This is a genomic window from Streptomyces sp. NPDC088794 (assembly GCF_044750545.1).
Taxonomy (GTDB): domain Bacteria; phylum Actinomycetota; class Actinomycetes; order Streptomycetales; family Streptomycetaceae; genus Streptomyces.
The window spans coordinates 338654-452655 of sequence record NZ_JBIVKB010000003.1; the positions used below are offsets into that span (position 1 = coordinate 338654).

A 114002-nucleotide genomic window follows, 5' to 3' on the forward strand; every position below is an offset into this window, starting at 1 on the left:
ACAGCCTGCGCCGCGGGCCGGTCGGCGTAGGAACCCACACGTACGCGCAGCCCCATCGTGCCGTGCGGGGTGTCGGCGTACCGCGGCCACCGGACGGTCTCGGTACGCGGCTGGAATCCAGCTGCCTTCAACCGCGCGCCGGTCTCGTCGGCCCAGGAGCGCGGGCCCACCTCGGCCCAGGCCGCGGCGCCGGTGAGACGGCTGGTCGTCGGTGCCTGCACCGTGACGGTCCACGTCGGCACGGCAGCGGCGTTGCGGATCGTGCCGGTCCGCACCTGGACACCGGGCGCGACGGTCTGCGTCGTCCACTCAGAACTCACCGGGCCACGGGATTCCGCCTGCGCCGACGCCGGGCCGGAGAGCACGAACGGTGCGACGGCGACCAGCACCGCGGTCGCGATTCCCATGGTCTTGCGCCTGGTCCCGTTCTCGTTCATGGATCCTCCCGGTTGCCGCAACGGACGCGACTCGTTGACCGCTTGAACCGATCACAGCCCATACGGGGAAACGTGTCCCCGCTCCCCGAGGTGAAGGCCACACGAAGATTGCCCGACTCTCCCGTGCCGTCGTCGAAGGCGGGGACGGAATCCGGCCGTGTCCCGCGTCGGGACGACGGGGGTCGCGGGGGCCGTTCGGGCTTGTCGGAGTGGTCGGAGGTGTGCGTGAACTCGTCGATGAGTCGGGCGAGTCGTGCCGGCTGATCCAGGGGGATCAGTCAGGAGGCGCATGCGCTGCCCCGGCCGCTTCCGGGCGGCCGCCCGTCGGGACGATGAGTTTTCGGCGTGCGTCAGGTCTACAGGTCCTGACTGATCCTGGAACTGCATGGGAGCGACGTGAACCGTATGGGATCTGACAGCGTGGGCGGTACCTCGGAGCCGGAACTTGCGCATCTGGATCCGGTGGCGACAGCCGTTGTCCGTGGCGTCGTCTCGACGGCCGGCCTCCGCGACTTCTTCGATGCTTCCTTCAGCACCCTGGCGCGGACCATCGGGGCGCAGGGAATCACTGTGCTCAGTCCTGCCTTCGGCCTCTACCACGGGTCGCCGGGAGAGACCTTGGACCTGGAGGTCGGGTTTGTCACGGACCGCGCGGTGCAGCCGGAGGACGGCGTTGTCGTCGGTTCGCTCCCTGGAGGGCGGATCGCGCGGCTGACGCACTTCGGATCGTTCGACGGTCTCGGGTCCTCCTGGGAACGGCTGCACTCCTGGATGCGCGCGCAGGACCTGCCCGCGGGAGAGGACAGGTGGGAGACCTACGTCACGCAGCCGTCCCCGGACATGGACCCGCGTGACCTACGTACCGAGCTGAACTGGGCGGTGGCGGATTGACGGACCTGCCCGGGCTCATAGGCAGTGGAGGTCGTGTACGGGCCGCTCTCCCGTCGCGAGGAAGCGGGAGACCGCCTGGTCGCCGATCCCGTTTGTGACAGCGCTTGTGGTGACGCCGTGACGGACCATCTCATATCGACGAGCGGCTCCGCCTTGTCCCCCGTGCGAGCTACGCGCAGGTGTCCACTGTGCGGTGACGATCTCGGAGCGCCGGATCCCTAGCGTTCGGAACAGCCGCGGAACTCCTGTCGCGGCTCCGGACGAAGGGACATCTCATGAGGCTGGTATGGCAGTTGGCGGCCGTCGCGGCGGTCGCCTTCATCGGCAGCCTGGCCGTCGGTGCGGCGCAGGACAACGCGGTGCTCACGCTCCTGCTGGGCGGCGCCACGGCCGCGCTCGCGGTGTTCGTCTACCGGTGGGTGGTACGGCGGACGGAGCGGCGCGAGGCAACGGAGGTGGCGCGGGAAGGGGCCGCGAAGGCGATGGGCCGAGGCACCCTGATCGGATGGGCGCTGTTCACCGTCGTAGTGGTGAACCTCGCTCTCCTCGGGGACTACGAAGTCGACGGTCTGGGCTCGGTGTCGGGCGCGGTGGGCCTGATCGGGTTCATGGCGGCCGCCGCGGTGACGGAGGAACTGCTGTTCCGCGGCGTCCTGTTCCGGATCGTGGAGGAGCGTCTGGGCACATGGCTCGCGCTCACCCTCACCGGTCTGCTGTTCGGCCTGTCCCACCTGACCAACCCGCACGCCAGCCTGTGGGGTGCCCTCGCCATCGCGATCGAGGCGGGCGGCATGCTCGCCGCCGCGTACGCGGCCACCCGCAGCCTGTGGGTGCCGATCGGCCTGCACTTCGGCTGGAACTTCGCCGAGTCCGGCATCTTCAGCACCGGGGTGTCGGGCAACGACACCAAGCAGGGACTGTTGGACGCCTCTCTGTCGGGGTCGAAGCTGGTCACCGGCGGCGACTTCGGCCCCGAGGGAAGCGTGTACGCGGTGCTGGTCGGCCTGTTGACGATGACCGCGTTCCTGTGGCTGGCACGCCGCCGCGGCCAACTGGTGCCCCGCCGCGGGCGGGTGGCCCGGACACAGGCGACCGATACAGTTTCCCGGTGATCGCTCTTCGGCGGCTCCAGGACGGCTGGCGACGACTCGACGTCACGGCCCGGGACCTCCCGCTCGGCCTGCTGCTCCTCGGCGTGGCGCTCCTGCCGGTGTGGCAGCGGCACGGGACGCGGCTCGGCGGCGTGCCGGAGCGCCCCTTCGACGCGTGGACCGCGGCGGTCATCGTCCTCGAATGCCTCCCGCTCGCGGTACGCCGGCGGTGGCCCGCCTGCTGCCTCGCCCTGGTGTCACTCGGCTTCGCCGCCGACCAACTGCGCGGCTACCACCTGGTCGCCGGTACCGCGTTGCTGGTCGCGCTGGTGAGCACGGGACTGCATCTGCGGCGCAGACGGCACGCGACCGCGCTGCTGTTCTCGGCGGCGTACGTGTTGCTGGCGGTCGCGCTCTCCCGGCTCGGCTCGGGCGAGCCGCCGAGCGAGTTCGTGACGTTCTACCTGGTACTGACGCTCGCCTGGGGCGCCGGGGCGTGGCTGCGCGCCGCCCGCATCGCGGAGTCGGAACGCGGCCGGCGTCTCGCCGAGGACACCCGCACCGCCGAACGCACCCGTATCGCCCGTGAGTTGCACGACGTGGTGACCCACCATGTGACGGCGATGGTCGTACAGGCCGAGGCGGCCCGCTACCTGACCGCCTCGCCCGACCGCCTCGACCAGTCCCTGACAGCCGTCTCGGACACCGGCCGACGGGCCATCACCGACCTGCGGCACCTGCTCGACCTGCTCAACCCGGACCACGGGACCGAGGCCGGCCAGGACGCGAGGACACCGCCCGTCGGCAGGCTGCTCACGCTCGTCGAGCAGACCCGCCGGGCCGGGCAACCGGTGGAGTTCACCGAGCAGGGCACGCCGTCCGAGTCGACCGGCAGCGCCGACCTCGTGGCCTACCGAGTGGTGCAGGAGGCCTTGACCAACGCCCTCAAGTACGCCCACGGAAGCCGCACTTCGGTCCAGGTGCGGCACGGGACGAAGGAGATCACCGTGGCGGTCAGCACAGCGGGTTCCGGTCCGCGGGCGGCGTTCCCGGGCGGCAGCGGGCGGGGTCTGGTCGGCCTGCGCGAACGGGTCGACGTCCTCGGCGGTGACTTCAGCGCACAACCGCAGCCGGACGGGGGCTTCGTCGTCCGGGCGCGCATCCCCTCGGGCAGCCCGTCGTGACATCCGAGGCGTCCCCCGCCCCGACCGCGCGGACCGCGCCGATCCGGGTCCTGGTCTGCGACGACCAGATACTGATCCGCACCGGCCTGGTGACCATCATCGACGCCCAGCCCGACCTCGAGGTGGCGGCCGAGTGCGGCGACGGGCAGGCCGCGGTCGATCTCGCCGGCCGACTGCGCCCGGACGTCGTGGTGATGGACATCCGCATGCCGCTGCTCGACGGCATCGAGGCCACCCGAATTCTGGCCGGCGCCGGGGTCGCGCATCCCGTCAAGGTCCTCGTGGTGACGACGTTCAACCTGGACGAGTACGTCTACGAGGCGCTGCGCGCGGGGGCCAGCGGCTTCCTGCTCAAGGACGCGCCACCGGCCCAACTCCTGCACGGCATACGGACCGTGGCCTCGGGCGCGGCCCTGTTGGCCCCCGAGGTGACGCGCCAACTCGTGGGCCGGTACGCCGCCCGGATCCGTCCCACCGAACGCACCTCGCACGACATCCCGCTGACCCCCCGCGAACTGGAGGTCCTCCGCCTCATCGCGGACGGCCTGTCCAACAGCGAGATCGCCGGAACGCTCGTGATCAGCCAGGAGACCGTCAAGACGTTCGTGTCACGCATCCTCGCCAAACTCGGCCTCCGCGACCGTGTCCAGGCGGTCGTCTACGCCTACCGGCACGGCCTCGTCACCTGAGGCGGATCAGTGACACCGAAGGCGGCAGCTCGCGGGGGCGGCGTTCCGGGCCGCGAACCGCGGCTCAGGACGATGTGTTCGGCGGACGACAGAGGGATGTCCCCCACCGTGTCCCCGTGCACGGGACGGTTCGTCGGCCGCACACGGGGACGTTCGGTTCGTCAGCCGGTGTAGCCCGCGAAGATCTTCGCGAACTCGTACGGCGACTGCGCGATGTTGGTGCACATGTACAGCGCGCCCGTGCAGGCGTTGCGGTCACGGGTCGCTTCCCAGAAGGCGAGTTCACCGAGGTGTGTGCTCTTGGCGAAGGCGACCAACTGGCGGGCGTCGGCCTGGTCGTAGATGTGACCGTCGTCGTTCTGCCCGAGCATCGGCGTCACACCGACCTTGGCCCAGATCTGGGCGTCGCTGCTGCCGGGGTAGAGCGTCTTGAGCTGGGCGAAGGTGCTCTGTGCGGCCTGCACGGCGGCGTCGCCGTAGTCGACGTTGCGGTAGTAGTCCATGGCCATCACGTTGACGACGTCGAGGTTCACACCCGCGTCGCGTGCCGACCGCACCACGTTCAGGCCGTCCGTCGTCAGTCCCTCCGGGAGCGCCGGCAGGGTCAGTGAGACCCGCAGGTCGGGATGGGCCTGCTGGAGGCGGGCGATGGCCTGGGAGCGACGCGCGACGGAGGTGGGGTCGGCGGTGGCGGCGCCTTCGATGTCGAAGTCGACGTACTTCAGTCCGTACGCGTTCACGACCGCGTCGTACTCGGTGTAGAGCGCGTCCACGGTGGAGCAGGCCTGTGCCAGTTCGATGCCGCTGGCGCCGCCGAACGAGACCTTGACGTCACCGCCGCCGGCCCGGATGGCGTCGATCTGGTCCTTGGCCCAACCATCGCGCGGGTCATAGGCGTTGAACCACATCGCCTTGCAGGCAGAGGCAGTGATGAAGGCCATCGTGTAGCTCTTGATCCCGCTCGCCGAGGACATGGCCGGCATGCTCGGCGTGGGCCACGCGCCCATGTCGACGTACGGTGCGGTGGACAGCCCGGCGCCCGGCTGCTGGCCGCCGCCCGCGGTGGTCGTGCCGGTGACGGCCGTGCTGTAGGCGGAGAGGTTGCCCGCGGCGTCCCGGGCCCGTACGCGGAACGCGTATCCGGTGCTCGCCTGGAGCCCGGTGGCCGTGTACGACGTGCCGGTGACGGCGACCGGCGTTCCGCCGTCGCGCGAGACCTCGTATCCGGCGACGGACCCGGAGTTGTCGGTCGACGCGCTCCATCGCACGGTCAGCGAGGAACCGGTCGCGGAGCCGACGGTCACTCCGCCCGGCACGCTGGGCGCCGTGGTGTCGGTGCCGCTGCTGCCCGTGCAGGACCCGCCGTTGAGCTTGCAGTTCGTCGGGGTGCCGGTGCCTGCCGACACCCAGCCGAAGGTGGCGGACGCGCCCGGCGCCAGGTTGCCGTTGTACTCACGGTTCTTGAAGGTGTAGTGGCTGCCGCTCTGGGTGAGCAGCGAGTCCCAGTACGAGCCGACCGTCGTGCCGGAGGGAAGGTCGAACTCGACCGTCCAGGTGGACAGGGTGGTGCTGCCGGAGTTCGTGACGGTGTAGGCGCCCTGGTAGCCGCCGGACCAGGTCGAGGTCTGGGCGAAGGTCGCCGTGGGCGTGGTGGCGGCGGAGGCCGGTGGGGCCAGAACGGCGAGCAGCACCCCTACGAGCAGGGCGAGGAGTGCCGAGGGTCTGCGCATTGCTGTCTCCAGGGGGGTTGGGCGCCGGGTGGGCGCAAGAGACTGCATCTGATTGGTCCATACCAAAGCTCTGTCTGTGTACGTACAGAGCGGTGAACCGCGCGTCAAGACCTGAGCGGAGCGTGAGCGTCTTCCCGGTACGCCGGATCGAGGGAACTCGCCCCCGGAAGAAGGCCTGCGTGCCGACAGTCGGGCTTCCCCCACCCCTCAGTCGACGCGAAGGATCCGCAGGCGACCGGGTTCCGCCGGATCACGGTCGACGACCTGCACCGGCGCCGAGACCCATTGCCAGACGCCGATGCCCTCCACGCGGGAGAGCCGAATCTGTCCGCGCGTCCCTTCGACCGCGACGCGCCCCCAGGACTCGGCGATGCGTGTCCGGTCCGTGCCGTGCGAACGGAGTGACTCGGCGAGGACGGTGATCGTGTCGTAGCCCTCGAAGGCGACGAAGGAGGGCGCTTCGCCCAACCGCCCGCCCAGCATCTTCTCGACTCGTGCGCCGAGAGGGCTGAGGGTCTCGGGCAGGTAGCGCAGGAACGGGATCGCGGCGCCGTCGTCGCCCAGCAGCCTCGCCCACTCGGCGAACTCCGGTTGTCCGGCCGGAGCACCGATCCTCACCTCGGCGAAGCGCTGGTCGCGGCGGACGGCCTTGACGATCGAGACGGCCGGCTCTGGAAAGCCGGTCAGCAGCAGGAGGGCTGTCGCGTGATGGTCGACGAGTGCGTCGCAGACCTCCGCGGGGCTGAGCACGCTCATGTCGAGTTCGGTGACGGTGCCGCCGCGTGGAGCGAGGTGGTCGCGCAGGATGCGGATCCCGGACGCCCAGTAGACGCTCGGCTGGGCTGCCACGGCGATACGACTGTGACCCGCGTCGAGCAGGAAGTCCGCGTAGACCTTCCAGCCGCGCGACTGCGGCGGGGCCAGGCGCGCGACCCAGTTCGTCGGCTCGTCGGTGAGGGCGTCGAGCACCGCGGACGAGCACAGGAACGGCACGCCGAGGGTGTCGGCCCGGGCGGCAGCGGCACGACCCACGACGCTGTGGTACTCCCCCGCCAGGGCCGCCACGCCCAGGCGAGCCAGTTCGTCCACAGCGGCCGTGGCCTTCTGCGGATCCGCCGCGGTGTCCCGGACGACCAGCTCGATCGGGCTGCCTGCGATGCCGCCGGCGCCGTTCACTTCGTCGACGGCCAGCTCGAGTCCGGCCAGCAGATGCCGGCCCGCCTCGACCCAGCCGGGCCGGGTGAGCGGAACGAGCGCCCCGATCCTGACGGCGGATCCGTCGGTCGGTTCCGTTCCGGATGCCGTTGACGGCGCGTTCATGTGCTGACATCTCCCCCGTGACGACTCGGTCGCAGGTTACCCGGATCGTCGAATGTCAGGCCGTGCCGGCCTCCCCGCTCCACACCCCTGCGCGCTCAGACCCGTACGGGTGTCGGGCGTTGAGAAGTCAGGCCGATCTCCCCCTTGAGCATCCGTCCGCCGTCTCCGGTCAGGCGGAGGTAGTAGTCCGCGGAGCAGGACGTGCCGTCCTCGTCGAGGGCGTAGATGCCCGACCCGGCGGGCACGTCGGCCGCGGTTTCGGCGGTCTTGGCGATCTGGTTGGCCTCGTTGAACTCGTCGAACATGGAGATGTAGATGCCCTGCGCGCCGAGGCGGACCATGTTGTAGAACTGCCGCCACATGAAGTCCCCATGGGCGCGCTGGCGGTCCTGAAGGTCGCCGGGGAGGACGCAGGGCTGGTAGTCGATGCCGTGGGCGGCGCAGTCGGCGAGGTCGGGCTGGTTGACGTTCTGGTAGAAGTTGTCGGAGTCTGCGGCGGTGCCGATGCGGCCGACCATCCACGGGGACAGCATGTGGAAGGCGTGGTAGACGTCGGAGAAGCCGGGCCGTGAGTCCTCCGTGCCGGTGCGCCAGTGGGTGGGGACGCCTCCGATGACGTAACAGCCCTGGTCCTTGAGCCAGTTGACGACGTCGAGGCACTCGGCGGCGCCGAACGGGCGGGCGTCGTCGCTGAAGCCGAAGCCCCAGACGCACACCACGGGCTTGCCGTTCTGCCGGGCGTAGGCGGAGGACTGGGTGTGCGCGGACATCTTGCTCGTCCAGTCCTCCTTGATCTGGCTCGCCATCGTGGTCCAGTTGGTGACGTCGTACATGATGTAGAACTTCCGGCCGTTGGCCTCGGCGGCGGAGCGGACCTTCTGCGCCATCGCGTCGCGGGTGGGGCCTTCGGAGCCGAACGGGTTGAAGCGCTGGAGCGCCGCCGTGTCGATGGCGTTCTCCCGCATCCAGCGGAAGTGGGTGTCGACGGTCTGCTGGTCCCAGGAGGAGAAGAGGGTGGCAGGGGAACCGCCGTTCAGGTTCGGCATGTCGGTTCGGTACGTGGCCGTGTAGTCGCGCACGTCCGGCCAGGACTTGGCGCTGTTGGCGCCGGGGGCGGGAGCCTTGGACATGTCGGGGCTCCAGTGCCACCAGCCGTTGATGGGGGCACTGTCGCCGGTGCAGGCGAACCAGCCCTGGTAGCCGACGGTGACCTTGCCGACCACGTCGCCGACCGGGCTGGCGTCGGTCTGCGGCGCGGTCCGGGTGGTGGCTCGGGCAACGGCCGTCGGCAGGACGGCGGTTGACACGGTTCCTGCGGCCAGGGCGAGTGCCTGGCGGCGGGTGATGGCCATGGGTGGGGGTCCTCTCGGTGCGGTGGGGGGAGTGAGGCCGGAGGCAGATGTACGTGGGTCAGGGTTGCCCGCCGCCCGGCGCACCCGGTGCGCTGCGCACCGGAGTTCGCCAGCCATGGCGAGGTGTGAAGCCCAACAGCCTTTGCGCGCGCGTGCTGTCGAAGAGGGAGCCGTGGCGGCCGATGCCGGCCAGGATCGCGGTGTCGGGGTAGTGGGCCAGGAGCAGTTCGCCTGTGGGGAGGCGGGCGGAGGTGTCCGGGGCGGCGGCGTTCACGACATGGTGGCCGGTCAACGGCGCCGCGAGGGCGGCTCGTACCGCCTCCGCGGCGTCCTTGGTGTGCAGCCAGGCCCACAGTTCACGGCGGTTGACGGCGGGGTCGTCGGCGACTTCCGCCAGCCGTGCCTCAAGACGCGGGCCCTCGCCGACGAACGGGAACCGGAGCATGACCGTGGTGGTCCCCCAGCGGCGGGTGGTGAACGCGGCGGCCTGTTCGCTGAGTTGTTTCGACAGTCCGTAGGAGTCGATGGTCAGGTCGGGGTGGTTCTCGTCGATCGGCAGATAGCGGGGGGCCTGGTCGCGGTCGGCCCAGGCCAGGCCGACCGCGGCCGCACTGGAGGCGCCCACGATCCGGTGGGCCCCGCGCCGGCCGGCCTCCTGGAAGACCGTGTAGGCGCTCATGGTGTTGTTGCGGAGCGTCTCGTACTCGTCGACGATGCCCGGTGCGGGGATGGCGGCCAGGTGGACGACGTCCAACCGGCCGCCGGGCTCGATGAGTTCGACGGTCGCGTCGAAGGCGGCCTCGACGGCTGCCGGGTCGCTCAGGTCGCCCTGCGTGGTGGCCGCGAGGTGTTCGGTGTGCTCGACCGGGCGGGCGTCGGTCCCGACCACGGTCCAGCCGCGGGCGGCGAGATGAGCGGTGACCGCGGTGCCCAGTGCGCCCGCGGCGCCGGTGACGAGTGCGGTGCGGGGAATGTCGCCGGCGGTCCTGTTCTGCGAGGTCATCCCTTGACCGCTCCCATCAGTCCGTTCACGAAGTACCGCTGGGCGCACAGGAAGATGGCGATCACCGGGACCACCATGATCAGGGCGGCGGCCATCAGGGAGTTGTACTGCACGACGTTCTCCGACTGCATGGCCTGGAGGGCGATCGGGAGGGTGTAGGTGTGCGGGTCGTTCAGCGAGATCCGCGTGAGCTGGTACTCGTTCCAGGTCGGGATCGCCGTCAGCAGGGCGATGGTGACCAGGGCGGGGCGGGCCAGCGGGAGGTAGACGCGGGCGAAGATGCGCAGTTCGCCCGCTCCGTCGATACGGGCGGCCTCGCGCAGTTCGGTGGGGACGGTGGTGAAGGCGTTGGTCAGCATCAGCACCGCCAGGGGCGCGCTGCCGTTCACGAACGGCAGGACCAGGCCCCAGTGGGTGCCGAGGATGTCGAGCTTGCTCTCCAGCAGCACGATCGGCAGCAGGGTGACGACTCCGGGCACGAACAGCAGAGCCAGGAACAGCCGGTAGAACAGGCGCTTTCCGGAGAAGCGCAGCACGGCGAAGGCGTAGGAGGCAGCGGCGTACACGACCACGACCAGGACCGTGGTCAGCACCGTGACCTTGACGCTGTTGGTGAAGTAGTGGAAGAAGTCGAGCTTGTTCCAGGTATCGGCGAGCGTCCGGCCGGTGGGGTGGTGCGGGATGAGGTGGCCGCCGGAGACGACCTCGGCGTTGGTCTTGAACGCGGCCGACACCATCCACAGGAACGGGTAGAGGCTGATCGCGGCGTAGGCGGCGAGGACCAGGACCACGACGATACGCGCGGCCAGGGCTCCGGCCGGTTTTCCGCGCCGGGGTGCCCGGGTCGTGGGGGCGGTGGCCGGTCGTGGGGTCAGAGTGAGGGTCATCCCAGCCTCCGCAGGGCCCGCTGGTTGATGAAGGCGACGACGAGGGCGGCGACGAACAGCAGCCAGCCCAGGGCGCTGGCCAGCCCCAGGGTGGGCGAGAGTTCGGACAGGAAGGCGAGCCGGTAGGTCTCCAGGCCGAGGACGTCCGTGGCGTTGCCGGGTCCGCCGTTGGTCATGATCAGGAACAGCTGGAAACCCTGGAGCGCGTCGCGCAGGTTCAGCAGGGTGATCACGAGGGTGATGGGGCGCATCAACGGCCAGACGACGTGCGTGGCCACGCGCAGTGCTCCGGCTCCGTCGAGGGCGGCGGCCTCCAGGAGCGAACCGTCCAGGGACTGGAGGCCGGTGAGGTAGAGGAGGGTGGCGACGGGTACGGCGGACCACACCATGACGACGATGAGGGTGGGCAGGGCCGTGTCGGGGTTGCCGAGCCAGCCCTGCGGCTGCGACAGCGAGCCCATGCCGACCGACTTCAGCAGCAGGTTGACCGCGCCGTCCGGCTGGAGGATGTACTGCCAGGCGAAGTACACGGCGATGCCGCTGGTGACGTAGGGCAGGAAGTAGATGGAGCGCAGGATTCCTTGCAGGCGCCGCACCGAGTTGAGGACCAGGGCCAGCGGGTAGCTGACGAGGACGGTCAGGACGGGTACGGCGATCATCACGTACAGGGTGTTGACGGCCGCGGTCCTGACGATGGGTGCGTAGGTGGGGCTGTTGCCGAGGAGGTCGGTGTAGTTCTTCAGGCCCACCCAGCGCCAGTGCGGCCAGAAGCCGTTCCACTGGGCGAAGCTGAGCGAGAAGCCGTAGACGATCGTGTAGACGCCCATGACGCCGAAGAGCACCAGGGCCGGGGCGATGAAGGCGTAGCCCCAAGCCGTCTCGCGCAGGCGGGCCGACCTGCGGGGTCCTTCGGCCCGGGTGGTGAAGCGGCGCGTGCGGGCGGGGGTCGGGCCGGGCAGGTCTCCGGTCGTGGAGGCCGGGAGGTCGAGGGTCATGGCTACTGCTCCGCCCAGTTCGACTTGATCATGGAGCCCATGCGGTTGCCGGTCTGCCGGGCGTTCGCCTCCTTCAGCGGGGTGAACTCGGCGAGGACCGCGCCGACTTTGCCCGCGTCGTACAGGCTCGGCCGGTAGGCGGTGTAGCCGGCGTTGTAGGCGTCGTCGCCGGTGCCGAAGGTGTCGAGCATGCCGGTCAGCAACGGGCCGAGGGCGGTGCGGTCGGCGCCGGTGAGGGTGTTGGGCGGCACGTCGAGCGCGGTACGGCCGAAGGCGGCTGCGGTATCGGACTGGGAGAGGAAGCGCAGCCACTCCAGGGCCTGCCGCTTGCGCGGGGAGGTGCGGGTGACCGACAGGCCGGTCAGGGCGAACGGCGCGAGCTGGAGACCGGGGATCACGGCCCGCCGGGGCGAGGGCACCGGGAAGGTCATGATGCCTTTGGTGTCGCGCCCGTTCTCCGCGAGGAAGGCGAGCGTGAAGGTACCGCCCACCAGGAACGACGACTTCTGCTGGGCGAAGGAGAGGTCGGCCTCGTCGATGGCCTTGGCCGCGGTGCCCGGCATCCAGTACGGCGTGATCTGCCCGTAGGTCTCCAGGACGCGTTGTCCGTCCGCAGAGGTGAACCCCTTGGCCGCGTCGCGCCCGAAGAGCGCCTCGAAGCGCTGCTTGCCGAGCATCCCGTACGCCATCGGCTGCATCAGCCATTCCAGCGCGGTGGAGGGCTGTTTGACGCCGATGGTGATGCCGCCGGTGCCCGGGTCCGTACGGTGCACGGCGGCCAGCGCGTCCATGAACTCCTCCCAGTTGGAGGGCGGTTCGGTGACACCGGCGGCGGACAGGCGGGCGCGGTCGGCGTAGACGATGCCGAAGGTGCCGACGGTCAGCGGCACGCTGAAGCGCTGGCCCTCCTTGACGCCCATGGTCTTGGCGCCTTCCACGAGGGAGTTCTCGTACTGCTGCTTCGTGACGGTGCCGTCTGTCCGCACCTGCGGCAGATAGCGGGCCAGCCAGGTGTCGTCGACGGTGTCCTGAAGGTCCTCCAGCAGTCCCGCGCCGCCGAAGGAGAGGTCGTCGCCGTTGGCGTGGACCTCCATGACGTCGGGCAGGTCGTTGGTCCGTGCCGCGGCCTGCACCTTGGTCAGGAACGCGTCGTCGGGGGTGATGGCCTGCACCGCGACCTTGGTGCCGGTGGCGGCCGTGAAGCGGGTGGCGGCGTTCTGGAGTGCCTTGACGTGGGACTGCTTGAACGTCCACATCGTCAGGGTGTTGCCGTCACCGGCTCCCTGGCCGCGCCCGCAGCCCGCGGCGGCCAGGGCGAGGGCCGGCGCGAGGGCGAGGAGACGGCGGCGGTCGCGCCGGAACGGAGGGCTGTGACTCACGCAAGCGGCCCTTTCTCGAGGGGGCTCGCGGTCCGCGCTGGCGAATCGCTGCCCGCTGACGTGCCGGAGTGTGCTGGGCCCTCTGCCTGGGCCCTCTGCGCACAAAGGGGCGGGGCGGCTCAGCCACGGGTATCTAAATCGAGTTGATGTACGGTGTCAACGCTTGTCACAACCCGAGAATCCGCGCACGGTCCCCGGCCGCCGCGGCCGTCACGACTGAACAGGACTTCGCTCGTGTCTCCTTCTCCGGCTTCCCCCGCACCGCGCCCCGGGCCCGCTCCGACCGCACCGCGACCCGTGCTGGCTCCGGCTCCCTGGTCCGCCGGCGCGGCGGACGGGGTCCGCGTCACCGCCGTACGCACCTTCACCTGCGCCCCGCAGGGCTGCCCGTACGTGATCGTCCGGGTGGAGACCAACCAGCCGGGTCTGTACGGGCTGGGCTGCGCGAGCGATCCACAGCGCACCACCGCGATCCGTGCCGTGGTCGACGACTATCTGGGCCCCCTGCTGCTGGGCCGCGATCCGGCCGACATCGAGGACCTGCACCGGCTGCTGCTCAACAGCGGCTACTGGCGCGGGGGTTCGATCGCCCATAACGCGCTGGCCGGCATCGACGTCGCCCTGTGGGACATCAAGGGCAAGACGGCGGGGCTGCCCCTGTACTCCCTGCTCGGTGGACGGGTTCGGGACGCCGCCGACGCCTACACGCACGTGGACGGACAGGAAGCGGGCGAGATCGCCGACCGGGTCCTGGCCGCGACGGAGGAGGGCTGGCGGCACGTGCGCGTGCAGGTCGCGGTGCCCGGCACCGACACCTACGGCACCGCGCCCGCCGACCCGGCCGAGGCGCGCCGGCGCGAACTGCGTTCGGGCAGCTGGGATTCGCTGAGCTACTTGCGGCAAGTCCCGCCCGTACTGAGGGAGATACGCGAGCGGGTGGGCAGTGGTGTGGAACTGCTCCACGACGCCCACGAGCGTCTTACGCCTTCGCAGGCACGGGAGTTGGTCCGTGCCGTCGAAGAGGCGCAGCTGTTCTTCCTGGAGGACGCACTCACCCCGGAGGACGCGGCGCACTTCACGCAGCTGCGTGCGGCCGGCACCGTGCCGTTGGCGGTCGGCGAGCTGTACAGCGAGCCGCAGGCGTATCTGCCGATGCTGACCGAACGCCTCATCGACTTCGCCCGGATCAGGATCCCGACTCTGGGCGGCCTCACCCCGACCCGCAAACTGGTGGCCGCCTGCGAGCTGTTCGGGGTGCGTACGGCCCCGCACGGCCCCGGTGACGTCAGCCCCGTCGGCATGGCCGCCAACCTGGCGCTCGACCTCAGCTCTCCCGCGTTCGGCGTGCAGGAGGCGGCCGCCTTCACGGAGGCCACCCGCGAGGTCTTCCCGGGCGCTCCGGTACCCCAGGGAGGCGCCCTGCACGCCTGGACCGCGCCCGGGCTCGGCGTGGACTTCGACGAGAACGCGGCCGCCCGCCACCCCGTCACCGCACCGCTCCAGCACGACCGTTGGGCCCTGCTGCGCGCCACCGACGGCAGCGCCCATCGCCCCTGACCCGCCGTCCGCCGAGGGCCGGGGCGATCGTCCCCGGCCGGCGTCCGGTCAGCGCAGGAGGAGGCTCTTCGGCTGCGCGGAGAGGCTCTGGTCGAGGACGAGACAGGCCGCCCCGACGGCGGCCACGTGTTCACCGATCGTCGTGGTGGTCACGACGGTCGGGTGCACGGCCTTCACGAACGGCGACGAGGCGACCATCGGCTCGATGACCTCCAGGAACGGCCCGGACATCTGCGGCCACAGTGGCCCGCCGAAGACGATCGTGTCGCTGTCCACGAGGGTCGCGGCGGCGCACACGCCCCGCCCGATACGGATCGCCCAGCGCCGCACGACGCTGGCGGCCGGCTCCTCCCCCGCTCTCGCCCGCCTGGCCAGCTCGTCGAGGCTGCGGCGGGCGTCCTGGGGGCCGATCGGGGTGAACTCGTGCCCCAGCGCGCCCTCCTTGATGGCCTCGTCCACCAGGGCCTTGGTGGAACAGGCGGCACCGAGGCCGCCGACCTCGCCCGCGTTGCCGGACACCCCGCGCAGCACCGAGTCCTCCACTACCAGGCCCATGCCGGAGCCGGTGCCCAGGTAGAAGAACAGGAAGTCCCGGGTCTGGCTGGCCGCGCCGACCCACCGCTCGGCCACCGCGGCGGCGATCACGTCCTTGTCCAGCAGCGTGGGGAACCCGGTCTCGGCGGCGAGCCGCTCGCGCAGCGGAACGCTGCCCCAGTCCGGCAGTTCGGGCGGATCGACGACGTACCCGTGCTGCGCGTCGAGCGGACCGGGAGCGGCGATGCCGAGCCCCAGGATCCGGTCGCGGTCGACGCCCGAACCCTCCGCGAGCGCGGTCACCGACCGGGCCATCTCGGTCATGACCTGGTCGGTGTCGACACCGAGGGGCGTGGGCTCGCCGTGCTGGGCGACCACCGTGCCCAGCAGGTCGAGCAGGACGTAGGTGATGACGGCCGGATCGAGGTGGACACCGAGCGCGTAGCAGGCTCCGGGTACGACCCGCAGGAGGGTACGCGGCTTGCCGCCACCGCCGCTCCACTGCTTGCCGGACTCCTCGGCCAGGCCCTGGTCGATCAGCCGGCGGCAGATGTTGGACACCGTCTGCGCCGACAGGCCGGTCGACTGGGCGAGTTCGACGCGGCTGAGCCCCTCGGGATGGCGGCGGATGGCGTCCAGGATGACCGACTCGTTGAAGTCGCCCATGCGCGGCAGGTTCGTGCCCCGCCGGATCGCCGTGTTTCTCGCGCTCACGTCTTACCTGTCCCCCTCACGACGGTGCGCGCCCGCCGCACAGCGGCACGCGGCACCCGACGGCCATTCAAGCCCCGCGCTCCCCCGGACACCCGCTCGACGGGCGGCCATCACGACACCTGCCGGACCATGATGACGGACCAGGGCCGCACCTGCGCTCCGTAGTCCACCACGCCCTCCGTGTCGGCGCACACGGCCTCCAGGCGGGTCGCGTGCGCGCGCCGGTCCAGGTGGGCGAGCTGCTCGCGGGTGGGCGCCGCGGGCGAACCGAGATCGCGCCAGGCACCCAGGGCGTCTCCGTGCCCCGGTTCGAGGCTCTCCACCTCGAAGCAGGCCCCGGGCGGCAGCCCGGTCAGGCGCACCCGGAGAGGGCGCGGACGCCCCTTGGCCTGCGTGGCCTCGGCGAGCGCCCGGTCGTCGAAGGAGGCCGGGACCGACTTCGGCTCCTCCTGCGGGTAGTGGTGGATCAGTACGACGATCCGGCCCGTGTCCCTGTCCTTGGTGACGACGTGGTCCTCACCGAGGTCGAGAAGCCGGTCGCCGAGCGCGCCCAGCATGCGGTAGGCGTGGTAGGTCGGCTTGGGGATCCCGGGCAGGGTGAGCATGCCGAACCCGCCGTGGAACAGTTCGTCCCCCGCGCCGCCCTCCTCGAAGACGTCGGTGAAGGTCCAGTGGGCGAGGGAGTCGACGGTCCCGACGGAGTGCAGCACGGACCGGACGACGTAGGTGGCCGCGGGCACGGTGTCGTGCGTGTGGTCGCGGGGCGAGGACGAGGACGACCACTCCGTGAGGTGGATCTCCGCTTCCGGGAAGGGGCTCTTGGCGACCAGGTCGCGCAGCAGCCGCAGATCGGTGGGCGTGGCGTTCCTGCCGCGGGTGAGCTTCTCCCCCTGACCGTGCTCGTCCAACGCCCAGTCGGTCGGGTAGGGGTGGGTCGAGACGAAGTCGACGGGCAGTTCCTCGGCCGCGCAGAAAGCGAGGAATTCCTCCACCCACACCGGCCGCCACCCCAGCTCGTCGATGTCGTCGCGGCCCGCGACGATCCGCAGGTCCACGTCCTCCTGCTCGCCCGAGAAGCGGCCGTCGGGAACGAAGTTGGAGGTGGCGGGACCGCCCACGCGCAGCTGCGCGTCGACCGCCTTCACGGCACGCGCGGTGACCTTGTAGAGCTCGAAGTACTCCGCGCGCGTACCGCGGAAGAAGCCGTGGAGGTTCGCCTCGTTCCACACCTCGAAGTACCAGCGGCGGACTTCCTCGATGCCGTAACGCCCCACCCAGTGGCGGACGGTGGCGTCGATCAGGCCGGCCCACTTGTCCAGGTCGACGGGCGGTGAGCCGTGGGCTCCCCACCAGAAGACGGTGTCGGTCTCGCGGGCCAGGGCGCGTGGGCTGAAGCCGAACTCGACGAACGGGCGCACGCCGGTGTCCAGCAGGAAGTCGAACAGCGCGTCGACGTACTGGAAGTTGTGGACCGGCGTGCCGTCCGCACGCTCCGTGTAGACGAACATGTCGTCGTGGAAGAGGCCGTGGAAGCGGATGTACTCGAACCCGCAGTCGCGTCGGGCCGCGACGAGTTGGCGCTGCCAGTCCGCGCGCAGTCCCTCGTTGGCGCGTCCGGCGCCGACCACCCTGCGCCAGAAGGGGGCGAGCGGCTCGCCCTCCGCTGCCGCGTCGGCGTCGATGTGGATGGGTGTTTCCCCGCTCGGGCGTTCTGGCACAGCCCCTCCCGCATCGCGATAATAAATCGATTTGATTGAGAGGAGCTTAGCAGGGCGTCTCCTGCGGAAAGCGGCACCGGGAGTGCGAGTGACCCCGGTCAGCCCCTGCGGGTGGAGCGGGTCAGGCGGAACGCCGAGACGAGGAAGAAGATCCCTCCGAGGGTGGCGTATCCGGCGAGGGAGGTCAGCGACGGGTCGTCCTGCGACGCACCCCGGATGAAGCTCGCGCCGGCCAGCACCGAGATGCCGCCGCTGACGATCATGGCCCACTGGCCGCCCATCGGCCTGCGGGCGACGCCCACGAGGAGCTGGATCAGCCCCGACACGACCGCCCACGTGCCCCAGACGCGCAGCACGTCGGCGACGCCCGAGGCGCCGGCGACCGCGACACCGACGGCGGCCAGCGAACTGACGGCGATGTTGACGTACAGACCCTTCACCGGCCCGTCGGTGCGCGCCGACCTGGCGTCGACGACGGCCGCGGCCACGTCGAAGGCCGGATAGACGAACAGCAGCACCCTGGCCGCGACGGTGAGGTCCGAGCCGGACAGCAGCAGGAGCACCGCCCACGCGGCGGCGAAGACGAAGCGGATGACGTACAGCCGGCGCAGGGCGGGCGTGGCGCCGACGTGCGCGGCGGAGGTGGCGGATGCCATGGGGTTCTCCTGCGAGTAGATGGAAGAGAGAACGGTCTCTCTACCTCGCAGCCTGACATACGTCTCCCTTCAAAACAAGAGAGAGCGTTCTACCCGCTAGGATGGGTGACATGACACAGACAGAAGGCGCCACAGGCACCGGCAGGAGAGTCTCCGAGGCCCGGGAGCGGCTCCTGAGGACGGCCGGGCAGCTCTTCTACGCGGAGGGCATCCACACGGTGGGCGTCGACCGCCTGGTCGCCGAGTCGAAGGTCACCAATGCCACCTTCTACCGTCACTTCCGCAGCAAGGAAGACCTCGCCGTCGCCTACATCGCGAGCGTCGACCAGGCGATCCGCACCCAGATCGACTCCCTTACGGCCACGGACGCGCCGCCCGACGGCATCCTGCGGGGCATCGGCGCGTCCCTGGTCGAGCAGATCCGGTCGCCCGGCTACCGCGGCTGCGCCTTCCTCAACGCGGCCACGGAGTTCCCCGATCCCGACCACCCGGTCCACCGTGCCGTCGTACAACACCGCGCATGGTTCCTGCGGACGATCACCGGGCTGTTCGCGGAGATCACGGTCGCCGAGTCCGAGCACGCGGGGCGGCACTTCGTCATGGTCCGCGACGGCGCGATGAGCGGCGGCTACCTCGGCGACCCCGTCCTGGCCGGCGAGACCCTGCTGCGCGGCATCGACGGGCTCGTACGGATCCACGCCGCCCGTGGGCTCGACGAGTCCGCTGCCTCCGCCGCGCCCGGCGAGGCGTCCTCGGCCACCACGACGGTGGCCGACATCGAGTGCTCGCCGCCCAACGCGTGACCCCGCCCGGAGCACGCTCGACCGGCCGCGTGGCCCAGAAACGAGCGCCGGCCCCGCTCTCTGGTTGAACTCTCCACCGTGGCGGAGAAGAGGCGGGACCGGCATCAGCAACACATGCTCGGCGTCAACAGGTATGGATGTCCTGGCCATTGACGTCCTTGGCGACGTCGTTGCCCTGGCCACTGAGGTAGTACGCGGAGACGAAGTCCCGGCCGCCGGTGTCCATGTCGGTGTACAGCCACCAGTGGTTGTACGCACTTCCCGATCCCACCTGAGTGCCCCACTCGCGGCAGAACACGTAGTTGCGTCCGGCGTACAGCTTGCCGCCGTGATCGCGTCCGGCGGCCGTTGCGAAGGTCTTCATCCAGAGCTTGTCGGAGCCGCCGCCCCCGCCGCCGGCACCTCCGCCCCCGCCTCCCCCGCCGCCGTTCAGTGGCTGGCTCTTGGGCACGGGGCTGACGTAGCCGTCGATCGCCTCGGAGTCTCCGAACATCGTCCCCGGTGCGGAGCCGAGCGTGTCCTCACGGACCTTCGAGGTGTGCGCGAAGTGGGCCTGTTCGTCGCCCTCGGGGCCCCTGGTGTTCTCCTCGCCTCCGGCGTCACCACTGACGATGGTCACCGAACCGCCGTCGACCGCGACCACGATGGCCACGTGGTGGACCACGCCCTTCTGGTTTCCGTAGACGTCGTGGAACAGGGCCGCGTCGCCGACCCGCGGCGCAGAATGCTCACCGCCGTATCTGGCGCGCTGCGTCTTGAAGCTGGCGGCGGCGGCGTTGAGGTACTCGGTGTGGAAGCCGGCCCGGTCCCACACCCACCGGGCGAAGTCGGCGCACCAGTATTCACCCTTGCCGCCGTTGCCGCTGCAACTCGTCAGATATCCGGGATCGCAGACCCGCCCCGGTTCTCCGAGGCTCTCGAAGCGATGGGTCTGGCCGCGCGCGATGTCGGCGATGCTCTGGACGTCTCCCAGCACGATGTCCGCGTGGGCCGGCGGGGCCGGGGCGGAGAAGTAGAAGGCCAGGGTGAACAGCGCGGTCACGGCGATGCCCCACCGGCGCAGGGGCAGACTGATGTGTGCGAAAGGCATGGCGTCCTCTGTGGGCGTCCTTCGTGGCGAGTGGAATCTCCGCCGCAGGTTACGAACGCGCCGATGCCGCCGTCTTGAACGAATCCGATGCCCCGCTCGCGGACCCGGACGAGCGGGCGGGCTTCGGGTCCGCGCCCAGGCAGCCGCACGGCCGGAGCCGGGAGACGTACTCCGAAGGGGACATGCCGGTGAACTCCCGTATGTCGCGGTTGAAATGCGACTGGTCGCTGTATCCGTGGTCGGCCGCCAACTCGGGCCAGCGCGTGCGTTCCGCGCCGACGCACGCGAGCAGGTTCATCAGTCTCATCAACCGTGCCGCCGTCTTGGGCGGCAGCCCCACCTGTCGCCGGAACTCACGCCCGAGATGGTCGCTGCTCCACCCCACGTCCGCCGCGAGTTCCGCTATCCGGGCCCGCCCGGCGGTGCGGGAGAGCAACTGCCACGACCGTACGACCTCCGCTCGGGGCCGCGGCCCTTCGGCGGAGCGGCGCAGCAGGAACGCGTCGAGCAGGGCGAACCGCTCCCGGTGGCTGCGTGCGGCCCGGCACCGCTCGGCCAGGACGCGCCCTGAAGGCCCGAACACCCCCGCCAGGTCGACGACCTGCCCGGCCAGCTCGGCCGGGGGCGCGCCGAGCAGCCGGTAGGCGCCGAGCAACGTCAACCGCAGCCCGATCCACGCCACCTGCACCGAGGACGACTCGCCCCCGCCATACCGGTAGAGAAAGCCGGGGCCGGCCGCGTACGCGGCGGGCAGACCAGCCAGGGGCTCGCCGACGTTCAGGTTCAACGACACCGACAGGCTCGCCGGCACCGCGATGACCTCACCTGGATGGAGAGTCTCCGTTCCCGCGTGATAGGCGCCTTGAAGCAGTTCTCTCAGCGCAGGGTGAGGCTGTGCGTATACGTCCACCGATAGGTCCCCCGACTTCGCCCGGCCAGCGACACTAGGGCCGAGGGGGTGAGGGCGGGCGCAGGAGGACAGTCTTTTGCGGATACCCGGTCGATTCTTTGACCCGAACGTGCCGACAGCGGAGTCGAGGGAGGTCGCCGCTTCGGCGACCGCGCCGCGAGGTCAGGTCACGCCGTCACCGTTTCGGCGTGATGGACGTGCTCGGCGATGCGGGCGGCGAGTTGGGGCCACAGTTCGTGCGGAAGGTTGTGGCCCATTCCCTCCACGATCCACAGGTCGGCATTCGGCACGGCGCCGGCCGTGGCGCGACCGCCGCTGATGTCGCACACGGGGTCGGCGGCGCCGTGCACGACCAGCGTGGGCACCCGTACACCGCGCAGTCGCTCGGTGCGGTCCCCTGTCGCCACGACCGCGAGGCCCTGGCGCTGCATGCCGAGGACGTCGTATCCCCGGTCGAAGACCTGTCCGGCTCGCTCGGCCGCCGCGGTCGCGTCGAAGGCGAAGCCCGGGGACGCGGCGAGCCGCAGGGCACGCACCTGCCACTCGATGAAGTCCTCCCGGTCCTGCGGCGGTGGACCCAGTGCGGCGAAGAGCGAGAAGTCGGCCTCCCCCATGCCGGGTTCACCGGTCGTCGACATCATCGACGTCAGCGAGCGGACCCGCTCCGCGTGCTCGATCGCGATCATCTGGGCGATCATTCCGCCCATCGAGGAGCCGACGAGGTGGACGCCCGTGAGCCCGAGCGCGTCGAGCAGGCCGACGGAGTCCGCCGCCAGGTCCGCGAGGGTGTACGACGCCGACGAGAGGTCTCCGGAGAGCGCCGCCGCGAAGTCCGGTACGGGTGCGTCGTGCAGGTGCGTCGACCGGCCGGCATCGCGGTTGTCGAACCGGATCACCTGAACTCCCCGGCCCACCAAGGCCTGGCAGAACCCCTCCGGCCAGTTGATCAGCTGCGCGCCGGCCCCCGTGATCAGGAGGACCGCCGGAGCGTCCGGGTCACCGAACCGCTCGTAGGCGATCTCGATCCCGGGCGGGCCGACGTTGTGTGCTGTCGCTTCTGCCATGGCCAGGACGGTAACCACGGCAGGAGCGCGAAAGAACGAACCACGGTCTGACGTTTTTCGCCCACTCCCCGAGTTACGGTGGAAATGGCCGAGGAGAACCGTCAACGCATGAGCGCACCGCGCACGGTCAGACCGTAGTTGGCGCGCAGTCTGCGCAGTTCCCAGTAGCCGACCGCGGTGACCGACAGCGGGCCTCCGAGGAGAAGGACGATCCGCACGCCTGCCGGCACGCCCGCGTAGGAGCCGGTGAACAGGTTGACCAGTGCCATCTCCCACACCAGTGTCATCGTCAGCAGCGGCGGCACGGTCTCGTGGATGTCCACGGTGCGGAAGACGTGGAGCAGGGACAGCCCCATGCCGTAGATGACGAACGGCAGGACCCACACGAGAGTCGCCACCGTGAGCAGCCAACTGACCACGGACATCACGGGGTTGACGGCCAGCTTTCCGTCGACGAGACCGGAGAGAACGGCGGCGGGGAACACGGCCACACCGCCGATGATCGCCAGCACCGCGCCGGACGGCTTCGCCGCGCGCCGCAGCAACTGCCGCCGGGCCGGCGGACGTGCCAGCAGGACGAACCAGCCGATGAAGACCGGGAAGGTCACGGCAAGGACCAGGATGCTGATCCAGGAGTCGTTGAGCCGATCGCTCGCGGCGTCGCTCGCCGAGTCGACCAGCTTGTAGGAGTACGCCACCCAGAGCACGGCGCCGAGACCCACGTACGTCCGGATCTTCTGGATCTTGGCGACCACCGCGTCCTCCACCCGGTCCGGGCGCGAGGGCCTGAACACCCTGCGTGCGATGGCGATCGGACCGCCGGCCCGCCACATTCTGCGGAACACTCCCACGCGTTGTGGCACCGGTTGCGGAAACCCCGGCGGGTAGGGGTAGGGGTACGGGGGCGGTTGGGGTGGATAGCCGCCCTGGTGAGGGGGGACGTTGTACGGGTACGGCTGCGGCGGCACCGGAGGACCAGGAGGACCCTGTGGGTGGTGTGGCGGCTGTGGACCCTGCGGATTCCAGGCACTCATCTCTTGCTCTCCCCCGACATGATTGTGTGCAACGGACACGCAGCGGCAGTGTATGGGGTACAAGTGCCGCTTTTGGCGGACGCCAGGCTGCACCCGCGAAACGGACAGGAGTGATCAAGGTCCATGACCACCCCCTCTTCAACTCCCGGACGACGGGCCCTCGTCGTGCGCGGCGGCTGGGAAGGCCATTCACCGGTGGAGATCACCGAACGGTTCATACCCTTCCTCAAGGAACACGGATTCACGGTCGAGACCGCCGAGTCCCTCGAGGTCTACGGTGACGCGGACCGGCTCGCCGCCACCGACCTCGTCGTCCAGTGCTGGACCATGGACACGATCGCCCCCGAACTCTCCCGCACGCTCGCGGCCGCGGTGCGGGCAGGCACCGGGTTCGCCGGCTGGCACGGCGGCGTCATCGACTCCTTCCGCGGCGACCTCGACTACCACCTCCTGACCGGGGGCCAATTCCTGTTCCATCCGGCCGACTTCGTGGACTACACGGTCCGGCTCGTGCCCGAACGCGCGAGCCACCCGGTCATCGAGGGCCTGGCCGACTTCGCCGTCCACACCGAGCAGTACTGGGTCGCGACCGACCCCGACATCGATGTCCTCGCCACGACGACCTTCCCGGCCGACGAACAACGGGACCATCCCGTCGTCATGCCGACCGTGTGGACCAGGACCTACGGCAGTGGAAAGGTCTTCGTGTCCGCGATCGGCCACAAGCCCGACGACTTCGACGTACCCGAGGTCCGTACGCTCACCGAACGGGGGCTGCTGTGGGCGAGCCGATGACACCGCTGCGGATCGGCATGGCCGGCGCGGGCCGGATCAGCGGCCAGTACCTGTCGACACTGGCCACGACCGAGGCCCTGCGGCTGACCGCGGTCACCGACCTGGACACCGCCCGGGCCGAGGAGGCGGCCGCCGCGTCCGGCGCCCTGGCCGTCGGAGGCCTGGCCGACCTGCTGGCGCGCGACGACGTCGACGCCGTGCTCAACCTGACCATCCCCGCCGTACACGCCGATGTGGCACTGGCCGCGATCGCGGCCGGCAAGCACGTCTACGGAGAGAAGCCGCTGGCCACCACCCGCGAGGAGGCCGCCGCCGTGCTGGCCGCCGCACGCGGCGCGGGAGTCCGGGTCGGCTGCGCACCCGACACCGTGCTGGGTACCGGTGTCCAGACCGGACGCAAGGCCGTGGACGACGGACTGATCGGTACGCCCGTCGCCGCGACCGCGTTCATGACCTCCCCCGGCCACGAGGCGTGGCACCCCGATCCGGAGTTCTACTACCGCCCCGGCGGCGGTCCGCTGCTCGACATGGGGCCCTACTACCTCTCGGCGCTGATCCACCTGCTCGGTCCGGTGGCCGCGGTGACCGGCGCGGCCTCGGCACCGCGTGCAGAGCGCGAGATCGCCAGTGGGCCCCGTGCCGGACAGCGCTTCGCCGTCGAGGTGGACACCCATGTCACCGGGATCCTCCACCACGCCAACGGCGCGCTGTCGACGCTGTTGATGAGTTTCGACATCCACGGCGCCGATCTGCCGCGGATCGAAGTGCACGGCACCGAGGGGTCGTTGTCCCTGCCGGACCCCAACAACTTCGACGGCCCGGTGCGGTTGTGGAGGGCGGGCGCCGACAGTTGGCGGCCGCTTCCGGTGTCGGCCGGTCACCCACACGCCGGACGCGGTGTCGGCCTGGCCGACCTCGCCGTCGCCCTGGCCGCCGGCCGCCCCCACCTGGCCTCCGCCGAACTCGCCGAGCACGTCCTGGACGTGATGCTCACGCTGCTGGACGCGGCGCACCAGGGCCGTACCCTCACGGTCACCACCACCTGCGAACGGCCGGCTCCCGTCGCCTGACCCTCGTAGCTCCCGGCCCTCGTGGCACCCGACCTGCCGACCTGCGTCACGAGGGTCAGAATGGTGAGTGATCGCGTCTTTCTCGGAACACGTCCACGCAGCGTCCGTCGGGCATCGGAGTGACTTTCCATGGTCAGTGACGGAGGTACCACCAAGGCCGGTGAGCGGTGTCTGGTCACCGGCCCCGGCGGTTACATCGGCGGAAGGCTGGTGCCGGAGCTGCTGGACGCCGGATACACCGTCCGGTGTCTGGCCCGCACCCCGGCCAATCTGCGCGACTACCCGTGGGCGGACCGGGTGGAGGTGGTGCGCGCGGACGTCACGGACGCCGGGAGCCTGCGTTCCGCGTTGCACGACGTGCAGGTGGCCTACTACCTGGTGCACTCCATGAACTCCGGGCGGGACTTCGAGAAGAAGGACCGCCTCGCCGCCGAGACCTTCGCCGCGGAGTGCCGCACCGCCGGAGTCCGGAGAATCGTCTACCTCGGGGGCCTCAACCCGGCCGACGTCCCGGAGGACGAGCTCTCCCCGCACCTTCGCTCCCGCGCCGAGGTCGGTCGCATCCTGCTCGCCTCGGGTGTCCCGACGACCGTGCTGCGCGCCGCCGTCGTGATCGGGTCCGGCTCTGCCTCTTTCGAGATGCTGCGCTATCTCACCGAACGCCTGCCCGTCATGGTGACCCCCAGCTGGGTCGGCACGCACGTCCAGCCCATCGCCGTCCGCGACGTGCTGCGCTATCTCGTGGGCAGTGCCCGCATGCCCGAGGACGTGAACCGTACCTTCGACATCGGCGGCCCCGACGTCCTCACCTACCGGCAGATGATGGAACGGTACGCGCTGGTCGCCGGCCTGCCCCGCCGCCTGATCGTGCCCGTGCCCATGCTCACGCCACGGCTGTCCAGTCACTGGATCGGGTTGGTCACCCCCGTGCCCGCCGCACTCGCGCGCCCGCTGGCCGAGTCCCTGCGGCACGAGGTCGTGTGCGCCGAGCACGACATCGCCGACCACGTACCCGACCCGCCCGGGTCCCCGCTGCCCTTCGACCGAGCTCTCGAACTCGCTCTCCAGCGCGTGCGTCAGGCCCAGGTCACCACGCGCTGGTCCTCGGCGTCACTGCCCGGAGCCCCCAGCGACCCGCTGCCCACCGACCCCGACTGGGCGGGCGGCAGCCTCTACACCGACGAACGGACCCAGGACGTCCATGCCGATCTCGACGCCCTGTGGCGGGTGATCGAGGGAATCGGCGGCGAGAACGGCTGGTACTCCTTCCCGCTCGCATGGGCCGTACGCGGCTGGCTCGACCGGCTCGTGGGCGGGGTGGGCCTGCGTCGCGGCCGCCGTGACGCGAACCGGCTGCGGGTCGGTGACGCGCTGGACTTCTGGCGCGTCGAGGAGATCGAGCGAGGCCAACTGCTCAGACTGCGCGCGGAGATGCGCCTCCCCGGACTCGCCTGGCTGGAGATGCGCGCGGAACGAGACGAACGCGGCGACGTGCGCTACCGGCAACGCGCGCTCTTCCACCCGCGCGGACTGGCGGGACACCTCTACTGGTGGAGCGTCGCGCCCTTCCACGCCACCGTGTTCAACGGCATGGCCCGCTCGATCGCGCGCACCGCGGAACGTGTCGACGCTTCCGGCGGTGCGACGCAGGCCGACTAGCGCGATCACGAGACCGGTGCGCCGGGTTACATGGTTAGCCTAACCTTACTTACACTGCTGGAACGTACAGGCATCCATGTCCGGAGAGGCCCAACCCCGTGACTCCACGCATGCGTTCCGTCGCCGACAGCCCTTCGCCGGGACGGCGTGGCTTTCTGTTCGGAGCCGCGGGTGCCGCTCTGGCGCTCAGTGGCTGCTCGTCGGGCGAGGACGGCGCGAGTGACGGTGACGAGAAGAGCGGTGACTCCGTCAGGACGGCGCAGGCCGCGGCCGCCGGCTTCCCCGTCACCGTGAGCGGCAAAGAGGGCGCCGCCAAGGTCACTTCGCCGCCCGAGCGGGTCGCCGCCTGCGGTTATCTCCGCGACACCGACCTGGCTCTCGCCCTCGGTGCCCCGCTCGTCCTCGCCACCAAGAACGCCGTCTTCCCCAGCGGCCTGGCCCCGTGGCAGAAGCCCGCATCGCCGCCGGTGCTCGTGGGTACGGCGGCAGGTATGCCGTACGAGAAGATCGCCGACGTACGCGACCAGCACCCCGAACTCCGCGGCAAGACCTTCACGTTCGGGGCCGTGGTCGGCGGCGACGTGTCCACCATCAAGAGCGCCGACGACGCCAGCGCCCAGTTCTTCGGTCAGTTGGGCATGATGCTCTCCCCGAAGGTCACCTCGTTGCCCGACAGCGCCACCGCCGGCCGCGCCTCCATCGCGAAGGAACGGCTCGATCTCCTCGACGCCGACGTGGTCCTCCTCGCCTTCGACACCCCGCAGGGGCGCGAGGAGTTCGAGGCACAGCCACTCTTCAAGGAACTCACGGCCGTTCGCCGCCAGTCCTACATCGGCCTCGACATGGCCACCGCGATCGCTCTCGGGTTCCCGTCGGTGCTGAGCCTCCCCTACGGCCTCGACGCGGTCGTGCCCAAGCCGGCCGAGGCGGCGAAGCGCAGTGCCTGAACCTCGTACCGGGCAGGACGAAGACGCCCGCGATCTCGCCGAGTTGCAGGCCCCGGTCGTCGGCCGGGTCACGACCGCCGCCGCACTTCAGGCACTCGCGGCAGCCCTGTCCATCGCGCCCATGGTCGCCGTCGTGGAGATCGGCCGACGCCTCCTCGACGGCCGCGACGACCATCTGTGGGCCATCGCCTGGACCGCCGTTGCCCTGCTCGCCGTACGGCTGCTGCTCTATCTGTTCGCGGGCACCCTCAGCCATCTCGCCGACGCCGACCTCGCCCTGGGCCTGCGGCGCAGGCTGGCGAACCATCTCGCGGTGCTGCCGCTGGGCTGGTTCGCCGGCGGCGTCTCGGCGAAGGTGAAGACGACCGTGCAGGACGACGTCGGCGCGCTGCACCACGCCGTCGCGCACGCCCGTGGTGATCTCGCCGCCGCCGTGGCCGGGCCCGCGGTCATCGGCGTCTACCTGCTGTGGGCCGACTGGCGCCTCGCCCTGCTCACCTTCGCCGTCATCGCGGGCGCCCAGAGCGTACGGATGCGGATGGCCGCCCGGTCCGTCGAGCCGGTGCGGCGCATCGCCGCCGCACAGCTCGAACTCACCGCCGCCTCGATCGAGTTGGTGCGCGGGATCAGCGTGGCGAAGGCTTTCGGCGGAGGCCGGACGCCACGGCGCTTCAGCGAGGCGGCCGCCGCCTACGCGGACGTCAACGACGAGGCGCAGCGCCTCTTCATCCGCCAGCGCAGCCTGACGCGGGCCACCGTGGCGCCGGCGACGATCCTGCTGCTGATCACCGGCTGCGGGGTGGGGCTGGTCGCGCTCGGCTGGACGGACCCGGTCGACATCCTGGCGTTCACGCTGCTCGGGCTGAGCCTGTTCGAGCAGATCACCCCCATCTACGCGGCGCGCGGTCTGCGCCGCACCGCCCTCGGCGCCGCACACCGCATCGCCGGCCTGCTGCGCGAACCTGTCCAGGAGGCCGCGTCCCGTCCGACCGTCCTGCCACCCCGTGCGCCGGGTACTCCCCCGGTCCTGGAGCTGGACGGTGTTCACTTCGGCTACCCCTCCGCCGACCGCGACCGTGAGGTGCTGCACGACCTGGACGCCCACTTCGCCCCCGGCACGGTCACCGCCCTGGTCGGGCCCTCCGGCGCGGGCAAGTCCACGCTCGGCATGCTGCTCGCCCGCTTCTACGACGTCACCGGCGGCGCGATCCGCCTCGACGGCATCGACATACGGGAGTTGGACCGCGACGAGCTGTACCGCACCCTCGGTTTCCTCTTCCAGGACGTCGTCCTGCTGCGCCGGTCCGTCCGCGACAACATCGCGATGTCCCAGCCCGACGCGAGCGACGAGACCGTACACGCCTCGGCGAAGGCCGCCGCCGTCCACGAGCGGATCACCGCGCTCCCCCGCGGCTACGACTCGGTCGTCGGCGAGGACGCGCGGCTGTCCGGCGGCGAGGCGCAGCGTGTGAGCATCGCGCGCACCCTGCTCGCCGGCACACCGATCGTGGTGCTCGACGAGGCGACGGCCTTCGCGGACCCCGAGTCCGAGGCCGCCGTGCAGGACGCTCTCGCCGAACTCGCGGGCGGGCGCACCCTGTTGGTCATCGCGCACCGGCTGCGGACCATCGCCGCCGCCGACCAGATCCTGGTCCTGGACGACGGACGGATCGCCGAACGCGGACGGCACGAGGATCTGCTCGCCGCCGACGGAACCTACGCGCGCATGTGGCGCGCCCAACACGGAAGCAGCCAGGCATGACCACCGCACTCCTGCGGATCGTCGGCGGCGCCGGGCGTCCGCTGCTGATCCGCTTCTTGCTGGCCACCGCCCTCTACGCGATCAGCGAGGGCGCCGCCTTCGGACTGCTCGTGCCGCTCCTGTCCGCCCTGCTCAACGGTCGTACCGGCGAAGCAGGTTGGTGGCTCCTGCCGCTCGGCGGCGCCGTCGCCGTGGGCTGGTACGCCCACTACGACAAGGAGTTGCGCGCGCTACAGCTCTCCTCCGCCTGGCGCCGCGCCCTGTACGAACGCATCGGCGCCCACACCGTCCGGCTGCCGCTGGGCTGGTTCGACGCCACCCGTACCGCGCAGTTGGAGCGCCTGCTCGGGCAGGGTGTCAACACCGTCACCAGCATCGTGCACCTGGCCCAGACACTGCTCGGGGCGGTCCTCACGCCCGCCACCATCGCCGTCTTCCTGCTCTGCTACGACTGGCGCATCGCTGTCGCCGTGCTGGTCACCGTCCCCGTGGTGCTGCTGGTGTTCGCGCTGGCCCGACGGCTCACCGACCGTACCGAGGCCGAGCACGACAAGGCCGCCGCCGAAGCGAGCGCCCAGCTCGTGGAGTTCGCCGGCGCACAGCCCGTGCTGCGCGCCAACGGCCGTGCCACCAGCGGTCATCGGCAGCTGGAGGAGGCCCTCCAGAGTCAGCACCGCGCGGCCCGCCGTGAGGTGATGGGCGCCCTGCCGGGCCTGCATCTGGGGCAGCTCGCCATTCAACTCGCCTTCACCGCCGTCCTCGTCGTCGGTCTGCTGCTGGCCACCGGCAACGAGATCACCCCCGCGCGCATCACCGCTCTGCTGGTGCTCGGCGTCCACTTCCTCCAGCCCCTTGCCGTCATCGCCTCCGCGGCCTCCGCCCTGCGTGCCACCCGCGCCGCGATAGACCGCATCGACACCCTCCTCGGCACCCCGCCCCTGCCGGAGCCCGAACACCCGCACCCCACCGCCGATCTCGAAGCGTCGATCGAGCTCGACTCGGTCCGCTTCCGCTACGACGGCTCCGACGCCCCCGTCCTCGACGGTCTCGACCTGACCGTCCCGGCCGGATCCACCACCGCCCTCGTCGGACCCTCGGGAGCGGGCAAGACCACCGTCACCAAACTCATCGCCCGCTTCGCCGACACCGACGCGGGCACCGTGCGGATCGGCGGCGTCGACGTCCGCGAACTGGCCGGGAACGACCTGATGAACATGGTGTCCCTGGTCTTCCAGGACGTGCATCTGCTCGACGCCACCATTGAGGAGAACATCCGCCTCGGCCGCCCCGACGCCACCGACGCCGAAGTCCACGACGCGGCCCGCCGGGCCCGGGTCGACATCATCGCCGAGCGGTTGCCCGACGGCCTCGCAAGCCGCGTCGGCGAGGGCGGCTCGCTGCTCTCCGGCGGTGAGCGCCAACGCGTCGCCATCGCCCGCACGCTGCTGAAGGACACTCCGATCGTGCTGCTCGACGAAGCGACCTCGGCCCTGGACGCGGAGAACGAGAACGCGGTCCACGAGGCCCTGCGTGAACTCGGCACCGGTAGAACGCTGTTGGTGATCGCCCACCGTCTGTCCACCATCGCCACGGCCGACCACATCGCCGTCCTCGACAGCGGCCGCATCGTCGAGCAGGGCCGGCACACCGACCTCCTCGCCGCCGAGGGACGCTACGCCTCCCTCTGGCACGACTACGAACGTGCCCAGGGTTGGCGTCTGACCAACCGTCAGTAGTGCTGCGGCGCGGGCAGATCACGGCTGCCGGCCAGGCGCGGCCATCGGCGAGCGCGGCAACTCCCGTCGGCTGACGGTTCGTTGTCGCGCTTCGCCGCCAGGAGCCCGATGACGACACCGACGAGCACCAGGGCGGCTCCGGCGATCTGGCTCGTCTCGGCGCCGCCCGCTCCGGTCACGAAAAGGGCGAGGAGGGAGGCGAAGGGGATGAGGCCGTTGAACAACCCCGCCCGCCCGGCCCCGAGGCGCTCGACAGCCGCGTACCAGAGCAGGAAGACGACAGCGGTCACGCCGAGGGCGAGGAAGGCCAGGGCCCACGACTCCACGGCCGTCTGCGGCCCAAAGTGGCGTGCCGGGCCGGTGACTTCCCCTTCATGCAGGCGCTCGTCGCGGCAGGCGTCGGCATCGCGTTCATCCCCGCCCTGGCCGTCGAGGACCGCCCCGACACCCGCGCGCTGGTCCTGACCCCCACCGCGAAGCGGTACATCGGCGTCTACACCGCGCCGGGCACACCGTCCCACCACGCGTCGCATGCCTTGCTCGACGCGCTCAAGGAACGTGCGGCGGCGGTCCGCAGGAGCTGATCCGGACCGCCGCACACCAACCAGTCACCTTGATGGCGAGGGTCAGGGAGCGAGCCGGCGTTCGGCCGAGACGGAGTAGGCGTGGCGGCGGAAGGCCAGCATGGTGTCGTCGGAGGGTTCCACGCCCGGGGCGAGTCGGGTGGGGTCGAACACCTGCCGCTGCCAGTGGTCCTCACGTGGCGAACGGGCCGTCACGTGCAGATGGCCGGCCGGAATCAGCGGTCGGTGCTCGGGCCACGCCTGCGAGGGATCGTGGGTGGGGTCGCCCGGCTCCGCGAACTGGTACACCACGGTGAAGGTGACGGGTCCGGTCCCGAGGCGGGAGTCGAGGTCGCCGATGAGAAAGTCCGGGGCCAGTGTCTCGGCGTACGCGGGATCCAGTTCGACTTCGCCCAGTTGGGGCACGAGGCGGTAGCGGAAGGGCCGGCGCACACCCGAGTCGTCCACCAGGACGAAGGCGTGCAGGCCGTCGTAGCGGGTGGTGGCGAAACTGGTGGGGGCCTGCTGGCCGGCGAAGGACTTCAGCGCGCCCCGGCTTTCCGGGTGCTGGGCCAGGACGGTCGCGAACTTGCCGGCCGCGGCCAGTTTGCCCTTGGCGCGGTCGGCGAATCCGCCCTCTGTTCCCGCCTTGCCCAGCGCTTCGACGAGGTCGATGAATCCTTCGGGATCGTGGCTGGGGAAGACTCGGAAGTTGGCGGCCACCAGGTCCATGACGCTCTTGTCGGCGTCGAGGAACTTCACGGCCATGCCGCGTACGCCACGGGCCCGGTCGTCGGCGTCGAAGTTGCCCGAGCCGTTGGAGAACCGGATGACCGCCTCGGACTCGGCGGTCAGGCAGGTGGCGGTGGTCCACTGCGCGATCTGCCCGCTGGGCACGAAGCGCGCGTCGTAGACGGCTCCGCGGGCGTGCAGCCGACGATCGTGCGGACGTGGGTGCGCGGCGGCTTCGATCCGGTCGACGGCCTGCGCGGCGGTCATGCCGTCCGCGGTGACTGAGGAGTCCTGCGGTGTCTGTGCCATGGCCGCATCATCGCATTCGTGTTCGTCGCGGACGCGGCTGATCGAGACGGCGCGGGAGTCCTGCCCGAACGGCCAGTCTTCTTCTCCTGCGGGATCCTCGTCGGTCAGCGGTCGCCGCTGCACAGAAGCTCGACCGCGTCGAGGAAATCGCGGAAGGCCCGATCGGCACGTGTGCCGTCCCCCGTGGCGTCGAGGTCCATGAGCAGCCCACGGATGACAGCGAGAACGAGGGTCGCCAGATCCGGCCGACCGATGCCGCGCAGGCCGTCCTCCAGGGGGCCGAGCCAGTCGGTCGTCGCGGTGCGCCGGAAGTTGGGCCACAGCTGTTGCTCCGCACTCTCGCGCAACTGACCGAACATCCTCAGGTACGGCTGTCCGTCCGGGCCGGTGATGGAGGTCCAGGCCCGGTTCAGGGTGGCCGTGTACGGCTCGTCGTCCCGTGCGCGCAGGAGGTCGCCGAACAGGTCGAGTTGGCGTTGCCGAGCGCGCCCCAGAATGGCCCGCAGCAGGGCGTCGCGCGTGCCGAAGTGGTAGATCAGCATGCGGGCCGAGGTCCCGGTGGCGGTGGCCAGCGGTTCGAGCCGGTCGGGGAGGCCGTGCGCGAGGGCGTGATCGGCGCAGGCGTCGAGCAACCCTTCCCTGATGTGCGGTTGCGGTCGTCTCCCCATGGCCCGCACTTTTTCACGTAACAGTTGCTACGTCTATCGTCGGCACGGGTAGTCACGGCGGACGTGGAGGCAGCGATGAGGGTCGTGTTCGTGCATGGGGCGTGCGTGCGGGACGGGTCGTGGTGGTGGCACCGCACCGCCGAGCTGCTTCGGGAACAAGGAGTGGCGAGCGTGGCGCCGGCGCTGCCGAGCTGCGGCGAGGCGGGCCCGCCCGGCGGAGCCGGCGGTCCGGGGCTGCCCGAGGATGTCGCCGCTGTGCGCCAAGTGCTTCAGGACAGCGACGAGCCGACTGTCGTGGTCGCCCACAGCTACGGCGGCATCGTCACCGCGGAAGCCGCCTCGGGCATCGGGTCGGTGCGTCACCTGCTGCTGGTCTCCAGCTACCTGCCCGAGGTGGGACAGAGTCTGTCGGAGTTCGGGGACGGCGGCCCGGCTCCGTTCCTCGACATCGATCCGATCGCCGGCACGTTCGGGGTCCGCCCCGAGCTGCTCGTGGACACGTTCCTCCAGGACTGCGACCCCGAGGTCCGGGCGGAGGCCGCGTCGCACCTGGCCCGGCAGAGCGTGCAGGTGACCGGACAGCCGGTAGGTGCGGCCGCGTGGCAGCAGGTGCCCTCGACGTATCTCGTCTGCGCTCAGGACCGAGGCACCCCGCCACGGCTTCAGTACGAGTTCGCGCGGCGGGCCGGCAGAGTGGTCGAACTCGACGCGGGCCACCACCCGTTCCTGTCTCAGCCCGCCACCTTCCGGGACCTGCTGCTGAACCTGTGACGACGGACTCGGACGAGCCGGGCCGGCGGTCCTAGGGCCAGGTGGGAACTCCGGCGGGAACCGTGTCCTTCATGTCGCACGGGGCGACGGTCACCCGCGGGGTGCTGCGGATCCGCTTGGCCTTTCCGGTGTCCGAGGGCTGACCGGCGTCACCTTCAAGGTGTAGGGCCAAGGTCTTCCGCAATGAGGCGCGTCATTTCTCGGCCGGGGTGGGGGCTCGGGGAACGCGTAGTTGGAAGCAGGCTCCGAGGGTGCGAGGGGTGAGGGTCAGGGTGCCTCGGTGGCGGTGGGCCAGGTCGCGGGCGATGGCGAGGCCCAGGCCGGTGCCGCCCTGGTCGCGGGAGCGGGCGTCGTCGAGCCGGACGAACCTTTCGAAGATGCGCTCGGCGTCCTCGGTGGGCACGCCCGGTCCGTCGTCGTGCACCGTGAGGACGACCCAGTCGTCCTGGTCCCGGACGGTGATCTGGATGCGGTGTGCGGCGTGGCGGGCGGCGTTGTCGATGAGGTTGCGCAGCAGCCGTTCGTATTCGTCGGGGTTTCCGTGTGCGGGTGCGGGGGCGGTGCTGTCACAGGTGAGGGTCAACGGCCTTTCACCTAGGGGGTGTTGCTCGGTCAGCCGGGAGGCGAGGGCGGTCAGGTCGACGGTGTCCGGGTCGGTCGCGTGGGTGCGGGTGTCGAGGCGGGCGAGGAGCAGCAGGTCCTCGGCGAGGGCCTGGAGGCGGCGGGTCTGTCGTGCGGCGGTGGTGGCCGCGGCGGGCCAGTCGGTGCGTTCCGGGTAGGCGAGCGCGACTTCCAGGCTGGCGAGCAGCGTGGTGAGGGGGCTGCGCAGTTCATGGGCGGCGTCCGCGACGAAACGACGTTGCTGGGCGGCCGCGTTGTCGAGGCGTTGGAGGGTGGTGTTGATGGTGGTGGCCAGGGCGGTGATCTCGTGTCCCGCGGCGGGCACGGTGACACGTTCGCGGGGGTCGTTCGCGGTGACCGAGGCGGTGAGGACACGGATGGCTTCGACCGGCCGCAGCGCGATGCGGACGGCGAAGTAGGTGACAGCGGCGATCAGTACGAGACTGACGAGCCCGGCCCGCAGCAGCAGACGGTCGGTGATCCTGGTGTTTTCCTCGGCCGTTTCCGGGAGCACCACCACATAGGCCCGCAGCGTCGCATCGGCGGCCGCGCCCAGGGCGGCGACCTTGTCGCTGCTGAGTTCATCGGCTCTGACGTCGGCGGACATGACCTCATAGGTTCCGCCGGCCATCGAGCCTCTGATTCCGGAGTTGTAGTCGCGATTCACCGGCAGGCGCACGAAGTTGGGCGAGCCCGGCCCGGTCGGAGTGGGCAGCACGTGGCGGGTGCCGGGATCGAAGTCACTCATGCCTCCGCCGTAGGCGACAGCGGCGCGCCGACCGGTGGCGACGACCTCGAACGGCACGGCGCTGCTGGGAACGGGAACCACACCTTGCTTCAACTGGTCGGCGAGAGACCAGAGCTGATGCAGGGCTTGTTCTCGGGCGATCTGAATGTTCTGGCGGTAGACGTCATGGTGGACCCACCAGCCGATGCCGGCCAGGATGACGGCGGCGGTCGAGGCGGCGGCCAGAGCCGCGACGGCTCGTACCGAACGCGGCCACCAACGGCGCCGTGGTTCCGTTGCGTTCATGGTCTTCAGCCAACGGCTGCGCGGCTCAGTCGCGTTCACGGTCGTCCACCAGTCGGTAGCCGGTACCCCGTACGGTCTCCAGGGACCGTCGGCCGAACGCGGAGTCCACCTTCTTGCGCAGTGCGCTCACGCGCGCCTCCACCAGGTTGGGATCCAGGGCTTCGTCGGGCCACGCGTGGTAGAGCAGATCCGATTTGGAGACCGCCTGGCCCGCCCGGCGGGCCAGCAGCTCCAGCACGGCGAACTCCCTGGGCGTGAGTTCGACCCGGGCCCCGGCCCGGCGGCAGACCCGCCCTGCGACGTCCAACGAGAGGTCGCCCACGGCAAGGACGGGCGGAGCGACCGTGGCGGCCCGTCTGGCCAGCGCCCGCAACCGAGCGACGAGCACCAGGTAGGAGAAGGGTTTGGCCAGGTAGTCGTCGGCCCCCGTGTCCAGGGCCTCCGCCTGGTCCCAGTCGCCGTCCTTGGCCGTGAGCACCAGGATGGGCGTCGCGTTGCCCTCCCGGCGCAACTGGGCGCAGATCTTGTAGCCGTTGAGCCCGGGCAGCATCAAGTCCAGTACGACAAGGGCGTATTCACCGGTCCGGGCCATCCACAGTCCCTGCCGGCCGTCATGGGCCACGTCGACGCTGTAGCCCTCGGCGGTCAGACCGGTGTGCAGGGTGTGGGCAAGGTCGACCTCGTCTTCGACCACCAGGATGCGCATGCGGTGCAGCCTCGCACAGCACCGGCCCGCCTTCCTGATCGGCCGGTCAGGTTGGATCAGCCTCCGGTCACCGAGGTCCCGGCACGCTGGCGGCGCTTCTTCACCGCTGCTGAAAGGCCCTGTCGCCGATGTCCGTTGATCAACGTCACCCCGTCGTGGCCAGGACGGTCTCCCCTCCGGTCCCTGCCCGTCGACCATCACCCGGCCCGGCCAAGGCCGTTGTCGTCCTCGCACCCCTGGCGCTGACCATCGCTCTGGGGCTCTGGGGTATCCGCCGGAAGAACACCATGTGGGGGGACGAGGCCATCACCTATCAGCTCGCGCACCGCGACCTCTCACAGATATGGCGCACCGCCCAGCACGTCGATCTGGTCCATGCCCTCCACTACGCCGTGATGCATGAGATCTTCGGTCTCTTCGGCGCCGGGTTGCTGACGCTGCGGCTGCCGTCCGTACTGGCAATGTCCTTGGCCGCGAGCGGAGTTGGGCTGCTGGGGCTGCGCCTGGCGGGACCCCGTGCCGGGCTTCTGGCCGGGCTGGTGTTCGCGCTCCTTCCTCAGGTGCAGAAGTACGCACAGGAAGGCCGCTCGTACGCCATGGTCTGCGCGTTGGTCACCTGGGCCACCTATGCGCTCGTGGTCAGCGTCCCGCAGCGCTCCCGGTGGCGGTGGGCGGTCTACGGCTCCACCATGCTGCTGGCCTGTCTGCTCCATGAGTTCGCGGTCCTCGCCCTGGTCGCACACGGCGTCACCCTGGCCATCTCCCGTGTTCCGCGAGCGGTGTTGAGGGCGTGGGGTGTGGCTGCCGCGGGCGTCGTGGCCGGGCTGCTGCCGCTGGCGATCCGCAGTGCGGGGCAGTCGGGGCAGGTGTCCTGGATCGAGGGACCGGTGCGGCTTCCCGATGTCCTGGCCGTGGCGGTCGTGGGCGTGGCATGTGCCCTGGCACCCGTGGCGGCGAGAGGTCCCGTGCGGCTGTCCGTGCTGGCGGTCCCGATTGTCGTCCTTCCGAGCCTTCTGCTGCTCATCGCCTCACTGGTCAAGCCCCTTTTCGTCGACCGGTACGTGCTCTACAGCAGCATCGGAATCGCGTTGCTGATGGGCGCTTGGATGGACCACTTCCTGAAGCGACGGTGGACTTCCCGCTACGCCTGGATCGCGGCGGTCGCCGTACTGGCCACGCTCGTCCAGCCGAGCCTGTCGCTGAGGACGCCCCAGAGCCGGACCAACAACGTCACCGCCGTCGGCGCCGCCATCCGCAACGACGGGCGTCCCGGCGACGGGCTGCTCTATCTCTCCGACCGGTACCGGGCCTGGACCGCGGCCATCCCCGAGGACACCCGTTTCCTGACGGATCTGGCCCTGGCACAGGACCCCGCTTCGTCCAACACCCTTGACGGTGTCGAGGTTCCCGCCCGGGAGATCGCGGCACGCATGCTGGAGTTCGACCGGATCGTCGCGGTTCGCCTGCCGGCGGGCGCGCACTCGCCGACCACCCCGCAGGACGAAGCGAAAGCGAGCACCCTGCGACGCCACTTCCGCGAGTACGGAACAACTCGGGTCGACGGAGCGCGAGTTACCGTCTATGTCCGCGAGCACGACCCGTCGCCGGTCTCAGTCCGCGGCGACCGGCTCGGGCAGATCGGCCGGTGACGCGTCGCGGACACCCAGTCGCAAGTGCTCGACGTGATACAGGGCCTGGTCGAGGAGTTCGGCGACGTGGTTGTCGTAGAGGGCGTAGACGATCGAGCGCCCGTGCCGCTCGCCGGTGACCAGGCCGAGGTTGCGCAGCAGGCGCAGTTGGTGGGAGCAGGCCGAGGCCTCCATGCCGACGGCGTCGGCGAGGTCGCCGACCGAGCAGGGGCCTTCCTGGAGCCGGGCCAGGATGTGCAGCCGCGAGGGGGTCGCGAGGGCCTGGAGGGTGGCGGCGACGTCGGCGGTGCCGACCGCGTCGAGCCGCTCGCGCGTGGTGGCACTGGTGGTGGCGTCGGTTCCGTGGCCCATGCGGCCATCGTACTCATGACACTTGAAGACCTGTTCATATGTTCCTGTATGGTGAGGAGCCGTTCCCCCGTCCGCCCGTGAAGGGTCGTTTTGTCATGCCTTCTATCCTGGATCGGCGACCGGCGCCGGCCCTCACAGGTCCACGACCGGCCCTTCCACGACGGCGCACCCGCATCCTCATGCTGACGGAAGCCCGGTGGGCACTTTCGGCACTGTTGCTGTTCCTGCTCGCTCTGCCGCTGTACCTGGCGGGCGCGTCCGCCTGGTCATGGGGTCCGCTGTTCGCCGCCGCCTATGTCACCGGTGGTTGGGAGCCGGGCTGGGCGGGGGTGAAGGCGCTCCGGGACAGGACGTTGGACGTGGACCTGTTGATGGTCGTCGCGGCGCTCGGCGCCGCCGCGATCGGCCAGGTTCTCGACGGTGCGCTGCTGATCGTCATCTTCGCCACCTCCGGTGCGCTGGAGGCCATCGCCACCGCGCGGACCGCGGACTCCGTGCGCGGCCTGCTCGACCTCACGCCCACCACGACGGCCCGGCTCCTGCCCGACGGCAGCGAGGAGAGCGTCGAGGCCGAGCGGCTGGCGGTCGGGGACATCGTCCTGGTCCGGCCCGGTGAGCGTGTCGGCGCCGACGGCCAGGTGCTCGACGGAGCGAGCGAGGTCGACCAGGCCACCATCACCGGCGAACCACTGCCGGTGGCCAAGCGGGCCGGGGACGAGGTGTTCGCCGGGACCGTCAACGGCACCGGCGTCCTGCGCGTACGCGTCGAGCGCGACCCGGCGGACTCGGTGATCGCGCGGATCGTGAGGATGGTCGAGGAGGCCTCCCAGACCAAGGCGCCCACGCAGCTGCTCATCGAGAAGATCGAGCAGCGCTACTCGGTGGGCATGGTCCTTGCGACCCTCGCCGTCTTCGCCGTGCCCTTCGCGTTCGGCGGAGAATTGAGGTCGTCCCTGCTGCGTGCGATGACGTTCATGATCGTGGCGTCGCCGTGCGCGGTGGTGCTCTCCACCATGCCGCCGCTGCTGTCCGCGATCGCCAACGCCGGACGGCACGGCGTGCTCGCCAAGTCCGCCGTCGTGATGGAACGCCTCGGGCAGATCGACGCCGTCGCGCTGGACAAGACCGGCACCCTGACCGAGGGCGTCCCCCAAGTCACCGACGTCCGCCCGCTGTACGGCAGTTGTCCGGACGAGGATACGCTGCTCCGTCTCGCCGCCTCGGCCGAGCACGCCAGCGAACATCCCCTGGCCCGCGCGGTCGTAGCGGCCGCCCGCGCACACGGCCTGCCCTTGGCCGCTGCCGCCGACTTCGCCTCCGTTCCCGGCCGGGGCGTCACCGCCACGGTCGACGGCCGCACGGTCCGGGTCGGCTCCCCCGCCCGTCTGCCGATCGCCGACGCCGACCCTGACGTCGATTCCGCCTCCGCCCAGCCCTACGAGAAGGTGGTGCGGGAGCTGGAGGAGGCCGGGCGTACGGCGGTCGTCGTGCTGTACGACGGTGTGCCCGTGGGCGTGCTGGGTATCGCCGACCGGGTGCGGCCGGACGCCGCCGCCACCGTCGCCGCGCTCACCCGCCTGACCGGCCGGACCCCCGTCCTGCTGACCGGCGACAACGAGCGCGCCGCGCGCCACCTGGCCGCCGAGGTCGGCATCACCGAGGTACGCGCCGGCCTGCTGCCGCAGGACAAGGTGGCCGCTGTACGGGAGTGGGAGGAGCAGGGCCGCAGGGTGCTGGTCGTCGGTGACGGCGTCAACGACGCACCCGCGCTGGCCGCCGCCCACACGGGCATCGCCATGGGCAGGGCCGGTTCCGACCTCGCCCTGGAGACCGCCGACGCCGTCGTGGTCCGTGACGAACTGGCCACCGTCCCGGCCGTCGTGAGGCTGTCGCGCGCCGCCCGCCGCCTGGTCGTCCAGAACCTGGCCATCGCCGGCGCGTTCATCGCCGCGCTCGTCGCCTGGGACCTGATCGGCACGCTTCCGCTGCCTCTCGGCGTCGCCGGGCACGAGGGCTCCACCGTGATCGTCGGCCTCAACGGCCTGCGCCTGCTGCGCGAGAGCGCGTGGACCAACTCCACTGACGACACCGTGTAGTTGTTCCGTCCCCTCCCCATCGCCGTATCGATGGAAAGTCAGTTGCAGCAGTCGCACCCGGTACGGCAGCCGCACGCATCGCTCGGTTCAGCGTCGTCGGCCGCGACCGCCACCCCACCGGAGGGCGCGCAACAGCCCTTGCCCTGCCAGGCATCACGGCCCTCCTTGACGGCTACGCCCGCGATGACGAGAGCGGAGACGGGGTCGGCCCAGGACCAGCCGAGGGTGGCGTTGAGGATCAGACCGGTCAGCAGCACGGCGGAGAGGTAGGTGCACAGCAGGGTCTGTTTGGAGTCGGCGACCGCGCTGGCGGAGCCGAGTTCACGGCCCGTGCGGCGCTGTGCGGCGGACAGGAACGGCATCACGGCGAGGGAGAGGGCGGCCAACACGATGCCGGGGACGGAGTGTTCGGCCTCACCGGTGCCGGTCAGGGCACGTACGGCGTCCGCGGTGACGTAGGCGGCGAGCGCGAAGAACGAGACGGCGATGATGCGCAGGGTCGTCTTCTCGCGCGCCTCGCGCACGGCGTGCTCGCGCGCGGAGAACTGCCAGGCGACCGCGGCGGCCGAGGAGACCTCGATGACGGAGTCCAGTCCGAAGCCGATCAGGGCGGTGGACGAGGCGAGGGTGCCGGCGGTCAGGGCGACGGCCGCCTCGACGACGTTGTAGGTGATCGTCGCGGCGACCAGCAGACGTATCCGACGGGCCAGCAGGTCGCGGCGGGCCGGGGACGGCCCGAGGGATATCGCCGTCATCAGCAGCACCCCTGCTCGTCGGCCTCGGCGCACGTGCGGTCGGTCTCGACGGCCACCACGGCGGCGCGCAGGTCGTCCAGCGCGTGCCCGAGGCGTTCGTCGGCGAGCTCGTACCGGGTACGGCGGCCGTCGGGCATGGTGACGACCAGCCCGCAGTCGCGCAGACAGGCGAGGTGGTTGGACAGGCGGGTGCGGGAGACGCCGAGGGCGTCGGCGAGATCGGCGGGGTAGGCCGGGGCCGCGCGCAGGGCGAGCAGGATCCGGCAGCGGATCGGGTCGGCGAGCGCGCGTCCGAACCTGGCCAGCACGTCGATGTCAGAGGCAACAGTCAGCACGGCCCGACAGTACACGCGATCCTGAATTCAGGGAATCCTGAATCGCCGACTTGGGGTCAAGTAACCGTAATGATTTTCATTTGAATCAACCGACCCCCTACTAGTGACAATCGTTTCCTTTTACGGTCGTGAGTGTTCCGCTCCACCGGGCCCCGTCCTGCGTGTGAGGTCCATCAGCCCGTCAAGGAGACCCCGTCGTGCGTACTGCCGGCATCCCGATATCCCGCCCCGCCCGACTGTTCGCCGGCGGCCTGGTCGCCGTCGCGGCGCTGGCCGCCACCAGCGGCTGCTCCACCGCCTCGTCCGCCGACACCGCCAACTCCGGGTCGACGACGGCGGGCAAGACCATCAAGGTCGTGGCGGCGGAGAACTTCTGGGGCAGCATCGCCTCCCAGCTCGGCGGCGCTCACGCTCAGGTCAAGAGCATCATCGACAACCCGAACGCCGACCCGCACGACTACGAACCGACCGCCGCCGACGGCCGGTTGGTGGCTGGCGCCGAGTACACGATCGTCAACGGCATCGGCTACGACGCCTGGGCGGACAAGCTGCTGTCCGCCAACCCCGAGAGCGGTCGCACCGATCTGAAGGTCGGCGACCTCGTGGGCATCAAGCCGGGCGGCAACCCGCACCGCTGGTACTCGCCGGACAACGTCCACCAGGTCATCGAGAAGATCACCGCCGACTACAAGAAGCTGGACCCTGCCGACGCCGCCTACTTCGACGCCCGCAAGACGACCTTCGAGACCAAGACCCTGGCGCCGTACGACAAGTTGATCGCCGGCATCAAGGCCAAGTACGCGAACACGCCGATCGGCGCCTCGGAGTCCATCGTGACTCCGCTCGCCGAGGGCCTCGGCCTGAAGATGCTCACCCCGGAGTCCTTCCTGGACGCCATCAGCGAGGGCACCGACCCGACGGCCAAGGACAAGCAGACGATCGACCGGCAGATCAGCCAGAAGCAGATCAAGGTCTACGTCTACAACAGCCAGAACGCCACCCCCGACGTACAGGCCCAGGTCAAGGCCGCCAAGGCCGAGGGCATTCCGGTCGCCACCGTGACCGAGACCCTCACCCCGGCCGGGGCGTCCTTCCAAGCGTGGCAGGTACGGCAGTTGCAGGGCATCGAGAAGGCCCTGGGGCAGGCGACGGGCAGGTGAGCACGGTGAATCCGGCCACCTCCCGACCGAGCGATCCGGTCCGGCACCGGATCCCCCCGCAGCCGACCGCACCGCAACTGCCGCACTCCCCCGTCGTGTCGTTGCGCGGCGCCGGTGTGCGTGTCGGCGGCCGCACCCTGTGGTCGGGCGTCGATCTGGACGTCGGCGCTGGGGAGTTCGTGGCCGTCCTCGGCCCGAACGGGGTCGGCAAGTCGACGCTGGTCAAGATGCTGCTGGGCATCCTGCCTCCCGCCGCCGGCGAGGTCCGTGTGCTGGGCGAGGCGCCCGGCAGGGCAGGTCACCGCATCGGCTATCTGCCCCAGCGCCGCAGCTTCGACGCGAGCCTGCGCATCCGCGGCACCGACATCGTGCGGCTCGGCCTGGACGGCGACCGCTGGGGCGTACCGCTGCCGGTGCCCGCCCGGTTCAGCGCCCGGCGGCGGGCCGCCCGGGACCGTGTCGCCGATGTCGTCGAACTGGTCGGCGCGAGCGCGTACGCCCACCGGCCGATCGGTGAGTGCTCGGGCGGCGAGCAACAGCGCCTGCTGATCGCCCAGGCACTGGTACGCGATCCCGAACTGCTGCTCCTGGACGAGCCGTTGGACAGTCTCGACCTGTCGCATCAGGGCGCGGTGGCCGGACTCATCGGGCGGATCTGCCGGGAGGCGGGCGTCAGCGTCGTCATGGTCGCGCACGACGTGAACCCCATCCTCGCGTGGCTGGACCGGGTGGTGTACATCGCCGAGGGCGGTGCGGTCGCGGGCCGCCCGCGGGAGGTGATCACCACCGAGACGCTCACGCGGCTCTACGGCGTGCCCGTGGAGGTCCTGCGCACCAGCGACGGGCGTCTTGTCGTCGTCGGCCAGCCCGAGGCACCCGCCCTGCACACCGACCGGCACGCGGCGGGAGGCGTCCCGTGAACTGGGCCGACACGAGCGCCGGTTGGTCGTGGAACCCGGTGACCGACCTCCAGCAGATCTGGGCGTTCCCCTTCATGGTCAACGCCTTCCGGGCCGGTACCGTCGTGGCCGTACTGGCCGCCGTGATGGGCTGGTTCATGGTGCTGCGGCGGCAGAGCTTCGCCGGACACACCCTGGCCGTGGTCAGCTTTCCCGGCGCGGCCTGCGCGACGCTGCTGGGCATCGGCGCGGGCTTCGGCTACTTCGCCTTCTGCGTCGGCGGCGCCCTGGTGATCGCCGCGATCCCGCGCTCCGGGCCGGGCGGCAGCGGCCAGGAGTCGGCGCTGACCGGCACGGTCCAGGCCTTCCTGCTGGCCTGCGGCTTCCTCTTCGTCGCCCTCTACAAAGGCTTCCTCGGCGGGGTCAACTCCCTTCTGTTCGGCAGCTTCCTGGGCATCACGACCGACCAGGTGACCGTGCTGGCGATCGTGGCGGCTCTCGCCCTCGGCGTGCTCGCGGCCATCGGCAGGCCGCTGCTCTTCGCGTCCGTCGACGAGAGCGTCGCCACCGGACGTGGGGTGCCGGTGCGGGCTCTGTCCGTGCTCTTCCTCGTCCTGCTCGGGGCGGCGACCGCGGAGGCCAGTCAGATCACCGGCACCCTGCTGGTCTTCGCCCTGCTGGTGATGCCTGCCGCGGCCGCGCAGCAACTCACGGCCCGGCCGGGCACGAGCCTGGCGCTGTCGGTGGTCATAGCGATCGCGGTGACGTGGACCGGGCTGATCGCCGCCTATTACTCGCCTTACCCGATCGGGTTCTACGTGACCACCTTCGCGTTCGCCGTCTACGCCCTTGCCCGCACGGCGCGCACGCTCTCCACAGCCGTCGGCCGATATCGCGTGGCACGAGCAGGGGCTGTCGCATGAGCGCCTTCACCCACCCCTACTTCGTGCACGCGCTGTTGGCCGGCACCGCGATCGCCGCGGCGGCCGGTCTCGTGGGGTACTTCCTGGTGCTGCGCGCCCAGGTGTTCACCGGCGACGCGCTCAGTCATGTGGCGTTCACGGGGGCCCTCGCCGCCCTCGCGCTCGGCTACGACCTGCGGCTGGGTCTGTTCGCGGCCACCGTGCTGTTCGCCGTGGTGCTCGGCGCGCTGGGCCGCCGCGGTCGCGCCGACGACGTCGCCATCGGCAGTCTCTTCTCCTGGATCCTGGGCCTGGGCGTCTTCTTCCTCACCCTCTACACCACGTCCCGCAACACCGGAAACGGCACCGCCGGGGTGAGCGTCCTCTTCGGCTCGATCTTCGGCCTCTCCAGCGGCCAGGCGCAGTTGGCGGCGGTCATAGGGGGCGTCATCTGCCTCGCCGTACTCGCTGTCGCCCGCCCTCTCCTCTTCGCCTCCGTCGACGAGGCGGTGGCGGCGGCCCGCCGAGTGCCGGTACGCCTGGTGAGCCACGCGTTCCTCGTCCTGGTCGGCGCCTGCGCGGCCGAGGTCACCCAGGCGGTCGGCTCGCTCCTGCTGCTGGGCCTGCTCGCCGCACCGGCGGGCGCGGCGCAGCGACTGACCGACCGGCCTTACCAGGCCCTGACTCTGTCCTCGGGGCTCGCGGTGGCGGAGATGTGGGCGGGGCTTGCCCTCAGCTACTACGTCCCCCAACTGCCGCCCAGTTTCGCCATCATGGCCGTCGCCACGGCCGTCTACGCGGTCGCCCTCATCGCCGTACGCCGGCCCCGGGCCCGCATCGGTCTCGCGGAGGCGTGATGAGCGCACCGGCCGACGACCTGGACCTCATCGGCCGCCGCACCGCCCAACGCACCAGCGTCGTCAGGGCGTTGATCGACCACGGCGGCTTCGTCGGCGCACGCGCCCTGCACGACGTACTCAAGAATCACGGTGCGCGCGTCGGCCTCAACACCGTCTACCGCACCCTGGCGGCCCTCGTCGACGCCGACCGCGCCGACGTCGTACGCGACCGGGGTGGTGAGCGCCTCTTCCGCCACCGCCCGTTCCCCGAGCACCAGCACTATCTGCTGTGCCGTGGCTGCGGGTTGAGCACCCCGGTCGACTCCGAGGCGGTCGAGGGCTGGGCCGCGCGGGTGGCCGAGATCTCCGGCTTCGCGGAGGTCGAGCACACCGTCGAACTCACCGGGCTCTGCCCACGATGCCGGTCAAGTTAGTAATGGTATCCATTTTCATGTAGCGTTTCTCGCGACCCGCGACCCATCGAGCAGGAGGATTCCCATGGCCGTTCCCAAACGGAAGATGTCCCGCAGCAACACCCGCCACCGCCGCGCCCAGTGGAAGGCGACCACGCCGGCGCTCGTCCCGATCACCATCGACGGCGTCGCGTACCTGGTGCCCCAGCGGCTGGCGAAGGCGTACGAGCGCGGTCTGCTGCGCCCCGAGGGCTGACCGTTCATGTCCTACGGCTCCTACAGCTCCTACGACCGGCTGCCCGTCACCGTCCTGTCCGGATTCCTCGGCGCGGGCAAGACCACGCTCCTCAACCACGTCCTCGGCAACCGCGAGGGGTTGCGCGTCGCGGTCATCGTGAACGACATGAGCGAGGTCAACATCGACGCCGCCCTGGTGCGCGGCGGCGAGGCGGCCCTGTCCCGCACCGACGAACGCCTGGTCGAGATGACCAACGGCTGCATCTGCTGCACCCTCCGCGACGACCTGCTGGAGGAGATCGACCGGCTGGCCCGCGAAGGCCGCTTCGACTATCTGCTCATCGAGTCGTCGGGCATCTCCGAACCCATGCCGGTGGCCGCGACCTTCGCCTTCGCCCGCGACGACGGCGTCACCCTCGGGGAGATCGCCCGTCTGGACACCATGGTCACGGTCGTCGACGCCGCCAACTTCCTGCCCGAACTGGCAAGCGGCGACGAGCTCGTGGAACGCGGCCTGGATCAGTACGAGGACGATGAACGCACCGTCAGCGACCTGCTCATGGACCAGATCGAGTTCGCCGACGTCATCGTCCTCAACAAACTCGACCTCGTCGACGAGGCGTCGGCCGACCGGCTGCGGGCGACCCTCACCCGCCTCAACCCGGCCGGGCGTGTCGTCCCGGCCGTCCACGGCCGCGTGCAGGTCGGCGACGTACTGGGCACCAGGCTCTTCGACCTGGAACGCGCGCAACAGGCTCCCGGCTGGGTGCGGGAACTCAACGGCGACCACGTCCCCGAGACCGAGGAGTACGGGATCTCCTCGACCGTCTTCCGCTCCCAACTGCCCTTCCACCCAGGCCGGTTGTGGACGTTCGTGACCGAGGAACTCGACAGCGGCGCATACGGACAGATCCTGCGCTCCAAGGGCTTCTTCACCCTGTCGAGCCGCCCCCGGGTGACGGGCCTGTGGTCCCAGGCCGGCTCCGTCGCCCGCTTCGAACCCTCCGCCGCCCGCGACCTCGACAGCCCCGACGGTCAGGAACTGGTCTTCATCGGCACACACTTGCAATCGGACACCCTGCACGCCGCACTGACCAACTGCCTCCTCACCGACGGCGAGAGCCTCCCGCCCATCGACCCGTTCCCCGCCTGGGACACCTACGGCATCGACGACACCTGCGAGCACGAACACCCCGAACTCGCCGCACCAAGGCCGGCGCCAGTTCACGCTTCACGGTAGGGGCCGTTCCTGGAACGATCCGGGTGGCGGGGCAGTTCGGTCGAGACGGACGGCGATGGCTGATATGGATGCGCAGCGGGAACACGGCTTCGAGGTCAGGCTTTCCGACCCCTCGCAGCAACGCTCGCTGAGGGGATGGGTCGAGCGGGTCCCCGGGGTGCGTGTCGAGCAGGCCGCGCGATCGCCTGAGCCTGGTGAGCAGGGCGCCGCGGACGTCCTGACGATTCTGGCGGGCAGTGGCGGGGTGCTGGCGGTGGCGATCCGAACGCTGCCGGAGTTCATCCGGTCCCAGCGCTCGAGCTTCACGCTCACTGTGAAGCTCGCTGACGGCACGGAGTACACGCTCAACGCCGAGAATCTCGACGAACTGCCGCCCGTGATCGAGAAGGCCATCGAGAAGACCCCGGATGCCTGACGGCGGTCTGGACCTGGCACGGTCGCGCGCCGTCCTGATCGGCACGGGAAACTATGGTCATCTGCCGCCGGTACCCGCGGCGAGACACAGCCTGGCGCGTATGCGGTCGCTGCTGACGGGCGACCTGTGCGGCTGGCCCGCCGACAGTGTCTCGGTGTTCGCCGACGAGCGGGACCCCGGCCGTCTCCCGCACGCCCTGGTGGAGCTGTTCCTCGCGGCCCAGGACGTCGCGTTGTTCTACTTCGTGGGCCATGGACAGGTGGACCCGGACGACAGCTTGTGCCTGGCCCTCGTGGATTCCCGGACGGAAGCCGAGCTGCGGCGGACCACCAGCCTTGCGTTCGACAGCGTCCGGTACGCCCTGCGACTCAGCCGCGCCGGCGTGAAGATCGTGATCCTCGACTGCTGCTACGCCGGACTGGCCGCCCGGCCCACCCTGTCGGCCGGTGATCTGTCCGACCTCACCCGGGGGACAGGCGCCTACACGCTGGCGGCCGCGGGCGAGTTCTCCCGTGCCTGGTTCGAAACCGACCACGCGCTCACAGCGCCGCAGACCTACTTCACCAAGTACCTCGCCGACGTCGTCGAACGAGGCATTCCCGGTCGCGGACCGGAGCTGACGATCGAACCGATCTTCCATGAGACCGCCGAGGCGCTCGCCCGGGACGGCAAGCCGGTGCCGACCAGCCGAGCGTCCGGCCACGCGGGCCGGATGGTGTTCGCCCGCAACGCCGCGCCCATGGACGCCCCGAATACCGGTGCGGCAGAAGAGCCCCCGCCCAAACCGGCGCATCCGCAGCCCCGCACGACCAGCGTCAGCACCCTAAGGGCGGTCAGAGACCCAGGGCTGACCAGGGACATCATCACGGTACGCGTGTGGGCGCACGTCGTGGTCAAGCGATTTGAAGAGGGCATGGAGGTCACCACGGCCTCCGGGCTGGTGATCCCCCGCATGGACGCCATCAGCAGCAGCGATCCCGAGTTCGCTTACGCCCGTGATCTCGCGCACGATCTCGCGAGCGAACTCCGCTGCCTTGACGACGACTTGAGCGACAAGCTCGACAGCCTTGCGGCCGCGGCCGGAGCGCCTGTACCTCGAAGCGACCCAGGCGCCTTCTCCGACGCGGCCCTGCTCCGCGCCCTGCGCCGAGCCGTCGACGCAGCGGACAAGTTGATGTCTGGTGTCGGCAGAGACCTTGATACACAGAGCGTGGAAGATCTCATCTCCCTCGGTAAGCTCATCATCCACCACCTCGAAGAGATCCCGCTGGACGCGTCCGACACCGACCTGACCACTGTGGGTCTGACCGATGCCGAAGTGAGCTGGCTGGCGGGGATCGTCTGGAACCACGCGACCGCCTGGCCGCCCAAGATGGCGACCAAGATAAAAGCCGGTTCTCACGTAATCGGCCCGAACACCTTCCAGATCGCCACCGGCCGACCCAACCGTCCGTGACGTCACCGACAAGCCTCCCGTTGTCTCACTTCTCAAGCCCGAATGTTCCAGAGGCTCAGAAGGGATCGGTGAACGAGATCGGCTTCCCGGTGGCGTGGGCGTATGCGATCTCCCTGCTCGTGGACTCGCCGACATACCCGCCCGGGTTGACGACCAGAACCCGGTCAGCCAGGTCGATCTTGCGCAGGTGGAGGGTGCCCAGCGCGGTCTTCTGCTCATCAGTGATCAACTCGTCCGCATCGTGATCCTCGGCGCGCGGGAAGACGCCTGGCGCGACGACGATGACACCCGCGAAAGTCAGATCACGGTTCGCCGCGCTCATCTCGTCCACGAAGCGAGTGGAGCCGCAGATGCAGACGATCTCAGGTCGGTCGGGCACGGCTCAGGCCTTCGAGTCGAACGGGAAACCGGCAATGGTCGCGTAGCCATCACAGACGGGCAAACGAGCCTGCAGTGTACGCAGCGAGCTGGAGACCACGCGGCTGTGCCGTCGCAGGCGGGAGGCGTGGCCCGTGCCGGGAATGACGCTGCTCGACGCCGAAGTCCGGAGTGCCGTACGACATCGCCGTCAAGCCTCGGCGTTCACATGGCTCTCCGGCGACGCACTCGTCTGCCCCGAACCCGGTGCCGTACCGCCCGGGTCGGACAGCAGGCGAAGGCGTGGTCGGTCCCGGCCTCCGGGCTCGGCCGGCGTCAGGCGCTTGAGCAGCGTCGGGGTCAACCGTCGGTACGCGGCCGGATCGACCGGGCCGAGCCAGTGCGCCGCGCGGATGAGCGGGTTGATGTTGAGGTCGAGGTCTCCCAGCACTTCGTCGGCGTTGTGCATGGAGAACGGGATGATCTTGGTGCCACGGCAGTGATGCGTGTCGGTCGCGATGTCCATGAAGGCCAGTTGCTCGACGACCGCGTGCCTCATGGTCTCGGTGTCGGGTGTCTCCACCGCGCCGGCGAGGGCGGCGGCGATCCACAGTGCGGCGATCTCCGCGTTGAGCGGGCTGAAGAAGGAGGAGTTGTAGCCGTTGAAGTAGAGGCCGGGAATCCCGAGGGGCAGGATCTGCCGGTAGAGCATGAAGTTGCCGCGCTCGTCGAGCAGTTGCTCCCGTACCCCCTCGGGCAGGAACGGGACGCCTTGGGTGAAGCCGGTGGCGCAGACGATCAGGTCGGCGGGCAGCACTGTGCCGTCGGACAGGCGGGCTGCGGGTTTGCCGTCCACGTCGAGGAGTTGCTCGATGGTGCGGTCCCGGTGGACGGTGATGTCGCCCGCGGTGACGGCCTCGAAGAACCCCTCGGTCGCGAGCCCGATGGCGCCGCGCACGATGTCCTCCATCGCTCCCCCGGGCACCAAGTCGAGGCGCTTGAGGCCGAGTTGACGTATCGACACCGTGCCGATGGAGTTGATCATCCGGCGGCGCAGGCCGTTGCCGGGGCCGTGCAGGAAGCGTTCGAGGCCGCGCGGACGGATGTAGCGGAACAGCGCTTCGCCGAGCCGGGTGAGCAGCAGCATCTTGAAGTTGAGCCGGCCGCCGATCTTCCGTGGGACCTTCCAGAGGAGTTGGCGTGCGATCACGTCGGTCCGGGTGGCGACGGCGCTGATCGGCACCGCCACGTCGCAGGCCGATTTGCCGTAGCCGACGACGAGGACGCTACGGTCGCGGGCCTGCTCGGCGTCGTGGAACTCGGTGCCCGCGCACACCTGGCCGCCGGCCGCGGTGAACTCCGCCAGTCCGGCGAACGTCGGCACGGACGGCTCGCAGAACACCCCATTGGCGACGACGAGTTGGTCGTAGATCTCCGTGGTGTGCGCGCCTGTGGCGTCACGGGACTCGACGCTCCAGGTGCCCTCGTCGGTCGGCTCGGCCGAGATCACTTCGGTACTCAGTCGCAGTGCGGGTTCGAGTCCGAAGTGAGCGGTGTAGTCGGCGAGGTAGGACTGGACCTGCGCGCCGTCGGGCCATTCCGGGAAGTCCGCGGGCATGGGGAAGTCCGAGAACGAGTACTGCGCTTTCGGGCTCTGCGTCGTGACTCCCGGATAGCGGCGCGTGCGGCTCCATACGCCGCCCACGTCCGGGGCCTTCTCGAACACGTCGATCCGGTGCCCGGCCTGCGTGAGCACCTTCGCGGTGACCAGGCCCGCGACTCCGGCACCGATGATGGCGATTCTCATGGTCACGCGACCTCGGGCGGCAGTTGGAGCTCGATGCCGAAGTCGGCCATGATCTTCTTCATCACTCCGATGTCCTTCGGTCCCGGCGGCATCTCCGCGAGCGCCTGGTAGTAGCCCTCCAGGCCGGCGGGCGAGACGACGGAGATGACGCGCGACTCCTCCGGGTAGGGGTTGCGGAAGGCGTGGACCACGTCGCGCGGCAGGTACAGGTAGTCGCCGTGTTCGAGGACGAAGTCCTTGCCGCCGAGGTGCACGTCGAACCGTCCGGCCAGGCAGATGAAGGACTCGTCCTCCCGGGTGTGCAGGTGGGGCGGCGGCCCGTCGGTCTCCGGCGGGACGGTGTACTCGAACAGCGAGTACGCGTCGCGTGTCGCCGCACCGTCGGCCTTCAGCGTGATGCCCAGCCCGATCGCCGCGATCTTGTGCCCCTCGCGGGAGGGCAACATGTAGCCACCGCCTAGAGTCACCGTCGTCTCCTTCCGGTTGCTACCGCGGCCGTCCGACCGCGGCACTGGTCCGCTGCGATCAGCGTCGGTTCGGCGCGGCGGATGCGCAATCAACCGTCCCATCGGCTGGGACGATTTCAACGGCGGGTGCCGTAGGCGCGTTCAACGGCGAGTGCTGTAGGCCCGGGAGGCGGCAGCGGCGGCGAGCCGGACCGCGGGCCCGGCTCGGTCGGCGCGGATCAGGGCGGTGGGCCCGGTGACGGACAGCGCGGCCGCGACCCCGCCGTCCGGGCCGAAGATCGGGGCGGCGACGCAGCTCACGCCGATGTTGCCCTCCTCGCGTTCCACCGCCCAGCCCCTGGCCGGTACGGCCGTCAGTTCGCGGATGACGGCCTCCTTGGAGGTCAGCGTGCGTGGGTTGCGCGGCGGCATTCCGGCGTCGAGGACGGCGTCGATGGTCGCGGTCTCGCTGTAGGCGAGGATGGCCCGGCCCAGCGCCGAGCAGTACGCCGGGACGATCCCGCCGACCTGGGAGAGCATCGGCATGGGGCGGTGTCCGGTGATCTTCTCGACGACCAGGATCTGCGTGCCGTCCAGCACACCGAGCTGCACGGTGTTCCTGGTCGCGCTGTGCAGGTCCTGTAGGTAGGGCAGCACGGCCTCGCGCAGTTCGAGCCGGATGGGGGCCAGGCTCGCGATCTCGAACAGCCGGTTGCCGATCCGGTAGTGGCCCTGGGGTTTGTCCAGCCAGCCGAGCCGGATCATCCGGTCCGCGGTGCGGTGCGTGGTCGACCGGGGCAGCCCGCAGCGGGCCACGAGCGCGGACAGGGTCAGCTCGCGGTGTGCCGCGTCGAAGGCGCCGAGGATGGCCGCCGCGCGCTCCAGGCCCGAGGCCTCTGCCCTGCCGTCCCGCGCAGTGGGACTCGTCCCTTGTTCCCCGGGGGTCATGCCGGTCACGCTAAGGCCGTCCCCGCCCGGCGGACAAGGCGAGGTCTCGGGAGGATGCCACCATCATGCGGACAGCACTGGTCGGCGGCGGTGCCGGCGGTATCGGCCACGCGATCGCCGAGCGCCTGGCGGGTTCGGGCGACCGGGTGGTGATCACCGGTCGACGTGACGACACCCTTGAAGCCGCGGCCGCCCGACTCCGCGACACCGTGGGCGGCGACGCGGTGAGCGAGGTACACGCCCTGGTGAGCGACATGGCCGATCCGGCCTCGGCCGCGGCGGCGATGGAAGAGGTCGACGACCGATACGGGGGTCTCGACGTCCTCGTGCTCAACGCCGGCGGTCCGCCGCCCGGCGGGATCCTCGACCTCGACGACACGCGGTGGCGGGAGGCGTCCGAGCTGTTGTTGCTCGGCCCGCTGCGGTGGGCACGGCTGGCGATGCCGGGCATGGCGGAGCGGGGCTTCGGGCGGGTGGTGTTCGTGACGTCCACGGCGGTGCGTCAACCCCAGCCCGACCTGGCCGCGTCCGTGGTCCTGCGTTCCGCGGTCACGGCCGCCGCCAAGCTGCTCTCCCTGGAGTTCGCGGCCGCCGGTGTCACCGTCAACTGCGTTGCTCCCGGCGCCACTTCGACCGAGCGGCGTACGCAGATCCTGGCCAGTCGGGCACGGGCGGCACACCGCGGCCTCGACGAACTCGACGCGCAGGACATCGCGCACATTCCGGCCGGACGCGCCGCGCGGCCGGCGGAGATCGCGGCTGCCGTGGCGTTCCTGGCCTCGGACGACGCGGCGTACATCAACGGGACCGTACTCACGGTCGACGGCGGAAGGACGGAGACGATCTGATGGCGGCATCGGGATCCCGCTTCACCATGGCCGATTTCCTCGGCTCGCTCCACGACACCGTGCAGCCCGGCGCGGCACGGCCGGTCGTCGTGCACGCCGACGAACTCGCGCCCCTGCCGGCCGACCAGGTGCACAACCCCACCGTGCTGGCGATCGCCGGTCTGCTGCCGACGGCCACCTTCGAACTCTTCCGGCAGACCATCCCGGCGGGCCTCAGCTCGGACATGCAGCGCCACCACCACGAGACGGTGCACTTCGTCATCAGCGGGAACGGCCACAGCGAGATCGAGGACGACACCGAGCCCTGGGCCGCCGGCGACTTCATCTACACCCCGCCCTGGACCTGGCACCGCCACTACAACGACTCGGAGACCGAGCCGGTCGAGTTCCTGACCATCGAGAACTCCCGCCTGCTGAACCTGCTGGGCGTCGGACGGCGGCAGAGCGCCGGACTGGCCACGATCGCCGAAGCCCGCGCACGATTCAAGGAGGAGCAGGCATGAGCCCGTTGCCCGCCCACATCGGCATCTGGGGCGAACTGTCCGACGTGGCGCACGAGTTGCGCTTCGTCGATGTCGCCGGCGTCCGTACCCGCGTCCTGCGCGCGGGAGTCGGCCCCGACCTGATCCTGCTGCACGGCACCGGCGGGCACCTGGAGGCCTACGCCCGGGACATCGCCGGACTCGCCGCCGACTTCCGCGTCACCGCCTACGACATGGTCGGCCACGGCTGGTCCGACCTGCCGGACCGGCCGTACACGATCGACGTGCTCTCCGATCACCTCATCGGCCTGATGGACGCGCTGGGGATCGACTCGGCGCACCTGTCCGGCGAGTCGCTCGGAGGTTGGGTGACCGCGTGGACGGCGGCGTACCACCCTGAGCGCGTCGAACGGCTCGTGCTCAACACCCCCGGGAACATCGCCAACAAGCCCGAGGTGATGGTCCGGATGCGCGAGAGCACCCTGGCCGCCGTCCGGGACCCCAGCGACGAAACCGTACGCCGCCGGGTCGAGTTCCTCTTCCACGACACCTCAATGGTCACCGACGAGCTGGTGAACCTGCGCCGCGCCGTATACGGCCGCCCCGGTTTCCTGCGCGCGATCGAGAACACGTTGGTGCTCCAAGACCCCGACGTACGCAAGGACTTCGCCTGGGACCCCGCCTGGGTCGGCCGGATCACCCCACCCACGCTCCTCCTGTGGACCGACCACGATCCGACCGGCGGGCTCGACGAGGCGGCGATGCTCCAGAGCTGGCTGCCCGACGCGCGTCTGCAGGTGATCGAGGGCGCGGGCCACTGGCCACAGTGGGAGAAGCCGTCCGAATTCCTGCGCGCCCACCGTGACTTCCTGCTGCTCTGCAAGGACCCGGTATGAGCGAGCTTGTCGGCCTGGTCGCCCTGTCCCACTCCCCGTTCGCCACCCTGCTGCCGCCCGACGGCCCCGAACAGCCCGGCGGCCGGTTCCTCGCCGAGGCCGCCCGCCTCTCCCGGACGGTGGCGCGGCTCGCACCGGACGCGGTCGTGGTCATCGGCCCCGACCACTTCCACGCGAACTTCTACGACGCGATGCCGCCGTTCCTCATCGGCGTAGAACACGCCGTCGGATTCGGCGACTTCGGCAGCCGGGCCGGGCCCTTGCCCGTCGCCGGCGAACTGGCCTGGTCGGTGTACGACGGGCTCACCCACGCGGGCTTCGACCTGTCGTTGTCCTACTCGCTGACCGTCGACCACGGGCTCGTGCAGAGTTACGAGATGGTCTGCGGCGGCACCGAGACACCGATGGTGCCGCTCGTCGTGAACACCGCCGCACCCCCGCTGCCGACCATGGAACGCTGCATCGCCTTCGGCCGGGCACTCGGTGACGCTCTTCGCGACAGCGACAGCGACAGCGACAGCGACAGCGGCGGCACCGGCCGGGTGCTGGTCATCGCGAGCGGTGGGCTCTCCCACTGGCTGCCCAGCAACGACCCCCGCGATCCGGCGATGGCCGAGGACCGACGGCACTCGGTGATCCACGGCCGCGAGGACGCCCGCGCCTTCGCGGCCGCGCGCGAACCCCGGGTGCGGGCGATGGGCGGCGACCCGCACGCCCACGTCAACAGCGCCTGGGACCGCTGGTTCCTCAAGCAGTTGGGGACCGGAGACCTTGAGCCGGTCGCCACCCTCGGCGACGCGGGTCTGGAGGAACAGGCGGGCAGCGGCGGCCACGAGATCCGCACCTGGCTGATCGGCCACGCCGCGGTACGGGCACCGCTGGTGTGGACCGCGTACGAGCCGGTACCGGAATGGATCACCGGCATGGGGCTCGGCGCGAGCTTCGAGGTGCGCTGACATACCCGAGACCGCCACCGTCCCCGCTCCCCCGTCGTACGCCGACGAGTGATGGACACGGAGGTCAACGGCGGTGAGCGGGGAGCGTGACGTCAGGAACGCCGTCAGGTTCCTCGTCAGTCCAGGTCGGGCAGCGGGGAGTGGGCGACGTCGTGGGCGTCCTGTGGCGGCAGGCCCAGCATGCGCAGCAGCAGTTCGGCCTGGTTCGAGGCCGCTTCGTCGCCGGCGACGTCCGGGCGGGCGAAGCGCAGTTCCAGCAGCGCCAGCAAGGAGCCGCCCAGGACGGTCACCGCGGCCATCGGGTCGGTGATGGTGAAGCGGCCGGAGGCGATGCCGACCTCCAGATCCCGCAGGGCGCGTGGGGCCAGGCCCGAGTCGGAGTGGATGTGGCCCAGGCCGCGGTGGCGCAGGATCTGCATCATCTCGGGCCGGGAGTCGGCCAGGCGCGCGCTGAGACGGAAGCCCGCCGCGACGAGTTCCGCCGGGTCGTCGATGCCCCGCAGATGCTCGTCGAACGTCTGGCCGAGTTCTTCGAGGGCGTCGCTCACCGCCGCGTCGAACAGTTCCGTCTTCGACTCGAAGTGGTTGTAGAAGGAGCCGAAGCCCACGTCCGCGCGCTCCGCGATGACCTGGATGCTCGCGCTGGTGTCGCCCGTCTCGGCCAGGAGCTGCCGGGCCGCTCTGACCAGGGCCTGACGGGTCTCGGCGCGACGCCGTTCGAAGCGGTTGCGGGGCAGGGCTGACGTCGGCATACGCGCGAGTCTAGCAACGGTCTCCACATTGCCGCAGTACTGATGAACCAGTCAGACCACCGGCCGGTTCGCAGGTCGGCGCGACTCTGACGATTTCATCACCTTACTCGATCCACCCCTTGACGACCGAAGAGTCAAAGTTGATGATTTCATCATTACGACAATGTTGCTTGGAGGACACCATGTCCGAAACCCGCGCCGACGCGGTCGGCGCCAGCGATCTCAGGACGGCCCACCAGGACCTCCACAGCGAACACGGTGCGCTGCGCGGCGAGCACCCCGGGCGCTCCCAGAACCCCGTGATCAAGGTGGCCGACCTCGCCTGGCTGGAGTTCCAGAAGCCCGACCTGGACCGTGCCGAGGTCTTCGCCCATGATTTCGGCTTCGGGATCGCCGCCCGCACACCCAGCGAGCTGTGGCTGCGCGGCACCTTCGCCGGATCACCGTGCATGGTGATCCGCAAGGGCCGCACCAGCGGCTTCATCGGCCCGGCGTTCCGCGCGGCGGAGCGGGCCGACCTGGACCGACTGGCCCGCGCCACCGGGACGGAGGTACGCGACGCCGACGTCCCGGGCGGCGGCAGGGCAGTGAGCCTCCTTGATCCGTCGGGTTTCCCCGTGCGCGTGGTGCACTGTCGCGAGGAGTTGCCCGCCCTGTCCGAGCAGCAGCCCCTGCTGCTCAACTTCGGCACGGATCACCGTCGTACGAACCTCACGCAGCGTCCGCCCCGGGAGCCGGCCCGTATCCAGCGCGTGGGCCATGTGGTGCTGGAGACACGGGTGTTCGGCCGTGCCCTGGACTGGTACCTGGACACGCTCGGCATGATCGTGTCCGACTTCCTGTTCTTCGACGGGCAGCGCGACCGCGGTCCGACGATGGCCTTCATCCGCTGCGACCGCGGCAGCCTGGCCGTCGACCACCACACCCTCGCGATGCACCTCGGCCCCGCCAACGGCTATGTCCACTCCGCCTACCAGGTGACCGACCTGGACGCGATCGCGGCCGGCGGCGAGTACCTCAACGAGCGCGGCTACAAGCGCAGTTGGGGTATCGGGCGGCACATCCTGGGCAGCCAGCTCTTCGACTACTGGCGCGATCCCGACCGCCTCATGCTGGAGCACTTCGCCGACGGCGACCTGTTCTCCCACGACCTGGAACCCGGCTGGGCGCCCATGTCCACCAGCGGTCTGGCCCAGTGGGGTCCGCCGGCCACCCGCGACTTCCTCGGCGCGAGCCCCTCCCCCGCGCGCATCCGCGACGTGATCCAGGCCCTGCGCGGCGACAACGAGATGGACCCGGCACGCCTCCTGGGCCTCCTCAGGGCCGCCAACTCCTGACCCCGGGCGCCCGATCCCTCGATCCCCCGACTCCTCAACTCCTCGACAAAGGCACCGACATGAGCACCAACGTCCTGCGTACCGCCGACGGCTGGTGGGTGGTGCGCGACGCGCGCGCCGTCCCCGTCGACACCAAGGCCCGCACCACCGCCGAGCTGCTGGCCGACCGCGCCGCCGTCCGGAAAGCCGCCGACAGCGGCGAGGCGGGCACCCCGGTGGCCGACATGGTGGCCCTCTCCCCCGTCACCACGCCCTGCCGCGTGGTCGCCCAGATGGTCAACTACCACAGCCACGCCCGCGATTCGGGCTTCACCGGCGACATCCCGCCCGCCTTCTTCCGCAAGGCGTCCGGCTCGGTCAGCGGCCCGCACGACGCCGTGGTCCGGCCCGCCCACGTGAAGTTCCTCGACTACGAGGTCGAACTCGGCCTGGTCATGGGCGCACCGCTGCCCATCGGCACCGTCGTCGAGGAGCGGGACCTGCCGTCGTACGTCGCCGGGCTCGTCGTCACCAACGACGTCAGCGCCCGTGACGTGCAGCTGACCAAGACGCAGTTCTACGAGAGCAAGTCGTACCCCACCTTCACGCCCACCGGGCCCTACCTCTCCCTGCTGGAGGCGGAGGACTTCGCTCATCTCCTGGACCTGCGGCTGAAGTTGAGCGTGAACGGCGATCTGCGGCAGGACCGCACCCTCAGCGACATGATCGTCCGGCCCGCGCAGGCCCTCACCCTGCTGGCCCGGTTCCAGACCCTCGACCCCGGCGACCTGCTACTGACCGGCACCCCCGGCGGCACGGCCCTCAAGGCCCCGCCCAAGGCGGTCGAGAAGATCGGCGCGCTGCTGCCGCCGGCCGTGAAATGGAAGGCGTTCTTCAAGTCCCAGGCACGCAACCCGCACTACCTGCACCGAGGGGACCTGATCACCGCGACCATCGCCACGCCGGACGGACGCATCGACCTGGGCGAACAGCGCACCGAGGTGACCGACGCCAACTGACCCACACCGAACCCGACATGAAGTGAGCCGCACATGACTGTCGACCACGCCGCCGGGCCACCGGACACCGCCCCCGAACATCTGCCCGTGGTGATCGTCGGAGCGGGACCCGTGGGCGTGACCGCCGCCCTCCTGCTCGCCCGGCGTGGCATCCGTGCCGTCGTCCTCGAACGCCACCACGAGGTCTATCCCCTGCCGCGCGCCGTCGCCACCGACGACGAAGTGATCAGGATCCTCCAGGCCGCGGGAGTCCAGGAGGAGTTCACCGCGATCGCCCGGCCCGCACGGGGACTGCGGCTGCTGGACGCCCGGCACCGCGTGATGGCCGAGTTCCCGCGCGCCGCTCAGGGGGTGCATGGATTCCCGCAGACCAGCATGTTCGACCAGCCCGAACTGGAGCGCGTGCTGCGCGAGGCCCTGGCCGACGCCCCCGAGGCCGAACTGCGGGACGGGGCAGAGGTTTTCGGCGTCGCGCAGGACGGCGACGGTCCGGTCCGCGTGAGCTATCGCGACGACGAAGGCGAACACCTGCTGTGGGCGGCCGCCGTCCTGGGCTGCGACGGCGCCAACAGCATCACCCGCGAAGCCATCGGCTCCGCCTGGGAGGACCTCCACTTCGAGGAGCGCTGGACGGTCGTCGACGTACGCACCAGCCTCCCGGTCCGCTGCTGGGAAGGCGTGGAGCAGATCTGTGATCCGCGCCGGCCTGGGACGTTCATGCGCATCGGCGAGGACCGGTACCGGTGGGAGTTCCGGCTGGAGGACGGCGCGGAGCCGGATCACGAGCGGCTGCGGGAGCTGCTCGCCCCATGGGTGGACCTGGCGGACGGTGCCGACTTCGAGGTGGTACGGCAGGCCCAGTACACCTTCCGGGCTCGCATTGCCGACCGCTGGCGCCGTGGGCGCATCTTCCTTCTCGGTGACGCGGCCCACCTCACCCCGCCCTTCGTCGGACAGGGACTGTGCGCGGGTCTGCGCGACGCCTACAACCTGGCCTGGAAGCTGGCCCTGGTCCTCCAACAGGGCGCAGACGAACGGCTGTTGGACACTTACGAGGCGGAACGCACACCGCACGCCCGCCATGTGATCCGGATCGCGGTCACGCTGGGCTGGGCCATGACCGGAGGCCAGGACAGCGCCGCCGCTCTCCGCCGCGGCGTCCTGGGCGCGGCCGTCCGCATCCCCGGGCTGACCTCGGCCGCCGCCCGCGACTTCAGTCCGGCACTGGCCACCGGGCCGCTCGTACGACGCCGCGTCCGGTTCGGCCGACACGGTCTCGAACTCGGGCGGCACGGTCTCGTGGGCGGCTTCTGTCCGCAGCCGTTCGTGGACATCGACGGACGGCACGCCCGCCTCGACGAACTCCTCGGTGACGCCTTCGCCGTGCTGACCGCCGTACCGCTCTCGCCCTCGTTGCGGGCGGTCGCCGACGGTCTCGGCGCCCGGATCGTCCCGGTGACCGGCCTCGGCGACGACAACCGTCTCGCCGCCTGGCTGCGCGAGGGACGGGCGAGCGCCGCGCTGCTACGGCCCGACCGCGTCGTGATGGACGTCGTCCCGGCCGGCGGCGACACCTTCACGGACGCCGCTGCCTGGGCGTCCGTGCTGCACACCACCCGAAGCCCCCTGCCTTCCCAACGGTCCGTCGGGAAAAGCCTCTTGAGGAGCACCACGCGATGAACACGCCGTACCCGGACCCCTTCTTCACCCTCACCCCGGAGACCGCCGCGGCCAGCCGCATCCTGGACTTCGCCCGCTGGGCCGCCCGGCACCGGGGTGTGGCGGCGGGCGCGGACTACGCCGCCCTGCACCACTGGTCGGTCACCGACCTGGAGGGTTTCTGGAGTGCGGTGTGGGAGTACTTCGACATCGACGCGGACACGCCGTACGAGCAGGTGCTGACGGAGGAACGGATGCCGGGCGCCCGCTGGTTCACCGGCGCGACCCTCAACTACGCCCACCACGCGCTGCGCGACCTCTCCGACGACGACACGGCGATCCTCGCCCTCGACGAGACCGGCGCCGGCTACGAGGTGACCGGGAAGCAACTGCGCGGCGAAGTCGCCTCCGTCGCGGCCACTCTGCGCGACCTGGGTGTCGGCAAGGACGACCGGGTCGTCGGCTACCTGCCCAACACCCCGCATGCGATCGTCGCGTTCCTCGCTGCCGCCTCCCTCGGTGCGGTGTGGTCGGTGTGCGGACAGGACTACGCACCCCAGGCCGCCGCGGACCGCTTCGCCCAGCTGGAACCCACCGTCCTGATCACGGCCGACGGCTACCTCTTCAACGGCACCACCCATGACCGCCGCGACGCGGCCCTCGAACTCGCCACCGCACTGCCCACGTTGAAGGCCACCTTGCTGGTCGACCACGTGGGCCTGCCGTGGCCCCTGCGGACCTACCCGTCGCTGGTGGTCCCGTGGAAGGACGCGGCCACTCGCACGGAGCAACTCGCCTGTACTCCGGTGCCGTTCGACCATCCCTTGTGGGTCGTCTTCTCCTCCGGTACCACCGGCCTGCCCAAGGGCATCGTCCATGGTCACGGCGGCGTCCTGCTCGAACACCTCAAGACCCTCGGCCTGCACTCGGACCTCGGCCCCGGCGACCGTCTCCTCTGGTACACCACCACCCACTGGATGATGTGGAACCTCGTCGCCTCCACGCTCCTGACGGGCGCCACGACCTGTACGTACGACGGCAGCCCCGCCCCGCTCACCCGCCCGGACACCCTCTGGGAACTGGCGGCCCGGCACCGCGTCACGGTCTTCGGCACGAGCCCTCAATACCTGCTGGGGATGGCCAAGTTCGGCATCGACCCGTCCGTGCACGACCTGTCGGCGATCCGGGTGGTCGGCTGCACCGGCTCCGCCCTGCCCGCCTCCGCCTACCCGTGGGTCCGCGACCACGTCGGCACGCATGCCCTGCTCGCCTCCACCAGCGGCGGCACCGACATCGTCTCCGGCTTCGCCGGCAGCGCGCCCACGACTCCCGTGTGGGCGGGGGAACTCTCGGCCCCGAATCTGGGTGTGGCGCTGGCCGCGTACGACGCCGAGGGCCGCGCGGTCGTCGACCAGGTCGGCGAGCTGGTCGTCACCCGCCCCATGCCGTCGATGCCGCTGTCCTTCTGGAACGACCCCGACGGCGAGCGCTATCACGACGCCTACTTCTCGACGTATCCCGGCGTGTGGCGGCACGGCGACTGGATCACCGTCACGGGGCACAACTCGGTGATCGTGCACGGCCGTTCGGACTCCACCCTGAACCGCAACGGCGTACGCCTCGGCAGTGCCGACATCCACGACGTCGTGGAACGCCTCCCCGAGATCACCGAGGCGCTGGTCATCGGCGCCGAAGAACCGGACGGCGGCTACTGGATGCCGTTGTTCGTGGTCCTCGCGGCCGGAGTGTCCCTCGACGACGCCCTCCGCGCGAAGATCAAGGAGGCGATCCGGGCCGGCGCCTCACCCCGGCACGTCCCCGACGAGATCCTCGAAGTCCCCGCCGTGCCGCACACCCGGACCGGCAAGAAGCTCGAAGTCCCGGTCAAACGCCTCCTCCAGGGCGCCTCCGCCGAGGACGTCGTCAACCCCGCCGCGATCGACAATCCCGGTCTCATCGACTACTACGCGCGGCTGGGAGCCGAGCGCCGCAGTCGCAGAGGCTCCGAGGGATGAGAACGGCACAGATCATCACCGCCGTCGTACTGGCCCTGGTCTTCCTGCCCCTGGGGGTGGCGAAGATCGCGGCCGTACGGGTCATGCGCCAGGCGGCGGCTCACCTCGGGCTGTCGCCGGGCTTCTACCGTGTCGTCGGCACGTTGGAAGTCGCCGGGGCCGGCGGGCTGTTGGTGGGACTGGTCCGGTCCCCGCTGGGCGCGGCCGCCGCGACGGGACTGGCGCTGCTCATGGGCGCCGCCGCCGTGGCGCACCTGCGTCACGGGGACCCTCTGGTGCGGGCCCTGCCCGCCACGTTGCTGATGGTCGTGGCGGGGGCGAACGTCGCTTTGTCGGCGGCCTGTTGACCCCCGCGGACCGACAGCGTGGCCCGTACGACATCGCCGTACGGGCCACGCTGTCGGTCACAGGCTCACCTCACCTCGGCAGTGGAAGCGGCGGCAGCAACTGAGGGGGCGCCGTTTCCGTGGCACCCCCGGTGGCGCCGCCCGTGGTCGTACCCTCGTCCGAGTCGCCGGTGTCGGGGTCCTGCATGGAGAGGACCACGGTGCTGCCGGCCTCCACCTCGCTGCCCGCCTGCGGGGTGCTCGACGTCACCACCGCGTCGTCCGCCTGGGAGGAGCCGGTGGCGACGGCGACCTGGAGGCCGAGTGCGCCCAGTTCGTCCCGGACTTCGGCGAGAGTCTTGCCGGTGATGTCGGCGGGTATCTCGACCGTCTGCACCGACTTGGCGATCTTGACGTCGACCGACGTGCCCGGCTCGACCTCCTCGCCCGAGGCGACGCTCTGTCCGACCACGGTCCCGGACTCCGATCCGCTCTCCACCTCGGTCGTGCCGCCCAGTTTCAGGTTCTGCTCGGCCAGCAGCTTCCTGGCCTCGTCCACGGTCGCGCCGGACAGGTCGGGGACGGTGGCCCGGTCCGCTTCTCTCGCCACTCGGAGGACCACCTCAGTCCCTTTCTCGGCCCGCTCGCCCCCGCCCGGGCTCTGCGTGAGGACCGTTCCGGGATCGTCCTGGGACTCGACGTACCGCAGCTTCACGGCGAAGCCCTTGTCCTCCAGGATCCGTGACGCGTCGCCCTTGTCCTTGTCCGTCACGTCCGGCACCTCGACCTTGGGCGCTCCGGTCGAGACGGTGACCGTGACCGCCTCGCCCTTGGTGAGCTCCCCGTCCTTCGGACTCTGTTCGCAGATGTGGCCCTTCGGCTGGTCGGCACAGGGCTCCCGTCTGTCGACGGTGACCGTGAGGTCGACGTTGGCCGCCGTGCGCCGGGCCTCCTCAAGCGTCCGGCCCACCAGGTCGGGCACATCGGCCTTGCCGCCGGCGGGCGCGTCCTGTCCGAACATGAACCAGCCCAGTATCAGGGCCAGTACGACGACGATCGCGCCCGCCGAGACCAGCGGGAGGCTTCCTCTCCGACGCCGGCGCTCCTCCCCGTCGGCATCGACGTCCGGCAGGTCGTTCCCGGGCTGCGGAAGTCCGATACCCGCCGCGGACGGTCCCGATCCGAGGTAGGCCTCTATGTCGGCGAGCATGTGCTCGGCCGACTGGTAGCGGCTCGCGGCATCCTTCTCCAGGGCGCGCAGCACGATCGCGTCCACCTGCGGTCCGATGCCGGGGTTGTACAGACTCGGCGGGCTCGGGACCTCCTGGATGTGCTGGTACATCACCGCCATCGGTGTCTCGCCGGTGAACGGCGGCCGCAGAGTGAGGAGTTCGTACAGCAGGCAGCCGGTGGAGTACAGGTCGCAGCGCGCGTCGGTCTCCCGCCCCATCGCCTGTTCCGGCGAGAGGTACAGGGCGGTGCCGATCACGGCGGACGTCTGTGTCATGCCGACGTCCCGTTCGTCCCGGGCGATCCCGAAGTCCATCACCTTGACCTCTCCGGCCCAGGTAAGCATCACGTTGGCCGGCTTGATGTCCCGGTGCACGATGCCGTGCCGGTGGGAGTGGTCGAGGGCCCGCAGGACCCCGGCCGTGATCTCCAGGGCCCGCTCGACGGTCGGCGAAGGCCCGGAGTACAGGGTTTCCCGCAGGGTGGTCCCGTCGACGTACTCCATGACGAGGTACGGCAGTTGACCGCCCAGCGTCATGTCCTCGCCGGTGTCGTACACCGCCGCGATGGACGGGTGGTTGAGCGACGCGGTGGACTGCGCCTCCCTCCGGAACCGCTCCTGGAGGACCGGTTCGTGGGCCAGGTCGCCGCGCAGGGTCTTCACGGCCACGCCGCGGTCGAGCCGTAGGTCGTGTGCGAGATGCACCTCGGCCATACCGCCGGAGCCGAGGAGAAAGCGCAGCTCGTACCGGCCGCCGAGGAGGGCCGTCGGGTGTCCCTGGTGGGGAATGGTCAGGTCGTCTGATTCGCCGAGGTTCACTGCGCTTCTCCACGGAGGGTCGGAATTCGGGCCGCCGGCAGGGCGCGGCAGCGAGGAGCACAGTCCGATAATTGCACACCGGCGGGCAACTATGACCTCTTGACGTCGCACCATTCTGATGTTTTCATCAACTTTGATCCAGTGGTCAATTCGAGTGCCCAGGGACGGGCGCTCGACGCCCGCGCCTGCCCTGCTCGCTTCGTTCAGGAGCTGCGGCCTTGGCCGGGCAGCCACCCGAGCCGGATCATTCTGGAGGGCTTCGCGATGTCGAAAGACGCGATTCCGTACGACTACACAGCGCCGCCGGCCCGTATCCGTACGGTGATGGACCAGGCAGTCGGCAGACTGTCCAAGGTGGACGAACTCGTGGCCGAACTACCCGAGACTCCGCCACGCGTGCCCGACGAGGACGGCCGCGAAGAGCGACTGGGAGACGTCACCGTCACTCACCGCTTCGTCGACGCTCCCGGTGACGGCGAGACCGTGCGCTGGCACTTCGTCGAAGCCGGCCCCGCGGATGCCCCCGTGGTCGTCTTCCTCCACGGCGTGCCCGACTCCTGGTGGCAGTGGCACTACGCCCTTGAGGCCCTGGGCGCCGACCACCGCTGCCTGGCCATCGACCTGAAGGGCTACGGCCAGTCGGAGAAGGGCACCGGGGACTTCCGTCAGGAAGGAGTCGCCATCCAGCTCGAAGCCCTGCTGGACCAGCTCGGGATCGGTCGGTTCAGCCTGATCACGCACGACCGGGGAACTCCGGTGGGAGACCATCTCGTGGCGCGGGCGGGCCACCGCGTCGTCCGCTACGGCCGGGGCCAGCAGCACCTCTGGCATCTGCACCCCGACCTGCACCCCCAGCAGGCCATGTTCACCTCGCCCGAGGCTCCGGCCACCCTCGCCGATGCCCGTCGGTTCGTGGTGACCGCCTACTCCCTGCTCGCCGAGCGCGCGGTGAAGACATCGGACCTGGTCCGGACCGTGCAGGAGTTCGGCTACGACGGCATCAGCACCGCCGTCCCCCGCTACTTCAACTCCTCGTCGTTCCGCCAGGAATGGATCGAGCGGCGCACCCGGCTCATTCCTCGGTGGACGTGCCCCGTCCTGCTGCTCCAGGGAGCGGACGACCCGCTGCAGCCCCGCGAGTTCTACACGGATCCGCACATCGCGGCGATGCTCCCGCCAGGAAGCGGTGTCCATCTCTTCGACTCCGGCCACTTCTGGCCTTTCGAAGCCCCGGAAGAGATGGTCAGTGTCCTGCGGGACTTCCTGAAGTAGCGAGGGCGCACGCCGAACGCCGGCCGGGCCCGCGGTCTCCCCGGCCGGCTACGCCGACTCGCGCAGCCGCAGTTCCGCCCCCACCGCCAGTTCGTCATGGCTGAGCGGACCGCTTCCGGTCAGCAGCCGGGCCGCCTGTTCGACGGCCAGGGCGCCGAGGCCGCGGGTGTCCAGGGCGACGGTCGTCAGGGGCGGTTCGACGAGTGAGCCGAGGCGGAGGCCGTCGAAGCCGATCACGGCCAGGTCCCGGGGGACCTCCCGGCCGAGGCGGCGGGCGGCGCGCAGGGCGCCGATGGCGATGATGTCGTTGAAGGTGAACACGGCGGTGACGTCGGGGTGGGCGGCGAGGAGTTCGCGCAGGGCGGCCTCGCCTCCCTCGACGCTCTGGTCCGCGCGGCTCACCGCGTCGGCGTCCAGTCCGCAGGCGGACATCGCGGCGTCGAACCAGTGGTGCCGGATGCTCGGCTTGGACCGCTCGGCGTGATCGAGCATGCCGATGCGCCGGTGCCCGGTCTTCACGAGATGCCTGATCGCGGCGTGGACGCCGTCCTCGCCTTCGATCCGGATCGAACTGAAGCGTTCGGTGCGGTGTTCGCGGTCGATGAGCACCACGGGCAGCCCTCGGGTCAGCTTGTCGATCTCGTCCTCCGGCAGGCTGAGGTAGCCGACCACGGCGTCCACCTGCGAGGCGATCACCTCGAGGGTGCCGCGCTCCTCCTCCACGCGGTCGCCGGTGTCGTAGACGACGACGTGCCACTCGCGCGCCCGGGCCGCGTCCAGTGCGGCGGCGGCGACCTCGGTGAAGAAGGGGTTGAGCAGGTCGGGGATGACGAGTCCGACACTGATCGTGTCCTGGCGGACGAGGCCGCGGGCGAAGCGGCTCGGGCGGTATCCCAGCGCGAGGGCGGCGTCCAGGACGCGCTGCTTGGTGGAGACGCCGATCTCGTCCTTGTCGTTGAGTGCCCGTGACACGGTCTGCCGGGAGACTCCGGCGCTCCGGGCCACATCGTCGATCGTGACCCTGCGGGGTCCACTCCCCGACGACGCCATCTCTCACCTCCGCTTGTTGCCGACGCGCGTGCCTCGGCAGGGGCACCGAGTATGCCCCGGGCTCAAGTTGTGGTGCGACCGTGTGTACGGGCGCCCGTGTCACTCCAGAGTCTTGACACTCGGTGGTACCGAAGCGCACACTCCCAATCAATTCAGAACAAGTGCTTCGTGAACGCTCCCGTTACCGCTCCCGTGAGCGCTCACGTTACCGCTCACGGTCCCTGATTCCAACAGGATTCCAACCAGAAGGCATCCGCCTGAGGTGTCAACGTCGACCCGCCTAGCACCGTCGCTAGTCGTTCTCTGGAACGGAAGATATGAGCACCACAATCACACGTACCCGCCTCGCCGTCGTCGCCGCGGGCGCAAGCATCGTCCTTCTCGCCGGATGTTCGTCCTCCGACGATTCGTCGGACAAGTCGTCCGCGGCCTCCTGTGAGCCCGCGAAGGGCAAGGTCACCCTCCAGTACTGGAACACCGTCAACGGCATGGACAAGGTCGTCGACCTCTGGAACAAGTCACACCCGAACATCCAGGTCCAGACGAAGAACATCTCCAACGACCAGTACGGCGCCATCGGCAACGCGCTGAAGGCCGGCAAGGCGCCCGACCTCGCCCAGGTCGGCTACGACGAGCTGCCCACCCTGCGCTCCCAGGACGCCTTCGTGGACGCCTCGGCCTGCAAGACGGCCGCCGCCGCCAAGTCGAAGTTCGTCCCGTGGACCTGGTCGCAGGCCAGCTTCGGTGACACCGGGGTGTTCGCCCTCCCGCAGGACACCGGTCCGATGGCCATGTACGTACGCACGGACCTCTTCAAGAAGTACGACGTCGCGGTCCCGACGACCTGGGACGAGTACCTCACCGCCGCCCAGAAGCTGCACAAGGCGGACCCGAAGCTCACCGTCACGTTCTTCGACCCGAACAACGCCGAGTGGTTCAACGGGCTCCTCTGGCAGAACAACGCGAACATGTACAGCTACTCCGGCGACAAGTGGCATGTCACCGTGGAGTCGGACAAGAGCAAGCAGGTCGCCGACTACTGGCAGAAGCTGATCTCCGACAAGCTCGTGCGCACCGACGTCGCCAACGGGTCGACGCAGATGTACGCCGCCTACCAGGACAACCAGATCGCCACCCAGATCGGGGCCGCCTGGGGCTACACGGGTCTGCGGGACAACCTGCCCAAGCAGGCCGGCAAGTGGTCGATCGTGCCGATGCCTACCTGGGGAACGAACGGTACGTCCGGCGACTGGGGCGGCTCCACCGTCGCGTTCATGAAGGGCAGCAAGCACCTCTACGAGTCGGCCGAGTTCAACAACTGGCTCAACACCGACCCCGCGGCGCTCGCGATGGAGAACGAGCTGGGCGGCCTGTACCCGGCGGCCAACGACGGACTGAAGCTCCCGGCGCTGTCCAAGGGTGTGCCGTACTACAACAACCAGAAGATCTTCGACGTCTTCGCGGACTCGTCCAAGAAGATCGACACCGACTTCTCCTGGGGTCCCACGCAGAAGACGGTGAACCTGGCGCTGCAGGACGCGATCGCCAAGGCGGCGGGCGGCGACGGCACCCTGTCCGACGCGCTCGCGACCGCCCAGGCCGCCGCACTGAAGTCGATGAAGGACCTGGCGATCCCGGCCACGGCGGGCAAGTGACGCCGGAATGACCGAGATCACCACCCGTCCCGCCGACGCGGTGTCAGCACCGTCCGGGGGCCGCCGACGTCCACGTCTGGACGTCGGCGGCCCCCGGGCCGGCACCATCGTCGCGTTCCTCACGCCCTTCTTCCTGCCGTTCATCCTGTTCTACCTGGTGCCCGTCGGCTACGCGCTGTGGCAGAGCTTCCGCGTGGTGCGCCGCTCCGGCGGCCAGTACGGCACCTCGTACACGACGTTCGGCGGCTTCCATCAGTACGCGCAGGTGTTCCAGAACGACGAGTTCTGGTCCAGCATCGGCCGCATCGGACTGTTCGGCATCGTGCAGGTGCCCGTCATGCTGTTCCTCGCGCTGATCATGGCGCTGCTGCTGGACTCTCCCCTGCTGAAGCTCAAGAGCTTCTTCCGCATCACCGCGTTCATGCCGTACGCGGTGCCCGGCGTCATCGCAGCGATCATGTGGTCGTATCTCTACTCGCCGCAACTCAGCCCGGTCGTGGACCTGTTGAACAACCTCGGTCTGCACCCCGACTTCCTCGGCCCGGGTGCCGTGCTGTGGTCGGCGGCCAACATCTCGACCTGGCTGTGGACCGGCTACAACATGCTGATCATGTTCTCGGCCCTGCAGTCCATCCCGCAGGAGCTCTACGAGGCCGCGCGGATCGACGGGGCCGGCAACTGGGCCATCGCCTGGCGCATCAAGGTCCCGATCATCGCCCCGTCCATCGTCATGACCACGGTGTTCTCGATCATCGGGACGCTTCAGCTGTACTCCGAGCCCGCGGTGCTGCGGCAGATCTCCTCGAACATCTCCAGCACGTTCACTCCGAACATGCTGGCGTACACCGTGGCGGTCGGGAACAACTACCAGCAGGCCGCAGCCATTTCGGTGGTCATCGCGGTCATCACCTTCGTCTTGAGCTTCGGGTTCATGCGACTGACCTCCAAGAGGGCGGGACTGTGAGCAACCGACCCGCTGTCAAAGACAGCCGCGTGAGCCGTCCGGCCGTCCTGGCCCTGATGTTCCTGCTGGCGATCTACTTCCTGCTGCCGCTGTACTTCCTGATCGTCGCGGCGACCAAACCGCAGGGCGACCTGGCCTCCACCAACGGCCTGGTGTTCTCGCACTTCAACCTGTTCGAGAACCTGCGCAACCTGTTCTCCTTCAACAACGGCATCTTCGGCCGGTGGATCCTCAACACCGTCATCTACGCGGTGCTGGGCGCGGCCGTGGGCACCCTGATCTCGGCGCTGTGCGGCTACGCGCTCGCCAAGTTCCATTTCCGCGGCCGTGAATTCCTGTTCTCGGTCATTCTCGGCGGTGTGCTGGTCCCCTCCACGGCGCTGGCGCTGCCGCTGTTCCTGCTGTTCTCCGAGACCGGACTCGTCAACACCTATTTCGCGGTCTTCCTGCCCAGCATCGTCAGCCCGTTCGGCGTCTACCTCGCGAGAATCTTCGCGAACGCCGCCGTGCCGCAGGAACTCATCGAGGCCGCGCGCCTCGACGGCGCCGGGGAGTTCCGCACGTTCTTCTCGGTGTCCTTCAAGCTGATGTCGCCGGCCCTGGTGACCATCTTCCTGTTCCAGTTCGTCGGCATCTGGAACAACTTCTTCCTTCCGATGGTGATGCTCCAGAAGGAATCGCTGTTCCCGATCACACTCGGCCTCTTCACCTGGAACGGGCAGACCGCCCGCTCGCCGCTCCTCCAGGAGTCCGTGATCACCGGTTCGCTGGTGTCGATCGTGCCGGTGATCATCCTGTTCATGCTCCTGCAGCGGTTCTGGCGCACCGGCCTCGCCGCCGGCTCACTCAAGTGACCCCCACACAGAAGGTGTCCCACGCCATGCCCAACTCGGCTGTCTTCGTTCCCCACTTCCACTGGGACCGGGAATGGTACGAGCCCTTCCAGGTCTTCCGGCACCGACTGGTCACCGCCCTCGACACCGTGCTGGAGACAGCCGAGTCGAACCCTGACTTCCGGTTCACCGTCGACGGGCAGATGGCCGCGGTCGAGGACTACCTGGAGATGCGGCCGGAGCACCGCGACCGTGTCGTGGCCCTGGTCGGCGAGGGCCGGCTGGCCGTCGGGCCGTGGCTGATCCTGCTCGACGAGTTCCTCTGCTCCGGCGAGACCATCGTGCGCAACCTCCAGATGGGCTGGGCGGCCGCGGAGCGCCTCGGTGGCGCCATGCCCATCGGCTATCTGCCGGACATGTTCGGCCACGTCGCGCAGATGCCGCAGATCCTGGCGCGGGCCGGGATCGAGCACGCGGCGCTGTGGCGCGGGGTGCCCGGCTCCGTCGACGGCCACGCCTTCCGCTGGCGCGCTCCCGACGGTTCCGAGGTGCGTACCGAGTTCCTCTTCGACGGCTACGACAACGGCCTCGACGTCCTGCTGGTGCCCGACCAGATCGGTCGCGCGCTCGGCGAGTACGCCGGGATGACCGCCGAACGCTGGGGCACGGACCCGGTGTTGGCGATGGCCGGCACCGACCACAACGCGCCCGACCCGCGGTTGGTGTCGTGGCTGCGGACCGCTTCCGGCGAGGGGATTCCCATCACGGTGGCGACGCTCGACGAGTACATCCGCAAGCATGTGCGGGACGAGGTGACGGCCACCGTGACAGGTGAACTGCGCAGTCATGTGCGAGGCAACATCCTTCCCGGTGTGCTGTCCGTACGGCTCGGGCTCAAGCAGCGGATGGCCGCCGCCGAGCGCGTCATCGACCACGCCGAGCGGATGAACGCGCTGTGGTCCGGGCGCGACGACTCGCCGTTCCTCTCCCTCGCCTGGCACAAGATCATCGAGTCGACGGCCCATGACTCGGTGGTCGGCTCCGGCACCGACGAGACCTGCGACCAGGTCGCCGCACGGCTCGCCGAGGCCGCGCAGACGGCGCGTGCCGTCCGGGACGCGGCCCTCACCGAGCCCGCCGCCCTGGTGCCGAGCGACGGTCATCTGGTCGCCAATCCGCTGCCGTCGGCGCGTACGGCACTGGTCGAGGTGGACGTCGTGGCGCCGCCGGAGGGCACCGCGCTGATCGCGACCGGCGCGGACGGATCGACGTACCCCGTGCAGCTGGTCTCCGAGGCGCCGACCGTCCTCAGCGACGAGCGCATGGACGCCTCGCAGCTGGAGCGGGTGCTGCGCCGCATCCACCGCCGTGAGCTGTTCGGGCGGCTGATCGACCACTACGAAATCACCCCGAACTCGCTCGTGTTCCACCTCGCCGAGGTGCCGACCAGTGGACCGTTCGACCTGCTGATCCTGCGCCGTGAGGTCGCCGCCGCGGCGGCGGCGCATCCCGGTGAGTGGCGGGTGCTGACGCTGGAGGAGGCGCGGGCCACCGCGCTCGTGCCCGTGAGTGTTCCCGCCTCCGGCCTGGCCGCCTTCCGGGTCGCGCCGAGCTCGGACGCCTCCGGCGCGCTGCTGCCGTACGCGCCCGCCACGGCGACCGATCTGCGGCTGGCGAACGGGCTGGTCGAGGTCGCGGTCGCCGCCGACGGCACCCTCGACCTGGCCGGGTCCGACGGCACCGTGCTGCGCGGTGTCGGCCGACTCGTCAACGGCGGGGACCGCGGCGACAGCTACAACTACGCTCCCCCGGCGCGCGACTTCCTCGTGTCGGAGCCGTCGGAGGTCAGCGTCGAACTGCTCGAAACCGGCCCCCTGCGTGCGCGGTTGCGCGTGACCCGCGTCTACGACTGGCCGACCGCTCTCTCCTCCGACCGTGACCTGCGCGGCGAGCGGAGCGTGGCGACTCCGGTGGAGACGGTCGTGGAGGTCCGCGCGGGCGAGCCGTTCGTGCGCGTGTCCACGTCCTTCCTGAACCAGTCGGCCGACCACCGGCTGCGCTTCCACGTTCCGCTGCCCGAGCCGGTCAACACGTCAGCGTCCGCTGGGCAGTTCGCGGTCACCGAGCGCGGGCTGACCGCCGAGGGCGGCTGGGGCGAGTACCCGCTGCCGACCTTCCCGGCCAGTTCGTTCGTGTCGGCCGGACCGGCCAACGTCCTGCTCGACCACTCCGGCGAGTACGAACTCGTCGACGGCGGCAGCGAACTCGCCATTACGCTGCTGCGCGCGATCGGCTCGATCAGCGTCAACATCCATCCCCTCCGCGACGAACCGGCGGCGAGCGAGATCCCCGTACCCGGTGCGCAGGATCTCGGCATGCGCGTCGAGAACCGCTTCGCGGTCGTCCCCTCGGCGACCGGCTGGCAGGGCGCCGACGCGGTCGCTCTCGCCGAGCGGTTCCGCAACGACGTCCTCGTCACCCGAGGCACCGGGGACGCCGGAGGCCAACTGCCCCCCGACGAGACCGGTGTACGGGTCGACGGCAAGGACGTCCTCGTGTCGAGCATCCGCCGCGTCACCGACGAACAGCACGGGCCCGGTACGGAGGTCCGGCTGACCGCGATGAGCGACGACGCGACGACCGTCCGCGTGTCGGGCACCTTCACCGAGGCCACCACCGTCGATCTGCTCGGCCGCCCGATCTCCCGCACCCAGACCACGGACGAGCTCGAACTCGCCCTCGGGCCATGGGAGATCCGCACCGTCGTGCTCCGGTAGCCGGCCATGACCCCGAATCTCGCTCCGCATCGTGCAACGAAGAAAGTGTCGTGACCTCTTGCTCCCCGAGCTCTCCCCCCATGTTTCGGACACCGCACCGGCGCGTGGCGCACTGCGCCCGGCGCGCTCGTGGCTGCACTCCGACGCCCCCTCGCTCTCGCTGAACGGGCCCTGGCGCTTCCGTCTGTCCCCCACGGCATCGGCGGCGGAGGACTTCGCGGCCGAGGGCTTCGACGACCACGGCTGGGACCACCTCCCCGTGCCCTCCCACTGGGTGCTCGAGGGAGACGGTGCCTACGGCCGTCCGATCTATACGAACATCCAGTTCCCGTTCCCGATCGACCCGCCGCACGTCCCGGACGAGAACCCCACCGGCGACTACCGGCGCCACTTCGACGTACCCGCCGACTGGTCGGACGCCGAGCGGGTCGTGCTGCGCTTCGACGGGGTCGAGTCGCTGTTCAGGGTGTGGGTGAACGGCGTGGAGATCGGCAGTGCCAGTGGCAGCCGGCTGGCCCACGAGTTCGACGTGACGACCGCCGTGCGCGCGGGCGACAACGTCGTCGCCGTCCGCGTGCACCAGTGGTCGGCCGCCAGCTATGTCGAGGACCAGGACCAGTGGTGGCTGCCGGGCATCTTCCGTGACGTCACCCTGCTCGCCCGGCCGGCCGGGGGCATCGAGGACGTCTGGCTGCGGACCGGCTTCGACGACGGGCGCGGGCGCGTCGACGCGGAGGTCACCGCCGACGCGTCGGCGTTCCCGGTCACCCTGCGCATCCCCGAACTCGGCGTCGAGCAGGTCTGGGCGACGCCGGCCGAGGTGGCCGCCCTGGACATCGCCTTCGTGGAGCCCTGGTCCGCCGAGCGGCCCCGCCTGTACGACGCGACTGTGTCCACAGCCGCGGAGAGCATCGCGCTGCGCGTCGGTTTCCGCACGGTCGAGATCCTGGGCGACCAGTTCCTGGTCAACGGCCGCCGGGTCGTGTTCCACGGAGTGAACCGTCACGAGGCGCATCCCGAGCGCGGCCGGGTCTTCGACGAGGAGCACGCGCGCGAGGACCTGGCCCGGATGAAGCGGTTCAACGTGAACGCCATCCGCACCAGCCACTACCCGCCGCACCCACGGCTGCTCGACCTCGCCGACGAACTCGGCTTCTGGGTCGTCCTCGAATGCGACCTGGAGACACACGGCTTCGACAAGGTCGGCTGGGTCGGCAACCCGAGCGACGACCCGACCTGGCGCGCCGCCTACCTCGACCGCATCGAGCGCACCGTCGAACGCGACAAGAACCACCCCAGCATCGTGATCTGGTCGCTCGGCAACGAGGCGGGCACCGGCGCCAACCTCGCCGCCATGTCGGCCTGGGTCCACGCCCGCGACGCGGAACGCCCCGTGCACTACGAGGGTGACTACACGGGCGAGTACACCGACGTGTACTCGCGCATGTACGCCTCCGTGCCGGAGGCCGAGCAGATCGGCACCGACGGTTCACGCACCCCGCTGCTCGGCTGCACCCCCTCGCAGGGCGCCCGGCAGCGCACGAAGCCGTTCCTGCTGTGCGAGTACGCGCACGCGATGGGCAACGGTCCTGGCGCGTTCGGCCAGTACGAGGCACTCGTGCACGAGTATCCGCGGCTGCACGGCGGTTTCGTCTGGGAGTGGCGCGATCACGGCATCCTGGCCACCGCCCCGGACGGAACTCCGTACTACGCGTACGGCGGTGACTTCGGCGAGGTCGTCCACGACGGCAACTTCGTGATGGACGGCATGCTGCTCAGCGACGACGTGCCCTCGCCCAGCCTCTACGAGTACAAGGCCGTCGTACAGCCGGTCCGCTTCACCTTCGACGGCGACAAGGTCGCGGTCACCAACCTGCGGCACTCGGCCGACACGGCGGACCTGCACTTCCGTTGGTGCGTCGAGCACGACGGAACACCGGTGGACTCCGGCGCGTTGGACGTGCCCGTCGTCACGGCGGGAGAGGCGGGGCGGGTGGCGATGCCGCGGATCGCGGTGGCCCCGGACGCGGAGACCTGGCTCACGGTCGACGCGGTACTGGCCACGGACACCGCCTGGGCGCCGGCCGGGCATGTGGTCGCGACCGCTCAACTCGACTGCTCGATACGCCGTCCCGTCCCGGCCGTCCGGCCACGAACCGGCTGGCGGCCGGGAGCTGGCACGCTCTCGCTCGGGATCGCCGAGTTCGTCGACGGGTTCCTCACGCGTCTCGCCGGTCGTGCCGTGACCGGCCCGCGCCTTGAGCTGTTCCGCGCGCCGACCGACAACGACGAGAGCCCGTCCGACGGGGTCGAGAACAGTGACGCCAGCATCGCCGGGGTGTCCAACGCCGATCTGTGGCGTGCCGACGGCCTCGACCGGCTGACCACGCGGCGCGTCAGCGTGGAGCAGACCGCGGACGCGCTGCGCACCGTCGACAAGGTCTCCGCCGCGAACACCGCCCTGTCGGTGACCGTGGAATCCAACTGGACGCTGGACGACGGCGAGTTGGAACTGCGTGTGGAGATCGAGCCGTCGAGCGGCTGGCGTACGGTCTGGCCCCGGATCGGGGTCCGCTTCGAACTGCCCGACGGGGCGGCGCCCGTGGACCGTGCCGCGTGGTTCGGCCTGGGTCCGCTGGAGTCCTATCCCGACAGTCTCCGCGCGGCACGTACGGGTCACTTCTCCGACGGCATCGGCGACCTCGCCGTCGACTACCCGCGCCCGCAGGAGACCGGGCACCGCTCCAAACTGCGCGAGCTGACACTGGCGAGCGGCGCCGGCGTGGTGCTGCGCATCGTGGCGATCCCCGACACGCATGGACGGCGCCCCGGATTCACGCTCAGCCGACACACACCACAGGAGATCGCCCGGGCCCAACACCCCTTCGAACTGCCCGAGTCGACGAGCAGTCACCTGATCATCGACGCGGCCCAGCACGGGCTCGGCTCGCGGGCCTGCGGACCGGACGTGTGGCCCGAGTTCGCGCTGCGCCCTGAGTCGCGGACGATCAGGCTGCGTATGACGGCGGGGTGACGTCGCGGGTGGCCGCGCTCCCGTTCCCTTCCCCCACCCCCACCGCACCCCGTCGACTCGGAGCGGGAAGATGAGGTCATGTTCGACCACATCACGGGACTACGCCCCGAGCAGGCCGCACGCTGGACCGCGCTGGTCGAGGAGGCCCGACCGGTCCTCAAGGGCGAGGGCATGGAGGCTGTCCAGATCTTGCTGGCCGAGCGGGGTGTGGGCACCATCGAGGCGATAGCGATCACCCGGGAGCTGCTCGGACACGCGGAGACACCGCTTCGTGTCGCGATCGACATCGTGGCGACGAGCCCTAACTCCGCTGATCCGCCTGGTCCTTCTGGTCCCACTCCATGACGACACGGAAGGCGCTCTTCGCGCTGCCTTTTCCGAGGACCGCGATGAGCCCCCCGGTGTCGAAGCCGATCTCGCATTCGAACTCGACGGTGAATCGCGTGGGCCCGGAGTTCCTGAGGGCGTCGCCGATACGTTCGGCGAAGCCGCCGACCGCTGCGGTGACCTGGTCGATGCTCGGCGGGCGTGCGGCGATCTCACGCTCGTCGTCCCCGCCCCCGGCCGCCTGTTCGGTCCGTTCGGCCCGAACCAGCAGTCTGCTCCCGTCCGGGAGCGACACCGGAATCATCTCGTCCGTCATGGGCTCCCCCAACTCCTGATGTATGCCCGCATATTAGGTGCGTGGCGGGACGTTCGCGGTCACAATCGGCACGTGACAAGGTCCGGTCTCGTGGCTGCGCTGTCCGATGTCGTACTCGCGCTCACGGGCGCGGACGGCGCCGAGGGCTCCGGCTTCTTCGTGGCGCCAGGGCTGGTGCTCACCTGCGCTCATGTGGTGGGTTCCGTCGACGCGCCGGTCGTCGCGCGCCGGCAGGGCCGGGAGGTGTCGCTCCGAGCGGTGCCGGAGTGGTTTCGGCCGGCGGGTGCGGACGGATCGGGCGCCGACCTGGCACTGCTGCGGGTACCCGAGGAGTTCGACCATCGGGTCGCCTGCCTGGCCGAGGCGATCGAGCCGGGTGACGACCTGTGGTCGTACGGACACCCTCAAGGGGCCTACCGGGAGGGCGACTCCGTCTCCTTCAGCGCCCAAGGGCCCTCGCATCGGGTTCACAGAGGCGAATCGGTGGCCCTCTACCACGCGACGCACGGCCGGGCCGCCCCCGGTTTCAGCGGCGCTCCGGTCCTCAACTGGCGCACCGGGGCCGTGTGCGGCGTCCTCCGCTTCGCGCACTCGTTGGAGCGTGGTGTGCCCGGCGCGCGGCTCGTCCCCGTACGCACGATCCTCGACGCCTACGACTTCCTCGACGAGCCCGTCGCCGTGACCCCTGCCCGCTGTGCCTGGCTGGAGCTGCTGGACGACGCTCAACTGCGCGCGGGCGGCTGGAGGTACGCGGGCCCGGCGTTGCGCGCATACCTGTCGGCCGCTGGGGCGGCGGCCGACGACCATCCGTACGCGGTCCGGGTGCCGGGCGCCGGGACGCCGCCGCTGGCGGACGTCTACGTCAGTCAGCATGTCTCCCTCCGGGCGGAGGTCGAGCCGCACGCGGATCTCGGTGACGTACCGCTGCTGCCGGCCGAATCGCTGCTCACGGAGCACCGGAGCGTAGTGCTGCTGGGCGGCCCCGGCGCGGGAAAGTCCAGCCTTGCCCGGCGGCTCACCGTGCGGCTCGCGGACGCCTGGCTGGCCGGCGGACAGCCGCCTGTGGTGCCGATTCGGATCCGGGCCGACGCACTCGCGCAGCCCGGATACCTCTCCCACCTGCTGCGCGGCGCCGTGGAACGAGATCCGGCCATGCGTTTGAGGACGCCGCTGCCCGCCGATCTGTTCGAAGGCCCGCCACTGCCGGGAGTGCCGTGGCTGGTGCTGGTCGACGGGGTGGACGAGGTGCTCGACCCCGAGCTGCGCAGGGCCGTGCTCGGCGCCGCCGCGTCGCTCTGCCGGACACCGGACTTCCGCGTCCTGGTCACCACGCGGCCCTTGCCCCGGGACGAACTCGAGCCCCTGCTCAGGGAGGAGGTACCCGTCTTCCGTATCCAGCCCTTCGGACTGAACGCGTTGCGCGAGTTCGCGAACCAGTGGTTCCACAGTCTGCGGCTGCCGGAGGCGGAGGCGCTTGCCGACCGGTTCCTCCAGGCGACGGAACGCAGCCACATGCTGCACCTGGCCGGCATCCCCCTGCTGGCGACGATGCTTGTGGTGATCTTCGCCGAGAGCCCCGACAGTCCACTGCCGCGTGGCCGGATCGAGTTGTACGAGCGGTTCATCGACCGTCTCCTGGAGAAGATGCACCGGCGGCCCACCCTGGCCCTCCAAGGACTGCGGGCCCGTGTCGAGGGATACCCGGACGCCCCGGAAGCGGTGAGCGAACTCGTCAAGGGCGTACGGGGGTTGATGGAGCAGATCGCGTGGGAACGCCGGACCGGCATCATGCCCGAACCGGTGCTGGAGCTGGCCGTCCACGGGACCACCGGACTGCGGCCCGGGCATCTGCCGGCGGACGAGTGGCGAGAGGTACTGCGCGAACTGCTGCGGGGCACCGGCCTGGTGACCGACGAGGGCGACGACCTGAGATTCCTGCACCAGACAGTGGAGGAGTTCCTGGCGGCCCGGGTCACGGCACGCACCGCGGAGCCGAACACGCGCGAGGGCCGCGACGTGGTGTCGGGGATGAGCGAGAGCCGGCTGGTGTACGGCTTTCCCGAGGAGAACGCCTATGTGGAGTTCGTGTTCGGGCTGTGGGCGAAACTCGGCAAGGACGCGGGCGACCTGGTGCTGAGCCTGTTCGAGCCGAGCGGTCTGGAGCGCATGCGGGAGTCCGCGCGGCGGGCGCGAAATGGGACGGCACCGCACGTGGCCGGGCTCACGGATACCTCGGCGCAATCGCGTGGACCGGGTCGGGCGACCGGGCTGGTGGCTCGCCTGCTGCACGACAAGGGCTCTCTTCCCGACCATGTCCGGCCGAAGATCCTCACCCGGCTCCGTACCGCCGCGCTGAGACACGGCTGCGCCTGGGCCGCCGGTGCTCTCGTCTACGCCGATCGGGCCGACGGCCTCGCGCTGCTGGAGGAGATGGCGGCCTCGGGGCGGCTCGCGGTGCACGAACGCCTGGCAGCCGTATGGGAGTTGGCCGCCTGGGACCGCGACCGGGCGGTCACGCTGCTCCGGGAAGCCGTGGCGGCCGGCATGACCTTTGCCGACAGCACCACGCAGTGGCGTGAGGTGTGCGACACCACCACGTACGTCTATCCCGTGCCCGCGGCCCAGGCTGTCGTCAGCTCCCGGTTCGACGCGGCCTCGACCCTCGGCCTGCTGGACCACGCCCTGGGCGTGGAGGCGTTCACCTCCCTCGCGTCCGACGAGTCCATGTCGTGGGGCGACCGCCTCAGGGCGGCCGTGTATCTGTCCGAACTGCTGCCGGAGCTGCGGACTCTCCCGGCTCCGCCGTTCGTCGCGGGACGAGACGTGGCCGAGCTCCGGGGCCCTGATTTCCTCGTCGAGGTCGCCAGAGCCGAGAACCGCTGGGATCCGGCCCGGCCGCTGATCAAGTGGGCGCTGGACCGGACCCGTTCGGGAGAAGAACGGGTGACCGTCGCTCACGCCCTGGTCCTGCACAACGCGTGGCGATCCCGGGCCACTCTGGAAAAGCTGATCGGCGAGGACGAGTTGAATCACGACCCCCACGTGGTCCAGGTCGCCCTGCTGCTGGCGGAGCTGGACAGCGGCCGCGCCACGCGTGCCCTGGCGAAGCGGATCAGAGAGGAGTCGTTCGGCACGGCACCCGTCCTGGTCGACACCCTGGTGGAACTGAGTCCCCGGAGGGCCGAGAAGGCGCTCCGCCGCGAGTTGGGCCGAGACAGCATCCACACACCGGCGCACTACGCGTACACGTTGTCCAAACTCGACCGCCGAGCCGGGGAGAAGGCACTGGTCAAGCTGGTCCGCGATCGCTTCGCCCCGGATGACACGCGTATGGACGCCGCCCGTTTCCTCGGTCGCGTCAACCAGCGACGGGCGGTCGCGGAACTCACGAGGGTGCTCACGAGCGAGAACATGGCACACGCTGGGCATCGCGCCACCGTGAAGCAGGTCCTGGACGAGGTGAAGTCCCAGGCCCCGGAACGCGGCGCACTCGAATCCGGTGGGCCCGGCCCCCGAGCGATCGAACCTCCGGCGAACCGGTCGTAGTCATCCCCGGTGGGGCCATCAGCAGCGACGCGCACCCAGGTGCTGCTCTGAGTGGACGGCCGCCAAGTTACCCATGCGTTCCGCACATCGGAGTGATGACAGCGGCAACTGTGCAGGGCCGTGGCCCGCGTGACAGCGTCGTTCTCGTCGGCGAACGGGGCGAGGGAGATGGCATGAACAAGGGTTATGCCGTGTACTGCGATGCGGACCCGTACTTCTACGACGCTCCGCACCGCACGGCTTTCCGGAGCGGGGCCGGTCGCTCCCGGTACGCCACGGCCTCCTCGCCCGTACCGCGGGGATGGCAGCGCAACGAGAGCGGGGACTGGCTCGCTCTGCGTCCGGTCGACGCCGAACTGCCCGTTCAGGGGTGGAAGATCCACGTCTCTGCCTGCCTCGACAACGCGGAGTCCGTGCTCGACCGTGTGTGGCGGTACTGCGTCGCCGACGGCACGGCCTTCAAGTTCGTACCCAGTCGCTACCTGTTGCACCAGCGGAACGCCAAGTACGCGGACCGGGCCGGCAGTGGCAAGTTCATCACCGTGTACCCGGCGGACGAGGCGGAGTTCGAACGGCTCGTGAGGGAGTTGTCCGATCTGCTGGCCGGTGAGCCGGGACCGCACATCCTCAGCGACCTGAGAATCGGCGACGGCCCCGTCCACGTCCGCTACGGCAGCTTCACCCGCCGCAACTGCTATGACGCGGAAGGGGAGTTGCGGCCAGCCGTGACCGGTCCCGACGGCGTGCTGGTGCCCGACCTTCGTGGTCCGGTCTTCCGCCTGCCGGACTGGGTGGATCCGCCTGCTTTCCTGCGCCCGCACCTCGACGCCCGTTCGGCCGTGACCGTGGCCGGCATGCCCTACACCGTCGAGTCGGCCCTGCACTTCTCCAACGGCGGTGGCGTCTACCTCGCCCGCGACGACAACACCGGCGAGCAGGTCGTCCTCAAGGAGGCCCGTCCGCACGCCGGGCTGGCGGCCGACGGTGCCGACGCCGTGCCCCGGCTGCACCGTGAACGCCGGGCGCTGGAGACGCTGTCGGGCCTCGACTGCACGCCCGAGGTGCTCGACCACCTCACCATCGGGGAACACCATTTCCTCGTCCTGGAGTACATCGACGGCAAGCCGCTCAACACCTTCTTCGCCCGCCGGCACCCGCTCATCGAGGCCGACCCGAGTGAGCGGACCCTGGCCGAGTACACCGCCTGGGCCCTCGACGTCCACGCACGCGTGGAGCGCGCCGTCGCGGACGTCCACGCCCGGGGCGTGGTCTTCAACGACCTGCACCTGTTCAACATCATGATCCGGGACGACGACAGCATCGCCCTCCTGGACTTCGAGGCGGCCCACCACGTCGACGAACCGGGGCGTCAGACCGTGGCGAACCCGGGGTTCGTGGCGCCTCGTGACCGGCGAGGCATGGCCGTGGACCGGTACGCGCTGGCGTGTCTGCGGCTCGCGCTGTTCCTCCCGCTCACGAGTCTGCTGGCCGTCGACCGGCGCAAGGCGGCGCACCTCGCCGACGTGGTGGCGGACCGGTTCCCGGTGGACCGGGCCTTCCTGGACGCGGCGGTCGACGAGATCACGCGCGTCGACGGCGCCCCCGCGGTGCGCGGGCCGATCGGCCCGGTGGTTCCGGTGCGGCCGGACGACTGGCCCCGCAGCAGGGACTCCATGGCCGAGGCCGTTCGCGCCTCCGCGACGCCCTCCCGCACGGACCGCCTCTTCCCCGGCGACATCGCGCAGTTCGCCACGGCCGGTGGCGGGCTGGCCTTCGGTCACGGAGCGGCGGGCGTGCTGTACGCCCTGGCCGAGAGCGGGGCGGGACGGGACGAGGAAGGTGAGCAGTGGCTGCTGGAGCGGACCAAGCAACCGCCCTCGGGGATGCCGCTCGGTTTCCACGACGGGCTCGCCGGGATCGCCTGGACGCTCGACCGGCTCGGCCACCGCGACCGCGCCCTCGACCTCGCCGAGCTGCTGCTCGACCAGCCCTTCGACCAGCTGGCCCCGGACCTGCACAGCGGCACCGCGGGACTGGGCCTGGCCCTGGACTCGCTGGCCGCCACCACCGGGGAGGCCGCGCTGCACACCGCGGCTGTGCGCTGCGCCGATCTCGCCGCCGCCGGCCTGCCGGGCGGGCGCGATGAACCCGCCCGCCCCCGCGCGGGGCTGCTGCACGGCGCCACGGGACGCGCGCTGCTCTTCCTGCGGCTCTTCGAACGCACCGGCGACAGCGCCCTCCTCGACCTCGCCCGCGACGCGCTGCGCCAGGACCTCGCCCGCTGTGTCCGTGGCGCGGGCGGCGCGCTCCAGGTCGACGAGGGCTGGCGCACGATGCCCTACCTGGGCGCCGGCAGCGTGGGCATCGGCATGGTGCTGGACGACTACCTGACGCACCGCGAGGACGCGGAGTTCGCGCGGGCCAGGAAAGAGATCGTGGCCGCGGCCCAGGCGATGTTCTACGCCCAGCCCGGTCTCTACCGGGGCGTGGCCGGCATGGTGCTGTACCTCGGCCGCACCACGGCCACGGTGCCCGGCACGGGCCCGGAGGCCGTCCGGCGCCAACTCGACGCGCTCTCCTGGCACGCCATGTCCTACGCGGACCGGCTCGCCTTTCCCGGTGAGCAGATGATGCGCCTGTCCATGGACCTCTCCACCGGAACGGCCGGATGCCTGCTGGCTGTCGCCTCCGTCCTCGGTGACGCCCCCGCCGGGCTGCCGTTCCTCCCGCCGCTGCGCCCCAGCGGCGGCCCACAGACTCGGCCCCACCAGGGGTCGTGAAGAAGCACATCCACTCCCCCACGAGAGGAAATGTCATGAACCTTTTCGACCTGCAGTCCATGGAGACCCCCAAGGAAGAGGCCATGGGCGACGTCGAGAGCGGTAGCCGCGCGAGCCTCCTGCTCTGTGGCGACAGCAGCCTGAGCGTCACCACCTGTAACTGACGCCCAAGTCGCCGATCACGGTGACGTGGTGAGCCATGTCGCCGGGCATTGGCGCCCCGGGTCCACTCCCGGGGCGCCGACGCCTGCCCGCGCGGTCACCGCGGCCGAGCGGGGGCCGAATCCGCCGAGTCCACGACCCGTGTCCCCAGGGACGGACGGAGGTATGCGCCGGTGCGAACGACCAGGCCCTGGGGACGCCGGACGCCCATCACGCGGGAGGCCACCGACGCTCCGGCCCCCGGACACGCGCTGGAAGCACTGGTGCTGCTGTGCTCGGTCGCCGCGGCCGCTGCGACGGTGGCCCAACCCTTCGTCCTCGGCCGCACGTTGGACCTGCTGCTGCGGGACGGCGAAGCGGGCCATTGGCTTCCGCTGAGCGCCGGTCTGCTCCTGGGCGAACTGCTGCTGGACAGTCTGACCGCACTGTTCGCCGGACGCTGCAACGCCACATGGACGGCGTCGATACGCTCCCGTGCCCTGCGCGGACTGCTGCGCGCCGTGCCCGACAGCGCGCGCCCCCACCCGCCGGGGGACGTCGGGACCCGCCTGACCCTCAACGCCACGGACGCCGGCGGCGCCCCGGCGGCCCGGGCGGCGCTCGGCGCCTCACTGATCACCCCGCTGGGCGCCCTCGTGGCGCTGGCCTTCGTCGACCTGTGGGTGGCCGCCTGCGTACTGACCGGGCTGCCCGCGCTGGCACTGGTGCTGCGGTCCTTCGCCCGCGACACGGGCGCCTCGGTCGCCGCCTACCAGCGCACGCAGTCCCTGATCGCTTCACGGCTGCTGGAAGCCCTGGAGGGAGCGGCCACGATCGGCGCCGCGGGGACCGGCGACCGTGAACGCGCCCGCATCCTGGCGCCGTTGACGGAACTGGCCGCTCAGGGCCGGCGCATGTGGGCGCTGCACGGTCGGGCGCTCGGCAGGAGCAATGTCCTCGTGCCGCTGCTGACGCTGGCCGCCACCGCTGTCGGCGGCCTGCGACTGGCGGCCGGCGACCTGAGCGTGGGTGACCTGCTCGCCGCCTGCCGGTACGCGCAACTCGCGGCCGGCGTCGGCGGTGCCGCAGCGCTGCTCGGCGCGCTCGTACGCGCCCGCGAGGCCCGGCGCCGCACCCGGGAGCTGGAGACGATGCCCCCGCTGACGTACGGATCACGGCGGCTGCCTCCCGGCGGCGCCGGCGAGCTCGAACTGCGCGATGTACGTGTGGTGCGGGACGGCAGACAGGTGCTGCGCGCCGACCGCCTGCGGCTGCCGGGCGGCAGCACGGTCGCGGTGGTCGGCCGCAGCGGGGCGGGAAAGTCCGTCCTGGCGGCCGTGGCGGGACGACTGATCGACCCGGACGAGGGGCACGTACTGCTGGACGGCGTCCCGCTCGACTCCCTGACGCGCGAGGCACTGCGCACCGAGGTGGCGTACGCCTTCGAACGTCCGGTCCTGGGCGAGGGCACGGTCGCCGAAGCCGTCGCCGGCGGGGCACGGCACCCGGCACCCGACGAGGTACGGCAAGCGTCCCGCGCGGCGGGCGCCGACGGCTTCGTACGACGGCTGCCGCGCGGTTACGACACCCCGCTGCCGGAGGCGCCGCTCTCGGGCGGGGAACACCAACGTCTCGGACTGGCGCGGGCGTTCGCGCACGCCGGGCGGCTGCTGGTGATGGACGACGCCACGTCCAGTCTGGACACCGCCACCGAGCACGAGGTGAACCAGGCACTGCGCCGCTCGGTGCGGCGGGGCACCAGGCTCCTCGTCGCCCACCGCCCGTCGGTCGCGGACCGCGCGGACCTGGTGCTCTGGCTGGAGGCGGGCGAGGTGCGCGCCGTCGGGACACACCGCGAGCTGTGGCACACGGCCGGCTACCGGGCGGTCTTCGGGGTCGACGGGAGCGGGGCCGATGCCCTGACACCGGCGGACGAAGGGCTCGTACGCCGTCATGAACCCGAGGAGGTGCGGCCGTGACGTCCGCCGGGTACCGCGGCGTGCGGGTCTCGGACTCCGACGGGTGCCGGGACGACGGGTCCGGTGCGCTGAGCCGTCTCACGCCGCGCGCGCGTCGCTTCCTCGCCCGCCGCAAGGGCGTGTTGGCGCGGCTCGCGCTCTGGTCGCTGGCCGAGTCGGGCCAGGCGTTCCTGGTGGGCTACGGGGTCGCCCGCTCCGTCGACGAGGGGTTCCTCGTCGGTGACCCGCGCCGGGGACTTCTGTGGCTCGCGGTCGCCCTGGTCGGCGTACTGTCCGGCGCCCGGGTCGTCCGGGGGGTGTTCGCACAGCTCGCCGGGTTGACGGAGCCGCTGCGCGACGGGCTGGTGCGACACGCGGTCGGCCGTTCCATGGCCGGGGCGGCCGGAGGCGGCCCCGGTGCAACGGACCGGGCGGCCGTCTCGCGGCTGACGAACCAGGTCGAGATCGCCCGGGACAGCTTCGCCGGTCTCGTCCTCACCCTGCGTTCCTTCGTCTTCACCGCCGCCGGAGCCCTGCTCGGCCTGCTGTCGCTCCACCCCGCCCTGCTCGTGGTGGTCCTGCCGCCCATGGTGAGTGGTCTCGCGCTCTTCCTCTGCACACTGCGGCCCATGGCAGCGGCCCAGCGCCGCGCCCTGGCGGCCGACGAAGCCCTCGGCGATCACGCGGCGCGGTCCCGTGCGGCGCTGCGCGACCTCACCGCCTGCGGGACGGCGCCCGACGCCGAACGGCGCGGCGCGGACCTGGTCGCGGATGCCGCCGCGCAGGCCCGGACCCTGTCCAACTGGGCGGCGGTGCGTACGGCGGCCCTGGGTGTCGCGGCCGACCTGCCCGTCCTCACCCTGCTGATCGCGGTGCCCTGGCTGCGCGGCCGAGGAGTGAGCACGGGCGCCCTGCTGGGGGCGTTCACCTACCTCGTCCAGTCCCTGCTGCCCGCCCTGCACACGCTGATGACCGCGCTGGGCGCGGCCGGAGCCCGACTACTGGTCGTCCTCGACCGGGTCCTCGGCCCGATGCCGGACGCGGCGCCGGGAGTCACGGTCCTGGCTGACGTGTCGAAAGCCGTTCCGGCCCGCTCGGTGCCGAGCGGCCCCACGGCCCCGGCGGTGGAACTGCGATCCGTCACCCTGTCGTACGGCGTGCACGCCGAGCCCGTCCTCGACGCGCTCGACCTGCGCGTCGCCCCGGGCGAACACCTTGCCGTGGTCGGCCCGAGCGGCATCGGCAAATCGACCCTCACCCGCCTCGTCGCGGGGACACTGGCGCCGAGCGCAGGCGAAGTACGCGTGGCCGGACACGTGGTGACGGGACGCGCCGTCGCCGAACTCTCCGCATTGCGCGTGCTCGTCCCGCAAGAGGCCTACGTGTTCTCCGGCAGCGTGGGCGACAACCTCGCGTATCTGCGCACGCACGTGGGCCGGGGCGAAGTCGCCGCCGCCGTCCGGGTCATCGGCCTGGACCCACTGGTCGAGCGCCTGGGCGGACTCGACGGCCCGGTGCGGCCCACCGAACTGTCCCCGGGGGAAGCGCAGTTGATCGCGTTGGCCCGCGCGTACCTGTCCTCCGCCCCCCTGCTCCTGCTCGACGAGGCCACTTGCCATCTCGACCCGGCGTCCGAGGCCCGCGCCGAGGAGGCTCTCGCGGCGCGGCCCGGAACGCTGCTCGTGGTGGCCCACCGGCTGTCCTCAGCGGTCCGCGCCGACCGGATCCTGGTCCTGGACGGCGTACGGGCGGTGTGTGGCACGCACGACGAGGTGCTCAGCCGGTCGCCTCTCTATCGCGACCTGACGGGTCACTGGCGGGCGGGCTCCTCTCGACAGCTGTGACCGCGGCCCGGCGCGCACCGGGCGGTGTCGAGATCGTGGCCACGTGCGCGTCCGGTCACGTCCAGCCGGCGTTCTGGACGATGCGTATCGCGTCGACCCGGTTGCGGGCGCCCACCTTCCGGATCGCCGTGGCCATGTAGTTGCGGACCGTTCCTCGGGACAGGTGCAGGCCCGCCGCGATCTCGGCGATCGGCGCTCCCTGGGACGCCATGGTCAGTACGCCCAGTTCGCGCGTGGTCAGCGGCATCTCCGAGCCCTTCAGCAGGGCCACGGTGAGCGACTCGTCCAGGAAGCGCTCACCCCTGGCGACCGTGTGCACCGCCGTGATCAGCCGATGCGCCGGGGCGTTCTTGTCGACCAGGCCGAGGGCTCCCCCCTCGAACGCCCGGCGCAGCACTCCCGGCCGCTCGGCCGTCGTCAGGACGACGAGCCGGTCCCCGCACCGGATCCGCAGGCGCTCGCCGCACCCCCGGTCCGGGCCCCGCAGGCACTCGCCGTCCACGACGCAGACGTCGGCGCACAGCGCTTCGCGATCCGGGCCGTCGGCGTCGGGACACAGCGACGAGACATCCAGCGTGTCGTCCGATCTCAGTAACTGCACCAATGCCGAGCTCAGCAGTTTCTCGTCATGCACCACGAGAGTACGAACCATCTTCTCCATCCCCCTGTCGGCGGCTGTCACGTTCCGGCAGCCGGCTCCCCGCGGCCAACGGACCAAGTGCCCGTATCCGGTACGGCGGAACACGGCGCGTCCTCAGGTGCGGACCGAACCGGGGTCAATCCGCCGTCTTCGGCGCTCCTTCGGGCCGGGGCGGAGGCGTACGCCCGGGCGAAGAAGGGCGGATAAGACACCGATCCACGGGACAGCCTCGCCCGGACGAGCGGTGACCGACGGTCGCTCGTGCCACGTACGGGCCTGGCAGGAGCGGTCCCTGCCACCCGAGACCGGTCGTGCCTGCGAAGCCGGACGGCCGGACAGGGATTTCGGCCGGTCCCGGGCTCCGGCCGAAAATCGCCGGTGCCGAATGTGGCGCGAAAGGAAGCGTCCTAGGGCCTGTCCGGCGGATCAGGCCGGCTGTGAGGTGCGGTGCTTCTTGGCCGAGCCGAGCGGGGTCTGGTGCGTGCAGCTGCAAGGCGGAGGAGGGAGTCGACGCGATGGGGGTCCCCCGCGCGAGCGAAGCCGAGCGTGGGGGAGTCGGCGACCGACGACAACGCGGCAGATGTGCGTGCCAGGGCCCGCGACGCCGGGCTGATCCGCCGGACAGGCCCTAGCGGTGTGCGAGGCCGTCGATCATCAGGGTGAGAGTGAAGTCGAAGCGGTCGTGGCCCTCGCCGGCGGTGAGTTCGGTGGCGTGGCGGGTGATGTGGGGGAAGGTCTCGGCGGGCAGAGCGGTGAACCGGCGCACGAGTTCGTCGCGGTCGACGACCCAGGCGATGTCGTCGTCCGCCGCACGTTGGTGCGCGATCGATGTCTCGAGGCAGTAGGCGGCCACGTAGAGCAGGAGGGCGTCGATGGCCCAGGCGGCGGTCTGGGGGGCGACTCCGCCGGCGAGCAGGATCGCCAGCATTCCTTCGGTGACGCGCAGGATCTCTAGGTCGGTGGGGGCCATGGCGAACGCGGCGCGGGAGATGCCGGGGTATTTCAGGTACTGGTCGCGCAGCTGGGCGCACACGCTGCGGATCTGCTCCCGCCAGGCCGTGGAATCGGGTGCGGGATCGCGTGCGGGGTCGGGCTCGGGGAGTACGAGCCCCGCGCACAGTCGGCCGATGAGCAGTTCGTCGAGGTCGGCCTTGTTGACCACGTGGGCGTAGAGCGAGGCGGGTCCGGTGTCGAGCGCGCCGGCCAGGCGGCGCATGGTCAGTGCCTCGTAGCCCTCCGAGGCGATGACGGCCAGCGCGGTGTCGACGACCTGTTCCACCGTGATCGGGGCCTTGCGGCGCCGGGGCCTGGGGGCGGTCTCGGCCTCGGGGTTCGGCGGCTGGTGGCGCGCCGCGCGTCGCTCTCTCGGATTCACCCGACCACTATAACTTGACACGAACGCTGTTCGTTATTAGAACGGTGTTCGTGAATACGAACTTGAGCATGAGCGTGAGCCAGGACGTGAACCTGAGCCAGGACGTGGACGTGACCGTGGTCGGCGCCGGGCCGGTTGGCCTCGTGCTCGCCGCTGAGCTGGCGCTCTCCGGGGCGACGGTGCAGGTGCTGGAGCGACTCTCCGAGCCGAGCGTGGCGATGAAGGCGGGGTCGATCAACGTGCCGACGGCCGAGGCTCTCGACCGCCGCGGCCTGCTGCCCGCCGCCGAGAAGGTGCAGCGGGAGATCCTTGAGCGGACGGGGTCGTTCGCCCGCATGGCCGACGACCGGGCGACCCGGCCGGCACCCGAGACGCGGTTCACCGGGCATTTCGCGGGGATCGTCCTCGACGCCGACCTCGTGGACTGGTCCGATCCCGACCTCGCCGCGCACACCGCGGCCGACGGAGCGCGGATGGTGCCCCAGCGTGAGCTGGAGGCGCTGCTGACCGAACACCTCGCGCGACTCGGCGTACCGGTGCGTCGCGGGGTCGAGGTCACCGCGCTCGAGGACACCGGCGACGGCGTGCTCGCAGGGACCACCGCCGGCACCGTACGCAGCGGGTGGCTGGTCGGGTGCGACGGCGGGCGCAGCACCGTGCGCCGTCTCGCGGGCATCGGGTTTCCCGGCACCGACCCCGAACTCGCCGGGCACCTGGCGCTCGTCGACATCGCCGACCCGGAGAAGCTCGCGGACGGATGGACGTGGTCGACCCGAGGGGCGTACCGCTGCGGGCCGCAGCCCGGCCGGGTGGTCACGGTGGAGTTCGGCACCCCGCCGGCCGACCGGTCGGCGCCCGTGACGCTGGAGGAGTTGCAGTCCACTCTGCGCCGGGTCTCGGGCACCGACGTCACGCTGACCGGGATGCGCGGCGCCGCGACCCGCTGGACCGACAACGCCCGTCAGGCCGCGACCTACCGGGCGGGGCGGGTGCTGCTGGCCGGTGACGCCGCGCACGTGCACTCGCCGTTCGGCGGTCAGGGGCTCAATCTCGGGTTCGGCGACGCGATGAACCTCGGTTGGAAGCTCGGCGCCGTGGTGACCGGGTGGGCGTCCGAAGGGCTCCTCGACACCTACGACGCCGAACGTCGTCCCCTGGGCGCCTGGGTCCTCGACTGGACGCGGGCCCAGATCGGGGTGCTGCGCGGGGACGCCAAGTCGGCCGCGCTGCGCGAGGTCGTGGCCGAGCTGCTGGGCACTCGGGACGGTACGACGTACACGGTCAAGAAGATCGCCGGAGTCGACCAGCGCATCGACCTGCCCGGTGACCATCCGCTGGTCGGTCGGTTCGTCCCCGACGTGTGGCTGAAGGACGAGTCCCGGCTGGTCGACCACGGTCACGGCGGTGGGTTCCTGCTGCTCGACCGCGGTCCGGACGGCGCGCTCGGCCGACTCGCCGGAGCCTGGGCCGGACGAGTGAAGGTGGTGACCGACGAACAGGCGATGCCCGCCGGGGTGTTGGTCCGCCCGGACGGGGTGGTCGCCTGGGCCTGCGACACCATCGACGGCACCGCCACCACCGGACTCGAATCCGTCCTGCGCCGATGGGCGGGCGCGCCGTCGGCCCCACAGGACTAATGTCCGTCCGGTGAGCACAGACGATGCGAACCGGCGCTGGACACGGTCCATGCCCGAGGCCTACGAACGCCATCTGGTGCCGGTCTTCTTCCGGCCCTTCGCCGCCGACCTGGCCGCGCGGGCGGCAGCGCTGCGGCCCGGAACGGTCCTGGAGCTAGCCGCCGGAACCGGGGCGTTGACCTCGGCACTGCTCACCGCGGTGCCCACGGCCTCGGTGGTGGCGACCGATCTCAACGAAGCGATGGTCACCGCGGGATCGGCGCGCGAACCGCGTGCGGACTGGCGGCAGGCGGACGCCCAGGAGCTGCCCTTCGAGGACGGCGGCTTCGACCTCGTTCTGTGCCAGTTCGGGGTGATGTTCTTCCCCGACAGGCCGGCCGCCTACGCCGAGGTGCGTCGGGTCCTTGCCCCGCAGGGACGGTTCTTGTTCAACAGCTGGGGTCCGCTGGCCTCGCACGGGTTCGGGGCCGCCTTCCAGACCGCCCTGGAAGAGTCCGTGTCCGGCGCGGCGCCCCCGTTCCTGAAGGACGTGCCCCACGGCTACTCCGATCCGGCCGTGGTCGCAGCGGATCTCGCGGCCGCCGGACTGACTCTGGCCACCGCAGAGGAGGTCACCCTGGAAGGCGTCGCGGAGTCGGCGGCCTCCGTCGCCACCGGTTTCCTCACCGGCACACCGGTGAGCGCCGCGGTGCAGGACCGCGAGGACGCGCAGGCCCTGCGGGCCGCCGTCACGCGGAAGATGACGGACCGCCTCGGCACCGGTCCGGTGACGGCGCCGATGTCCGCGACCGTCTACACGGCGCACAAGTAGGTACGGCCCCGGCCCGTCCACCACCGATCACCCAATCGACGAATCGACGAATCGACAGTGACTACTGCCGCTGCTCCCACTGTTCCTTGGTGATCTCGTACCGCACTCCCCCGTGCTCGGCGCCCTCGACCATCTGCATGTCGGGAGGGGTGGAGAGGGTGTCCGCGAGGGTCATTTCGAGCTTCTCCATGACGTTGCGCGAACCTCGGTTCACGGTCATCGTCTCCGCCCAGACCATGCGCAGACCGAGCCCCGCGAACGCCTTGCCCAGCAGGGCCCGCGAGACCTCGGTGGCGTAACCCTTGCCCCAGGCAGCCTGCCGCAGTCGGTAGCCGAGTTCCGCCTCGTCCAGCGGACCCTCCGGCTCCGGGCGCAGGCAGAACCAGCCGATGAACGCGCCGCCGTCCTTCTCGTACGCGGCGAACAGTCCGAGATCGCCGTGCCACTTCTCGTACCCGGCGATGATGTTCGGCAGGTGGCGCTCCCGGACGATCTCCGGGGCTGTCGAGCTTCCCCCGGTCAGATAGCGCATCACCGCGGGGTCGCTGTCCAACTCGATCAGCAGGTCCGCGTCGTCGGCGGTGAAGCGGCGCAGGGTCAGGCGCTCGGTATCTAGGTAGGTGTCCACGGCGTGGATCATGCCCAGAGCGGGGTGTGCGGTTCAACGGCTTTAGCAGGAAGGGACCCGGCTCTCCTCGGAAGGATCTGAAGGCTCCAGAACTGGTGGGGTCCGCATGGACATGGTTGTGCTGAGAGCGGGCAGGAGACGTCTACCCTGCTTTCCAGCTAAGGCGGCACAGTGACTTCCTCCGTGAACGCTCGCGAAGCGATCGACTGCACGACGGGAACATCCGAGGCCGCCGACGATCTGCCCTGGATCGAGGACGGCGGCAAGGTCGCGCCCAAGGACGCACGCGTGCTGTCCCGGTTGTTCCTGGACCGGCTTCAGGTTCTTGAGGAGGGCACCCGCGAGTACCAGTACGCGCGGAACACCCTCATCGAGATGAACCTGTCCCTGGTGTCCTTCGCTGCGCGCCGCTTCCGCAACCGGGGCGGCGGCGACATGGAGGACGTCATCCAGGTCGGCACGATCGGTCTGATCAAGGCCATCGACCGGTTCGACCTGTCCCGCGAGGTCGAGTTCACCTCCTTCGCGATTCCCTACATCGTCGGCGAGATCAAGCGTTTCTTCCGCGACACCACCTGGGCCGTCCATGTCCCGCGGCGCCTTCAGGAGTTGCGCGTCAACCTCGCCAAGAGCCAGGAAGCTCTCGCCACCGCGCTGAACCGGCCGCCGACGGTGAAGGAACTCGCCGATCATCTCGACCTGAGCGAGGACGAGATCATCGAGGGCCTGATCGCCGCCAACGGCTATGTCGCCGGTTCCATCGACACCCCGGGCGGCGACGAGGAAGGCGGCGAGGGTCCGAAGTACGCGGACACCATCGGCGACGTGGATCCGGCGATGGACCTGTTCGAGGACCTGCACACGCTCGCTCCCCTGCTCCAGAAGCTGGACGACCGCGAGCGGGCCATCATCGAGATGCGCTTCGGCCAGGAGATGACCCAGGCCGACATCGGCCGCGAACTCCACGTGTCCCAGATGCACATCTCCCGCCTGCTGAACCGCACCCTCGCCAAACTCCGCACCGGCCTCCTGGACACGTGAGTTCCCCGCCACCGCACCGGGCCCCCTCACGCAGCGTCAGAAGGACCACCGCACATGACCACTGAGCACGACCCCCTGCACCAGCCGGCCGCGCCGGTCGTGACCGAGCCCGTACCGGATCTACAACTGCAGATGCTGATACGGCTGATCGGACAGGACGACCGGGCGACGCTGCCGCTGACGCTGGTCGTCGGCGGTGGCTTCCTCTACGGCGATCTGATCTCCCACGAGGCTTGGACGGCCGAGTGGGCACGCAGCCTGCGCGGTATCGACGGCCCGGGCGCCGACCTGCTCGAGCTCTTTCCGCAACAAGTGGACCAAGCGGTCGTCGACAGGCAGGGGCACGACACCCCGCAGCGGCTGCCTCAGTGGATCCATCTGCGTGATGCCACCGGAGTCACCGCAGGCGAGCCCGTGCACATGCCGTTGTGGCGCGGCCGCCTGACGGACGTGTCGGGCTGGTCCCTGGGCAAGCCCGCCTAGCCATCGAGGGGATCCTGCCCAGAAGGACGGAGCCCTCTATCGGATGGGGCGGCGACCGACGCGCCGGGACCAGCGCACGGCGACAAGGGCGAGCGCGGCCACCAGGACCGCGACGCCGATCGCCAGCAGGTAGCCCAACCCGCTCGCGGCGACGCCGACAATTCCCAGAATGACGGCGATCAGGACGAGAAGCAGGAAAAGAACCATGCCAGAACACCACCGCTTCCGTTGCGGCCGCCTGAATTGGTCATAGCTGCCGATTGCTCATGTGGATGCCGATTGCTTGTGCACTTCGAGTTCCCCCGCATTCGCACCTGAACCAGCCACGAGCCACACGCCCCGCCCTCGGTCCGCCCACAGCAGTCCAAGTGCGAGCAGCAGTGCCGCTGTTGCCGCGATCGGCGCCACGAAGAACGCTCCGGCACTTCCGTGACCGTCGGCGAGCGACCCGGCCACCGCCTGTCCGGCCGCGGTACCGAGGGGTCCGGCGCCGCACACGATCGTCATCGTGACGGTGGCCCGGTCAGGCGGCGCGAGCTGTTCGGTGAGGGTGTAGAGACTGATCATGTAGGGCGCCACGGTGATGCCGGCGACGGCCACGGCGGCGGGGACGGCGTGCAGTCCGTCCCCGGCGACAAGGATCAGCCCGCCCAGCAACAGGGTGGCCGCGAAGGTCGCATAGCGATGGCGCGGTGCGAATCGCGCGGGCAGCCAGGCGCAGGCGGCGCCGGCCAGAGCGCTTCCGATACCGAAGACGGCGTAGAGGAGTCCGGCGGTGCCGGGGCGCCCGCTCCCGTCGGCGTAGGCGGTGACGCCGGTCTGCACCGCACCGAACACGGCGCCCATCGCGGCCATGGCGAGAAACATGGCGGCAAGTGGGCGTCGCGGCAAGGGAGTTCTGGTCGCCTTCGGTGTCGTCGGCCGCGTGCCGTCCCGCCGGCTGAGGGACAGCGCGAACGGCAGGGTGGCCAGAGCCAGCAGGGCGATGGCCCCCATGGTCGGCGCCGCCGGTCCGATCGGGGTGAGCAGTCCGACGATCGCGGGTCCGACGACGAAGCTCGTCTCATCGGCGGTCGCTTCGTACGACAGCGCGGTGGGCATGAGTGCGTGCCGGTCGCGTGCGTGCAGCAGGCGTGACCAGTGCACGCGTACCAAAGGACCGACCGGCGGTTGGGTCAGGCCGACCAGGGCCGCTGCCGCGAGCATGCTCACGCGGTCGGCGTGGCTCGCGGCGATGAGGCCTGTCAGGGCGACGATGTTGGCGACTGCCGCGGCCACCCCGACCGAGCGGTGACCGTGGCGGTCGGACAGCGCTCCGAGGACCGGACCGCCGACAGCGGTGGCGATGCCCTGGGCTGCCGCGGCGAGGCCGGCGAAGGCGTAACTGCTGGAGGCGGCCCGGACGAGGATGAGTGTCGCGAGGGTCGACGTCGCGTAGGGAAGCCGGGCCAGGAATCCCAAGGGGAAGAACCCCGCACCGGGGACACGCAGAAGGGACCGGTACGCCATGGGCGTCTCCAATGAGCACGTCAGAGAGACGCGCTACCCAGCCACCGGCGCGTTGACGATCCCGATTCTGCTTCGCAGCGTAGCGAGCGAACCCGCGTGTCACCACAGTGCGGGGTCTTCTCGCTACGGGACGAGCCTCCACTCCTGTGAGCCGTCCGTCGTCGCGTTCTGGAGGGTCAGCGGTGCGTCCTCGGAGGCGCCCGTGAGGTACAGGCCCGTGTTCTTGACCGATTGCAGCTTGTAGAAGCCGTGGCCGGTGGCCACCAGGTTCCAGCTGCCGGTGGCGCTGTTGTCGACCCACTGGCCGATCCGTTGGCCGACCGTGGCGTTGCCGGTCCAGATCGCCGCCGCACGGCCGCCCGACCTGTTCAGCAGCGACACCCCGCCGTTCGGCTCGGTCACCACGTGCCAGTACTGGGTGTCCGGGTCCGAGGCGGAACCGCGGTCCTCCAGGACGACATCGGGTACGTCCGCGTTGCCGATGTTCGCGTCGTTGGTCTTGCTCCCGGTGCCGATCACCTGGCCGGTCTTCTGGTTCACCAACCGGTGGTAGGCGCCCTTCGATCGCCCGAGGTCGACCTCGGCGAAGGCGATCGTGGACGTGCCCTGGTTGTTGAGGATCGCGATACGGCCGGTGCCGGCGACGTATTGCAGGTCGCGGCTGTAGCCGGCGCGTGAGGTGGTCTGGTACTCCTTCCAGACGCCGTCGCTGCGACCGCTCTTGTTGACCCACACGTTGCCGCTGCCCGCCGCGTTGTAGACCAGGCGCCCGTCGGGAAGCTCGATGACGACCGGGCTGCCGCCCGTCGCGAGCGCACGGGAACCGGTGTCGACCGGCAGCGAGGTGATGGCGTCGCCGGTCGGTGAACTGCGGTAGAACTTCAGCGGGTTGTCGGCGACGACGTACCGCGTGTTGGCTCCCCCGCCCCAGTACTCGAAGGTGAGGAGCCACTTGTCGTCCGTGGTCCCGACGACGTTCGTCATGCCCGGCCGGCCGCCACCGATCTCCGTCTTGCCGCCGCCCATGGTCTGGGTGAGTCCCGCGACGTCGACGACGGGTCCGCTCCAGTGCGGGCTGCGGCCGTCCCAGGTCCTGTGGGCGAGGATCTGGCCGTGCGAGTCGGGGGCGGTGTCGTTCGCGGGGTCCAGGGTGGGGGCGCCGGTGGTCGGGTCGAAGCCCGTGTAGTCGTTCTCGTCGGAGTAGTAGCAGACCAACTTGCCCTTGTAGACCATCAGATAGGGCTCCCAGAGGGGATCCACCTGCTTGGTCGTGTTGGCCGCGGCGACGTTCTGTCCGATCGCGCCCGCGCTGCCGCCCTGCCGGCCGCCGGTCGCGATGACGTTGACGACCTTCCACGACGTCCCCTGGTCCGTGCTGGAGTACAGCGCGATGGCCAGGTCGCTGCGGTCACCGTCGTTGTTGGGCGTCCAGTTGGGGTCGGCCGCCTTGTGCTCCTTGTAGTACTGGTCGTCGCCCGACACGACGCTCGCGAGAAGCAGCGTGCCCCGCTTCAGCTTTCCGACGTTCTGCGGCAGCGTGTAGAGGTAGGGGTTGGTCCAATTGCTCGTGTACTTCGCGTACTTGGGGTCCTTGGAGAGGTACGCGGGAGCCTTGACCTCCGACAGCGGCTGCCAGCTCGTTCCGTCGTCGTCGCTCTTGTAGACCGGGAGCGTCTGTCCATCGGCGCTGCCGGTGGCCGGTACGACGGTGGACTTCTCGAACGACGCCACCAGACGTCCACTGGGCAGTTGCGCGGACTTCGGGTACACGGCGCAGTTGCCCCGCCCCTTCAGGCACGGCTCGTTCCCGAGCTGATAGAGGATTCCGCCCGTCGGGTTGTAGGCCTGTGCGCCGGCCGTCATCGGTATCGCCAGCATCGCGCCGGCCCCGACGAACGTGCCCAGCACCTTCACCGCTCTGCTTCTTCGCACAGCTACTCCTTTGACTGCGACGGGTCCATCGGGGAAACGAGTACGCGTACGTCCCACGGGCCGAGGTCCAGCACCGTGCCCGCGGGCAGAGACGTGCCGCTCAGCGCGTCGACGAGGTCGACCGGCACCGCCGAACGGGCTTGCTCCCAGCTCCAGTTGTGGACGATGTGCACCCTGCGGCCGTCTGGCGAGGTGCCGGTCGTCGCCGTCACCGAGACCGGCAGATCGCCCCACCCGTTGCCGGCGATCGGCACCAGCCACTCGGCCAGAGCACGAGCGAGATCGCGGCCGGGAACGGTACCGACATACGTGACCCGGCCCTCCCCATGGCGGCGAGTGGTCACGGCAGGCCAGCGGCCGAAGTGCGGGTGCTCGTACGCGGCGAGGACCTGGGCGTCCGTGACGGTCAGCCCGTCCACCCAGTGCGTCGCCGTCGCGGTCACCGGCAGCGGGAGGGGACTGCTGGGCGCGGACCGGACGGGCACCGCCTGCGTGAGGTTGCTGAATTCGTCGTACGACACGCCCGCGGCGGACGTGAGGCGCGCGGGCGCCGGTTCGTGCCGGGCCCGTGCCTCGTGGTCGGCGTAGCCGGTGCGGGGTCCAAGGACCAGGTGGCCACCGGCCTGCGCGTAGGCGGCGAACCAGTCGAGCGTGGAGTCGTCCGCGAGGTAGAGGGCGGGGACGACGAGAACGGGGTGGCGGCTCGCTGCCTCCTCCGGTGGCAGGCCCGCCCGTTCGCCGCGCGGGTCGTGCAGTTGGCGGGCGTGGACGATACGGACCTGGCGGCCGGCGTCGAAGGCCCCGCGGTAGAAGGGGTCGAGGATGCGGTGGTAGGCGGCGGGGTCCGGCTCGCCGTCCGGGGTGGCGAGGGGCGGGTGCTTCTGCATCAGCCACTTGCTGGGGGTGGAGTAGACGATCGTGAGGTCGGCGTCCGGATCGAGCCCCGCCACGAGCGGGCCCGCGGCCTCGAACTCCTCCCCCAGCCGGGCCAGTTCGGCGTACGTGCGGCCCGGTCGGCCACTGTGCGGGAGGACTCCGCCCCAGTAGGTCTCCGCGCCGAAGCGCAGGGTCTGCCACTGCCAGTACTCGATCATGCGGGCGCCGCGGCCGACGAGGGCCCAGGCGGCCTGGCGCCACTGGCCGTCGTAGGCGGGCCGGTTGTCCCAGGCCATGCCGATGGAGTTGGCGTTGGTCTCGGTGACCAGGAACGGCTCCTGGCGGGAGGAGAACATCCAGTCGGCGGTCTGGAGGAGGGACCAGACGCCGGTGGTCTTCCACTTCTGTTCGTGGGAGTCCGGGGTGGGGTCGGGCAGGAGGAGGCCGTCCTGCATGTCGTAGTACGGGTTGCCGGTGGCGATGTCGAGGCGGTCGGTGAGCTCGTCGTCCTCGACCGCCGGGCGGGTGTAGGAGATACAGGTGGTGACGAAGTGCTCGGGGCGGGCGTACTCGCGGACGATGTCGGCCTGCCAGCCGATGAACTCGGTGCACTGGCGGGCCTGGAACTCCCGCCAGGCGACGTCGTACTGGGGCTGAACGTTGCCGTCGGGCGTCCACAGGTCGGCCCACGTGGAGAGGCGATGGGACCAATACACCAGTCCCCATTCGCGGTTGAGGGTCTCCACGTCCCCGTACTTGGCCCGCAGGTGATCGGTGAAGCGCTGGAAGACGCCGCGGTTGTGGAACAGCTCCAGACCCGGTTCGTTGTCGACCTGGAAGCCGATGACGGCCGGGTGGTCGGCGTACCGGGCGACGATCTCGCGGATGATCCGCTCGGCGTGGAAACGGAACGCCGGGTGGGTGAAGTCGACTTCCTGCCGGGCGCCCCAGCCGATGCGCTCGCCGCTGCGCCGCTCGCCGGTGATCTCCGGGTACTGCCGGGCCAGCCACGGCGGTACGGCGTAGGTGGGGGTACCGAGGATGACGGAGATGCCGCGTTCGTGGGCGCCGTCCAACACCGGCTGAAGCCAGTCGAGTTCGAAGCGGCCGTTCTCGGGTTCCCAGGTCGACCAGACGGACTCGCCGACCCGGATGACGGTGAAGTGCGCGTCGGCCATGAGGTCGAGGTCGGTCTTGAGCTGCTCGTCGGGCCGTACGTCGGGCCCGTAGGCGGGGTGGTACTCGTGGTAGTAGGCGGCGCCGAACAGAACGCGGGCGGGCAGATCCGCCATGGACAAACCTCCGGAACGCAGGGGGTGTTGGGGTGATACCGGGGAGGGGCTACTGCTTGACGCCGCCGGTGGCCAGGCCGCTCTGCCAGTACCGCTGGAGCAGCAGGAAGGCCAGGACGGGCGGGAGTATCGAGATCAGGGACCCGGTCACGACGAGGGCGAGCATGTCGCTGCTGGCTCCGGCGCCGCCGTTCTGGGCCTGGTCGGCCCAGCGGGCGAGCCCGACCGTGATGGGGTACAGGTTCGGGTCGTTGAGCATGATCAGCGGCAGGAAGTAATTGTTCCAGGTGGCGACCAGCGTGAAGAGGATGACGGTCACCAGGCCGGGGGCGAGCAGCCGTAGCCCGATCGTGCAGAAGATCCGGAACTCTCCGGCGCCGTCCATGCGGGCGGCCTCGATGAGGCTGTCGGGGACGGCGTCCTCGGCGTAGATCCGCATGAGGTAGAGGCCGAACGGGCTGATGAGGGAGGGCAGGATGACGGCCCAAGGGGTGTTGACCAGGCCCGCCTTGGCGAAGAGCAGGTAGGTGGGGATCGCCAGGGCGGTGGTCGGGATCATGATGGCGCCGAGGACCAGGTTGAAGGCGGCGCCGTGGCCGCGGAAGCGGTACTTGGCGAAGCCGTAGCCGGCGGCCGCGGCGAGCAGCGCGGCGCCGAGTGCGCTGACCCCGGCGTACAGGACCGTGTTGAGAAGCCAGCGTCCGTAGACGCCGTCGTCCTGCGTGAAGGTGGCCTTGACGTTCGACAGGAGCTGCGGGGCGTGCGAGAACCACAGTCCGAAGGTGTTGAACAGGTCCTGGGTGCTCTTGGTCGAGGCGACCAGCAGCCAGAACAGGGGCAGCAGGAAGTACGCCAGGGCGGCCAGCATCGCGATCGTGAGCGGGGTGCTCCGGCGGCGGCCGGAGGCCGATCGGTGGCGTGGGCGGGCCTCGGCGGGAAGTCGCTTCGCCGCCCCGGCTGTTGAGGCTGTGCGCGTCACGGTGGTCATGAGGTCCTCCTGCGGTTCGCCGTGAGCAGGAAGGCGTACGACACGACCACGATGACCAGACCGAGGATGAAGGACACCGTGGCCGCGTAGTTGGTCTGCTGGCTGATGAAGGCGACGGAGTAGGCGTAGAGGTTGGCGGTGTAGGAGCTGGAGATGACGTCCGGGGCGACCTTCATCAGCAGGTTCGGCTCGTTGAAGAGCTGGAAGCTGCCGATCACCGAGAAGAGCAGGGTGAGGGTCAACGCCGGTCGCAGCGCCGGGAGTTTGATCGACCAGGCGATGCGCCAGGAGCCTGCGCCGTCCATGGCGGCCGCCTCGTACAGCTCGGCGGGGATGGTGCGCAGGGCGGCGTACAGAATGATCATGTTGTAGCCGACGAACTCCCAGGTCACGATGTTCGCAAGGCTGCCGAGCATCCAGCTGTCGGAGAGGAAGTGCGGGGCCGGCAGGTGGAGGTCGTGACTGATCTGGGCGAAGGGGCCGAAGTCGGGGCCGTAGAGGTAGCCCCACATGAGGGTGGCGATCACGCTGGGGACGGCGTACGGGACGAAGATGCCGAGGCGGATCACGCGGGCGAGGCGGAGCAGGCCGCTGTCCAGCGCGAGGGCGAAGCACAGGGCGAGCAGGAGCATCACGGGGACCTGGACGAGGAAGAACAGGGCCACGCGGCCTATGCCCTTGAGGAGTTGGGGGTCCTTGAGGGCGGTCACGTAGTTGTCCAGGCCGACGAACGTCGAGCCGCCGATGAGCTTTTCCTGGAAGAGACTCAGGTAGGCGGCGTAGCCGAGCGGAGCCAGGAAGAGGAGCAGGAACAGCGCCATGAAGGGGGCGATGAACAGGGCTCCAGCCGTGCCGTGCCGCCGGCGGGGGCGAGGTGGGGCCTTGGTGCGGGCGTCCGCCGTGGTGGTGGCCATAGTCAGCCTCCCTTGACCGTGAAGCCCTGGCTCTTGGCGAAGGTCGTGATGCGCGACTGCCAGGAACCGAGCGCGCGGACGGTGTCGGACTTGTCGGCGAGGGACTTGCCGACGGTCTCCGTCCAGTCGGTGGCGACCCGGTCGAGGAACGGCGGCCACTGGAAGGCGGGGTCGACCTGGGCGCTGATGTCCGCGAAGACCTGGTTGACCTTCTGGCCGCCGTAGAACGCGGGCGCGTCACCGAGGAAACTCGCCTCGCCGAGCAGGGTCTTGGTCGCCGGGAAGAAGAACTGTTCGGTGGCGAACATCTTGGCGCTGGTGGGATCGCTGTTGAGGAACTGCGCGAACACGGCTGCCTGGATGGGGTTCTTGGTGGAGCGGATCACGGCGGTCGTGGAGCCGCCCCAGTTGCCCGAGCTGGGCTTGGCGGCGTCCCACTGCGGCAGCGGGGCGGCACGCCACTTGCCGGCGGTGGCCTTGGCGGAGCCGGAGAGGAAGGCGGGACCCCAGGCGCCGGTCAACCAGGTGGCGTACTTGCCCTTGTTGAGGGCCGCGTACCAGGCGTCGGTGAAGTCCGGCTCGACGCCGATCACGCCGTCCTTCGCGAGTCCGCCCCAGTACGCGCCGAGCTTCTGGGAGACCGCGTCGTCGACGCTGACGGTGATGTCGCTCCTGCCGGAGGTGACGTACGGCTTGGCGCCCGCCTGCCACAACAGGCCGTGCCAGGCGGCGACTTGGTTGGCGGCGAGGTTGGTGAGGTAGACGTCCGGGTCGGCCTTGTGGAGCTTGCGGGCGGCGGCCGCGAACTCGTCCCAGGTGGTGGGGACCTGGATGCCGTGCTGGTCGAAGATGTCCTTGCGGTACAGCATGCCCATCGGACCGGTGTCCTGCGGTATCGCCCACACCTCACCGCCACTGCCGCTGACCTGCCCCCAGGTCCAGTCCACGAACGTCGACTTGAGCGCGGAGGCGCCGTACGGACGGAGGTCGAGCAGACTGTCGGTGATGGTGAACGTCGGGATCGCCTGGAACTCGATCTGCACCATGTCCGGGGCACCACTGTTCGCCTTGAGCGCGGTCCGCAGCTTCGTGTACTGGGGCGTGCCCTGCCCGGCGTTGACGACCTTGACCTTCACGGCCGGGTACTTCTTCTCGAAGAGCGCGACCTCCTTGTCGATGTTCGGAACCCAGGTCCAGAACGTCAGTTGGGTCGGCGTCTTCATGGCCTTGTCGATGTCGGCCTGGCTGACCGCCTTGGTCGACGAGCCACCAGTACCGCCGCCGTCCCCACCACAGCCGGACAGAGTGACGGCAAGCGACAACGCACCGGTGCCGGCGAGAAAGCCTCGACGACTGAGAGAGGAGGACGAGTTGGAGAGGATTCCGGACATGCTGAACTCCCGAGAGAGGGTACGAGGAACCGGCACACCGACCGACGGCGTGCTGAAAGTGGCGTGATGGGAGGCGCCCCTCAGGGGCGCGGGGAACTGCGCGACCAGCCCCCACCGGCCTGCAGAAGAACAGCAGACCCACCGGAGCTCTTAGCGCGGCGCCGCCGACGAGGCACGGACGACGAGCTCAACAGGCGGATCAGCCATCGGCAACGGATCCGCATCAAGGTTCTCGATGGCATGAACCAGAAGCTTCAAACCGTCCTGCGCCATCGCATCGAACGGCTGCCGCACAGTCGTCAACGGCGGAGTCACATACGCGGCGACCGGAGTGTCATCGAAACCGACCACACTGACGTCCTCCGGAACACGCCGCCCCGCTTCGGCCAGCGCCCGCATCAGCCCGATCGCCATGTCGTCGTTGGCGGCGAACACGGCGGTCACCGCAGGGTCGGCAACCAGTTCACGACCGGCCGCGTAGCCGGACGCCGCCGACCAGTCGCCCTGCACGACCGCCGGTTCCGCCCGCCCGCGCGCGGCGAGCGCGGCACGCCAGCCTTCAAGGCGATCCCGCGCCGAGTACCAGCGCTGGGGACCCGCCAGATGGTGGACCGTGGTGTGGCCCAGTTCCAACAGGTGATCCGTGGCCGCGCGCGCCATCTGGTGAGAGACGATGCCGGCCGTCACGACGTGGGGTGCGGCGAAGGGCGGGGGTGCGCCGAGGACGAGGACCGGTACGTCGAGCCGGGCGGAGAGAACCGCGCCGCCCTCCTCGTCGATCGGCTCGGAGATGACGATGCCGTCCACGCCCTGGTCCAGGAGCGAGTCGACGGCTCCGGCGATGCCTGCCGTCTCGCCCTCCATGGTGTTGACCACGCGGAGCGCGTAGCCGGTGTCCCGCACGGCCCGCTCGACGCCCATGAGCAGCGAGGCCGGACCGTACAGGGCGGTGCCGAGCGTGACGACGCCGATGGACCTGGTGCGGCCGGAGGCCAGGGCGCGGGCCGCGTTGTTCGAGCGGTAGCCGAGTTCTTCGGCCGCCGCCAGGACCCGACGGCGTACGTCTTCTGAGACGTACGGCTCGTCGTTCATGACCCGGGACACCGTCTTCTGCGACACGCCAGCGAGGCGCGCCACATCCACACTGCGCGGCGCGGCCCCCGCGCCGCGCCCTGCCCCTGGTGCCATGGCGTCTCCCGATCTTCGGCAGTCGAATCCTAGTCCCAGTCCGGTGTATGACTGCGCTGTCATGACTGCGCAGTCATATCTACGCAACGAGGAGGGAGGCGTCAAGACTTCGCGCAACATCTCCGTAATGGAGGACCCGACCCAGGGGGACTCTCCGCCCCCACCGACGCGCGGCGCTACTTGCCCCGGCGCCCGCGGTGCTGCTTGGGAGCGACCATGGCCCGCAGACGCTCGATGTGGCGGGTCTGGATGGCCGTGTTCGCGCGCAGGAAGTCGATGACGAGCCGCAACTGCTCGACGCTGTACTTCGCGCTGATTTCCTTCGTGCTGTCCTCTCTGTGCGGGGCGATGAGCTCGTAGCAGCGCCGGGCGCCCTCCGGGGTCACCCGCACGACGGTCTTGCGGCGGTCGACCGGATGCGGGGTGCGGTTGAGCAGGCCGAGGTTCTCCAGGCGGTCGAGCATGGCGGTCACGCTGCCGGTGGTCAGGCCCAGGCGGGTGCTGAGTTCGCGCGGAGAGAGTTCGCCGGCGCCGAGCAGGAGCTCCAGGCAGCGCAGATCGGTCTCGTTCACGCCGAGGAGCCGGGCGGTCTCGCGGTCGTAGTCATCGACTGCGGACTGGTAGCCCTGGATGACTTCGCCCAGGTCAGCGAGGACCCGCTCCATTTCGTTTGACAATCGAGGCATCTCCCTCCATACCAGAGACAGCTCGATAGTCGAGATACACGAGCTTCAAGTCACTGCACGCGGATCCGGCGCAGTTGGAGTGGATGGTGTCGGCCTATCTGCTGGGCTTCGCCGCGATCCTGATCATCTCGGGGCATCTCGGAGACCGGTTCGGGCGCAAGGCGCTGTTCCTGACCGGCGTCGCGGGCTTCGCCTTAGCAAGCCTGGCCAGTGCGGTGGCCACCGGCCCGGGTCAACTCGTCGCGGCTCGCGCGGTGCAGGGCGTGGCGGCGGCGGTCATCATGCCTCGGGTCGCTGCGGACGATGTTCACCGGCGCCGAGCGCGGCGAGGTGTTCGCGATCTACGGCGCGATCGCCGGGATCGCGGTGGCGACCGGCGTCCTGCTGGGCGGCGTACTGACGGACTGGCACCTGTTCGGCTGGGGCCGGCGCACGATCTTCGCGGTCAACCTCCCCCTCGCCGCCCTGATGTTGGTGCTCGGCGCGCTGTGGATCCCCGGCTCCCGAGAGCGTGCGCCCGGGCGCGTCAACCTCCTCGGCAATCTCGTGCCGGCCGCGTCGCTGGTGGCCGTCGTGCTGTCGCTGGTCGAGGGCCGCGCCAACGGCTGGCCGCTGTGGTGCTGGTTCTGCCTGGCCGGCGGGGTGGCGGGGTTTGTGCTGCCGAGCGTCGTGCAGTCGGTACGGCGTTCACCCGACCCGGTGCTCCCGACGAGCCTGTTCCGCAACTGGGCGTTCAGCGCGGGCCTGCTGATCCGACTGCTGTTCTACGGTGCCATGTCCGGCTTCATGCTGACGTTCACCATCTGGCTCCAGTCCGGGCAGGGCTACTCCCCCGCCCAGGCCGGGGTGCTGATGGTCGCGTTCAGCGGCGGCACCTTCATCACCGCGCCGATGGCCGACGGCCTGGTGGTGAAGTTCGGGCGAGTCGTCCTGCCGGTGGGCGGACTGGTCATGGCGGGCGGGTTCTTCTGGGTCCAGTACGCCATCGAGCACGCCGCCTCCGCCCACACCGGCGCCTGGCCGCTGGTACCCGGCCTGCTGGTCGCCGGCGCGGGACTCGGGTTCCTGGTCGTCCCACTCGCGAACATCGTGCTGTCGGCCGTGCCCGAGCGGATCGCCGGCGGCGCCTCGGGCGTCTTCTCCACCGCCCAGCAGTTCGGCGGCGCGCTGGGTGTCGCGGTCATCGGCAACGTCTTCCTCTCGAACATCTCCACCGGCCTGACGGACGGCATCCACCACGCCGGTCCATGGGCCGTGGGCGCTCTGGTGGTCTGCGCCGTGCTGTGCCTGGCCCTGCCGCGCACGGCCGTCGGCGCGCACCACGAAGGCCCGGGCGCGATCTGACGCGCGGAACCCGCCGGCACCGCGCGCACACCCGCAGCGGCGAACCGTCTGCCTTCAAGTGCTGAACTCCCCTGCCCAGCAGAGGAGTTTCCCGGTGCCACCTCTTGACGTGTCTGGTTCAGACCTTTAGGTTCACGGCCCAGCGACCTCTACGGACACATCCAGCACTCATATATGTGAACCCCTTCGTTCACGCCCTGATGCCGCCGAGCGGCGGCACACCCCCCGCCTCCGGGCCGTTCATGAAGGGAACTTCGATGCAACAGGTGAGATCCGGTACCGCACGCGTCGCGCTGTGGCTGGCCTTCCTCCTCACGGCGTTCACCAGCCTGTTGGCACAGCCGCCCGCGCAGGCCGCACCGGCGGCGGAGCCGTTCCGCGTCCTCGCGCTCTACAACGGCACCTGGGATGCCGCCCACATCAGCTTCGTCCACGAGGCCAACACCTGGTTCCCGCAGCAGGCGGCCGCGAACGGCTTCACCTACACGTCCAGCAACAACTGGGACCTCCTCGCCAACGGCGGCGTCAACAGCTACCAGGTCGTCCTCTTCCTCGACGACCTGCCGCAGACGGCCGCCCAGCGCACGGGTTTTGAGAACTACATGCGCAACGGCGGGGCGTGGATGGGCTTCCACGTGTCGGCCTTCACCACCAACGCGGCGAGCTGGTCGTGGTACCACAACACGTTCCTGGGCAGCGGCAACTTCCGCTCGAACACCTGGGGGCCGACCACCGCCGTACTGAAGGTGGAGGACCGTACGCACCCCTCGACGGTGAACCTGCCGACGACCTTCACCTCGTCCGTCAGCGAGTGGTACAGCTGGTCCAACGACCTGCGCACGAACCCCGCCATCAAGATCCTGGCGTCCATCGACCCCAGCAGCTTCCCGCTCGGCACCGACCCCAACCAGACCTGGTACAGCGGGTATTACCCGATCCTGTGGACGAACACGAACTACAAGATGCTGTACGCCAACTTCGGCCACAACGCGATGAACTACGACACCAACACCACGCTGTCGTCGACGTTCGCCAGCGCGACGCAGAACAGGTTCCTGCTGGACGGGCTGAAGTGGCTGGGCGGTTCGTCGTCCACCACACCGCCCGGGGACGGGATCCCCTCGACCAACTGGTACAGCGTCCGCAACGGCGGCAACAGCACCTGCGTCGACGCCCGCGCGGCCGCCACGGCCAACGGGACCGTCATCCAGCAGTACGCCTGCAACTCCACCGCGGCCCAGCAGTTCCAGTTCGTCGGCACCGACAGCGGATACGTGCGGATCAACGCCCGCAGCAATCCGGCACAGGTCATCGACGTCGCCGAGCGCTCCACGGCCGACAACGCGCCCCTGCAACTGTGGGCCTACTCCAGCGGCACCAACCAGCAGTGGCAGCCGGTGAAGGAAGCCAGCGGCAACTACCACTTCGCCGCGCGGCACAGCGGAAAGTGCCTGACCGCCTCCACCGCCGCCACCAACAGCGTCCAGCTCACCCAGCGGACATGCGACGGCTCCGCCGCGCAGAGCTTCCAACTGACCGCCCAGCCCTGACCGTTCACGCCTGACCATCAGGCCCTGATCAACGGCCGGAGTCAGTCCGCCGGTCGCCCGATCCCGTGTCCGCCGTTCAGTCGGTGGCCACGGGATCGGGCCGTTCTCGAGCCGCCGTCGGCCAGGGCCGCACGCTTCCCGGTCACGACCAGGCGATCTCGCCGACCCGGTCGACGAAGCGTCCGGAACCGGCACCGGGCTTCTCGGTCGCCAGGCCGACGATCGCGTCCGTCCCCTCGGTCACGGTCTGGGGCCCGCTGTGGCCGTTGAGGTCGGTCGCCGTGTAGCCGGGATCGGCGGCGTTGACGCGGATGTCCGGCAGGGCCTTCGCGTACTGGGTCGTCAGCATCGTCAGCGCGGCCTTCGACGCGGTGTAGAGGGGCGCGACGACGGAGGACTCGACACGTGTCGGGTCGTGGGTGAGGGCGAGCGAGCCCATTCCACTGCTGACGTTGACGATGACGGGGTCCGCCGACCGCCGCAGCAGCGGCAGGAACGCGGTGGTCGTGCGGACCACACCGGCGAAGTTGACGTCGAGGACGGCCAGGGCGTCGCTGCCGGTCAGGGTGGTGGGATCGCCGTAGGGGCCGTGGACGCCGGCGTTGTTGATCAGGACGTCGATCGAGCCCTCGTGTTCGGCGACGTTCGCGGCCGCGGCGGCGACGGACGCGTCGTCGGTCACGTCGATGGGGACGTGGCGCGCGCCGAGTGCGGCGGCGGCCTCCGCGCCCTGTTCGGGGTCGCGGGCGCCGAGCAGCACGGTGTGGCCGAGTTCGGTGAGGCGGCGGGCGGTCTCGCGGCCGAGCCCCTTGTTGGCTCCGGTGATGAAGATGATCGTCATGCGGTCGATTGTTCGCCCGTGCACGGCACTCGGCCAGGGACGCCTCGACGGTAGGAGCAGCAGTACCACCGTCGACTCCCCCCCACAGGGGTGCGGTGCAGCAGTATGGGTTTCATGACCACGACTTCCGGAGCCGGGCTGGGGGCGATGATCCGCACCTGGCGGGACCGGCTGCCCCCGTCGGCCGCGGCGCTGCCCGTGGGCCGGGCCCGTCGAGCGACCGGGCTGCGGCGCGAGGAACTGGCCGAACTCGCCGGGGTGTCGGTCGACTACGTCGTACGTCTGGAACAGGGCCGGGCCACCACGCCCTCGGCGTCGGTGGTGGCGTCCTTGGCGCGCGCCCTCCAACTGTCCTCCGCCGAGCGGGATCACCTGTACCGGCTGGCCCGGCTCGCGCCCCCTGCGGACGGCGTGATCCGCGACCACATCACGCCTGGCGTCCATCGGGTGCTGAGCCGGCTCGGGGACGTCGCGGTAGCCGTGTTCGCGGCGGACTGGCAGCTGATCTGGTGGAACCGGAGCTGGGCCGCACTGCTGGGCGACCCGTCCTCCGCTCCGCCCCGCCTGCGCAACTTCGCCCGTGATCGGTTCCCTACGGACGCGGGTCCCGCCCACCTGGCCCTGTGGCCGGTGACCGAGACCGACAGCGGGGCCACCGACGCCGCCGTCGTGTCCGACCTGCGCCGGGCCACCGGGCGCTATCCGCACGACGCCCGGCTGGCCGGGCTGATCAGTGCGCTGAGCGCGCGCAACCAGCGGTTCGCCGACCTGTGGGCCACCGGCACCGTCGCCGCCCACCGCGAGGACCACAAGATCATCGAGCATCCCTCGGTGGGACCCGTCACCGTCGACTGCGACATCCTCAGCGACACGGACTCCGAGCTCAAGATCGTGATCATGACGACCGCGCCCGGCAGCCCCGACGAGACGAAGTTCCGACTCGCCTCGATCGCCGCCGACGGGCGCGCGCACGCTTGAGGCGGAAGCGCCGTCCGCCGGCGCCCCGCCAGCCGCCAGCCGTCAGTGCACGCTCTCCTGCCGCCTGCGCGGACGAGCAGGTGACCTGCGCAAGGTCTTCGTGCCACCACCTGCGGCGCTTCGGGCAGCGGCATCCGGGATGGTGAACGCGAAGGCCGCCGTCACCGCCGCGATCGCCGCCAGCACCAGATAGGCGTGTTGGTAGGCGGCCACGGGCGGGTTCGCGACCGCCGCCGCGGGGGTGCTCAGCACCAGGGCCGTGGTCACCACCGCCGGCGCGAGGGCTCCGCCGGTCTGGCGGACGACGGTGTTGAGCATGGAGGCCTGTGCCAGGTCCTTCCGGTCGATGGTCGCGAGCGAGGCCACCGTCGTCGGCATGAAGACCCCGCCCATCGCGATGCCGAGCAGGAACATGTAGAGGCGGAAGGTCCACAGGCTCGTGCTCGCGTGGCAGCCGGCGAAGAGGAGCAGCACCCCGCTGACGCCGGCCAGGCCGCAGCCCACGATGATCCGGGGGCCGACCCGGGCGTACAGGACACCGACCACCTGGACGGTCAGCAGGACACCGAAGGCTTCGGGGAAGGTGCTGGTGCCGGACTCCACCGCGCTGCGGCCCTGCGCCTGTTGGAGGAAGAGCGGGCCGAGGTACATGGCGCCGAGGATCGGCACCAGGCCCACGAGGTTGATCAGGTTGGTGTCCCGGAAGAGCCGGTCGGCGAACAGACGCAGCTTCAGGAGCGGTTGGGACGTACGCAGTTCGAAGGCGACGGCGGCGGCGAGCAGGACCGCGCCCAGGACGAGGCCGGTCAGCACGCCGACGGAGGACCAGCCGCGGTTGGGCCCCTCGCAGATCCCGAACATCAGCGATCCGAGGGCCGCGGCGCTCAGCAGCAGCCCCGTCAGGTCGAACCGGCCCGGCCGGTGGCCCTGGTGCCGGGCCAGGAACAGTGCCCCGAACAGCACGGCCGGCACGCCGAAGGGCAGGTTGACGTAGAAGACCCAGCGCCAGGAGAGGTGGTCCACCAGCAGGCCGCCGAGGATCGGGGCGGCGGCCGGGGCGATCTGCTGCGGGACGATCATGTAGCGGGATATCCGCACCTGTTCGCCGGAGTCGAAGGTCGCGAAGAGCAGGGCCGCCGAGGCCGGGAAGAGCACTCCGGCGGACAGTCCCTGGGCCGCGCGGTACGCGACGAGTTGGCCGAGGCCGACGGCCGCGCCGCACAGCAACGACGAGCCGAGGAAGGCGACCAGCGCGGTCAGCAGCACATGCTTGGCGCCGAACCGCTCGACCAGCCAGGCGGAGGCCGGGATGGCCATGGCCAGACAGACCGGGTAGACGACGACCACCCCGTCCAGCGCGGCCGTCGTCAACTGGAACTGACGGGCGATCGAGGGCAGCGCCACCGTGGTGATCGCTCCGTCGACGATGGCGATGAACGTCACGCTGACGCACATGATCGGTACGACCAGGCGTTGGCTGAGGTGGAAGGAGGGGCGGGGCAGACGGGGGTGTCGGTACAGCAGCACATGCTGAGCATACTCACTATGTGCGTGCTCATAGAATTGGGTTTTCGGCGAACGGGGAGTGACATGGCAGTGCAGGGCAGCAGCGACGCACTGGTCGACGAGTTGTACGAGACGACCCATCAGCTGCGCCGGTTCGTGGAGGCCAGGCTGCGGACCGGTGGAGCCTCGGTCGCCCGGCTGCGCGCCCTGCGGATGCTCGCCCGAGCTGAACAGCCGCTGCGGATGCGGGACTTGAGCGAGATGACCGGCGTCGCCGCGCGCACCACCACCGCCATCGTCGACAGCCTTGAGCGGGACGGTCTGGTGGAGCGCGTACGCCACCCGCAGGACCGCCGGGCGTTCCTGCTGCGCCTCACCGACAAGGGTGAGGAATGCCACCGCGAGGCGGAAGAGGTGGACCGGATCGCCCTCGGGGAAGCCATGTCCCCGCTCGGCCCGGAGGATCGTGCCCAGCTCAGGGATCTCCTGGCGCGCATCCGTACCGCCACGTCCTGAGCGCCTGCGACTTCTCGGCCTGAGCGCGCCGCTCCCCCTCAGCCCGACCGCTCCGCCCTCCTCGGTCCAAACGCGCCGCTCCTCTCGGCCTGATCACGTCAGCCCCGCAGGCATTGACTCGGCCAGCTTTACTTAGAGTAGCCTTGCCTAAGTTGGCTGGTTCCGGAGGGTGGCCTGGTGGGGACAGTGGTTTCATCGGGGCGGGACGTCCTGAGACGCTCGCTCAGAGGGCAGGCACGCCGGTTGGCCTACGCCTGCACGATCGGCGCGTTCCACCAGGTGGGCGAGGCCCTCGTGCCGGTCCTCATCGGTGTCGTCGTCGACCAGGCGGTGGCCCGGCGCGACGGAGGTCTCCTCGCGCTCTGGCTCGGCGTACTCGCCGTCGTCTACGTGATGTTGTCCTGGAGCTTCCGGCTCGGCGCCGGGGCCGGTGAACGGGCCGCCGAGGAGACGGCGCACGAGCTGCGGGTCGCGCTGTTGCAGCGAGTGCTCGACCCTCGTGGCGGTGCCGAGGCCGACCGGCTGCCCGGTGAACTCGCCAATGTGGCCACGGAGGACGCGAAGCGCGTCGGCGCGGTCACCATGGCCGTGATGAGCGGCGTCTGGGCGATCGTCGGCATGGTCGTCAGCGCGGTGGCGCTGCTGGTGATGTCCGTGCCGCTCGGCCTGATCGTCCTGCTCGGGACGCCCGCCCTGCTGTGGTGCGGGCATCTGCTGAGCAAGCCGCTGGAACGCCGCAGCGAGACGGAGCAGGAGAAGGCCGCACACGCCTCCGGGGTGGCGGCCGATCTGGTGGCCGGGCTACGGGTGTTGAAGGGGATCGGCGCACAGCAGGCGGCCGTCGAGCGCTACCGCCGAACCAGCCGCGCCTCGCTCGTCGCCACGCTGCGCGCCGCGCGGGCGGAGTCCTGGCAGACCGGCCTCGTCCTCGCCCTCACCGGCGGCTTCATCGCATTGATCGCGCTCGTGGGCGGACGCCTCGCGCTCGACGGTTCGTTGACGCTCGGCCAGCTCGTCTCCGCCGTGGGCCTCGCGCTGTTCCTGCTCGGCCCGCTGGAGGTGTTCGCCTGGGTCAACACCGAACTCGCCCAGGGCCGGGCCTCCGCGGCCCGGATCGCCGCGGTGTTCGCCGCCGAGCCGGCGGTCGTCGGCGGGGACGCGCCGCTGCCGAGCCCGCTGCGCGGCGCCCTGCGACTGCGGGGCGTCCGGCTCGACGGACTCGACGGTGTCGATCTCGACCTGCCGGCCGGGCAGTTGACCGGAATCGCGGTGACCGACCCGGCCGACGCGCGGGCGCTGCTGCGCTGCCTGGGCCGGGACGCAGACCCCGAGTCCGGTCACGTGGAACTCGACGGTGTGGCGCTGACCAGCCTGGCCCCGGAGGAGTTGCGCCGCGCCGTGCTGATCGCCGCCCACGACGCGGCCCTGTTCGAGGGCACTCTCGGGGCCAACATCGCTGTCTCGGCGACGACTTCGGGCAGCGCCTCGACGGCAGACCCGGATTCCGCCTCGTCGGCTTCTCCCGAACCGGCCCTGGACGCCGAGACGCTGCGCGCGATGGCCGCCTCCCGTGCCGACGAGGTCGCCCGGTCGCTGCCCTACGGCGAGGCCACCGACGTCGGTGAGGGCGGACGGTCCCTGTCGGGCGGCCAGCGTCAACGCGTCCTGCTCGCCCGGGCCTTGCGGGCCGGGCGGCCGACGCTCGTGGTGCACGACCCGACCACCGCCGTCGACGCGGTCACCGAGGCGCGGATCGCCGAGGGCATCCGGGACTTCCGACAGGGCCGCACCACGGTCCTGGTGACCAACAGCCCGGCCCTGCTGGCCGTCGCCGACCGGGTGATCCTGCTCGACGGCGGCCGGGTCGGCGCCCAGGGCACGCACGCGGAACTGGTGCGGACCGACGACACCTACCGGACCGCGGTGCTGACATGATCCCCGACACGACCACCACGGAACCGGTGGAGACGGTCACGGAAACCGGCGGCGGCCCCTCCCCCGCCACCGGCCGTGCCCTGCTGCCCACCGCCACGCCGGCCCGCACCAGAGCGGCGGTACGCGAACTGGTGCGCCCGCACCGGGCGTTGGCCGTGGCCGCCTTCGGGCTCATGGTGCTGGCCACCGCCGTCGGACTGCTCACCCAGCCCCTGCTGGGCCGCATCGTCGACCTGGTCACCCAGCACCGCGCGCCCGGCACCCTCACCTTCCCCGTCGTCGCGCTGGCCGTCGTCGCGGTGGTCCAGGGCGTGACGACGGCGCTCGGCATGACGCTGGTGTCGCGACTCGGCGAGACGGTGCTGGCCCGGCTGCGCGAGCGGTTCGTGGAACGCGCGCTGTCGCTGCCC

Annotated in this window: 100 protein-coding genes and 1 pseudogene (2 of these 101 running past the window's edge); 56 read left to right on the top strand and 45 right to left on the bottom strand. The window is 70.4% G+C overall.

Translation table 11 applies throughout. The annotated features are described in order from the left end of the window. Window positions 1-437: the start of a phosphodiester glycosidase family protein gene (locus ACIP6U_RS10595; RefSeq protein ID WP_401714872.1), read on the bottom strand. Its footprint begins 1165 nt before the window's first position; 437 of the gene's 1602 nt are visible here — the first part of the coding sequence; its start codon is at window positions 435-437; the stop codon falls past the left edge of the window. A gap of 405 nt (window positions 438-842) precedes the next feature. Between ACIP6U_RS10595 and ACIP6U_RS10600 the strand changes: the two genes are divergently transcribed. The 4 genes from ACIP6U_RS10600 to ACIP6U_RS10615 all read left to right on the top strand — a co-directional run bounded on the left by ACIP6U_RS10600 (window position 843) and on the right by ACIP6U_RS10615 (window position 4292). Beyond that, a complete protein-coding gene (locus ACIP6U_RS10600; RefSeq protein WP_401714874.1) occupies window positions 843-1328 on the top strand; it encodes a GyrI-like domain-containing protein in 486 nt (161 codons plus the stop codon). Window positions 1329-1603: 275 nt separating this feature from the next. Next, window positions 1604-2440 carry a lysostaphin resistance A-like protein gene (locus ACIP6U_RS10605; protein WP_401714876.1) on the top strand — a complete coding sequence of 279 codons (837 nt, stop codon included), beginning with the start codon at window positions 1604-1606 and terminating at the stop codon, window positions 2438-2440. Further along, complete coding sequence (locus ACIP6U_RS10610; protein WP_401714878.1) at window positions 2437-3603, top strand: sensor histidine kinase; 1167 nt, start codon at window positions 2437-2439, stop codon at window positions 3601-3603. The genes ACIP6U_RS10605 and ACIP6U_RS10610 overlap by 4 nt, the downstream gene beginning before the upstream one ends. Next, window positions 3600-4292 carry a response regulator gene (locus ACIP6U_RS10615; protein WP_401714880.1) on the top strand — a complete coding sequence of 231 codons (693 nt, stop codon included), beginning with the start codon at window positions 3600-3602 and terminating at the stop codon, window positions 4290-4292. Before ACIP6U_RS10610 ends, ACIP6U_RS10615 begins: the two co-directional genes overlap by 4 nt. Window positions 4293-4453: 161 nt before the next feature. On the opposite strand, the gene ACIP6U_RS10620 is transcribed toward ACIP6U_RS10615, so the two are convergent. The 7 genes from ACIP6U_RS10620 to ACIP6U_RS10650 all read right to left on the bottom strand — a co-directional run bounded on the left by ACIP6U_RS10620 (window position 4454) and on the right by ACIP6U_RS10650 (window position 12958). Further along, a complete protein-coding gene (locus ACIP6U_RS10620) occupies window positions 4454-6022 on the bottom strand; it encodes a cellulose binding domain-containing protein (protein WP_401714881.1) in 1569 nt (522 codons plus the stop codon). Between the two features lie 207 nt (window positions 6023-6229). Next, entirely contained in the window at window positions 6230-7342 is a 1113-nt protein-coding gene (locus ACIP6U_RS10625; protein ID WP_401714883.1) for an ABC transporter substrate-binding protein, read from the bottom strand. Between the two features lie 95 nt (window positions 7343-7437). Next, window positions 7438-8694 (bottom strand): xylosidase, encoded by a 1257-nt coding sequence (locus ACIP6U_RS10630; protein WP_401714885.1) that lies wholly within the window; start codon window positions 8692-8694, stop codon window positions 7438-7440. Window positions 8695-8752: 58 nt separating this feature from the next. Then, a complete protein-coding gene (locus tag ACIP6U_RS10635; RefSeq protein ID WP_401714887.1) occupies window positions 8753-9697 on the bottom strand; it encodes an NAD-dependent epimerase/dehydratase family protein in 945 nt (314 codons plus the stop codon). Then, window positions 9694-10584 (bottom strand): carbohydrate ABC transporter permease, encoded by an 891-nt coding sequence (locus ACIP6U_RS10640; protein ID WP_401714888.1) that lies wholly within the window; start codon window positions 10582-10584, stop codon window positions 9694-9696. The genes ACIP6U_RS10635 and ACIP6U_RS10640 overlap by 4 nt, the downstream gene beginning before the upstream one ends. After that, window positions 10581-11579, bottom strand: a complete 999-nt coding sequence (locus tag ACIP6U_RS10645; protein WP_401714889.1) for a carbohydrate ABC transporter permease — start codon at window positions 11577-11579, stop codon at window positions 10581-10583. Before ACIP6U_RS10645 ends, ACIP6U_RS10640 begins: the two co-directional genes overlap by 4 nt. Before the next feature lie 2 nt (window positions 11580-11581). Then, on the bottom strand, window positions 11582-12958 hold the full coding sequence (locus tag ACIP6U_RS10650; protein ID WP_401714891.1) for an ABC transporter substrate-binding protein: 1377 nt from the start codon (window positions 12956-12958) through the stop codon (window positions 11582-11584). A 297-nt stretch (window positions 12959-13255) separates the two neighbouring features. Here ACIP6U_RS10650 and ACIP6U_RS10655 point away from each other — a divergent pair, with 297 nt between their 5' ends. Next, complete coding sequence (locus ACIP6U_RS10655) at window positions 13256-14515, top strand: enolase C-terminal domain-like protein (protein WP_401714893.1); 1260 nt, start codon at window positions 13256-13258, stop codon at window positions 14513-14515. A gap of 48 nt (window positions 14516-14563) precedes the next feature. Here ACIP6U_RS10655 and ACIP6U_RS10660 read toward each other — a convergent pair whose 3' ends face one another. From ACIP6U_RS10660 to ACIP6U_RS10670, 3 genes are all read right to left on the bottom strand, one after another. Next, window positions 14564-15715 (bottom strand): ROK family transcriptional regulator, encoded by a 1152-nt coding sequence (locus ACIP6U_RS10660; RefSeq protein WP_401715534.1) that lies wholly within the window; start codon window positions 15713-15715, stop codon window positions 14564-14566. A 158-nt stretch (window positions 15716-15873) separates the two neighbouring features. After that, window positions 15874-17481, bottom strand: coding sequence for a beta-xylosidase (locus ACIP6U_RS10665; protein ID WP_401714895.1), 1608 nt, complete (start codon window positions 17479-17481; stop codon window positions 15874-15876). A 98-nt stretch (window positions 17482-17579) separates the two neighbouring features. After that, window positions 17580-18137: a hypothetical protein gene (locus ACIP6U_RS10670; protein WP_401714897.1), complete on the bottom strand. Its 558-nt coding sequence runs from the start codon at window positions 18135-18137 to the stop codon at window positions 17580-17582. 101 nt (window positions 18138-18238) lie between these two features. Here ACIP6U_RS10670 and ACIP6U_RS10675 point away from each other — a divergent pair, with 101 nt between their 5' ends. Then, complete coding sequence (locus ACIP6U_RS10675; RefSeq protein WP_401714898.1) at window positions 18239-18940, top strand: TetR/AcrR family transcriptional regulator; 702 nt, start codon at window positions 18239-18241, stop codon at window positions 18938-18940. Between the two features lie 124 nt (window positions 18941-19064). Here ACIP6U_RS10675 and ACIP6U_RS10680 read toward each other — a convergent pair whose 3' ends face one another. The 4 genes from ACIP6U_RS10680 to ACIP6U_RS10695 form a co-directional block, all read right to left on the bottom strand. Next, window positions 19065-20030, bottom strand: coding sequence for a CHAP domain-containing protein (locus ACIP6U_RS10680; RefSeq protein ID WP_401714900.1), 966 nt, complete (start codon window positions 20028-20030; stop codon window positions 19065-19067). A gap of 49 nt (window positions 20031-20079) precedes the next feature. Further along, window positions 20080-20841 (bottom strand): helix-turn-helix domain-containing protein, encoded by a 762-nt coding sequence (locus ACIP6U_RS10685; RefSeq protein WP_401714902.1) that lies wholly within the window; start codon window positions 20839-20841, stop codon window positions 20080-20082. A 266-nt stretch (window positions 20842-21107) separates the two neighbouring features. Then, complete coding sequence (locus ACIP6U_RS10690; RefSeq protein WP_401714904.1) at window positions 21108-22004, bottom strand: alpha/beta fold hydrolase; 897 nt, start codon at window positions 22002-22004, stop codon at window positions 21108-21110. A 101-nt stretch (window positions 22005-22105) separates the two neighbouring features. After that, window positions 22106-22798, bottom strand: a complete 693-nt coding sequence (locus ACIP6U_RS10695) for a hypothetical protein (protein ID WP_401714906.1) — start codon at window positions 22796-22798, stop codon at window positions 22106-22108. A gap of 363 nt (window positions 22799-23161) precedes the next feature. Here ACIP6U_RS10695 and ACIP6U_RS10700 point away from each other — a divergent pair, with 363 nt between their 5' ends. From ACIP6U_RS10700 to ACIP6U_RS10725, 6 genes are all read left to right on the top strand, one after another. Further along, on the top strand, window positions 23162-23833 hold the full coding sequence (locus ACIP6U_RS10700; RefSeq protein ID WP_401714908.1) for a ThuA domain-containing protein: 672 nt from the start codon (window positions 23162-23164) through the stop codon (window positions 23831-23833). Continuing rightward, window positions 23818-24903 (top strand): Gfo/Idh/MocA family protein, encoded by a 1086-nt coding sequence (locus ACIP6U_RS10705; protein ID WP_401714910.1) that lies wholly within the window; start codon window positions 23818-23820, stop codon window positions 24901-24903. Before ACIP6U_RS10700 ends, ACIP6U_RS10705 begins: the two co-directional genes overlap by 16 nt. A gap of 129 nt (window positions 24904-25032) precedes the next feature. Then, window positions 25033-26562 (top strand): SDR family oxidoreductase, encoded by a 1530-nt coding sequence (locus ACIP6U_RS10710; protein WP_401714912.1) that lies wholly within the window; start codon window positions 25033-25035, stop codon window positions 26560-26562. A 110-nt stretch (window positions 26563-26672) separates the two neighbouring features. After that, the gene (locus tag ACIP6U_RS10715; protein ID WP_401714914.1) at window positions 26673-27509 is read left to right on the top strand and encodes a hypothetical protein; all 837 of its coding nucleotides are present in this window, start codon (window positions 26673-26675) and stop codon (window positions 27507-27509) included. Further along, on the top strand, window positions 27502-29271 hold the full coding sequence (locus ACIP6U_RS10720; protein ID WP_401714916.1) for an ABC transporter ATP-binding protein: 1770 nt from the start codon (window positions 27502-27504) through the stop codon (window positions 29269-29271). Before ACIP6U_RS10715 ends, ACIP6U_RS10720 begins: the two co-directional genes overlap by 8 nt. Beyond that, on the top strand, window positions 29268-31007 hold the full coding sequence (locus tag ACIP6U_RS10725) for an ABC transporter ATP-binding protein (protein WP_401714918.1): 1740 nt from the start codon (window positions 29268-29270) through the stop codon (window positions 31005-31007). The genes ACIP6U_RS10720 and ACIP6U_RS10725 overlap by 4 nt, the downstream gene beginning before the upstream one ends. Here the strand turns inward: ACIP6U_RS10725 and ACIP6U_RS10730 are convergent. After that, complete coding sequence (locus ACIP6U_RS10730) at window positions 31001-31333, bottom strand: hypothetical protein (protein WP_401714920.1); 333 nt, start codon at window positions 31331-31333, stop codon at window positions 31001-31003. The two genes, ACIP6U_RS10725 and ACIP6U_RS10730, sit on opposite strands and share 7 nt — an antisense overlap. A gap of 6 nt (window positions 31334-31339) precedes the next feature. Here ACIP6U_RS10730 and ACIP6U_RS10735 point away from each other — a divergent pair, with 6 nt between their 5' ends. Then, a complete protein-coding gene (locus tag ACIP6U_RS10735; RefSeq protein WP_401715536.1) occupies window positions 31340-31591 on the top strand; it encodes a LysR substrate-binding domain-containing protein in 252 nt (83 codons plus the stop codon). A gap of 42 nt (window positions 31592-31633) precedes the next feature. On the opposite strand, the gene ACIP6U_RS10740 is transcribed toward ACIP6U_RS10735, so the two are convergent. Both ACIP6U_RS10740 and ACIP6U_RS10745 read right to left on the bottom strand, forming a co-directional pair. Beyond that, complete coding sequence (locus tag ACIP6U_RS10740; protein WP_401714922.1) at window positions 31634-32611, bottom strand: catalase; 978 nt, start codon at window positions 32609-32611, stop codon at window positions 31634-31636. A gap of 104 nt (window positions 32612-32715) precedes the next feature. After that, a complete protein-coding gene (locus ACIP6U_RS10745; protein WP_401714924.1) occupies window positions 32716-33279 on the bottom strand; it encodes a TetR/AcrR family transcriptional regulator in 564 nt (187 codons plus the stop codon). A 75-nt stretch (window positions 33280-33354) separates the two neighbouring features. Between ACIP6U_RS10745 and ACIP6U_RS10750 the strand changes: the two genes are divergently transcribed. Continuing rightward, a complete protein-coding gene (locus ACIP6U_RS10750; RefSeq protein ID WP_401714926.1) occupies window positions 33355-34050 on the top strand; it encodes an alpha/beta hydrolase in 696 nt (231 codons plus the stop codon). Window positions 34051-34243: 193 nt separating this feature from the next. On the opposite strand, the gene ACIP6U_RS10755 is transcribed toward ACIP6U_RS10750, so the two are convergent. After that, entirely contained in the window at window positions 34244-35704 is a 1461-nt protein-coding gene (locus ACIP6U_RS10755) for a sensor histidine kinase (RefSeq protein WP_401714928.1), read from the bottom strand. A gap of 25 nt (window positions 35705-35729) precedes the next feature. Continuing rightward, window positions 35730-36410 (bottom strand): response regulator transcription factor, encoded by a 681-nt coding sequence (locus tag ACIP6U_RS10760; RefSeq protein ID WP_401714930.1) that lies wholly within the window; start codon window positions 36408-36410, stop codon window positions 35730-35732. A gap of 128 nt (window positions 36411-36538) precedes the next feature. On the opposite strand from ACIP6U_RS10760, the gene ACIP6U_RS10765 reads away from it, so the two are divergent. Further along, on the top strand, window positions 36539-38059 hold the full coding sequence (locus tag ACIP6U_RS10765; RefSeq protein ID WP_401714931.1) for a hypothetical protein: 1521 nt from the start codon (window positions 36539-36541) through the stop codon (window positions 38057-38059). On the opposite strand, the gene ACIP6U_RS10770 is transcribed toward ACIP6U_RS10765, so the two are convergent. Beyond that, complete coding sequence (locus ACIP6U_RS10770) at window positions 38021-38410, bottom strand: ArsR/SmtB family transcription factor (RefSeq protein ID WP_401714933.1); 390 nt, start codon at window positions 38408-38410, stop codon at window positions 38021-38023. The genes ACIP6U_RS10765 and ACIP6U_RS10770 overlap by 39 nt on opposite strands. Window positions 38411-38505: 95 nt before the next feature. Between ACIP6U_RS10770 and ACIP6U_RS10775 the strand changes: the two genes are divergently transcribed. Continuing rightward, window positions 38506-40506: a heavy metal translocating P-type ATPase gene (locus tag ACIP6U_RS10775; protein ID WP_401714935.1), complete on the top strand. Its 2001-nt coding sequence runs from the start codon at window positions 38506-38508 to the stop codon at window positions 40504-40506. Window positions 40507-40544: 38 nt separating this feature from the next. On the opposite strand, the gene ACIP6U_RS10780 is transcribed toward ACIP6U_RS10775, so the two are convergent. Together ACIP6U_RS10780 and ACIP6U_RS10785 are read right to left on the bottom strand one after the other, a co-directional pair. Next, entirely contained in the window at window positions 40545-41261 is a 717-nt protein-coding gene (locus tag ACIP6U_RS10780; protein ID WP_401714937.1) for a cation transporter, read from the bottom strand. Then, window positions 41261-41596 carry an ArsR/SmtB family transcription factor gene (locus ACIP6U_RS10785; protein WP_401714939.1) on the bottom strand — a complete coding sequence of 112 codons (336 nt, stop codon included), beginning with the start codon at window positions 41594-41596 and terminating at the stop codon, window positions 41261-41263. Before ACIP6U_RS10785 ends, ACIP6U_RS10780 begins: the two co-directional genes overlap by 1 nt. A gap of 197 nt (window positions 41597-41793) precedes the next feature. On the opposite strand from ACIP6U_RS10785, the gene ACIP6U_RS10790 reads away from it, so the two are divergent. The 9 genes from ACIP6U_RS10790 to ACIP6U_RS10830 all read left to right on the top strand — a co-directional run bounded on the left by ACIP6U_RS10790 (window position 41794) and on the right by ACIP6U_RS10830 (window position 49157). Then, the gene (locus ACIP6U_RS10790) at window positions 41794-42756 is read left to right on the top strand and encodes a metal ABC transporter solute-binding protein, Zn/Mn family (RefSeq protein ID WP_401714941.1); all 963 of its coding nucleotides are present in this window, start codon (window positions 41794-41796) and stop codon (window positions 42754-42756) included. A 5-nt stretch (window positions 42757-42761) separates the two neighbouring features. After that, window positions 42762-43676, top strand: a complete 915-nt coding sequence (locus ACIP6U_RS10795; RefSeq protein WP_401714943.1) for a metal ABC transporter ATP-binding protein — start codon at window positions 42762-42764, stop codon at window positions 43674-43676. Beyond that, window positions 43673-44578, top strand: coding sequence for a metal ABC transporter permease (locus ACIP6U_RS10800; RefSeq protein WP_401714945.1), 906 nt, complete (start codon window positions 43673-43675; stop codon window positions 44576-44578). Before ACIP6U_RS10795 ends, ACIP6U_RS10800 begins: the two co-directional genes overlap by 4 nt. Next, window positions 44575-45414, top strand: a complete 840-nt coding sequence (locus tag ACIP6U_RS10805) for a metal ABC transporter permease (protein WP_401714947.1) — start codon at window positions 44575-44577, stop codon at window positions 45412-45414. Before ACIP6U_RS10800 ends, ACIP6U_RS10805 begins: the two co-directional genes overlap by 4 nt. Then, window positions 45414-45830 (top strand): Fur family transcriptional regulator, encoded by a 417-nt coding sequence (locus ACIP6U_RS10810; protein ID WP_401714949.1) that lies wholly within the window; start codon window positions 45414-45416, stop codon window positions 45828-45830. The genes ACIP6U_RS10805 and ACIP6U_RS10810 overlap by 1 nt, the downstream gene beginning before the upstream one ends. Window positions 45831-45894: 64 nt before the next feature. Then, window positions 45895-46065: a 50S ribosomal protein L32 gene (rpmF, locus tag ACIP6U_RS10815; RefSeq protein WP_124003158.1), complete on the top strand. Its 171-nt coding sequence runs from the start codon at window positions 45895-45897 to the stop codon at window positions 46063-46065. Between the two features lie 6 nt (window positions 46066-46071). After that, on the top strand, window positions 46072-47286 hold the full coding sequence (locus ACIP6U_RS10820) for a GTP-binding protein (protein ID WP_401714951.1): 1215 nt from the start codon (window positions 46072-46074) through the stop codon (window positions 47284-47286). Window positions 47287-47341: 55 nt separating this feature from the next. Next, a complete protein-coding gene (locus tag ACIP6U_RS10825) occupies window positions 47342-47701 on the top strand; it encodes a hypothetical protein (protein WP_401714953.1) in 360 nt (119 codons plus the stop codon). Window positions 47702-47801: 100 nt separating this feature from the next. Continuing rightward, a complete protein-coding gene (locus tag ACIP6U_RS10830; protein WP_401714955.1) occupies window positions 47802-49157 on the top strand; it encodes a hypothetical protein in 1356 nt (451 codons plus the stop codon). Between the two features lie 55 nt (window positions 49158-49212). Here the strand turns inward: ACIP6U_RS10830 and ACIP6U_RS10835 are convergent, their stop codons facing one another. The 4 genes from ACIP6U_RS10835 to ACIP6U_RS10850 all read right to left on the bottom strand — a co-directional run bounded on the left by ACIP6U_RS10835 (window position 49213) and on the right by ACIP6U_RS10850 (window position 52715). Continuing rightward, window positions 49213-49479: a hypothetical protein gene (locus ACIP6U_RS10835; protein ID WP_401715538.1), complete on the bottom strand. Its 267-nt coding sequence runs from the start codon at window positions 49477-49479 to the stop codon at window positions 49213-49215. A 246-nt stretch (window positions 49480-49725) separates the two neighbouring features. Further along, window positions 49726-51321, bottom strand: coding sequence for a flavin-containing monooxygenase (locus tag ACIP6U_RS10840; protein WP_401714957.1), 1596 nt, complete (start codon window positions 51319-51321; stop codon window positions 49726-49728). A gap of 2 nt (window positions 51322-51323) precedes the next feature. Beyond that, the gene (locus ACIP6U_RS10845; protein WP_401714959.1) at window positions 51324-51788 is read right to left on the bottom strand and encodes a cupin domain-containing protein; all 465 of its coding nucleotides are present in this window, start codon (window positions 51786-51788) and stop codon (window positions 51324-51326) included. A gap of 141 nt (window positions 51789-51929) precedes the next feature. Then, window positions 51930-52715 carry an IclR family transcriptional regulator gene (locus tag ACIP6U_RS10850; RefSeq protein WP_401714961.1) on the bottom strand — a complete coding sequence of 262 codons (786 nt, stop codon included), beginning with the start codon at window positions 52713-52715 and terminating at the stop codon, window positions 51930-51932. Between the two features lie 65 nt (window positions 52716-52780). Between ACIP6U_RS10850 and ACIP6U_RS10855 the strand changes: the two genes are divergently transcribed. The 4 genes from ACIP6U_RS10855 to ACIP6U_RS10870 are packed head-to-tail and all read left to right on the top strand — an operon-like array spanning window position 52781 to window position 55897. Further along, window positions 52781-53563, top strand: a complete 783-nt coding sequence (locus ACIP6U_RS10855) for an SDR family oxidoreductase (protein ID WP_401714963.1) — start codon at window positions 52781-52783, stop codon at window positions 53561-53563. After that, window positions 53563-54066 (top strand): cupin domain-containing protein, encoded by a 504-nt coding sequence (locus ACIP6U_RS10860; RefSeq protein WP_401714965.1) that lies wholly within the window; start codon window positions 53563-53565, stop codon window positions 54064-54066. The genes ACIP6U_RS10855 and ACIP6U_RS10860 overlap by 1 nt, the downstream gene beginning before the upstream one ends. Then, a complete protein-coding gene (locus tag ACIP6U_RS10865; protein ID WP_401714967.1) occupies window positions 54063-54941 on the top strand; it encodes an alpha/beta fold hydrolase in 879 nt (292 codons plus the stop codon). The genes ACIP6U_RS10860 and ACIP6U_RS10865 overlap by 4 nt, the downstream gene beginning before the upstream one ends. Continuing rightward, window positions 54938-55897: a 2,3-dihydroxyphenylpropionate 1,2-dioxygenase gene (locus ACIP6U_RS10870; RefSeq protein WP_401714969.1), complete on the top strand. Its 960-nt coding sequence runs from the start codon at window positions 54938-54940 to the stop codon at window positions 55895-55897. Before ACIP6U_RS10865 ends, ACIP6U_RS10870 begins: the two co-directional genes overlap by 4 nt. 116 nt (window positions 55898-56013) lie before the next feature. Here ACIP6U_RS10870 and ACIP6U_RS10875 read toward each other — a convergent pair whose 3' ends face one another. After that, entirely contained in the window at window positions 56014-56649 is a 636-nt protein-coding gene (locus ACIP6U_RS10875; protein ID WP_401714971.1) for a TetR/AcrR family transcriptional regulator, read from the bottom strand. 182 nt (window positions 56650-56831) lie between these two features. On the opposite strand from ACIP6U_RS10875, the gene ACIP6U_RS10880 reads away from it, so the two are divergent. Genes ACIP6U_RS10880 through ACIP6U_RS10900 form a run of 5 tightly spaced genes read left to right on the top strand, consistent with a single transcriptional unit; the run spans window position 56832 to window position 63005 of the window. Beyond that, the gene (locus tag ACIP6U_RS10880) at window positions 56832-57986 is read left to right on the top strand and encodes a VOC family protein (protein WP_401714973.1); all 1155 of its coding nucleotides are present in this window, start codon (window positions 56832-56834) and stop codon (window positions 57984-57986) included. Between the two features lie 59 nt (window positions 57987-58045). Beyond that, window positions 58046-58984: a fumarylacetoacetate hydrolase family protein gene (locus tag ACIP6U_RS10885; RefSeq protein ID WP_401714975.1), complete on the top strand. Its 939-nt coding sequence runs from the start codon at window positions 58046-58048 to the stop codon at window positions 58982-58984. Between the two features lie 33 nt (window positions 58985-59017). After that, window positions 59018-60664, top strand: coding sequence for a bifunctional 3-(3-hydroxy-phenyl)propionate/3-hydroxycinnamic acid hydroxylase (locus ACIP6U_RS10890; protein ID WP_401714977.1), 1647 nt, complete (start codon window positions 59018-59020; stop codon window positions 60662-60664). Beyond that, on the top strand, window positions 60661-62658 hold the full coding sequence (locus ACIP6U_RS10895; protein WP_401714979.1) for an acetoacetate--CoA ligase: 1998 nt from the start codon (window positions 60661-60663) through the stop codon (window positions 62656-62658). The genes ACIP6U_RS10890 and ACIP6U_RS10895 overlap by 4 nt, the downstream gene beginning before the upstream one ends. Then, window positions 62655-63005: a DoxX family protein gene (locus tag ACIP6U_RS10900; RefSeq protein WP_401714981.1), complete on the top strand. Its 351-nt coding sequence runs from the start codon at window positions 62655-62657 to the stop codon at window positions 63003-63005. Before ACIP6U_RS10895 ends, ACIP6U_RS10900 begins: the two co-directional genes overlap by 4 nt. Before the next feature lie 70 nt (window positions 63006-63075). On the opposite strand, the gene ACIP6U_RS10905 is transcribed toward ACIP6U_RS10900, so the two are convergent. Next, window positions 63076-65034: a PASTA domain-containing protein gene (locus ACIP6U_RS10905; protein WP_401714983.1), complete on the bottom strand. Its 1959-nt coding sequence runs from the start codon at window positions 65032-65034 to the stop codon at window positions 63076-63078. Window positions 65035-65298: 264 nt separating this feature from the next. On the opposite strand from ACIP6U_RS10905, the gene ACIP6U_RS10910 reads away from it, so the two are divergent. Continuing rightward, window positions 65299-66306 carry an alpha/beta fold hydrolase gene (locus ACIP6U_RS10910; RefSeq protein ID WP_401714985.1) on the top strand — a complete coding sequence of 336 codons (1008 nt, stop codon included), beginning with the start codon at window positions 65299-65301 and terminating at the stop codon, window positions 66304-66306. A gap of 48 nt (window positions 66307-66354) precedes the next feature. Here the strand turns inward: ACIP6U_RS10910 and ACIP6U_RS10915 are convergent, their stop codons facing one another. Next, entirely contained in the window at window positions 66355-67356 is a 1002-nt protein-coding gene (locus ACIP6U_RS10915; protein WP_401714987.1) for a LacI family DNA-binding transcriptional regulator, read from the bottom strand. Window positions 67357-67673: 317 nt separating this feature from the next. Between ACIP6U_RS10915 and ACIP6U_RS10920 the strand changes: the two genes are divergently transcribed. The 6 genes from ACIP6U_RS10920 to ACIP6U_RS10945 all read left to right on the top strand — a co-directional run bounded on the left by ACIP6U_RS10920 (window position 67674) and on the right by ACIP6U_RS10945 (window position 76964). Next, on the top strand, window positions 67674-69011 hold the full coding sequence (locus ACIP6U_RS10920) for an ABC transporter substrate-binding protein (RefSeq protein ID WP_401714989.1): 1338 nt from the start codon (window positions 67674-67676) through the stop codon (window positions 69009-69011). Between the two features lie 7 nt (window positions 69012-69018). Next, the gene (locus tag ACIP6U_RS10925; protein ID WP_401714991.1) at window positions 69019-69975 is read left to right on the top strand and encodes a carbohydrate ABC transporter permease; all 957 of its coding nucleotides are present in this window, start codon (window positions 69019-69021) and stop codon (window positions 69973-69975) included. Between the two features lie 56 nt (window positions 69976-70031). Further along, the gene (locus ACIP6U_RS10930; RefSeq protein ID WP_401715540.1) at window positions 70032-70829 is read left to right on the top strand and encodes a carbohydrate ABC transporter permease; all 798 of its coding nucleotides are present in this window, start codon (window positions 70032-70034) and stop codon (window positions 70827-70829) included. Window positions 70830-70855: 26 nt separating this feature from the next. Further along, on the top strand, window positions 70856-73585 hold the full coding sequence (locus ACIP6U_RS10935; protein ID WP_401714993.1) for a glycosyl hydrolase-related protein: 2730 nt from the start codon (window positions 70856-70858) through the stop codon (window positions 73583-73585). A 58-nt stretch (window positions 73586-73643) separates the two neighbouring features. Further along, entirely contained in the window at window positions 73644-76619 is a 2976-nt protein-coding gene (locus tag ACIP6U_RS10940; protein WP_401714995.1) for a glycoside hydrolase family 2 TIM barrel-domain containing protein, read from the top strand. Between the two features lie 78 nt (window positions 76620-76697). Further along, window positions 76698-76964 (top strand): hypothetical protein, encoded by a 267-nt coding sequence (locus ACIP6U_RS10945; protein WP_401714997.1) that lies wholly within the window; start codon window positions 76698-76700, stop codon window positions 76962-76964. On the opposite strand, the gene ACIP6U_RS10950 is transcribed toward ACIP6U_RS10945, so the two are convergent. Continuing rightward, complete coding sequence (locus tag ACIP6U_RS10950) at window positions 76921-77262, bottom strand: CU044_2847 family protein (RefSeq protein WP_401714999.1); 342 nt, start codon at window positions 77260-77262, stop codon at window positions 76921-76923. The two genes, ACIP6U_RS10945 and ACIP6U_RS10950, sit on opposite strands and share 44 nt — an antisense overlap. A gap of 72 nt (window positions 77263-77334) precedes the next feature. Between ACIP6U_RS10950 and ACIP6U_RS10955 the strand changes: the two genes are divergently transcribed. The 5 genes from ACIP6U_RS10955 to ACIP6U_RS10975 all read left to right on the top strand — a co-directional run bounded on the left by ACIP6U_RS10955 (window position 77335) and on the right by ACIP6U_RS10975 (window position 87531). Next, entirely contained in the window at window positions 77335-80808 is a 3474-nt protein-coding gene (locus tag ACIP6U_RS10955; RefSeq protein WP_401715001.1) for a trypsin-like peptidase domain-containing protein, read from the top strand. Window positions 80809-80981: 173 nt separating this feature from the next. Further along, on the top strand, window positions 80982-83588 hold the full coding sequence (gene lanKC / locus ACIP6U_RS10960) for a class III lanthionine synthetase LanKC (protein ID WP_401715003.1): 2607 nt from the start codon (window positions 80982-80984) through the stop codon (window positions 83586-83588). Between the two features lie 35 nt (window positions 83589-83623). Then, complete coding sequence (locus tag ACIP6U_RS10965) at window positions 83624-83752, top strand: SapB/AmfS family lanthipeptide (protein WP_149551904.1); 129 nt, start codon at window positions 83624-83626, stop codon at window positions 83750-83752. A 171-nt stretch (window positions 83753-83923) separates the two neighbouring features. After that, the gene (locus ACIP6U_RS10970; protein WP_401715005.1) at window positions 83924-85708 is read left to right on the top strand and encodes an ABC transporter ATP-binding protein; all 1785 of its coding nucleotides are present in this window, start codon (window positions 83924-83926) and stop codon (window positions 85706-85708) included. A gap of 20 nt (window positions 85709-85728) precedes the next feature. Next, window positions 85729-87531 carry an ATP-binding cassette domain-containing protein gene (locus ACIP6U_RS10975; protein ID WP_401715542.1) on the top strand — a complete coding sequence of 601 codons (1803 nt, stop codon included), beginning with the start codon at window positions 85729-85731 and terminating at the stop codon, window positions 87529-87531. A 55-nt stretch (window positions 87532-87586) separates the two neighbouring features. Here ACIP6U_RS10975 and ACIP6U_RS10980 read toward each other — a convergent pair whose 3' ends face one another. Then, window positions 87587-88192, bottom strand: a complete 606-nt coding sequence (locus tag ACIP6U_RS10980) for a LuxR C-terminal-related transcriptional regulator (protein WP_401715544.1) — start codon at window positions 88190-88192, stop codon at window positions 87587-87589. Window positions 88193-88799: 607 nt separating this feature from the next. Continuing rightward, the gene (locus ACIP6U_RS10985) at window positions 88800-89546 is read right to left on the bottom strand and encodes a TetR/AcrR family transcriptional regulator (protein ID WP_401715007.1); all 747 of its coding nucleotides are present in this window, start codon (window positions 89544-89546) and stop codon (window positions 88800-88802) included. Between the two features lie 68 nt (window positions 89547-89614). Here ACIP6U_RS10985 and ACIP6U_RS10990 point away from each other — a divergent pair, with 68 nt between their 5' ends. Next, on the top strand, window positions 89615-91183 hold the full coding sequence (locus ACIP6U_RS10990) for an FAD-dependent monooxygenase (RefSeq protein ID WP_401715009.1): 1569 nt from the start codon (window positions 89615-89617) through the stop codon (window positions 91181-91183). 49 nt (window positions 91184-91232) lie between these two features. Beyond that, on the top strand, window positions 91233-91994 hold the full coding sequence (locus ACIP6U_RS10995; protein ID WP_401715545.1) for a class I SAM-dependent methyltransferase: 762 nt from the start codon (window positions 91233-91235) through the stop codon (window positions 91992-91994). 61 nt (window positions 91995-92055) lie between these two features. Here ACIP6U_RS10995 and ACIP6U_RS11000 read toward each other — a convergent pair whose 3' ends face one another. After that, window positions 92056-92634 carry a GNAT family N-acetyltransferase gene (locus ACIP6U_RS11000; RefSeq protein ID WP_401715011.1) on the bottom strand — a complete coding sequence of 193 codons (579 nt, stop codon included), beginning with the start codon at window positions 92632-92634 and terminating at the stop codon, window positions 92056-92058. Window positions 92635-92805: 171 nt separating this feature from the next. On the opposite strand from ACIP6U_RS11000, the gene ACIP6U_RS11005 reads away from it, so the two are divergent. Beyond that, entirely contained in the window at window positions 92806-93663 is an 858-nt protein-coding gene (locus ACIP6U_RS11005; RefSeq protein ID WP_401715013.1) for a SigB/SigF/SigG family RNA polymerase sigma factor, read from the top strand. A gap of 54 nt (window positions 93664-93717) precedes the next feature. After that, a complete protein-coding gene (locus ACIP6U_RS11010; RefSeq protein WP_401715015.1) occupies window positions 93718-94146 on the top strand; it encodes a hypothetical protein in 429 nt (142 codons plus the stop codon). 36 nt (window positions 94147-94182) lie between these two features. On the opposite strand, the gene ACIP6U_RS11015 is transcribed toward ACIP6U_RS11010, so the two are convergent. The 9 genes from ACIP6U_RS11015 to ACIP6U_RS11055 form a co-directional block, all read right to left on the bottom strand. Beyond that, window positions 94183-94353: a hypothetical protein gene (locus ACIP6U_RS11015; protein ID WP_401715017.1), complete on the bottom strand. Its 171-nt coding sequence runs from the start codon at window positions 94351-94353 to the stop codon at window positions 94183-94185. Between the two features lie 57 nt (window positions 94354-94410). Continuing rightward, window positions 94411-95655, bottom strand: coding sequence for an MFS transporter (locus ACIP6U_RS11020; protein ID WP_401715019.1), 1245 nt, complete (start codon window positions 95653-95655; stop codon window positions 94411-94413). A 123-nt stretch (window positions 95656-95778) separates the two neighbouring features. Beyond that, entirely contained in the window at window positions 95779-97533 is a 1755-nt protein-coding gene (locus tag ACIP6U_RS11025) for an RICIN domain-containing protein (RefSeq protein ID WP_401715547.1), read from the bottom strand. A 56-nt stretch (window positions 97534-97589) separates the two neighbouring features. Next, window positions 97590-99755: a beta-galactosidase gene (locus ACIP6U_RS11030; protein WP_401715021.1), complete on the bottom strand. Its 2166-nt coding sequence runs from the start codon at window positions 99753-99755 to the stop codon at window positions 97590-97592. A 49-nt stretch (window positions 99756-99804) separates the two neighbouring features. Next, a complete protein-coding gene (locus ACIP6U_RS11035) occupies window positions 99805-100743 on the bottom strand; it encodes a carbohydrate ABC transporter permease (RefSeq protein WP_401715023.1) in 939 nt (312 codons plus the stop codon). Further along, the gene (locus ACIP6U_RS11040) at window positions 100740-101657 is read right to left on the bottom strand and encodes a carbohydrate ABC transporter permease (RefSeq protein WP_401715025.1); all 918 of its coding nucleotides are present in this window, start codon (window positions 101655-101657) and stop codon (window positions 100740-100742) included. The genes ACIP6U_RS11035 and ACIP6U_RS11040 overlap by 4 nt, the downstream gene beginning before the upstream one ends. 2 nt (window positions 101658-101659) lie before the next feature. Beyond that, the gene (locus ACIP6U_RS11045; protein ID WP_401715027.1) at window positions 101660-103048 is read right to left on the bottom strand and encodes an ABC transporter substrate-binding protein; all 1389 of its coding nucleotides are present in this window, start codon (window positions 103046-103048) and stop codon (window positions 101660-101662) included. Window positions 103049-103198: 150 nt separating this feature from the next. Beyond that, window positions 103199-104236, bottom strand: a complete 1038-nt coding sequence (locus ACIP6U_RS11050; RefSeq protein ID WP_401715029.1) for a LacI family DNA-binding transcriptional regulator — start codon at window positions 104234-104236, stop codon at window positions 103199-103201. Between the two features lie 176 nt (window positions 104237-104412). Continuing rightward, entirely contained in the window at window positions 104413-104922 is a 510-nt protein-coding gene (locus ACIP6U_RS11055) for a MarR family winged helix-turn-helix transcriptional regulator (RefSeq protein WP_401715031.1), read from the bottom strand. An 83-nt stretch (window positions 104923-105005) separates the two neighbouring features. Here ACIP6U_RS11055 and ACIP6U_RS11060 point away from each other — a divergent pair. Together ACIP6U_RS11060 and ACIP6U_RS11065 are read left to right on the top strand one after the other, a co-directional pair. Continuing rightward, window positions 105006-106266, top strand: a pseudogene (locus ACIP6U_RS11060) (MFS transporter). Between the two features lie 257 nt (window positions 106267-106523). Continuing rightward, window positions 106524-107816, top strand: a complete 1293-nt coding sequence (locus tag ACIP6U_RS11065; RefSeq protein ID WP_401715033.1) for a ThuA domain-containing protein — start codon at window positions 106524-106526, stop codon at window positions 107814-107816. A gap of 142 nt (window positions 107817-107958) precedes the next feature. On the opposite strand, the gene ACIP6U_RS11070 is transcribed toward ACIP6U_RS11065, so the two are convergent. Next, a complete protein-coding gene (locus tag ACIP6U_RS11070; RefSeq protein WP_401715035.1) occupies window positions 107959-108657 on the bottom strand; it encodes an SDR family NAD(P)-dependent oxidoreductase in 699 nt (232 codons plus the stop codon). Between the two features lie 105 nt (window positions 108658-108762). On the opposite strand from ACIP6U_RS11070, the gene ACIP6U_RS11075 reads away from it, so the two are divergent. After that, a complete protein-coding gene (locus ACIP6U_RS11075) occupies window positions 108763-109635 on the top strand; it encodes a helix-turn-helix transcriptional regulator (RefSeq protein ID WP_401715037.1) in 873 nt (290 codons plus the stop codon). Between the two features lie 42 nt (window positions 109636-109677). Here ACIP6U_RS11075 and ACIP6U_RS11080 read toward each other — a convergent pair whose 3' ends face one another. Further along, window positions 109678-111090, bottom strand: a complete 1413-nt coding sequence (locus tag ACIP6U_RS11080) for a DHA2 family efflux MFS transporter permease subunit (protein ID WP_401715549.1) — start codon at window positions 111088-111090, stop codon at window positions 109678-109680. A 135-nt stretch (window positions 111091-111225) separates the two neighbouring features. Between ACIP6U_RS11080 and ACIP6U_RS11085 the strand changes: the two genes are divergently transcribed. The 3 genes from ACIP6U_RS11085 to ACIP6U_RS11095 form a co-directional block, all read left to right on the top strand. Further along, on the top strand, window positions 111226-111657 hold the full coding sequence (locus ACIP6U_RS11085) for a MarR family winged helix-turn-helix transcriptional regulator (protein ID WP_401715039.1): 432 nt from the start codon (window positions 111226-111228) through the stop codon (window positions 111655-111657). Between the two features lie 177 nt (window positions 111658-111834). Continuing rightward, window positions 111835-113592: an ABC transporter ATP-binding protein gene (locus tag ACIP6U_RS11090; protein WP_401715041.1), complete on the top strand. Its 1758-nt coding sequence runs from the start codon at window positions 111835-111837 to the stop codon at window positions 113590-113592. Continuing rightward, on the top strand, window positions 113589-114002 hold the start of the coding sequence (locus ACIP6U_RS11095; RefSeq protein WP_401715044.1) for an ABC transporter ATP-binding protein. Its footprint extends 1422 nt past the window's final position; only the first 414 of its 1836 coding nucleotides appear in the window; it begins with the start codon at window positions 113589-113591; the stop codon falls past the right edge of the window. Before ACIP6U_RS11090 ends, ACIP6U_RS11095 begins: the two co-directional genes overlap by 4 nt.

Excerpts from the sequence above, each read along its gene's own strand:
- ACIP6U_RS10600 (WP_401714874.1), top strand. The coding sequence starts at position 843 with ATGGGATCTGACAGCGTGGGCGGTACCTCGGAGCCGGAACTTGCGCAT.
- ACIP6U_RS10605 (WP_401714876.1), top strand. The coding sequence starts at position 1,604 with ATGAGGCTGGTATGGCAGTTGGCGGCCGTCGCGGCGGTCGCCTTCATC.
- ACIP6U_RS10620 (WP_401714881.1), bottom strand. The coding sequence starts at position 6,022 with ATGCGCAGACCCTCGGCACTCCTCGCCCTGCTCGTAGGGGTGCTGCTC.
- ACIP6U_RS10625 (WP_401714883.1), bottom strand. The coding sequence starts at position 7,342 with ATGAACGCGCCGTCAACGGCATCCGGAACGGAACCGACCGACGGATCC.
- ACIP6U_RS10630 (WP_401714885.1), bottom strand. The coding sequence starts at position 8,694 with ATGGCCATCACCCGCCGCCAGGCACTCGCCCTGGCCGCAGGAACCGTG.
- ACIP6U_RS10635 (WP_401714887.1), bottom strand. The coding sequence starts at position 9,697 with ATGACCTCGCAGAACAGGACCGCCGGCGACATTCCCCGCACCGCACTC.
- ACIP6U_RS10640 (WP_401714888.1), bottom strand. The coding sequence starts at position 10,584 with ATGACCCTCACTCTGACCCCACGACCGGCCACCGCCCCCACGACCCGG.
- ACIP6U_RS10645 (WP_401714889.1), bottom strand. The coding sequence starts at position 11,579 with ATGACCCTCGACCTCCCGGCCTCCACGACCGGAGACCTGCCCGGCCCG.
- ACIP6U_RS10660 (WP_401715534.1), bottom strand. The coding sequence starts at position 15,715 with ATGGGCGACTTCAACGAGTCGGTCATCCTGGACGCCATCCGCCGCCAT.
- ACIP6U_RS10670 (WP_401714897.1), bottom strand. The coding sequence starts at position 18,137 with ATGGCATCCGCCACCTCCGCCGCGCACGTCGGCGCCACGCCCGCCCTG.
- ACIP6U_RS10675 (WP_401714898.1), top strand. The coding sequence starts at position 18,239 with ATGGGTGACATGACACAGACAGAAGGCGCCACAGGCACCGGCAGGAGA.
- ACIP6U_RS10680 (WP_401714900.1), bottom strand. The coding sequence starts at position 20,030 with ATGCCTTTCGCACACATCAGTCTGCCCCTGCGCCGGTGGGGCATCGCC.
- ACIP6U_RS10690 (WP_401714904.1), bottom strand. The coding sequence starts at position 22,004 with ATGGCAGAAGCGACAGCACACAACGTCGGCCCGCCCGGGATCGAGATC.
- ACIP6U_RS10700 (WP_401714908.1), top strand. The coding sequence starts at position 23,162 with ATGACCACCCCCTCTTCAACTCCCGGACGACGGGCCCTCGTCGTGCGC.
- ACIP6U_RS10710 (WP_401714912.1), top strand. The coding sequence starts at position 25,033 with ATGGTCAGTGACGGAGGTACCACCAAGGCCGGTGAGCGGTGTCTGGTC.
- ACIP6U_RS10715 (WP_401714914.1), top strand. The coding sequence starts at position 26,673 with ATGCGTTCCGTCGCCGACAGCCCTTCGCCGGGACGGCGTGGCTTTCTG.
- ACIP6U_RS10725 (WP_401714918.1), top strand. The coding sequence starts at position 29,268 with ATGACCACCGCACTCCTGCGGATCGTCGGCGGCGCCGGGCGTCCGCTG.
- ACIP6U_RS10740 (WP_401714922.1), bottom strand. The coding sequence starts at position 32,611 with ATGGCACAGACACCGCAGGACTCCTCAGTCACCGCGGACGGCATGACC.
- ACIP6U_RS10745 (WP_401714924.1), bottom strand. The coding sequence starts at position 33,279 with ATGGGGAGACGACCGCAACCGCACATCAGGGAAGGGTTGCTCGACGCC.
- ACIP6U_RS10750 (WP_401714926.1), top strand. The coding sequence starts at position 33,355 with ATGAGGGTCGTGTTCGTGCATGGGGCGTGCGTGCGGGACGGGTCGTGG.
- ACIP6U_RS10755 (WP_401714928.1), bottom strand. The coding sequence starts at position 35,704 with ATGAACGCAACGGAACCACGGCGCCGTTGGTGGCCGCGTTCGGTACGA.
- ACIP6U_RS10760 (WP_401714930.1), bottom strand. The coding sequence starts at position 36,410 with ATGCGCATCCTGGTGGTCGAAGACGAGGTCGACCTTGCCCACACCCTG.
- ACIP6U_RS10765 (WP_401714931.1), top strand. The coding sequence starts at position 36,539 with ATGTCCGTTGATCAACGTCACCCCGTCGTGGCCAGGACGGTCTCCCCT.
- ACIP6U_RS10770 (WP_401714933.1), bottom strand. The coding sequence starts at position 38,410 with ATGGGCCACGGAACCGACGCCACCACCAGTGCCACCACGCGCGAGCGG.
- ACIP6U_RS10775 (WP_401714935.1), top strand. The coding sequence starts at position 38,506 with ATGCCTTCTATCCTGGATCGGCGACCGGCGCCGGCCCTCACAGGTCCA.
- ACIP6U_RS10780 (WP_401714937.1), bottom strand. The coding sequence starts at position 41,261 with ATGACGGCGATATCCCTCGGGCCGTCCCCGGCCCGCCGCGACCTGCTG.
- ACIP6U_RS10805 (WP_401714947.1), top strand. The coding sequence starts at position 44,575 with ATGAGCGCCTTCACCCACCCCTACTTCGTGCACGCGCTGTTGGCCGGC.
- ACIP6U_RS10810 (WP_401714949.1), top strand. The coding sequence starts at position 45,414 with ATGAGCGCACCGGCCGACGACCTGGACCTCATCGGCCGCCGCACCGCC.
- rpmF (WP_124003158.1), top strand. The coding sequence starts at position 45,895 with ATGGCCGTTCCCAAACGGAAGATGTCCCGCAGCAACACCCGCCACCGC.
- ACIP6U_RS10820 (WP_401714951.1), top strand. The coding sequence starts at position 46,072 with ATGTCCTACGGCTCCTACAGCTCCTACGACCGGCTGCCCGTCACCGTC.
- ACIP6U_RS10825 (WP_401714953.1), top strand. The coding sequence starts at position 47,342 with ATGGCTGATATGGATGCGCAGCGGGAACACGGCTTCGAGGTCAGGCTT.
- ACIP6U_RS10830 (WP_401714955.1), top strand. The coding sequence starts at position 47,802 with ATGCGGTCGCTGCTGACGGGCGACCTGTGCGGCTGGCCCGCCGACAGT.
- ACIP6U_RS10835 (WP_401715538.1), bottom strand. The coding sequence starts at position 49,479 with ATGAGCGCGGCGAACCGTGATCTGACTTTCGCGGGTGTCATCGTCGTC.
- ACIP6U_RS10840 (WP_401714957.1), bottom strand. The coding sequence starts at position 51,321 with ATGAGAATCGCCATCATCGGTGCCGGAGTCGCGGGCCTGGTCACCGCG.
- ACIP6U_RS10850 (WP_401714961.1), bottom strand. The coding sequence starts at position 52,715 with ATGACCCCCGGGGAACAAGGGACGAGTCCCACTGCGCGGGACGGCAGG.
- ACIP6U_RS10855 (WP_401714963.1), top strand. The coding sequence starts at position 52,781 with ATGCGGACAGCACTGGTCGGCGGCGGTGCCGGCGGTATCGGCCACGCG.
- ACIP6U_RS10860 (WP_401714965.1), top strand. The coding sequence starts at position 53,563 with ATGGCGGCATCGGGATCCCGCTTCACCATGGCCGATTTCCTCGGCTCG.
- ACIP6U_RS10865 (WP_401714967.1), top strand. The coding sequence starts at position 54,063 with ATGAGCCCGTTGCCCGCCCACATCGGCATCTGGGGCGAACTGTCCGAC.
- ACIP6U_RS10870 (WP_401714969.1), top strand. The coding sequence starts at position 54,938 with ATGAGCGAGCTTGTCGGCCTGGTCGCCCTGTCCCACTCCCCGTTCGCC.
- ACIP6U_RS10875 (WP_401714971.1), bottom strand. The coding sequence starts at position 56,649 with ATGCCGACGTCAGCCCTGCCCCGCAACCGCTTCGAACGGCGTCGCGCC.
- ACIP6U_RS10880 (WP_401714973.1), top strand. The coding sequence starts at position 56,832 with ATGTCCGAAACCCGCGCCGACGCGGTCGGCGCCAGCGATCTCAGGACG.
- ACIP6U_RS10885 (WP_401714975.1), top strand. The coding sequence starts at position 58,046 with ATGAGCACCAACGTCCTGCGTACCGCCGACGGCTGGTGGGTGGTGCGC.
- ACIP6U_RS10890 (WP_401714977.1), top strand. The coding sequence starts at position 59,018 with ATGACTGTCGACCACGCCGCCGGGCCACCGGACACCGCCCCCGAACAT.
- ACIP6U_RS10895 (WP_401714979.1), top strand. The coding sequence starts at position 60,661 with ATGAACACGCCGTACCCGGACCCCTTCTTCACCCTCACCCCGGAGACC.
- ACIP6U_RS10900 (WP_401714981.1), top strand. The coding sequence starts at position 62,655 with ATGAGAACGGCACAGATCATCACCGCCGTCGTACTGGCCCTGGTCTTC.
- ACIP6U_RS10910 (WP_401714985.1), top strand. The coding sequence starts at position 65,299 with ATGTCGAAAGACGCGATTCCGTACGACTACACAGCGCCGCCGGCCCGT.
- ACIP6U_RS10915 (WP_401714987.1), bottom strand. The coding sequence starts at position 67,356 with ATGGCGTCGTCGGGGAGTGGACCCCGCAGGGTCACGATCGACGATGTG.
- ACIP6U_RS10920 (WP_401714989.1), top strand. The coding sequence starts at position 67,674 with ATGAGCACCACAATCACACGTACCCGCCTCGCCGTCGTCGCCGCGGGC.
- ACIP6U_RS10925 (WP_401714991.1), top strand. The coding sequence starts at position 69,019 with ATGACCGAGATCACCACCCGTCCCGCCGACGCGGTGTCAGCACCGTCC.
- ACIP6U_RS10930 (WP_401715540.1), top strand. The coding sequence starts at position 70,032 with ATGTTCCTGCTGGCGATCTACTTCCTGCTGCCGCTGTACTTCCTGATC.
- ACIP6U_RS10935 (WP_401714993.1), top strand. The coding sequence starts at position 70,856 with ATGCCCAACTCGGCTGTCTTCGTTCCCCACTTCCACTGGGACCGGGAA.
- ACIP6U_RS10945 (WP_401714997.1), top strand. The coding sequence starts at position 76,698 with ATGTTCGACCACATCACGGGACTACGCCCCGAGCAGGCCGCACGCTGG.
- ACIP6U_RS10950 (WP_401714999.1), bottom strand. The coding sequence starts at position 77,262 with ATGACGGACGAGATGATTCCGGTGTCGCTCCCGGACGGGAGCAGACTG.
- lanKC (WP_401715003.1), top strand. The coding sequence starts at position 80,982 with ATGAACAAGGGTTATGCCGTGTACTGCGATGCGGACCCGTACTTCTAC.
- ACIP6U_RS10965 (WP_149551904.1), top strand. The coding sequence starts at position 83,624 with ATGAACCTTTTCGACCTGCAGTCCATGGAGACCCCCAAGGAAGAGGCC.
- ACIP6U_RS10980 (WP_401715544.1), bottom strand. The coding sequence starts at position 88,192 with ATGGAGAAGATGGTTCGTACTCTCGTGGTGCATGACGAGAAACTGCTG.
- ACIP6U_RS10990 (WP_401715009.1), top strand. The coding sequence starts at position 89,615 with ATGAGCGTGAGCCAGGACGTGAACCTGAGCCAGGACGTGGACGTGACC.
- ACIP6U_RS10995 (WP_401715545.1), top strand. The coding sequence starts at position 91,233 with ATGCCCGAGGCCTACGAACGCCATCTGGTGCCGGTCTTCTTCCGGCCC.
- ACIP6U_RS11000 (WP_401715011.1), bottom strand. The coding sequence starts at position 92,634 with ATGATCCACGCCGTGGACACCTACCTAGATACCGAGCGCCTGACCCTG.
- ACIP6U_RS11010 (WP_401715015.1), top strand. The coding sequence starts at position 93,718 with ATGACCACTGAGCACGACCCCCTGCACCAGCCGGCCGCGCCGGTCGTG.
- ACIP6U_RS11015 (WP_401715017.1), bottom strand. The coding sequence starts at position 94,353 with ATGGTTCTTTTCCTGCTTCTCGTCCTGATCGCCGTCATTCTGGGAATT.
- ACIP6U_RS11020 (WP_401715019.1), bottom strand. The coding sequence starts at position 95,655 with ATGGCGTACCGGTCCCTTCTGCGTGTCCCCGGTGCGGGGTTCTTCCCC.
- ACIP6U_RS11025 (WP_401715547.1), bottom strand. The coding sequence starts at position 97,533 with ATGCTGGCGATACCGATGACGGCCGGCGCACAGGCCTACAACCCGACG.
- ACIP6U_RS11030 (WP_401715021.1), bottom strand. The coding sequence starts at position 99,755 with ATGGCGGATCTGCCCGCCCGCGTTCTGTTCGGCGCCGCCTACTACCAC.
- ACIP6U_RS11035 (WP_401715023.1), bottom strand. The coding sequence starts at position 100,743 with ATGACCACCGTGACGCGCACAGCCTCAACAGCCGGGGCGGCGAAGCGA.
- ACIP6U_RS11040 (WP_401715025.1), bottom strand. The coding sequence starts at position 101,657 with ATGGCCACCACCACGGCGGACGCCCGCACCAAGGCCCCACCTCGCCCC.
- ACIP6U_RS11045 (WP_401715027.1), bottom strand. The coding sequence starts at position 103,048 with ATGTCCGGAATCCTCTCCAACTCGTCCTCCTCTCTCAGTCGTCGAGGC.
- ACIP6U_RS11050 (WP_401715029.1), bottom strand. The coding sequence starts at position 104,236 with ATGGCACCAGGGGCAGGGCGCGGCGCGGGGGCCGCGCCGCGCAGTGTG.
- ACIP6U_RS11055 (WP_401715031.1), bottom strand. The coding sequence starts at position 104,922 with ATGCCTCGATTGTCAAACGAAATGGAGCGGGTCCTCGCTGACCTGGGC.
- ACIP6U_RS11065 (WP_401715033.1), top strand. The coding sequence starts at position 106,524 with ATGCAACAGGTGAGATCCGGTACCGCACGCGTCGCGCTGTGGCTGGCC.
- ACIP6U_RS11070 (WP_401715035.1), bottom strand. The coding sequence starts at position 108,657 with ATGACGATCATCTTCATCACCGGAGCCAACAAGGGGCTCGGCCGCGAG.
- ACIP6U_RS11075 (WP_401715037.1), top strand. The coding sequence starts at position 108,763 with ATGGGTTTCATGACCACGACTTCCGGAGCCGGGCTGGGGGCGATGATC.
- ACIP6U_RS11080 (WP_401715549.1), bottom strand. The coding sequence starts at position 111,090 with ATGTGCGTCAGCGTGACGTTCATCGCCATCGTCGACGGAGCGATCACC.
- ACIP6U_RS11085 (WP_401715039.1), top strand. The coding sequence starts at position 111,226 with ATGGCAGTGCAGGGCAGCAGCGACGCACTGGTCGACGAGTTGTACGAG.